Annotated in this window: 105 protein-coding genes, 2 other RNA genes and 1 pseudogene (2 of these 108 cut by a window edge); 56 read left to right on the top strand and 52 right to left on the bottom strand. The window is 68.8% G+C overall.

The window, feature by feature from the left end; all coding sequences use genetic code 11:
- The 5 genes from ACQY76_RS01565 to ACQY76_RS01585 form a co-directional block, all read left to right on the top strand.
- A protein-coding gene (locus ACQY76_RS01565; protein ID WP_428031173.1) for a sarcosine oxidase subunit delta crosses the window boundary here: on the top strand, positions 1-271 show its 3' portion. It extends 29 nt beyond the left edge of the window; 271 of the gene's 300 nt are visible here — the last part of the coding sequence; the start codon falls outside the window, past its left edge; its stop codon occupies positions 269-271.
- Position 272: 1 nt separating this feature from the next.
- Positions 273-3,323 (top strand): sarcosine oxidase subunit alpha family protein, encoded by a 3,051-nt coding sequence (locus ACQY76_RS01570; RefSeq protein ID WP_428031174.1) that lies wholly within the window; start codon positions 273-275, stop codon positions 3,321-3,323.
- Positions 3,316-3,912, top strand: coding sequence for a sarcosine oxidase subunit gamma (locus ACQY76_RS01575; protein ID WP_428031175.1), 597 nt, complete (start codon positions 3,316-3,318; stop codon positions 3,910-3,912). The genes ACQY76_RS01570 and ACQY76_RS01575 overlap by 8 nt, the downstream gene beginning before the upstream one ends.
- 147 nt (positions 3,913-4,059) lie before the next feature.
- Complete coding sequence (locus tag ACQY76_RS01580) at positions 4,060-5,424, top strand: L-serine ammonia-lyase (protein ID WP_428031176.1); 1,365 nt, start codon at positions 4,060-4,062, stop codon at positions 5,422-5,424.
- 82 nt (positions 5,425-5,506) lie between these two features.
- Positions 5,507-6,565, top strand: coding sequence for a GlxA family transcriptional regulator (locus ACQY76_RS01585; RefSeq protein ID WP_428031177.1), 1,059 nt, complete (start codon positions 5,507-5,509; stop codon positions 6,563-6,565).
- A 12-nt stretch (positions 6,566-6,577) separates the two neighbouring features.
- Here the strand turns inward: ACQY76_RS01585 and ACQY76_RS01590 are convergent, their stop codons facing one another.
- Positions 6,578-7,309, bottom strand: coding sequence for an anti-sigma factor (locus tag ACQY76_RS01590; RefSeq protein ID WP_428031178.1), 732 nt, complete (start codon positions 7,307-7,309; stop codon positions 6,578-6,580).
- On the bottom strand, positions 7,306-7,875 hold the full coding sequence (locus tag ACQY76_RS01595) for a sigma-70 family RNA polymerase sigma factor (protein WP_428031179.1): 570 nt from the start codon (positions 7,873-7,875) through the stop codon (positions 7,306-7,308). The genes ACQY76_RS01590 and ACQY76_RS01595 overlap by 4 nt, the downstream gene beginning before the upstream one ends.
- Before the next feature lie 164 nt (positions 7,876-8,039).
- On the opposite strand from ACQY76_RS01595, the gene ACQY76_RS01600 reads away from it, so the two are divergent.
- The 3 genes from ACQY76_RS01600 to ACQY76_RS01610 all read left to right on the top strand — a co-directional run bounded on the left by ACQY76_RS01600 (position 8,040) and on the right by ACQY76_RS01610 (position 11,714).
- Positions 8,040-8,834 (top strand): DUF4394 domain-containing protein, encoded by a 795-nt coding sequence (locus ACQY76_RS01600; protein ID WP_428031180.1) that lies wholly within the window; start codon positions 8,040-8,042, stop codon positions 8,832-8,834.
- A gap of 195 nt (positions 8,835-9,029) precedes the next feature.
- Entirely contained in the window at positions 9,030-10,289 is a 1,260-nt protein-coding gene (locus ACQY76_RS01605) for an aromatic ring-hydroxylating oxygenase subunit alpha (RefSeq protein WP_428031181.1), read from the top strand.
- Between the two features lie 258 nt (positions 10,290-10,547).
- Entirely contained in the window at positions 10,548-11,714 is a 1,167-nt protein-coding gene (locus ACQY76_RS01610) for a 2Fe-2S iron-sulfur cluster-binding protein (protein ID WP_428031182.1), read from the top strand.
- Positions 11,715-11,846: 132 nt separating this feature from the next.
- On the opposite strand, the gene ACQY76_RS01615 is transcribed toward ACQY76_RS01610, so the two are convergent.
- Positions 11,847-12,575 (bottom strand): hypothetical protein, encoded by a 729-nt coding sequence (locus ACQY76_RS01615; protein WP_428031183.1) that lies wholly within the window; start codon positions 12,573-12,575, stop codon positions 11,847-11,849.
- Positions 12,576-12,738: 163 nt separating this feature from the next.
- Between ACQY76_RS01615 and ACQY76_RS01620 the strand changes: the two genes are divergently transcribed.
- The 7 genes from ACQY76_RS01620 to ACQY76_RS01650 all read left to right on the top strand — a co-directional run bounded on the left by ACQY76_RS01620 (position 12,739) and on the right by ACQY76_RS01650 (position 22,335).
- Positions 12,739-13,719 (top strand): GlxA family transcriptional regulator, encoded by a 981-nt coding sequence (locus ACQY76_RS01620; protein WP_428031184.1) that lies wholly within the window; start codon positions 12,739-12,741, stop codon positions 13,717-13,719.
- A gap of 115 nt (positions 13,720-13,834) precedes the next feature.
- Positions 13,835-14,617 (top strand): YoaK family protein, encoded by a 783-nt coding sequence (locus ACQY76_RS01625; protein ID WP_428031185.1) that lies wholly within the window; start codon positions 13,835-13,837, stop codon positions 14,615-14,617.
- Positions 14,618-14,738: 121 nt separating this feature from the next.
- Positions 14,739-16,778, top strand: a complete 2,040-nt coding sequence (locus tag ACQY76_RS01630) for an FAD-dependent oxidoreductase (RefSeq protein ID WP_428031186.1) — start codon at positions 14,739-14,741, stop codon at positions 16,776-16,778.
- A gap of 419 nt (positions 16,779-17,197) precedes the next feature.
- Entirely contained in the window at positions 17,198-19,123 is a 1,926-nt protein-coding gene (locus ACQY76_RS01635) for a DUF3483 domain-containing protein (protein ID WP_428031187.1), read from the top strand.
- Positions 19,120-20,325, top strand: a complete 1,206-nt coding sequence (locus ACQY76_RS01640; RefSeq protein WP_428031188.1) for an electron transfer flavoprotein subunit alpha/FixB family protein — start codon at positions 19,120-19,122, stop codon at positions 20,323-20,325. The genes ACQY76_RS01635 and ACQY76_RS01640 overlap by 4 nt, the downstream gene beginning before the upstream one ends.
- The gene (locus tag ACQY76_RS01645; RefSeq protein WP_428031189.1) at positions 20,322-21,086 is read left to right on the top strand and encodes an electron transfer flavoprotein subunit beta; all 765 of its coding nucleotides are present in this window, start codon (positions 20,322-20,324) and stop codon (positions 21,084-21,086) included. Before ACQY76_RS01640 ends, ACQY76_RS01645 begins: the two co-directional genes overlap by 4 nt.
- Positions 21,087-21,417: 331 nt before the next feature.
- Positions 21,418-22,335, top strand: a complete 918-nt coding sequence (locus tag ACQY76_RS01650; RefSeq protein ID WP_428031190.1) for a phosphatase PAP2 family protein — start codon at positions 21,418-21,420, stop codon at positions 22,333-22,335.
- A gap of 15 nt (positions 22,336-22,350) precedes the next feature.
- Here ACQY76_RS01650 and betA read toward each other — a convergent pair whose 3' ends face one another.
- Together betA and betB are read right to left on the bottom strand one after the other, a co-directional pair.
- Complete coding sequence (gene betA / locus ACQY76_RS01655; RefSeq protein WP_428031191.1) at positions 22,351-24,021, bottom strand: choline dehydrogenase; 1,671 nt, start codon at positions 24,019-24,021, stop codon at positions 22,351-22,353.
- Positions 24,021-26,201: a betaine-aldehyde dehydrogenase gene (gene betB, locus ACQY76_RS01660; protein ID WP_428031192.1), complete on the bottom strand. Its 2,181-nt coding sequence runs from the start codon at positions 26,199-26,201 to the stop codon at positions 24,021-24,023. The genes betA and betB overlap by 1 nt, the downstream gene beginning before the upstream one ends.
- A 378-nt stretch (positions 26,202-26,579) precedes the next feature.
- Here betB and ACQY76_RS01665 point away from each other — a divergent pair, with 378 nt between their 5' ends.
- The 3 genes from ACQY76_RS01665 (at position 26,580) to choV (ending at position 29,794) form a co-directional block, all read left to right on the top strand.
- Entirely contained in the window at positions 26,580-27,542 is a 963-nt protein-coding gene (locus ACQY76_RS01665) for a choline ABC transporter substrate-binding protein (RefSeq protein WP_428031193.1), read from the top strand.
- Positions 27,543-27,745: 203 nt separating this feature from the next.
- Positions 27,746-28,597: a choline ABC transporter permease subunit gene (gene choW / locus ACQY76_RS01670; RefSeq protein ID WP_428031194.1), complete on the top strand. Its 852-nt coding sequence runs from the start codon at positions 27,746-27,748 to the stop codon at positions 28,595-28,597.
- A 3-nt stretch (positions 28,598-28,600) separates the two neighbouring features.
- A complete protein-coding gene (gene choV / locus ACQY76_RS01675; RefSeq protein ID WP_428031195.1) occupies positions 28,601-29,794 on the top strand; it encodes a choline ABC transporter ATP-binding protein in 1,194 nt (397 codons plus the stop codon).
- 266 nt (positions 29,795-30,060) lie between these two features.
- Here the strand turns inward: choV and glmM are convergent, their stop codons facing one another.
- The 12 genes from glmM to ACQY76_RS01735 all read right to left on the bottom strand — a co-directional run bounded on the left by glmM (position 30,061) and on the right by ACQY76_RS01735 (position 42,480).
- Complete coding sequence (gene glmM, locus ACQY76_RS01680) at positions 30,061-31,404, bottom strand: phosphoglucosamine mutase (protein ID WP_428031196.1); 1,344 nt, start codon at positions 31,402-31,404, stop codon at positions 30,061-30,063.
- A gap of 302 nt (positions 31,405-31,706) precedes the next feature.
- Positions 31,707-33,629, bottom strand: coding sequence for an ATP-dependent zinc metalloprotease FtsH (ftsH, locus tag ACQY76_RS01685; protein ID WP_428032908.1), 1,923 nt, complete (start codon positions 33,627-33,629; stop codon positions 31,707-31,709).
- 148 nt (positions 33,630-33,777) lie between these two features.
- Complete coding sequence (tilS, locus tag ACQY76_RS01690) at positions 33,778-34,833, bottom strand: tRNA lysidine(34) synthetase TilS (RefSeq protein ID WP_428031197.1); 1,056 nt, start codon at positions 34,831-34,833, stop codon at positions 33,778-33,780.
- Positions 34,808-35,689 (bottom strand): tol-pal system protein YbgF, encoded by an 882-nt coding sequence (gene ybgF, locus ACQY76_RS01695; RefSeq protein ID WP_428031198.1) that lies wholly within the window; start codon positions 35,687-35,689, stop codon positions 34,808-34,810. The genes tilS and ybgF overlap by 26 nt, the downstream gene beginning before the upstream one ends.
- Positions 35,690-35,873: 184 nt before the next feature.
- Positions 35,874-36,368 (bottom strand): peptidoglycan-associated lipoprotein Pal, encoded by a 495-nt coding sequence (gene pal, locus ACQY76_RS01700; protein ID WP_428031199.1) that lies wholly within the window; start codon positions 36,366-36,368, stop codon positions 35,874-35,876.
- A gap of 156 nt (positions 36,369-36,524) precedes the next feature.
- The gene (gene tolB, locus ACQY76_RS01705) at positions 36,525-37,832 is read right to left on the bottom strand and encodes a Tol-Pal system beta propeller repeat protein TolB (RefSeq protein WP_428032909.1); all 1,308 of its coding nucleotides are present in this window, start codon (positions 37,830-37,832) and stop codon (positions 36,525-36,527) included.
- An 89-nt stretch (positions 37,833-37,921) separates the two neighbouring features.
- Positions 37,922-38,902, bottom strand: coding sequence for a cell envelope biogenesis protein TolA (locus tag ACQY76_RS01710; protein WP_428031200.1), 981 nt, complete (start codon positions 38,900-38,902; stop codon positions 37,922-37,924).
- A gap of 3 nt (positions 38,903-38,905) precedes the next feature.
- Positions 38,906-39,361, bottom strand: coding sequence for a protein TolR (tolR, locus tag ACQY76_RS01715; RefSeq protein ID WP_428031201.1), 456 nt, complete (start codon positions 39,359-39,361; stop codon positions 38,906-38,908).
- 4 nt (positions 39,362-39,365) lie between these two features.
- Positions 39,366-40,067, bottom strand: coding sequence for a protein TolQ (tolQ, locus tag ACQY76_RS01720; protein WP_428032910.1), 702 nt, complete (start codon positions 40,065-40,067; stop codon positions 39,366-39,368).
- Between the two features lie 393 nt (positions 40,068-40,460).
- A complete protein-coding gene (gene ybgC, locus ACQY76_RS01725; protein ID WP_428031202.1) occupies positions 40,461-40,985 on the bottom strand; it encodes a tol-pal system-associated acyl-CoA thioesterase in 525 nt (174 codons plus the stop codon).
- Positions 40,986-40,991: 6 nt separating this feature from the next.
- Positions 40,992-41,894 (bottom strand): hypothetical protein, encoded by a 903-nt coding sequence (locus ACQY76_RS01730; protein ID WP_428031203.1) that lies wholly within the window; start codon positions 41,892-41,894, stop codon positions 40,992-40,994.
- A gap of 169 nt (positions 41,895-42,063) precedes the next feature.
- Complete coding sequence (locus ACQY76_RS01735; protein ID WP_428031204.1) at positions 42,064-42,480, bottom strand: DUF2852 domain-containing protein; 417 nt, start codon at positions 42,478-42,480, stop codon at positions 42,064-42,066.
- Between the two features lie 140 nt (positions 42,481-42,620).
- Between ACQY76_RS01735 and ACQY76_RS01740 the strand changes: the two genes are divergently transcribed.
- The gene (locus tag ACQY76_RS01740; protein ID WP_428031205.1) at positions 42,621-43,100 is read left to right on the top strand and encodes a hypothetical protein; all 480 of its coding nucleotides are present in this window, start codon (positions 42,621-42,623) and stop codon (positions 43,098-43,100) included.
- 12 nt (positions 43,101-43,112) lie between these two features.
- On the opposite strand, the gene ACQY76_RS01745 is transcribed toward ACQY76_RS01740, so the two are convergent.
- From ACQY76_RS01745 to ACQY76_RS01765, 5 genes are all read right to left on the bottom strand, one after another.
- Entirely contained in the window at positions 43,113-43,745 is a 633-nt protein-coding gene (locus ACQY76_RS01745; protein WP_428031206.1) for a TetR/AcrR family transcriptional regulator, read from the bottom strand.
- Positions 43,746-43,801: 56 nt separating this feature from the next.
- Positions 43,802-44,839, bottom strand: coding sequence for a Holliday junction branch migration DNA helicase RuvB (gene ruvB / locus ACQY76_RS01750; protein ID WP_428031207.1), 1,038 nt, complete (start codon positions 44,837-44,839; stop codon positions 43,802-43,804).
- On the bottom strand, positions 44,836-45,453 hold the full coding sequence (gene ruvA / locus ACQY76_RS01755; protein WP_428031208.1) for a Holliday junction branch migration protein RuvA: 618 nt from the start codon (positions 45,451-45,453) through the stop codon (positions 44,836-44,838). The genes ruvB and ruvA overlap by 4 nt, the downstream gene beginning before the upstream one ends.
- The gene (gene ruvC, locus ACQY76_RS01760; protein WP_428031209.1) at positions 45,450-46,013 is read right to left on the bottom strand and encodes a crossover junction endodeoxyribonuclease RuvC; all 564 of its coding nucleotides are present in this window, start codon (positions 46,011-46,013) and stop codon (positions 45,450-45,452) included. The genes ruvA and ruvC overlap by 4 nt, the downstream gene beginning before the upstream one ends.
- A gap of 97 nt (positions 46,014-46,110) precedes the next feature.
- Positions 46,111-47,043: a DMT family transporter gene (locus tag ACQY76_RS01765; RefSeq protein ID WP_428031210.1), complete on the bottom strand. Its 933-nt coding sequence runs from the start codon at positions 47,041-47,043 to the stop codon at positions 46,111-46,113.
- Positions 47,044-47,284: 241 nt separating this feature from the next.
- Between ACQY76_RS01765 and ACQY76_RS01770 the strand changes: the two genes are divergently transcribed.
- A complete protein-coding gene (locus ACQY76_RS01770; protein WP_428031211.1) occupies positions 47,285-48,031 on the top strand; it encodes a TSUP family transporter in 747 nt (248 codons plus the stop codon).
- A gap of 24 nt (positions 48,032-48,055) precedes the next feature.
- Here ACQY76_RS01770 and ACQY76_RS01775 read toward each other — a convergent pair whose 3' ends face one another.
- The 6 genes from ACQY76_RS01775 to ACQY76_RS01800 all read right to left on the bottom strand — a co-directional run bounded on the left by ACQY76_RS01775 (position 48,056) and on the right by ACQY76_RS01800 (position 52,649).
- A complete protein-coding gene (locus tag ACQY76_RS01775; RefSeq protein ID WP_428031212.1) occupies positions 48,056-48,802 on the bottom strand; it encodes a YebC/PmpR family DNA-binding transcriptional regulator in 747 nt (248 codons plus the stop codon).
- Between the two features lie 152 nt (positions 48,803-48,954).
- On the bottom strand, positions 48,955-49,737 hold the full coding sequence (locus ACQY76_RS01780; RefSeq protein ID WP_428031213.1) for an FkbM family methyltransferase: 783 nt from the start codon (positions 49,735-49,737) through the stop codon (positions 48,955-48,957).
- A gap of 57 nt (positions 49,738-49,794) precedes the next feature.
- Positions 49,795-50,610, bottom strand: coding sequence for a TIGR00282 family metallophosphoesterase (locus ACQY76_RS01785; RefSeq protein ID WP_428031214.1), 816 nt, complete (start codon positions 50,608-50,610; stop codon positions 49,795-49,797).
- 3 nt (positions 50,611-50,613) lie between these two features.
- Entirely contained in the window at positions 50,614-51,219 is a 606-nt protein-coding gene (locus tag ACQY76_RS01790; RefSeq protein WP_428031215.1) for a 5-formyltetrahydrofolate cyclo-ligase, read from the bottom strand.
- An 11-nt stretch (positions 51,220-51,230) separates the two neighbouring features.
- A non-coding RNA gene (ssrS, locus tag ACQY76_RS01795) (6S RNA) lies at positions 51,231-51,386 on the bottom strand.
- A gap of 261 nt (positions 51,387-51,647) precedes the next feature.
- A complete protein-coding gene (locus tag ACQY76_RS01800) occupies positions 51,648-52,649 on the bottom strand; it encodes an NAD(P)H-quinone oxidoreductase (protein ID WP_428031216.1) in 1,002 nt (333 codons plus the stop codon).
- Between the two features lie 141 nt (positions 52,650-52,790).
- On the opposite strand from ACQY76_RS01800, the gene ACQY76_RS01805 reads away from it, so the two are divergent.
- Complete coding sequence (locus ACQY76_RS01805) at positions 52,791-52,997, top strand: DUF1192 domain-containing protein (RefSeq protein WP_428031217.1); 207 nt, start codon at positions 52,791-52,793, stop codon at positions 52,995-52,997.
- 341 nt (positions 52,998-53,338) lie between these two features.
- The gene (locus ACQY76_RS01810) at positions 53,339-53,827 is read left to right on the top strand and encodes a DUF1465 family protein (RefSeq protein ID WP_428031218.1); all 489 of its coding nucleotides are present in this window, start codon (positions 53,339-53,341) and stop codon (positions 53,825-53,827) included.
- A 118-nt stretch (positions 53,828-53,945) separates the two neighbouring features.
- On the opposite strand, the gene rpmE is transcribed toward ACQY76_RS01810, so the two are convergent.
- Positions 53,946-54,170, bottom strand: a complete 225-nt coding sequence (rpmE, locus tag ACQY76_RS01815; protein ID WP_428031219.1) for a 50S ribosomal protein L31 — start codon at positions 54,168-54,170, stop codon at positions 53,946-53,948.
- A 102-nt stretch (positions 54,171-54,272) separates the two neighbouring features.
- On the opposite strand from rpmE, the gene ACQY76_RS01820 reads away from it, so the two are divergent.
- On the top strand, positions 54,273-56,117 hold the full coding sequence (locus tag ACQY76_RS01820; RefSeq protein ID WP_428031220.1) for an ABC transporter transmembrane domain-containing protein: 1,845 nt from the start codon (positions 54,273-54,275) through the stop codon (positions 56,115-56,117).
- 70 nt (positions 56,118-56,187) lie between these two features.
- On the opposite strand, the gene ACQY76_RS01825 is transcribed toward ACQY76_RS01820, so the two are convergent.
- From ACQY76_RS01825 to ACQY76_RS01850, 6 genes are all read right to left on the bottom strand, one after another.
- Positions 56,188-56,685 (bottom strand): GNAT family N-acetyltransferase, encoded by a 498-nt coding sequence (locus ACQY76_RS01825; RefSeq protein ID WP_428031221.1) that lies wholly within the window; start codon positions 56,683-56,685, stop codon positions 56,188-56,190.
- Positions 56,686-56,695: 10 nt separating this feature from the next.
- Positions 56,696-57,730 carry a peptidoglycan -binding protein gene (locus ACQY76_RS01830; RefSeq protein WP_428031222.1) on the bottom strand — a complete coding sequence of 345 codons (1,035 nt, stop codon included), beginning with the start codon at positions 57,728-57,730 and terminating at the stop codon, positions 56,696-56,698.
- Positions 57,730-58,803, bottom strand: coding sequence for a flagellar motor protein MotA (locus ACQY76_RS01835; protein WP_428031223.1), 1,074 nt, complete (start codon positions 58,801-58,803; stop codon positions 57,730-57,732). Before ACQY76_RS01835 ends, ACQY76_RS01830 begins: the two co-directional genes overlap by 1 nt.
- Before the next feature lie 137 nt (positions 58,804-58,940).
- Positions 58,941-59,729 (bottom strand): inositol monophosphatase family protein, encoded by a 789-nt coding sequence (locus ACQY76_RS01840; protein WP_428031224.1) that lies wholly within the window; start codon positions 59,727-59,729, stop codon positions 58,941-58,943.
- 148 nt (positions 59,730-59,877) lie between these two features.
- Positions 59,878-60,261, bottom strand: a complete 384-nt coding sequence (locus ACQY76_RS01845; RefSeq protein ID WP_428031225.1) for a cell division protein ZapA — start codon at positions 60,259-60,261, stop codon at positions 59,878-59,880.
- A 9-nt stretch (positions 60,262-60,270) separates the two neighbouring features.
- Entirely contained in the window at positions 60,271-60,570 is a 300-nt protein-coding gene (locus tag ACQY76_RS01850) for a DUF4164 domain-containing protein (RefSeq protein ID WP_428031226.1), read from the bottom strand.
- A gap of 294 nt (positions 60,571-60,864) precedes the next feature.
- Between ACQY76_RS01850 and tkt the strand changes: the two genes are divergently transcribed.
- The 4 genes from tkt (at position 60,865) to ACQY76_RS01870 (ending at position 66,456) form a co-directional block, all read left to right on the top strand.
- Positions 60,865-62,856 carry a transketolase gene (gene tkt / locus ACQY76_RS01855; protein WP_428031227.1) on the top strand — a complete coding sequence of 664 codons (1,992 nt, stop codon included), beginning with the start codon at positions 60,865-60,867 and terminating at the stop codon, positions 62,854-62,856.
- 157 nt (positions 62,857-63,013) lie between these two features.
- Positions 63,014-64,024 carry a type I glyceraldehyde-3-phosphate dehydrogenase gene (gene gap / locus ACQY76_RS01860; RefSeq protein WP_428031228.1) on the top strand — a complete coding sequence of 337 codons (1,011 nt, stop codon included), beginning with the start codon at positions 63,014-63,016 and terminating at the stop codon, positions 64,022-64,024.
- 80 nt (positions 64,025-64,104) lie between these two features.
- Positions 64,105-65,304 carry a phosphoglycerate kinase gene (locus ACQY76_RS01865; RefSeq protein ID WP_428031229.1) on the top strand — a complete coding sequence of 400 codons (1,200 nt, stop codon included), beginning with the start codon at positions 64,105-64,107 and terminating at the stop codon, positions 65,302-65,304.
- Between the two features lie 129 nt (positions 65,305-65,433).
- Entirely contained in the window at positions 65,434-66,456 is a 1,023-nt protein-coding gene (locus ACQY76_RS01870) for a class I fructose-bisphosphate aldolase (RefSeq protein WP_428031230.1), read from the top strand.
- A 150-nt stretch (positions 66,457-66,606) separates the two neighbouring features.
- Here the strand turns inward: ACQY76_RS01870 and ACQY76_RS01875 are convergent, their stop codons facing one another.
- Complete coding sequence (locus ACQY76_RS01875; protein WP_428031231.1) at positions 66,607-69,129, bottom strand: carbohydrate-binding family V/XII; 2,523 nt, start codon at positions 69,127-69,129, stop codon at positions 66,607-66,609.
- Positions 69,130-69,419: 290 nt separating this feature from the next.
- On the opposite strand from ACQY76_RS01875, the gene ACQY76_RS01880 reads away from it, so the two are divergent.
- The 3 genes from ACQY76_RS01880 (at position 69,420) to ACQY76_RS01890 (ending at position 74,549) form a co-directional block, all read left to right on the top strand.
- Complete coding sequence (locus tag ACQY76_RS01880) at positions 69,420-70,118, top strand: thiamine phosphate synthase (protein WP_428031232.1); 699 nt, start codon at positions 69,420-69,422, stop codon at positions 70,116-70,118.
- On the top strand, positions 70,118-71,149 hold the full coding sequence (locus ACQY76_RS01885) for a tetratricopeptide repeat protein (RefSeq protein WP_428031233.1): 1,032 nt from the start codon (positions 70,118-70,120) through the stop codon (positions 71,147-71,149). The genes ACQY76_RS01880 and ACQY76_RS01885 overlap by 1 nt, the downstream gene beginning before the upstream one ends.
- Positions 71,150-71,483: 334 nt before the next feature.
- Positions 71,484-74,549, top strand: coding sequence for an EAL domain-containing protein (locus ACQY76_RS01890; protein ID WP_428032911.1), 3,066 nt, complete (start codon positions 71,484-71,486; stop codon positions 74,547-74,549).
- A gap of 45 nt (positions 74,550-74,594) precedes the next feature.
- Here ACQY76_RS01890 and ACQY76_RS01895 read toward each other — a convergent pair whose 3' ends face one another.
- Positions 74,595-75,221 carry a YqgE/AlgH family protein gene (locus ACQY76_RS01895; protein ID WP_428031234.1) on the bottom strand — a complete coding sequence of 209 codons (627 nt, stop codon included), beginning with the start codon at positions 75,219-75,221 and terminating at the stop codon, positions 74,595-74,597.
- Between the two features lie 135 nt (positions 75,222-75,356).
- On the opposite strand from ACQY76_RS01895, the gene ACQY76_RS01900 reads away from it, so the two are divergent.
- Positions 75,357-76,208 (top strand): protein-disulfide reductase DsbD domain-containing protein, encoded by an 852-nt coding sequence (locus tag ACQY76_RS01900; RefSeq protein WP_428031235.1) that lies wholly within the window; start codon positions 75,357-75,359, stop codon positions 76,206-76,208.
- Between the two features lie 131 nt (positions 76,209-76,339).
- The gene (locus tag ACQY76_RS01905; RefSeq protein WP_428031236.1) at positions 76,340-76,825 is read left to right on the top strand and encodes a peroxiredoxin; all 486 of its coding nucleotides are present in this window, start codon (positions 76,340-76,342) and stop codon (positions 76,823-76,825) included.
- Positions 76,826-76,892: 67 nt separating this feature from the next.
- Here ACQY76_RS01905 and ACQY76_RS01910 read toward each other — a convergent pair whose 3' ends face one another.
- Positions 76,893-77,099, bottom strand: coding sequence for a YdcH family protein (locus tag ACQY76_RS01910; RefSeq protein WP_428031237.1), 207 nt, complete (start codon positions 77,097-77,099; stop codon positions 76,893-76,895).
- 211 nt (positions 77,100-77,310) lie between these two features.
- On the opposite strand from ACQY76_RS01910, the gene ACQY76_RS01915 reads away from it, so the two are divergent.
- Positions 77,311-77,487, top strand: a complete 177-nt coding sequence (locus tag ACQY76_RS01915) for a YdcH family protein (protein ID WP_131837026.1) — start codon at positions 77,311-77,313, stop codon at positions 77,485-77,487.
- A gap of 223 nt (positions 77,488-77,710) precedes the next feature.
- Positions 77,711-79,639 (top strand): propionyl-CoA synthetase, encoded by a 1,929-nt coding sequence (locus ACQY76_RS01920; RefSeq protein ID WP_428031238.1) that lies wholly within the window; start codon positions 77,711-77,713, stop codon positions 79,637-79,639.
- A 95-nt stretch (positions 79,640-79,734) separates the two neighbouring features.
- Here the strand turns inward: ACQY76_RS01920 and ACQY76_RS01925 are convergent, their stop codons facing one another.
- Positions 79,735-80,445, bottom strand: coding sequence for a DUF1013 domain-containing protein (locus ACQY76_RS01925; RefSeq protein ID WP_428031239.1), 711 nt, complete (start codon positions 80,443-80,445; stop codon positions 79,735-79,737).
- A 259-nt stretch (positions 80,446-80,704) separates the two neighbouring features.
- Here ACQY76_RS01925 and ACQY76_RS01930 point away from each other — a divergent pair, with 259 nt between their 5' ends.
- The 7 genes from ACQY76_RS01930 (at position 80,705) to ACQY76_RS01960 (ending at position 85,363) form a co-directional block, all read left to right on the top strand.
- Positions 80,705-81,361 (top strand): YceI family protein, encoded by a 657-nt coding sequence (locus tag ACQY76_RS01930; RefSeq protein WP_428031240.1) that lies wholly within the window; start codon positions 80,705-80,707, stop codon positions 81,359-81,361.
- A 67-nt stretch (positions 81,362-81,428) separates the two neighbouring features.
- Entirely contained in the window at positions 81,429-82,409 is a 981-nt protein-coding gene (gene ispH, locus ACQY76_RS01935) for a 4-hydroxy-3-methylbut-2-enyl diphosphate reductase (protein WP_428032912.1), read from the top strand.
- A gap of 15 nt (positions 82,410-82,424) precedes the next feature.
- Positions 82,425-83,405 carry a homoserine kinase gene (locus ACQY76_RS01940; RefSeq protein WP_428031241.1) on the top strand — a complete coding sequence of 327 codons (981 nt, stop codon included), beginning with the start codon at positions 82,425-82,427 and terminating at the stop codon, positions 83,403-83,405.
- Positions 83,402-83,905 (top strand): ribonuclease HI, encoded by a 504-nt coding sequence (rnhA, locus tag ACQY76_RS01945; RefSeq protein ID WP_428031242.1) that lies wholly within the window; start codon positions 83,402-83,404, stop codon positions 83,903-83,905. The genes ACQY76_RS01940 and rnhA overlap by 4 nt, the downstream gene beginning before the upstream one ends.
- 5 nt (positions 83,906-83,910) lie before the next feature.
- A complete protein-coding gene (locus ACQY76_RS01950; RefSeq protein WP_428031243.1) occupies positions 83,911-84,327 on the top strand; it encodes a DUF4260 domain-containing protein in 417 nt (138 codons plus the stop codon).
- Positions 84,328-84,474: 147 nt separating this feature from the next.
- A complete protein-coding gene (gene ykgO, locus ACQY76_RS01955; protein WP_013167868.1) occupies positions 84,475-84,600 on the top strand; it encodes a type B 50S ribosomal protein L36 in 126 nt (41 codons plus the stop codon).
- Positions 84,601-84,712: 112 nt separating this feature from the next.
- Positions 84,713-85,363 (top strand): hypothetical protein, encoded by a 651-nt coding sequence (locus ACQY76_RS01960; protein ID WP_428031244.1) that lies wholly within the window; start codon positions 84,713-84,715, stop codon positions 85,361-85,363.
- Between the two features lie 19 nt (positions 85,364-85,382).
- Here ACQY76_RS01960 and ACQY76_RS01965 read toward each other — a convergent pair whose 3' ends face one another.
- The 5 genes and pseudogenes from ACQY76_RS01965 to ACQY76_RS01985 form a co-directional block, all read right to left on the bottom strand.
- Positions 85,383-85,892 carry a dihydrofolate reductase gene (locus tag ACQY76_RS01965; RefSeq protein WP_428031245.1) on the bottom strand — a complete coding sequence of 170 codons (510 nt, stop codon included), beginning with the start codon at positions 85,890-85,892 and terminating at the stop codon, positions 85,383-85,385.
- A complete protein-coding gene (locus ACQY76_RS01970; RefSeq protein WP_428031246.1) occupies positions 85,889-87,178 on the bottom strand; it encodes a flavin monoamine oxidase family protein in 1,290 nt (429 codons plus the stop codon). The genes ACQY76_RS01965 and ACQY76_RS01970 overlap by 4 nt, the downstream gene beginning before the upstream one ends.
- 421 nt (positions 87,179-87,599) lie before the next feature.
- Positions 87,600-88,133, bottom strand: a pseudogene (locus tag ACQY76_RS01975) (SspB family protein); the annotation flags it as partial.
- 52 nt (positions 88,134-88,185) lie between these two features.
- Positions 88,186-88,539, bottom strand: a transfer-messenger RNA (tmRNA) gene (gene ssrA / locus ACQY76_RS01980).
- A 31-nt stretch (positions 88,540-88,570) separates the two neighbouring features.
- Positions 88,571-88,888, bottom strand: a complete 318-nt coding sequence (locus ACQY76_RS01985) for a hypothetical protein (protein WP_428031247.1) — start codon at positions 88,886-88,888, stop codon at positions 88,571-88,573.
- Between the two features lie 185 nt (positions 88,889-89,073).
- On the opposite strand from ACQY76_RS01985, the gene ACQY76_RS01990 reads away from it, so the two are divergent.
- The gene (locus ACQY76_RS01990; RefSeq protein ID WP_428031248.1) at positions 89,074-89,868 is read left to right on the top strand and encodes a thymidylate synthase; all 795 of its coding nucleotides are present in this window, start codon (positions 89,074-89,076) and stop codon (positions 89,866-89,868) included.
- A complete protein-coding gene (locus tag ACQY76_RS01995; protein WP_428031249.1) occupies positions 89,868-90,347 on the top strand; it encodes an N-acetyltransferase family protein in 480 nt (159 codons plus the stop codon). Before ACQY76_RS01990 ends, ACQY76_RS01995 begins: the two co-directional genes overlap by 1 nt.
- A 109-nt stretch (positions 90,348-90,456) precedes the next feature.
- Here the strand turns inward: ACQY76_RS01995 and ACQY76_RS02000 are convergent, their stop codons facing one another.
- A complete protein-coding gene (locus tag ACQY76_RS02000) occupies positions 90,457-91,089 on the bottom strand; it encodes a Spy/CpxP family protein refolding chaperone (RefSeq protein WP_428031250.1) in 633 nt (210 codons plus the stop codon).
- A 132-nt stretch (positions 91,090-91,221) separates the two neighbouring features.
- Positions 91,222-92,613, bottom strand: coding sequence for a class II fumarate hydratase (fumC, locus tag ACQY76_RS02005; RefSeq protein WP_428031251.1), 1,392 nt, complete (start codon positions 92,611-92,613; stop codon positions 91,222-91,224).
- Positions 92,614-93,014: 401 nt separating this feature from the next.
- Here fumC and ACQY76_RS02010 point away from each other — a divergent pair, with 401 nt between their 5' ends.
- The 6 genes from ACQY76_RS02010 (at position 93,015) to ACQY76_RS02035 (ending at position 97,695) form a co-directional block, all read left to right on the top strand.
- Entirely contained in the window at positions 93,015-93,203 is a 189-nt protein-coding gene (locus tag ACQY76_RS02010; protein ID WP_428031252.1) for a DUF4169 family protein, read from the top strand.
- Positions 93,200-93,478, top strand: coding sequence for a ribbon-helix-helix domain-containing protein (locus tag ACQY76_RS02015; RefSeq protein ID WP_428031253.1), 279 nt, complete (start codon positions 93,200-93,202; stop codon positions 93,476-93,478). The genes ACQY76_RS02010 and ACQY76_RS02015 overlap by 4 nt, the downstream gene beginning before the upstream one ends.
- Before the next feature lie 181 nt (positions 93,479-93,659).
- Positions 93,660-94,814 (top strand): FtsH protease activity modulator HflK, encoded by a 1,155-nt coding sequence (gene hflK, locus ACQY76_RS02020; protein ID WP_428031254.1) that lies wholly within the window; start codon positions 93,660-93,662, stop codon positions 94,812-94,814.
- A complete protein-coding gene (gene hflC / locus ACQY76_RS02025; protein ID WP_428031255.1) occupies positions 94,811-95,776 on the top strand; it encodes a protease modulator HflC in 966 nt (321 codons plus the stop codon). Before hflK ends, hflC begins: the two co-directional genes overlap by 4 nt.
- A gap of 12 nt (positions 95,777-95,788) precedes the next feature.
- On the top strand, positions 95,789-95,974 hold the full coding sequence (locus ACQY76_RS02030) for a DUF2065 domain-containing protein (RefSeq protein ID WP_428031256.1): 186 nt from the start codon (positions 95,789-95,791) through the stop codon (positions 95,972-95,974).
- 230 nt (positions 95,975-96,204) lie between these two features.
- Positions 96,205-97,695, top strand: a complete 1,491-nt coding sequence (locus ACQY76_RS02035; RefSeq protein WP_428032913.1) for a Do family serine endopeptidase — start codon at positions 96,205-96,207, stop codon at positions 97,693-97,695.
- A 174-nt stretch (positions 97,696-97,869) separates the two neighbouring features.
- On the opposite strand, the gene ACQY76_RS02040 is transcribed toward ACQY76_RS02035, so the two are convergent.
- The gene (locus tag ACQY76_RS02040; RefSeq protein WP_428031257.1) at positions 97,870-98,427 is read right to left on the bottom strand and encodes a DUF1036 domain-containing protein; all 558 of its coding nucleotides are present in this window, start codon (positions 98,425-98,427) and stop codon (positions 97,870-97,872) included.
- A complete protein-coding gene (locus ACQY76_RS02045) occupies positions 98,396-99,688 on the bottom strand; it encodes a glycerate kinase type-2 family protein (RefSeq protein ID WP_428031258.1) in 1,293 nt (430 codons plus the stop codon). The genes ACQY76_RS02040 and ACQY76_RS02045 overlap by 32 nt, the downstream gene beginning before the upstream one ends.
- 174 nt (positions 99,689-99,862) lie before the next feature.
- Here ACQY76_RS02045 and ACQY76_RS02050 point away from each other — a divergent pair, with 174 nt between their 5' ends.
- The 3 genes from ACQY76_RS02050 to ACQY76_RS02060 all read left to right on the top strand — a co-directional run bounded on the left by ACQY76_RS02050 (position 99,863) and on the right by ACQY76_RS02060 (position 101,508).
- Positions 99,863-100,711, top strand: a complete 849-nt coding sequence (locus tag ACQY76_RS02050; RefSeq protein ID WP_428031259.1) for an N-formylglutamate amidohydrolase — start codon at positions 99,863-99,865, stop codon at positions 100,709-100,711.
- A 27-nt stretch (positions 100,712-100,738) separates the two neighbouring features.
- Positions 100,739-101,041: a DUF1244 domain-containing protein gene (locus ACQY76_RS02055; RefSeq protein ID WP_428031260.1), complete on the top strand. Its 303-nt coding sequence runs from the start codon at positions 100,739-100,741 to the stop codon at positions 101,039-101,041.
- Positions 101,042-101,226: 185 nt separating this feature from the next.
- Positions 101,227-101,508: a DUF2312 domain-containing protein gene (locus tag ACQY76_RS02060; protein ID WP_428031261.1), complete on the top strand. Its 282-nt coding sequence runs from the start codon at positions 101,227-101,229 to the stop codon at positions 101,506-101,508.
- A gap of 80 nt (positions 101,509-101,588) precedes the next feature.
- On the opposite strand, the gene ACQY76_RS02065 is transcribed toward ACQY76_RS02060, so the two are convergent.
- Both ACQY76_RS02065 and ACQY76_RS02070 read right to left on the bottom strand, forming a co-directional pair.
- The gene (locus ACQY76_RS02065) at positions 101,589-103,301 is read right to left on the bottom strand and encodes a DUF882 domain-containing protein (RefSeq protein WP_428031262.1); all 1,713 of its coding nucleotides are present in this window, start codon (positions 103,299-103,301) and stop codon (positions 101,589-101,591) included.
- Positions 103,302-103,556: 255 nt separating this feature from the next.
- Positions 103,557-105,653 carry a L,D-transpeptidase family protein gene (locus ACQY76_RS02070; protein ID WP_428031263.1) on the bottom strand — a complete coding sequence of 699 codons (2,097 nt, stop codon included), beginning with the start codon at positions 105,651-105,653 and terminating at the stop codon, positions 103,557-103,559.
- 294 nt (positions 105,654-105,947) lie between these two features.
- On the opposite strand from ACQY76_RS02070, the gene purE reads away from it, so the two are divergent.
- The 3 genes from purE to ACQY76_RS02085 all read left to right on the top strand — a co-directional run bounded on the left by purE (position 105,948) and on the right by ACQY76_RS02085 (position 108,697).
- The gene (gene purE / locus ACQY76_RS02075; RefSeq protein ID WP_428031264.1) at positions 105,948-106,457 is read left to right on the top strand and encodes a 5-(carboxyamino)imidazole ribonucleotide mutase; all 510 of its coding nucleotides are present in this window, start codon (positions 105,948-105,950) and stop codon (positions 106,455-106,457) included.
- Positions 106,454-107,545, top strand: coding sequence for a 5-(carboxyamino)imidazole ribonucleotide synthase (locus tag ACQY76_RS02080; protein WP_428031265.1), 1,092 nt, complete (start codon positions 106,454-106,456; stop codon positions 107,543-107,545). The genes purE and ACQY76_RS02080 overlap by 4 nt, the downstream gene beginning before the upstream one ends.
- 177 nt (positions 107,546-107,722) lie before the next feature.
- Positions 107,723-108,697 carry a sulfite oxidase heme-binding subunit YedZ gene (locus ACQY76_RS02085; protein WP_428031266.1) on the top strand — a complete coding sequence of 325 codons (975 nt, stop codon included), beginning with the start codon at positions 107,723-107,725 and terminating at the stop codon, positions 108,695-108,697.
- Between the two features lie 7 nt (positions 108,698-108,704).
- On the opposite strand, the gene miaA is transcribed toward ACQY76_RS02085, so the two are convergent.
- A complete protein-coding gene (gene miaA / locus ACQY76_RS02090) occupies positions 108,705-109,655 on the bottom strand; it encodes a tRNA (adenosine(37)-N6)-dimethylallyltransferase MiaA (protein ID WP_428031267.1) in 951 nt (316 codons plus the stop codon).
- 50 nt (positions 109,656-109,705) lie between these two features.
- On the opposite strand from miaA, the gene serB reads away from it, so the two are divergent.
- Positions 109,706-110,614, top strand: coding sequence for a phosphoserine phosphatase SerB (gene serB / locus ACQY76_RS02095; protein WP_428031268.1), 909 nt, complete (start codon positions 109,706-109,708; stop codon positions 110,612-110,614).
- Between the two features lie 13 nt (positions 110,615-110,627).
- Here the strand turns inward: serB and ACQY76_RS02100 are convergent, their stop codons facing one another.
- On the bottom strand, positions 110,628-110,944 hold the 3' portion of the coding sequence (locus ACQY76_RS02100) for an AsmA family protein (RefSeq protein ID WP_428031269.1). It continues 3,289 nt past the right edge of the window; only the last 317 of its 3,606 coding nucleotides appear in the window; the start codon falls outside the window, past its right edge; it ends in the stop codon at positions 110,628-110,630.

Below are 110,944 nucleotides of genomic sequence, written 5' to 3' on the forward strand. Positions count from 1 at the left end.
CGCCCGGCCGGAAATCGAGTTCCGCTATGGCGGCGAGGCGCATATCGCCCGCCCGGCCGATCCCTCCACCCTCTCCGACCAGGAATGGGCGGATTTCCTCTATAACCGCACCAACCCCAAGGGCCTGCACGCCGAGCGCTGGCGCCACATCCATGGCTGCGGCCGCTACTTCAATGCCCTGCGCGACACGGTGAGCGATTTCTTCGTCGCCACCTACAAGGCCGGCGAAGCGCGCCCGGATATCGACGCCTCCAGCGGCGGGAACCCGTGACATGACCAACCGCTTCCGCACCGCCTCGGGCGGGCGCATCGACCGCGCCGCGCCGCTGTCCTTCCGCTTCGACGGCAAGACCTTCTCGGGCTATGCCGGCGACACGCTGGCCTCGGCGCTCATCGCCAATGGCGTCCACCTCGTCGGCCGCTCGTTCAAATATCACCGCCCGCGCGGCCTGCTCTCCGCCGGTTCGGACGAGCCGAACGCCCTGGTCAACGTCGCCCGCGATGCCGCCCGCGCGGCGCCGAACCTGCGCGCCACGCAGGTGGAGGTCTATGAGGGGCTGAAGGCGGAAAGCCAGAACCGCTGGCCCTCGCTGTCCTTCGACGCCGGCGCGGTCAACGATCTCGCCTCACCCTTCCTGCCCTCCGGCTTCTACTACAAGACCTTCATGTGGCCGGCCGGGGCGTGGAAGCGCTTCTATGAGCCGAAGATCCGCGCCATGGCGGGCCTGGGCGTGGCGCCCACCCTGCCGGACCCGGACCGCTACACCCAGAACCACCTGCATTGCGACGTGCTGGTGGTCGGCGCCGGCCCGGCCGGGCTTGCCGCCGCGCTCGCCGCCGCCGAGAGCGGCGCCCGCGTCGTGCTGTGCGACGAGCAGGCGGAACTGGGCGGCTCGCTGCTCAGCGAGACCGCCGCCACCATCGAGGGCCGTCCCGCCGCGCAATGGCTGGCGGCGACGCTGGCCACGCTGGCGGGCAAGGACAACGTCACCCTGCTGCCCCGCACCACCGCCTTCGGCTATTTCCCGCACAACCTCATCGCGCTGGCCGAGCGCGTCACCGAGCATCTCGCCGCCCCGGCCGCCGGCCTGCCGCGCGAGCGGCTGTGGCAGGTGCGCGCGAAGGAAGTCGTGCTCGCCACCGGCGCGCTGGAGCGCCCGCTGGTGTTCCCGGAAAACGACCGGCCCGGCGTGCTGCTGGCCGATTCCGCCCGCACCTACGCCAACCGCTACGGCGCCAAGGTCGGCGAGCGCGCGGTGATCTTCACCGCCTGCGATGCCGGCTACCGCGCCGCGCTGGAGCTCAAGGCCGCTGGCGTCGCCATCGTCGCCATCGCCGATCTGCGCACTGAGGTCTCGGGCGAACTCCCCGCCCGCGCGCTGGCTGCGGGCATCGACGTGCGCCCCTCCACCGTGCTCGTCGGCACCAAGGGCCGGCTGCGCGTGTCCTCGGCCCAACTGGCCAAGGTGAAGGGCGGGCAGGTCGGTCCCGCCGAGACCATCGCCTGCGACAGCGTGCTGATGTCCGGCGGTTTCACGCCGAGCGTGCATCTGTTCTCGCAGTCGCGCGGCAAGCTGGTCTGGGACGGTGCGGCCGGCGCCTATTTGCCCGGCACCTCGGTGGAGCGCGAGCGTTCCGCCGGCGCCTGTCGCGGCCTCAATGGCCTGCAGCGCGTGCTGGAAGACGGCTATGCCCAGGGCGAGGCCGCCGCCAGCGCGGCCGCGACCTTCAACTCCCCCGCGCGCGGGGCTACGCCGGCCCCGGCCACCGCTTCGCGCGCCATTCCGGCGCAGGCGGACGATCTCGGCACCGCCGGCTTCATCGGCGCCACCCCGCACGGGCGCAACCCGGCGCTGGCCAAGGCCTTCGTCGACTGGCAGAACGACGTCACGTCCAAGGACATCCTGCTCGCCACCCGCGAGGGCTTCCGCTCCATCGAGCATGTGAAGCGCTACACCACCACCGGCATGGCGACGGACCAGGGCAAGACCTCGAACATGAACACCCTCGGCATCGTGTCCGAGGCGCTCGACACCCCGGTGCCGCAGATCGGGCTCACCACCTTCCGCCCGCCCTTCACCCCCACCACCTTCGGCCTGTTCGCCGGAGCGGCGCGCGGCGACGTGTTCGATCCGCTGCGCAAGACCGCCATCCATGACTGGGCCGCCGCGCAGGGCGCCGTGTTCGAGGATGTCGGCAACTGGAAGCGCGCGCTGTACTTCCCGCGCGTCGGCGCCGGCGGGCGGCTGGAGGACATGCACGCCGCCGTCGCCCGCGAGTGCAAGGCGGTGCGCGCCTCGGTCGGCGTGTTCGACGCCTCCACCCTCGGCAAGATCGAGATCGTCGGCCCGGACGCCGCCGAGTTCATGAACCGCATGTACACCAACGCATGGGCCAAGCTGGAGCCCGGCCGGCTGCGCTACGGCGTCATGCTGCGCGAGGACGGCTTCGTGATGGATGACGGCGTCGTCGGCCGCATGTCGGCGGATCGCTTCCACGTCACCACCACGACAGGCGGCGCCCCGCGCGTGCTCGCCCATATGGAGGACTATCTCCAGACCGAGTGGCCGGACCTCGACGTGTGGCTGACCTCGACCACCGAGCAATGGTCGGTCATCGCCGTGCAGGGGCCGAAGGCCCGCGAGGTGATCGCCCCGCTAATCGAGGGCATCGACCTCTCCAAGGAGGCCTTCCCGCATATGAGCGTGCGCGAAGGCACCATCCTCGGCGTGCCCACGCGCCTGTTCAGCGTCTCCTTCACCGGCGAGCTCGGCTTCGAGATCAACGTGCCTTCCGCCTATGGTCGCGCGGTGTGGGAGGCGGTGTACGCTTCCGGCGAGCGCTTCGGCATCACGCCCTACGGCACCGAGACCATGCACGTGCTGCGCGCCGAGAAGGGCTACATCATCGTCGGCCAGGAGACGGACGGCACCGCGACGCCGGACGACGCCAATCTCGGCTGGGCGGTCGGCAAGGCCAAGAAGGACTTCGTGGGCAAGCGCTCGCTCGCCCGCGCGGCGATGAGCGCCCCGGACCGGCGGCAGCTGGTCGGGCTGAAGACCACCGACCCCTCGGTCGTGCTGGAGGAAGGCGCGCAGATCGTCGCCGACCCTTCCGCTCCGGTCCCCGTGCCGATGCTCGGCTTCGTCACCTCGTCCTATCACAGCGCCGTCCTCGGCCGCTCCATCGCGCTGGCGATGGTCAAGGGTGGGCGCGCCCGCATCGGCACCAAGCTGATGGTGCCGATGCCAACGCACGCCATCGAGGTCGAGGTGGTGGAGCCGGTGTTCTACGACCCCAAGGGAGACCGCCTCAATGGTTGAGAGCGCATCCATGCCCCCCGCCACGACCACGCCCCTGACGCCGGCCAGCCCGCTCGCCGCTCTCGCCGCTGCGTCGCGCGATGTCGCGGCGGTGAGACTTGTCGCGCTCGGCCCCGCCGCGCGTCTCGTGTTCCGGGGCCGCGCGGCGGCGATCGGCCCGGCCGGCGAAGCGTTCGGCGTGCCGCTGCCGCGCGACGCCTGCCGGTTCAACGCCGCCAACGGCCGCTTCGCCCTCTGGCTCGGCCCGGATGAGTGGATGCTGCTCGCCCCCGGCACGGAGGCGGCGCCGCTCTTCGGGGCGATCGAGGCCGCCACGACAGGCCTGCCGCACGCCCTCGTCGACGTTTCCGCGCGCAGCGTCGGCATTGAGGTGGCCGGCGAGAAGGCCGCCTTCGTGCTGAACCAGGGCAACCCGCTGGACCTCTCTCTGGCGGCGTTCCCGGTGGGCATGTGCACCCGCACGCTCTTCCACAAGGCGGAAATCGTGCTGGTCCGCCACGCTCCGGACGTGTTCCACGTCGATGTCTGGCGCTCCTTCGCGCCCTATGTGTGGGAACTGCTGGAAGACGCCCGCCGCGAGCTGGCCTGACTTTTGCCGATCAAACCCTAAAATTCGACACAGAACTCTCGACGTCATCCCGGACGGCCACAGGCCGATCCGGGATCGTTACCAGACGGAGAGCGATCCCGGCTCTCCGCTCCGCTCCGGCCGGGATGACGAAGCGGTTAAGCGTCCATGATCAGCGCGTTCGAGCTTTTCAAGATCGGCATCGGCCCGTCCTCCTCCCACACGGTGGGGCCGATGGTGGCGGCGGCGGGCTTTGCCGAGCGGCTCGCCACCGACGGCATGCTGGCGCGCACCGCCCGGGCGCAGGTGACGCTCTACGGCTCGCTGGCCTGGACCGGCAAGGGGCACGGCACCGACCGGGCGGTGATCCTCGGCCTTGCCGGCCAGCTGCCGCGCAGCATTGATCCCGACCGCGCCGATTCGCTGCTCGCCGGGGTGGCGGAAGACGGCCGCCTGCCGCTTGGCGGCACGCACGGCATCCGCTTCGATCCCGCCCGCGACATCGTGTTCGACAGCGTCGCCGCCACGCCGCGCCACCCCAACACCCTCGCCTTCCACGCCTTCGCCGCGGATGGCGAGCTTCTCGCCGAGGCGCGCTGGTGCTCCATCGGCGGCGGCTTCGTGGTGCCCGAGCACGAGGTCGGCCAGCCGGCGGCGCCGGAAGAGGTCGCCCTGCCCTACCCCTTCCGCAACGCCCGCGACATGCTGGCCTTCGCCGCGCGCGAGAAGCTCTCCATCGCCGAACTCGTCGCCGCCAATGAGCGCGCCCGCCGCCCCACAGCCGAAGTGGACGCGCATCTCGACGGCATCGTCGAAGCGATGATGTCCTGCATCGATCGCGGCCTCGCCACCTCGGGCGAGCTGCCCGGCGGCCTTCAGGTGAAGCGCCGCGCCAAGGCGATCCGCGACGCGCTCCTCGCCCGCAACGCGCCCACCCCGCACGAGATCATGGACTGGGTGAGCCTCTACGCCATCGCGGTGAACGAGGAGAACGCCGCCGGCGGGCGGGTGGTCACCGCGCCGACCAATGGCGCGGCCGGCGTCGTGCCGGCGACGCTGCGCTACTACCGCGACCATTGCCCGGGCGCCGACCGCGCCGGCCTGCATGTCTTCCTGCTCACCGCCACCGCCATCGGCGCGCTGTTCAAGATCAATGCCTCGATCTCCGGCGCCGAGGTCGGCTGCCAGGGCGAGGTCGGCGTCGCCTGCTCGATGGCGGCGGGCGGCCTCGCCGCCGCGCTGGGCGGCACGCCGCTGCAGGTGGAAAACGCCGCCGAAATCGGCATGGAGCATCATCTCGGCATGACCTGCGACCCCATTGGCGGGCTGGTTCAGGTGCCGTGCATCGAGCGCAACGCCTTCGGCGCCATCAGCGCGGTGAACGCCGCCTCGCTGGCCCTGCATGGCGACGGCACCCACATCGTCTCGCTCGACAAGGTGATCGTCACCATGCGCGAGACCGGCCGCGACATGGCTTCCAAATACAAGGAAACCTCGCTCGGCGGCCTCGCGGTCAACCTGCCGGAATGCTGAACCCGGGCCCCGCGCGCGCGAAACCTCAACCCGCTTGCACCCCGGGGCGGCATATTTGCTATGGTGCTGCCAGGAGCAGGCCATGAACCATCAGCGACCGAACTCCCTGACGATGACCAACCCGTCGCAAGCGGCGGCCGCGCCGGCGCTGAATGTCGGCTTCATCCTCGCCGACAATTTCACCCTGTCGGCCTTCTCGCTCATCGTCGACCAGCTGCGCCTCGCCGCCGATGATGGCGACCGCTCGCGCCCCATCCTCGCCCGCTGGCAGGTCATGTCGTCCCGCCCGGAGCCGATCCGCGCCAGCTGCGGCATCACCGTGGCGCCCTCCGGCCCGCTCACCGACCCCGCGAACTTCGCCTACATCATTGTCGTCGGCGGCCTGCTGCATGGCGGTCAGCAGCTCGATGAGGAGAGCATCGCCTATCTCAAGCGCGCCGCCCGCGCCGGCGTGCCGCTGGTCGGGGTGTGCACCGGCAGCTTCGTGCTGGCCCGCGCCGGGCTGATGACCGGGCGGCGCTGCTGCGTCTCCTGGTACCACTATCAGGATTTCATGGAGGAGTTTCCGCACCACACCCCGGTGGCGGACCGGCTCTATGTCATCGATGGCGACCGCATCACCTGTGCCGGCGGCGGCGGCGCGGCGGACCTCGCCACGGCGCTGGTGGAGAAGTTCCTCGGCCGCTCCATCGCCCAGAAAAGCCGCCATGTGCTGTTACTGGACCGCCAGCGCCCCGGCACCGAATCCCAGCCGCACCCGCCGATCGCCGACCTTGTGGCCGATGACCGCGTGCGCCGGGCGCTGCTGATGATGGAGCAGCACCTCGCCGACCCGCTGCCCATCGCCGATATTTCCCGCCGGCTGCAACTCTCCACCCGCCAGCTGGAGCGCCTGTTCCAAACCGTGATGGGCCAGCGGCCGGCGGAGTTCTACCGGCGCCTGCGGCTGCGCTATGCCCGCTTCCTGCTCGACACGACGGGCCGCTCGGTGACCGATATCGCGCTTGAGGCCGGCTTTTCCGACTGCGCGCATTTCTCCCGCCAGTTCAAGGCGCAGCACGGCTTCACCCCGTCCGACGCCCGTGCCCGCACGCCGGGCCCGGCGGCCCAGAGCGTCGCCGGCCACCGGCTGTTCGACTAGGGCGCGCGTCGGTCAGATGCCGGCGCCGGTTGGGCTGGCATTGCCCTTCATCAGGATCGGCCCGGTCGGGCGGCCGGTGGGCGAGCCGCCGGCCGGTTCCAGCGTCACCTCATAGAGCTGCTCGACGGCCGGGCGCGGCAGGCCCTCGACGCTCAGCTGCACATTGTCCATCGCCTCCAGCAGGCCCACCGACACCGGCCCGCGCGCGCGGTCCCACAAGGTCCACACCTGCAGCGACTTGCCGGCCGGCGCCTTGAGCGCGCTCAGCGCCAGAAGCTCGGTGCGGCCGTCGCGGAAGGCGTTCACCACCGCCGCCGGCTGGTTCTCATCGGAGAGCAGCACCGCCACCAGCACCGGCGCCTGGGCGGCCTGCCGCGCCAGATGCGCCGTGCCGAGGGCGAGCAGCACCAAGGCGGCGGAGGCCGCCAGCCCATAGCCGCGCCACAGCCCGAGGCTGTCCCACCAGTGCGCCATGCGCGAGGGGCGGGCCGCCGCCGGGCGGGGCTTGGGCGGCACGGCCGCCACCGGCCTGAGCGCCGCCTCGATGCGCGCCCACTGCGCCGGGTCGGGCGTCACCGGCGCGGCGGTGGCGTCGAGCTCGGCGAGCCGCGCCCGCCACAGATCGACCTGCACGACAAGGCCGGCATCGCGCTCCAGCCGCTCCTCGCACAGCCGCATTTCCTCGGGGTCGAGCAGGCCGAGCACATATTCGCTGGCCAGCCGGTCGCGCTCGTCGGCGCTCATGTCATGCACTCCCGCAGGATGAGCAGGCTGCGCCGGATCCATGCCTTCGCGGTGCCGAGCGGAACGCCGAGCCTTCCGGCCAACTCGCCATGGGTCAGACCGCGCATATAGGCGAGCAGGATCGCCTTGCGCCGCATCGGCTCCAGCCGGGCGAGGCAGCGCCGCAGCGCGCTCGCCTCGGACAGCGCCAGCACCATGGTCTCGGCGTCGGCCTCCTCGCTGGCGGGCTCGATCGCCTCGAAACTGTCGACCAGCTCCGTACGCTTTTCGCCGCGCAGCACGTTCAGCGCGGTGTTGCGCAGGATGGCGAACGCCCAGGAGGAAGGCTTGCCGCGCGCCGCGTCGAAGCTGTCTGCCTTCTCCCAGATGCGCAGGAAGGTGTCGTGCACCACCTCGTCGGCGAGGTCGCGACGGCGCAGCATGCGCAGGGCGACGCCGGTCATGCCAGGCGCCAGCTGCTCATAGATCCGGTGCAGCCCGGCGCGCTCGCCGCGCGCGCAGCCGCGCAGCGCCTCCGCAAGCTCATCATCGGCAGCGCCATAGGCGGTCGGCAGCAGGGTCGTCATCGGGCGGCTCCCGCAAAGTAAGGCTTGTTACTCTTACGCCGCAGCTGCGGTTTCGGATGCAATCACCCGAGATTTTTTCGCCTCCTGCTGCATCCGCCGGCCGATCTCGCGTGTAGCCGCTTCGTCAAGCCGACACGGGATCGGCACGAAACGGAGTACGCCCCATGAAAAGCTCGATGATCGCCCTCACCTTCAGCGCCGTCACCTTCACCGGCCTCGCCCTCGCCTCCACCGGAGCGCAGGCCCAGAACGTCGCCGCCCTGATGGATGGCAACATGATCGCCATCGTCGACGTCAAGGCCGCCAAGGTCGGCACGCCGATGAAGATCGCCGGCGAAGGCAAGCTCGTCGGCATCGATGTGCGCCCCGCCGACGGCATGCTCTACGGCCTGTTCGCCGACGGCACCGTCGTCACCATCGACCCGATGAGCGGCAAGGCCACCAAGAAGTCCACGCTCGACACCATGCTGCCGGCCGGCTCCATGGCCACTGTCGACTTCAACCCGGTCGCGGATCGCCTGCGCGTCATCGGCAGCGACGGCACCAATCTTCGCGCCAATGTCGACGACGGCAAGGTGACGACCGATGGCGCGCTGAAATATGCCGAGGGGGACATGCACAAGGGCAAGGCCTCGAAGGTCGTCGCCGGCGCCTACACCAATTCGATGAAGGGCGCCAAGGAGACCGCGCTCTACGACATCGACGCCACCGCCGGCACGCTCGTGAAGCAGGCCCCGCCCAATGACGGCGTGCTCAACTCCGTCGGCAAGCTCGGCGTCACCGGCGACAGCTTCGCCTTCGACATCGTCGCCAGCGCGCCCGGCACCAATGCGGCCTGGCTGATGGCCGGCGACACGCTCTATTCGGTCGATCTCGCCACCGGCAAGGCCACCGCTGCGGCCAAGATCGCCGGCGTCTCGGGCAAGGTGCACGACATCGCCATCCTGCCCGCCATGTGAGCGCCGACGCCATCTGAGCCATCACAGGGGACGGCGCGCCCGCGTGCCGTCCCTTCTCTTTCTCCCCCCGTCGCGGGGAATGTCGCTTCCAGCAAACCTCCTGTCGCATTGGAGAAAGTCGCAAGCGCGCTTCCGTCGAACAATTCCAGACGACGCGACAAGCGGGCCCGGGACCCGCGCGAGGGAGAACAGACCATGCTGGATTCCACCTCCACCCCGCTGAAGGCGCTGCTGCGCCGCCGCAAGCCGGGCTACAGCCTTGAAGCGCCGTTCTACATCAGCCCCGAGATCTTCGAGGCCGACATGGACGTGATCTTCGGCCATCACTGGATCTTCGTCGGCGTCGACCCCGATGTCCCCGAGCCGGGCGACGCCATGACCCTGAACATCGGCAAGGCCAGCATTTTCCTGGTGCGCGACGACGACATGAACGTGCGCGCCTTCCACAATGTCTGCCGTCACCGCGGCGCGCCGATCGTCCACGACTACAAGACCACGGTCGGCAACCTCGTCTGCCGCTACCATTCCTGGACCTATGGCCTCGACGGCAAGCTGCTCGCCGCCTCTCATATGGGCGACAATTTCGATCCGTCCTGCCATGGCCTGAAGCCGGTGCATGTGCGCTCGCTGGAAGGTCTCCTCTTCATCTGCCTGTCGGACGAGCCGCCGGCCGATTTCGACGTGATGGCGGCGAAGATGGCGCCCTATCTTGCCCCGCACGACCTGAAGAACGCCAAGGTCGCCTTCGAGAAGGACATCATCGAGCCGGGCAACTGGAAGCTCACCATGGAGAACAACCGCGAGTGCTATCACTGCGCGGGCAACCATCCCGAGCTCACCGTGCCGCTCTTCGCCTATGGCTTCGGCTTCGCGCCCGAGGAGCTCGACGAGCACGAGCGCAAGGAAGCCGAGGATTACGACAAGCTGCTGAAGGCGAGCCATCGCGAATGGGAGAGCTGTGGCTTTCCCTCCACCATGATGGAGCATCTCGACGACATGGCGACCGGCTTCCGCACCGAGCGCCTGCCGCTGGCGGGCGACGGCGAGAGCCACACCAACGACACCAGGGCGGCGTGCAAGAAGCTGCTCGGCACGATCAACGATCCCCGCCACGGCGCGCTGCATTTCTGGACCCAGCCGAACTCCTGGCACCACTTCATGTCCGACCATGCGGTGGTGTTCTCGGTGCTGCCGCTCGACGCCGAGCGCTCGCTGCTGCGCACCAAGTGGCTGGTGCACAAGGACGCGGTCGAGGGCGTGGATTACGACCTCGAAAACCTCGTCGGCGTGTGGGACGCCACCAACGATCAGGATTCCACGCTGGTCGGCTACTGCCAGGACGGCGCCCGCAGCCCGGCCTACGAGCCCGGCCCCTACTCCCCGCACACCGAGATGCTCGTGGACAAGTTCTGCAACTGGTACATCAACCGCATGAGCGCGCATCTGGGACGCTGAGGGCGGAGGCGGGGTCACCCCCCGTCCCGGCTCGGTTCGTCATCCCGGCCGAGCGAAGCGAGAGCCGGGATCGCTCCCCAATTTTCCGGCGATCCCGGATCGGCCGTGTCGTGGCTTCGAGCCCGGCAAGACCGTCATCCTGAGGTGCCGCCGCAGGCGGCCTCGACGGATGCCGACAGAAAACCCCCTTGGGACGAGCATCCTTCGAGGCTCGCTTCGCTCGCACCTCAGGATGAGGTCGCATCAGGACAATCGACCATGGACGCCGCCACCCCCACCGTCCTGCCCGACCCCGCCGCGCTGCGCCTCACCGGCGCGCTGGCGGAGTGGAACCCGGAAGCCGACGACGCGCTCATCGTCCTCGCCATTCGCGAGGAGACGGCGGACGTGAAAACCTTCGTGCTGGCGCCGAGGGACCCGTGCGTGTTTCGCTATCTGCCCGGCCAGTTCCTCACGCTGGAGCTGGAGATCGGCGGCGAGAGCGTCAACCGCTGCTACACCATCGCCTCCGCGCCGACGCGTCCGCACACCATCGCCATCACGGTGAAGCGCGTGCCGGGCGGCCCGGTGTCGAACCATCTGCACGACAATGTCACGGTCGGCTCGGTGCTGCGCGCGGTAGGGCCGATGGGGGAGTTCTCGTGCTTCGCGCAGGGCACGCCGGCACCGGCGCCGACATATCTGTTCCTGTCGGGCGGCAGCGGCATCACCCCGCTCATGTCGATGGCCCGCACCTTTCACGATCTCGGCGCGCCGCGCGACATCGTCTTCGTCCACGCCGCCCGCTCGCCGGCCGACATCATCTTCCGCGACGAGCTGGAGCTGATGGCGCGCAACCAGCCCGGCCTGTTCCGCTTCGCCCCGGTATGCGAGGCGGACAGCGTGCGCGCGCCGTGGCACGGCCTGCGCGGCCGGGTCAGCCTCGGCGTGCTCGAACATGTCGCGCCCGATTTTCGCCAGCGCGAAATCTTCGTCTGCGGCCCGGCGCCGTTCATGAAGGCGGTGCGGGAAATGCTGAAGGGCGCGGGCTACGACATGTCCCGCCATCATGAGGAGAGCTTCGACTTCGCCGAGCTGGCCAAAGCCGAGCCCGAAATCGCCGCCGAGGTGGTCTCCGCCGAGTTGCTGCAGGCGATTCCCGAGGCGCTGGAAGCGCCTGTCGTCACCTACACCATCGAATTCGCCAAGCAGAAGCGCTCCATCGAGTGCCGCTCGGACATGTTCGTGCTGGACGCGGCGCGCCGCGCCGGGGTGCGCCTGCCCTCCTCCTGTTCGAAGGGGCTGTGCGGCACCTGCAAGTCGAAGCTGGTCTCCGGCACCGTCGAGATGAAGCATGGCGGCGGCATCCGCCAGCGCGAAATCGACGCCGGCATGGCGCTGCTCTGCTGCTCGAAGCCGACGAGCGACCTCGTGGTGGATCGCTGAAAGGACGCACCCCACGTCATCCCGGAAGGGCCGCAGGCCCTGTCCGGGATCGCCTGGGAGTGTTAGCGAAGTTGGCGAACGATCCCGGCTCGAAGCCTCCGGCTCCGTCCGGGATGACGGCCTCCCGAAACCTCAGCGCCAGAGGTCGAGCGCGCCGTTCACCGCCTGCTTCATGCCGTCATAGGCACGCGTGGTGCCCTCGACGATCTCCGTCGCGGTCGGGATCGGCGGCAGGCCAAGGAAGCCCTCCTCCTTTTCCGTTGCCCGGGCGACAACCGGCGCCGGCGGCACGATGCCCGTGCCGGCGGACGCCAGGTCGAGCGGCTGCGCCGGCGTAGCGGAGGTTTCGGGCGGCATCTGCTGGGCGCCGACCACCACGGGATAGGAGGTGTGCGTCACCATCGGGTCGCGGCTGTCGCAGCGGGCGCCGCACTGGTCGAAGCGCTCCACCCCCGCCGGCAGCGAGGCCGCCGTGATATCGCTGGAAAGCGGGGCTTCAGCGGTGGCCGAAACGCTCGCAAGCCGCGGCGCGGCCGAGGGCGCTTTCGCCGTCTTGTGCGTCGGCTTGTAGACCGCATTGGGCTCGATCGCGCGGATCATGGTGGGAATGTCGAGCCGGTCGCTCTTCTCGGTCGGCTCCTCCGCGAGATCGGGCGGCAGCGCCACCAGCCGGGCGAGCGTCTTCACGCTCTCCTGCGCCTGCCGCGCCCCGGCCTCGTCGGCCTTGCCGCGCGCATAGCCATTGCCCTCGGCGATGACATAGGTGCCGGCGGCGATAGCGAGCGCGAAGCCCACCGGCAGCATGATACGGCCGGGCAGCCAGGACTGGAAGGTGGAGCGCGAGCCCGTGATGAAACGCATGGAAAGAATCCCCCGGTTGTCGAGGCTCATTTCCCCCTGCATTGGCGACCATTTTGCGGCATGATTGGCGCGCCCTGGTGACCAAGCAGGGGTAATCCTGCGCGCCCTTCTCCGAACATGATCCGCCGCAACATTCGGCAAACATCCCCCGGGTGCCTCTGACGTGCTCGACCCCGCCTCGCTGTCGCATATCGGCTTCCTGACCCTGCCGAACCATTCGATGATCGCCTGCGCCAACGCGCTGGAAGCGCTGCGCATGGCCAATTACGTGGCCGAGGGCGATCTCTATTCCTGGCGCATCGTCACGCCCGACGGCACGCCGGCCGTCGCCAGCAACGGCCTCACCCTCTCGCCGACCCACGCCCTGCCCGAGGCCGGGCCGTTCGATCTGCTGCTGGTCTGCGGCGGCATCGATGTGCGCCACGCCGCCACGCCCGCCGTCGCCGACACGCTGCGCCGCCTCGGCCGGCGCGGCGTCGCGCTCGGCGCGCTGTGCACCGGCAGCTTCGTGCTGGCCGAGGCTGGGCTGCTCGATTTCTACCGCTGCGCCGTCCACTGGGAGAATCTCCCCGCCATCCGCGAGGAATTCCCGCAGATCGACTTTGTCGAGGAAGCCTTCGTCATCGACCGCGACCGGCTCACCTGCACCGGTGGCGTGGCGCCGCTGGAAATGATGCTGACGCTGATCGAGGCGAAGGGCGGCCGGGCACTGGCGGACAAGGTGTCCGAGCAGTTCATTGTCGACCGCGCCCCGCGCCGGGCGGAAAAGGTCGCGGCCCGCCCGCGCCCGCTGCTGCCGGACCCGACGCTGGCCCGCGCGGTGCGGCTGATGGAGGCGGCCATCGAGCAGCCGCTCGGCGTCTCAGGCATCGCCAATCGGCTCGGCGTTTCCGCCCGCCAGCTGGAGCGGCTTTTCCAGCGCCATCTCGGCGTCGCCCCGGCCGCCTATCAGCTGCGCCTGCGGCTGGAGCGGGCGCGCGAATTGCTGCGACTGTCGCCGCTGCCGGTCACCGATGTCGGCCTCGCCTGCGGCTTCCAGTCGGCGGCGCATTTCTCCACCGCCTATGCCCGCCATTTCGGGCGCCCGCCCAGCCGCGAGCGGCGCGAGGCGCTGCCGCCGCCCCCGGCCCGACCGGGGAACTGAAGGCGCCGCAGGCGGCGCTATGGTGCGGCCCGGTTCGTGGTATAAATTGCACAGGGCAAATCGCCCCAAGCCGAGGAACGCGGAAACCTGCCGCGCACCGCCCATGAATGCGCCGATGAATGCGCCCGTGAACCCGACCGGCTATCGCAGGCTGGCCGCCCGCTACAGCGACCTGACGTCCGGCATGCTGGCGCCCGAGCGCACGCCATTGTCCGACGCCCGGCTCGGCCTGCCCATGACCTTCGTTGCCGGCGCGACCAATGCCGGCGGCCTGCTCGCGGTCGGCCAGTACACCTCGCACATGTCGGGCATCATCTCCTCGGCGGCCGACCATGCAGTGGTCGGCGCCATGGACCTCGTCCTCGCCGGCTTCGGTGCGCTGGTCGCCTTTGTGCTCGGCGCCGCCATATCGGCCGTTCTCGTCAATTGGGGCCGGCTGCATGTCGCCGGGCGGGAATATTCGCTGCCCCTGACGCTGGAGGCCTTCCTGCTGCTCGCCTTCGCCGCGATCGGCCCCTTCACCCGTCAGTCCGGCTTCATGCTGGGCCTCGCCGTGGCGGTGCTGTGCTTCATCATGGGCCTGCAGAACGCCACCGTGACCAAGATGTCGGGCGCCAAGATCCGCACCACGCACATGACCGGCATCGTCACCGATATCGGCATCGAGCTCGGCAAGCTGTTCTATTCCAACCGGAGGCGGCGCGCTGCCGGCGGGCCGCTGGTGCTGGCCGACCGCGAGAAGCTGAGGCTGCTGGCCTATTTCCTCGCCGCCTTCTTCGGCGGCGGCGTGGTCGGCGCGGTCGGCTTCAACTATGCCGGATTCGTCTTCGCGGTGCCGCTGGCGCTGCTGGTGTTCGCGCTTGCGGGCCCGTCGGCGCTGCGCATTCTGCTGCGGTGAGGGCGTCGGTCGCAACGCTACCGGCGCGATGGCGCAAATCTTCTGTCCGGCATAGGCGCATGCGACCTATCGTGTCAGCATCGGGTTTCGAATGCGTAGGCGAAGGAGCGCGCCGACCATCATGATCGCCAATGCCGAGGCACTCCTCAAACCCTTGACGATCAAGGGCCTCACCATCCGCAACCGGGTGATGTCGACCTCGCACGCGCCGGGCTACGGCAAGGACGGCAAGCCACAAGAGCGCTACCAGCTCTACCACATGGAAAAGGCCAAGGGCGGCATCGGGCTGACCATGTTCGGCGGCTCGTCCTCCGTGGCCATCGACAGCCCCGCCGCGCCGTGGAACCAGATCTCGGTCACCGACGACAGCGTCATCCCCTATTTCCAGCAATTCGCCGAGCGCGTGCACGCCCACGGCGCCAAGCTGATGATCCAGCTCACCCATATGGGCCGGCGCACCAAATGGGACACCGAGAACTGGCTGCCGACAATCTCCGCCTCGGTGCGGCGCGAGCCGGCCTCGCGCACCGTGCCGCGCGCCATGGACAAGAACGACATCCGCCGCGTGGTGAAGGCCTTCGCCGACGCCGCCCGCCGCTGCAAGGAAGGCGGGCTCGACGGCTGCGAGATTTCCGCCGCCCACGGCCATCTGGTCGACCAGTTCTGGAGCCCCTCGGTCAACCAGCGCACGGATGAGTATGGCGGCAGCCTCGAAAACCGCATGCGCTTCGGCAAGGAAGTGCTCACCGCCATGCGCGAGGCCACCGGCGACGACTATGTCATCGGCATGCGCATGTCCGGCGACGAGTTGATCGCCGACGGCCTCAGCCATGAGGATTGCGTCGCCATCGCCTCGGAATATGCGAAGCTCGGCCTTGTCGATTTCCTCAACGTCGTCGGCGGGCAGGCGCGGGACGAGATGGCCCACGCCGTCTCCCTGCCCAACATGTCCTTCCCCGTCGCGCCCTTCCTCTATCTGCCCAGTGCCATCAAGCGCGAGGTGGACGTGCCGATCTTCCACGCCCAGCGCGTAACGGATCTCGCCACCGGCGCCCGCGCCGTCGCCGAGGGCCATGTCGACATGATCGCCATGACCCGCGCCCACATCGCCGATCCGCACCTCGTCAAGAAGCTGATGGAAGGCCGCGACGACGATATCCGCCAATGCGTCGGCGCCGGCTACTGCATCGACCGCATCTATGTCGGCGGCGACGCGCTGTGCATCCAGAACGCGGCGACGGGGCGCGAGGCCACCATGCCGCACGTCATCGCCAGGGCGGAAGTGGCGCGCAAGGTGGTGGTCGTCGGCGCCGGCCCGGCCGGGCTGGAAGCCGCCCGCGTCTGCGCCGAGCGTGGCCACAGCGTGGTGCTGTTCGAGAAGGAGCCGGTGGTCGGCGGGCAGGTCAACATCGCGGCGAAAGCCACCTGGCGCGAGGCGCTGTCGGGCATTCCGCGCTGGCTGCACGCGCAGGTCGCCAAGAAGGGCGTCGAGCTGCGCCTCGGCCGCGCGGCGACGGCTGAGGACATCGCCGCCGAGGCGCCGGACGTGGTCATCATGGCCACCGGCGGCGTGCCCAATCTCGGCCACGCCAAGGGCCACGAGCACGCCGTCTCGACCTGGGACATCCTCACCGGCAAGGTCGAGCCCACCGGCTCGGTGCTGCTGTTCGACGAGATCGGCGGCCACAACGCCGCCTCCACCGCCGAGGCGCTGGCGAAAAAGGGCTGCTTGGTCGAGATGGTGACGCACGACGTGCAGATCGCCCAGGAGGTCGGCACCACCAACAAGCCGGTGCATCTGCGCGAGCTCTACAAGCTCGGCGTGGTCATGACGCCGAACACGGAGCTGATCGAGATCTACCCGGAAGGCAACCGCCTCATCGCCGCCCTGCGCAACACCATGACCGACGCCGAGGAAGAGCGGGTGGTCGACCGCGTCGTCGTCGATTACGGCACGCTCCCGGTGGACAGCCTGTTCGAGGCTTTGCGCAACGCCTCCGTCAATGAGGGCGAGACCGACCTCGACGCGCTCATCGAAGGCCGCCCGCAGCGCTGGAGCGGCCAGCCCGGCTTCGCGCTCTATCGCGTCGGCGACGCCTGGACCGGCCGCAACATCCACGCCGCGCTCTACGATTCGCTCCGGCTCTGCAAGGATCTGTGAGGGTCCATGCGCACGCCTTTCCCCGTGGAGGGACGTCATCCCGGCCGGAGCCCAAAGGGCGTAGAGCCGGGATCGCACGCAGGAAGGGCATCTGTCGGCACGCGATCCCGGCTCGGCCTGCGGCCGTCCGGAATGACGGAGCCTGCGTGCCGCGAACGGAATTCCCGCTCTAACACCGTCATCCCCGGACTTGACCCGGGGATCTACGACTTTGCCGCTGACGCGCAGGCGTGGATGACCGGGCCAAGCCCGGTCTTGACGGCGTTCGCCCGGCAGCGGCGCGCTGGCCCCTCACCCCACCCTCTCCCCGGCGGGGAGAAGCCCTTGGTGCGCCGTCTCCCCTTCCACCTCTCCCCGTCGGGGAGAGGTCGGCCCGCAGGGTCGGGTGAGGGGCCGCGCCGCCCCCGCGAGGCCCGCCCATGACTGACGTGGCCCTTCTCCTCTCCCTCACCGTCCTCGCCATGGTGCTCCTCGCCGGCGCGCTGGCGGTGCGGCGCGCGCGGCTGTGGCACATCGGCCGCGCGGCTGAGGTCGACTGGGTCGCCGGCCTCCTCGCTTTGCCGAAGCGCTACCTTGTCGATGTTCACCATGTCGTCGGGCGCGACCCGTATGCCGCGCGCATGCATGCGCTGGCCGCCGGCGGGCTGCTGGGCGGATCAGGGCTGGCGCTGCTCGGCCTCGTCCCGGCGCTGGGGGGCGCGCGGCCGTTCTGGTGGCTCACCGCGCTGGCCTTCGCCGCGGCCTTTGCCGGCGGGGCGATGGTCGGGCGACGGCGCTACCCGAAAAGACCGGCGCGGCTTTCGGGCGGGCGGTTCCAGATCCTGCCCTTCCTGCTGGCCGCCTATACCGGCGGCGGCCTCCTCGTCGCGCTGGACGCGTCCCTCGGCGGCGCCCTCCACCCGCTCGGCTGGGCTGGCCTTGCGCTGGCGGCGGGCGGCGGCCTCGGCCTCGCCCTGCAGATCGACCGTGGCCCGATGCGCCATGCCTTCGCCGGCGCCGCCCATCTTGTCGCCCATCCCCGCCCCGGCCGCTTTCAGGGCGAGCGCGCCACTGCCCTCGCCCCGCTGGACCTCGACGCCCCGCGCCTCGGCGTGGCCATGCCGGAGGATTTCGCCTTCAACCGGCTGATCGGCTTCGACGCCTGCATCCAGTGCGGGCGCTGCGAGGTCGCCTGCCCCGCCTTCGCCGCCGGCCAGCCGCTCAATCCCAAGCGCCTGATCCAGGACCTCGCCGCCGCCCTCCAGCCCCACGCCACCAACGGCGCTTACGCCGGCAGCCCCTATCCGAACGCCCGTCCCGTGGCCGGGATCGGCGGGCCGGGCCTGCCGATCGTCGGCGAGGGCGCGATGATCCACCCGGACACGCTGTGGTCCTGCACCACCTGCCGCGCCTGCGTCGAGGAATGCCCGATGATGATCGAGCATGTCGACGCCATCATCGACCTGCGCCGCTACCAGACTTTGGAGCTCGGCGCCGTGCCGCCCAAGGCCGCGCCGCCGCTGATGGAAACGCGCTATGCCGACGAGCCCGGCGGGCGCCCGCTCAAGGCCCGCACCGATTTTGCCGCCGGCCTCACTTTGCCGCTGATCGCGCAGAGGGGCGAGGCGGAGATCCTGCTCTGGCTCGGCGAGGGGGCCTACGAGCTGCGCTATGGCCGCACCCTGCGCGCGCTCGTCACCCTGCTGCAGAAGGCCGGCGTCGATTTCGCCGTGCTCGGCGAGGAGGAAAGCGATTGCGGCGACCTCGCTCGCCGGCTGGGCGACGAAGTGGGCTTCCAGCGCCTCGCCCGCGCCAACGTCGCCATCCTCGCGCGCTATCGGTTCGGCCGCATCCTCACCGCCGATCCGCACGCGCTGCACGCCTTGCGCAACGAGTACAAGGAGTTCGGCGGCGCCTATGAGGTCGTCCACCACACCGCCTTTCTCGACGAGCTGGTGGCGGCGGGACGGCTCGACCTCGGCACGCTGGACGCCGCGCGCATCACCTATCACGACCCCTGCTATCTCGGCCGCTACAATGGCGAGGTCGACGCCCCGCGCCGCCTGCTCGACCGGCTCGGCATCGAGCGGCGGGAGATGGAGCGCTCCGGCAAGCGCTCCATGTGCTGCGGCGGCGGCGGCGGCGCGCCGGTATCCGACATCGAGGGCGAGCGGCGCATTCCCGATATCAGGATGGAACAGGCGATGGCGACCGGCGCCGGCATCGTGGCGGTGGCCTGCCCGCAATGCTCGGCCATGCTGGAAGGCGTCGCCGGCGAGCGGCCGCAGGTGCATGACATCGCCGAGCTGGTGCTAATGGCGGCGGAGCGCGCTGTCCCGTCCCGCCCGGCGGAGGCGCTCGCATGAGCCGTCCGCGCAAGGACCCGCGCACCGCCCGCGCCGCCCATCGCGTGGCCGGCGGCATCCGCCCGCGCTTCGATCTCGCCTCCACCGCCCCGCTGGCCGGCCGCCTGCGCCGCGACCCGCGCGCCGAAGAGCGGCTCGCTCTTGTTCCCGGCGCGCTGCGCCGCCGGCTGGACCGCGCCCAGCGCATCGCCGTCGCCCTGGCAGCGCCTGTACCAGCGGCGCCGGTGGAGACCGCGCCGACGCTTCGCGTCATCGCCGATCCCGCCTTTCTGGTCGCCGTGGTGCCGGACGCGCCGGGCGGACGCCTTTCCGCCCATGACCGCCAGCTCTTCGGCGCGGCGCGGCTGCTGGCGGATGCCGGCGGCGGCGCCGTGATTGCGCTTGTCGAGCAGCCCGGCGACGAACTCGCCATGGCGGGGGCCGACCGCGTGCTGGCCCTTCCCGTCGCCGGCTACGATCCCGAGGCGAAGGCGCTGGCGCTCGGTGCCGCGCTCGCCGCGCTGGACCTGCGCCACGTGCTGTTCCCGGAAACCGCCGATGGCGGCGACCTCGCCCGCCGTCTCGCCGCGCTGGCGGGCGAGGCTTTCTTCGCCGCCGCCGAAAGCCTTTCGCCCAAGACGGTGTCCCGCGCCGCCGGTGGCCGGCGCGTCGAGCAGCGCCGTGCGCCGCCGCGCCTCATCAGCCTCGCGCAAGACGCCATTGCGCCGCATGCGGGGATGCTGCACGAGGCGCTGCCAGTGGCGTTCGCCTTTCCCGAACCGTCCGGCGGCGCCATTCTGTCCGCCCGCTTCATCCCCGCCGACCCCGCCAAGGTGGCGCTGGCGGAAGCTGATTTCGTGGTCTCCGCCGGCAATGGCGTCAGCGATTTTGAGGCCTTCCGCGCGCTGGTCGCGGCGCTGAACGCCACGCCCGGTGCCAGCCGCATGCTGTGCGACGCCGGGCTGATGCCGCGCAGCGCGCAGGTCGGCGCCTCCGGCACGGTGCTCGACGCGCGCGGCTATTTCGCCCTCGGCATCGCCGGCGCCCCCCAGCATCTGCAGGGCGTGGCGAAGTGCGAGCACGTCATCGCCGTCAACACCGACCTCCACGCCGCGATGATCGAGCGCGCCAGCCTCGCCGTGGTGGCGGATGCGCAGAAGGTGATGCCGGCGCTGCTGAAGCTGCTGCAAGACGAAGCACGGCACCGGGAGCTACAGCCATGAGGATCGCGATTCTGCTCTCTTCCGGCCGGCACCCGGTCTCCGCCCGCCCGGCGCCCGTGACGGTGGAGCTTCAGGCACTTCGCCTCGCCATCGATCTCGGCGGCGGGGTCACGGGCCTGCATGCCGGCCCGGATATCGGCCCGCTGCGCGACGTGCTCGGCCACGGGCTGGAGCACCTCGTCCATCTGCGCACGGACGACGCAGCGGACCCGACGCCCGGGCTCGCCGCCGCGCTGTCGGAAGGAGCCTATGATCTCGTCCTTGCCGGCCGCGCCGGACAGGGCGGCGAGGATTCCGGCCTGCTGCCCTACACGCTGGCGCGCGCGCTCGGCCTGCCCCTCATCGCCGATGCCGCCGCGCTCGAGCCGGGCGTGGAGCCCGGCACCCTCGTCGTCGAGCAGGCGCTGGCGCGCGGGGCGCGGCGCCGGCTAATCATCCGCCTGCCGGCGATCGTCACCGTCCACCCCGCCGCCCCGCCGCCGCTTCCCTTCGCCTTCGCCGCCATGCGGCGCGGGCGGACCGAAACACGTGCCGGCCTGCCCTCCACGCCCGCGCCCTGCGACATCGAGCAGCGGCCCTACCGCCCGCGCCCGAAGCTCATCGCCCGCGCCGCGCCCGGTGCCACCGCTGCCGAGCGGCTGAAGGCCGCGACCGAATCCGCCAGCGGCGGCGGGCGCCTGCTGGTCGATCCGCCGCCGGATGAGGCGGCACGCGAGATCCTCCAGCATCTGCGCACGCTCGGCCTCATCCCGGCGCGCTGACGGCTGGAAATCCGGCCCGGAAGCGAAGTGCGTCATCGCTGCGGCTTTATGCCGGCCCGGCGCAACGCGGCCTGTGCCGACCCCACCTTGAAATACCTTTTCAGACGGAGTACCAACATCTTTTAGATGGTGCATGACGTTGGGTCACTTTCGGACCCCACGGCCGTGCGCGAGAGGCGCGCGCCGCGACGCGAGCCGGTGGCCGATCCTTCACTCGGTCGTCATCAACGCGTGCTTTTGCTGTTTCTCACTCCGGAAACCGACACGAACGACAATGGCACTCTGGGACAACAGCGCTCCGCCGGCCGCGTTCAGGCGGTTTTTGTGTCCGATGATTGCTGCCGTTTGTCTGACTGTGGCCGTCTCGGGCCTGTTCTATCTGGTCTCCGGCATCGACCTCGCCGTCGCGCATCTGTTCTTCGAGCCCGGGAGCGGCTTTCCCGCCTCCCGCATCGAGGCGCTCAACAGCTTCCGCACCTTTGCGTCCAACGTGTCGCTGACGCTCCCCCTGGTTCTGGTGGTGACGCTGGCGCTGAAGCTGGCCTATCCCTCCAAGCCGAGCCTGTTGCCGCCGCGCCTGTCGCTGTTCTTCATCGCCCTCTTCCTCGCCGGCCCCGCCTTGCTGGTGAACGGCATATTGAAGCCGTTCTGGGGACGGCCGCGGCCGATCAACGTGGTCGATTTCGGCGGGCCTTGGGTCTTCGAGAAGCCCTGGGTGATCGGCATGCAGGGTCTGGGCAACCATTCCTTCTCCTCGGGCGAGGCCGCCACCACCGCCTGCCTGCTGCCGCTCATCCTCTTTGTCCCGCGTGAATGGCGCTGGCAGATCGGCGCCCCGCTGGCCATCTTCGTGGCGGCGGTGAGCCTGAACCGCATCGCCTTCGGCGCGCATTTTCTCTCCGACGTCGTCATATCCATCGGGCTGATGCTGGTGCTGGCCGCCGTGCTGCGGCACCTGTTCTTCGTCCGCTACCGCGAGGTCCTGTCGGACGCCGCGCTGGAAGAGCGCCTGACCGCCCTCGGCCTGCGGATGGCCGACGACCGCGCCGCCTTCGGCCGCCGCCTCGGTGAGAGCTTCGCCCGCGTGCGTGACGCCATCTCCCGCCGGGGCGCCGCGCCGCGCGCTGCCGGCGAGCCGTCATTGACGGACCTCGCCGACGCTGCGGACAGGCCGTCAAGCCCGTCGTCCAGCGCTTCGCCCGGCGGCGCGGCCGTCGCTCTCGGCCATGCGGCGCCGAACGGGTCGTAGGCCGTCTGATTGCCCCTAGCGCTGCGCGCTCGCCCAGTTCGGCGCGACATAGACCGGCGCATTGGACGGCGCCAGCAGCGGCCGACCCAGAATATGGTCGGCGGCCTTCTCCGCCATCATGATCGTCGGCGCGTTGAGATTGGCGTTGGTGATGGAGGGCATGGCGGAGGAATCCACCACCCGCAGCCCTTCGACGCCGATCACCCGCATCTGCGGGTCGAGCACCGCCAGCGGATCGGACGGCGCACCCATCCGGCAGGTGCAGGAAGGGTGATAGGCACTCTCCGCCTTCTCCTCGACGAAGGCGTCGATCGCTTCGTCGCTCACCACGTCCGATCCCGGCTGGATTTCCCTCCCGCGATAGGGCGCGAACGCCTCCTGCGCGAAGATCTCGCGCGTGAGCCGTACCGCCGCGCGAAACTCCACCCGGTCGTCGGGATGGGTGAGATAGTTGAACTGGATGCGCGGCGCCGCCAGCGGGTCGGCGGAGGCCAGCCGCACCCAGCCCCGGCTCTTCGCGCGCATCGGCCCGACATGCGCCTGGTAGCCATGTTCGCTCGCCAGTCCCTGCCCGTCATAGGTCACGGCCAGCGGCAGGAAATGATACTGGATGTCCGGCGAGGCAATGCCGGCGCGCGAGCGGATGAAGCCGCACACCTCGAAATGATTGGTGGCGCCCAGCCCATCCTTGCGCAGCAGCCAGCGCGCGCCGATAAGCCCGCGCGCCACCAGGCCCATCTTGGAATAGAGCGTGATCGGCTGCGTGCAGGCCTGCTGGAAATAGACCTCCAGATGATCCTGCAGGTTCTCCCCCACCCCCGGCCGATGCGCCATGACCTCGATGCCGAGCGGCCGCAATTCCTCGGCGCTGCCGATGCCGGAGAGCTTGAGAAGCTGCGGCGAGTTGATGGGGCCGCCGGACAGGATCACCTCGCGGGCGGCGCGCACCTCATGGGTAGTGCCGCCGCGCGACCAGCGCACGCCGATGGCGCGGCGCCCCTCAAACAATATGCGTTCCACCCGCGCATGAGTCTCCACCTTCAGGTTGCTGCGCTTCATTGCGGGCTTGAGATAGGCATTGGCCGCCGACCAGCGCACGCCGTCCTTGACGGTCATGTCCATGCGGCCGAAGCCTTCCTGCTGGTAGCCGTTCACATCCTCGCTCGCGGGATAGCCGGCCTCTATGGCGGCGTCGATGAAGGCGCGGTACAGCGGGTTCTCCAGCGTGCCGTAGCGGTTGGCCAGCGGGCCGGCGCTGCCGCGGTATTCATCACCGCCCGCGCGTCGGCTCTCCGCCCGCTGGAAATAGGGCAGCACGTCGGCATAGGACCAGCCCTGCGCGCCCTCCTCCTGCCAGCGGTCGAAATCAGCCGCCGCGCCGCGCATGTAGACCAGCCCGTTGATGGAGGAGGAGCCGCCGAGCACCTTGCCGCGCGGGCAGTGCATGCGCCGCCCGCCAAGGCCCGGCTCGGGCTCGCTCTCATACATCCAGTTGTAGGTCTTCATGTTCATCGGGATGGAGAGCGCGCTCGGCATCTGGATGAACACCGAGCGGTCGGAACCGCCATATTCCAGCACCAGAACGCGGTTGCTGCCATCCGCGCTCAGCCGGTCGGCCAGTACGCAGCCCGCCGATCCGGCACCGATGATCACGAAATCATAGAGGTCGTGCGCGCCGTTCAGCATCAGTAGGGCGCCTCGACGCGGCCGAGATTGACATAGACGCTCTTCAACTGGGTGTAGTGCTCGATCGCCGCCTTGCCGTTCTCGCGCCCGAGGCCGGATTGCTTGGCGCCGCCGAAAGGCAGTTCGATCGGCGTGATGTTGTAATGGTTGATCCAGCAGGTGCCGGCCTGGATCTGGGCGATCACCCGGTGCCCGCGCGCGAGATCGCGGGTGAACACGCCGGCGGCGAGGCCGAAATCGGTGTCGTTGGCGCGGGCGATCACCTCGTCCTCGTCGGTGAAGGACAGCACCGCCATGACAGGGCCGAAGATTTCCTCCCGCACGATGCTCATGGCCTCCGTGCAGCCGTCGAACACGGTGGGCGCGACGAAGCAGCCCTTGCCGAGAGCGCCCTCGGTGACGCGCGCGCCGCCGACCAGCAGCTTGGCGCCCTCCGCCTTGCCCTTGGCGATATAGCCGAGCACCTTTTCCATGTGGTCGGGCGAGATCAGCGCCCCCACCTGCGTCGCCGGATCGAGCGGATCGCCCACCACCATTTTCCCGATACGCGCCACCAGCTTGTCGAGGAAGGCGGCGCGTACGCTCTCATGCACGAACACCCGCGTGCCATTGGAGCAGACCTCGCCGGCCGAATAGAAATTAGCCAGCATCGCGCCGGATACCGCGTCGTCGAGATCGGCGTCGTCGAAGACGATGAGCGGCGACTTTCCGCCGAGTTCCAGCGTCACATATTTCAGCGAGCCGGCGGCATCCGCCATCACCTTCTTGCCGGTGCCGACCTCGCCGGTGAGCGAGACCTTGGCGATGCCGGGGTGGCGGGTGAGCAGCCGGCCGGTGTCGGCAAAACCCTGCACGACGCTGAACACGCCCTCCGGCACGCCGGCCTCGGCATAGATTTCGGCCAGCTTCAGCGCGGTCAGCGGGGTCAGCTCCGCCGGCTTGAAGATCATGGCGTTGCCGCAGGCGAGCGCGGGGGCGGACTTCCAGCAGGCGATCTGCAGCGGGTAGTTCCACGCGCCGATGCCGGCGACGATGCCGAGCGGCTCGCGGCGGGTGTAGCCGAAGGCGCTGGGCCCCAGGTCCACATGCTCGCCCGACAGGCCTGCCGCGAGGCCGGCATAATATTCGAGGCATTCCGCGCCCGAGAGCACGTCGACCACGCTGGTCTCCTGGATCGGCTTGCCGGTGTCGAGCGTCTCCAGCCGCGCCAGTTCGTCATTGCGCGCCCGCAGCAGGTCGACGGCGCGCTTCAGCACGCGACCGCGCTCGGCCCCGGTCATCCCCGCCCAGACCTTCTGCCCCTTGCGCGCGGCCGCGACCGCCGCCTCGACCTCCGCCTCGCCGGCGATCTCGATTTCCGCCAGCACCTCGCCAGTGGCGGGGTTGGAGGTGGTGAAGGTGGCGCCGCCATGCGGGCGGTAATGGCCGCCGATGTGGTTGGCGTGCGGCGTGGGGCGGGTGCTCATGGTCGAGGGTCCGTTGGTGGGAAGCGCCGGCGCGGCGGCGGCGATCTGGGCATCGACGAAAAGCGAGGCGACCTGCCGGGCGCTGACCGAATCGGTCTCGCCGGCGGCGGAAAGCGAAGAACGCAGCCACAGCCCGTCGATGACTGCGGCGATGGTGATGGCGATGCGGCGGACATCGGCCTCGGCCACCAGCCCGCGCAGATCGTGGCGCAGATTGGCCAGCATGCGCGCCTGGTAAATGCGCTGCACCCGGCGCAGCCGCTCCGAGTGCAGCACCTGCCCCCAGAAGGCCAGCCACACGCTGGAGGTGCGCTGGTCGAACTCCTCGGGCGCCAGATTGGCGTCGATCAGCGCCTGCACGCGGGTGCGGGGCGTGCGCGCTTCCGAGAGGCGCTGCGCCGTGGCGCGGTAGAGCCGCAGCGAGAGATGGCGCAGCGTCGCTTCCAGCAGCCCGTCCTTGTCGCCGAAATAATGCGCGACCAGGCCGGGCGAGACGCCGGCGCGCCGGGCGATCTGCGCCAGGGTGGAGGCGTTGAAGCCGATTTCGGCGAGGGAATCGATGGTGGCGTCGATCAGTTGGCGGCGGCGCACATCTTCGGGCGCCCGCCGGCGGGCCTCGTCGTCCACACGAGCCTGACCGGCCTGATCGGCCTGATCGTCCACCTCATCGAACCGCGGATGCGGCCTCTGCGCCTGCGCTTTCCCACGTCGCACCGGCACCTCCTGATCGACGGAACGGCGTTATTGAATGGTCGTACAATACATGCAACGCCGCCTCCCGCAATCCCTCCCTCGCCCGCAACCCCGCGCGTCGCAACGCTTCTGCCGGCGCGGCGGAATTCGGCAAACTGGCTGTAAATCAGTCGAAAATTCGTCGATTTTGGGCAAAGATTGCGCGTGACAATGGGTCCATTCGCGTTTTGAATGGTCGTTCAAAAGAAGCCTCCAGAGGCCGCATCCGGGCGGAGTGGGCGGACCCGATCGGGCGCCGCGTAACGTCACCGTCCCTGACTTGACGATTCCGGTCGTGCCGGGCTTGGCGTCAGGCCATGCCGGTTCCATGATCCTGCCAGGATGCCAACGGGAACAGTAATGATGCGCACGTTCAAATTCGTGGCCGCCGCCGCCCTCGGGCTGGTGCTTGGCGTCGCTCCCCTGCCGCGCGACGCGGCCCATGCCGCCGAGCCGGCTGCCTGCAAGACGGTCCGCTTCGCCGATGTCGGCTGGACCGACATCACCGCCACCACCGCCCTCGCCTCCTCCATCCTCGAAGCCCTCGGCTACACCCCGAAGACGCAGGTCCTGTCCGTTCCGGTGACCTACAAGTCGATGCAGACCAAGGACATCGACGTCTTCCTCGGCAACTGGATGCCGACCATGGAAGCCGATCTCAAGCCATATCGCGACGACAAGACGGTCGAGGTCATCGGCGTCAATCTCGAAGGCGCCAAGTACACGCTGGCGGTGCCGACCTATCTCTATGAGGAGGGGCTGAAGTCCTTCGCCGACATCGCCAAGTTCAAGGACAAGCTCGGCGGCAAGATCTACGGCATCGAGCCGGGCAATGACGGTAACCGCCTGATCCTCGACATGATCAAGGACGACAAATACGGCCTGAAGGGCTTCGATCTGGTCGAATCCAGCGAGCAGGGCATGCTCGCCCAGGTCGAGCGCGCCTCCCGCCGCAAGGAAGCCATCGTCTTCCTCGGCTGGGAACCGCACCCGATGAACGCCAAGTACAAGATGAGCTACCTCACCGGCGGCGATGACGTGTTCGGCCCGAACTATGGCGGCGCCACGATCTACACCAACACCCGCGCCGGCTACACCACCGAGTGCCCGAATGTCGGCACGCTCATCAAGAACCTGAAGTTCTCGCTCGAAACCGAGAATGTGGTGATGGGCTACATCCTGCTCGACAACATGGAGCCTGCCAAGGCCGCCGACAAATGGCTGAAGGCCAACCCGACCGTGTGGGAGCCCTGGCTCGCCGGCGTGACCACCATCGACGGCAAGCCGGCCGTGCCGGCGCTGAAGGCCGCGCTCAAGCTCTGATCATTGTGCGGCCCCCTTTGCCATGGGGGCCGTCCTTGCTGACCATCCTTCGAGGCTCGCTTTGTCGCACCTCAGGATGACGTCGATCCACGATGACCGTCATCCTGAGGCGCCCGGCGCAGCCGGGCTTCGAAGGATGGTGATATCGAGCGCCCCTGACCGGCAGGCGGCGTCCGCCCTCACTCACCCGCCGAGGAGCGCCCATGTATGACTGGCTGACCGAGCACAAGATTCCGCTGGGGATCTGGCTCCGCGACTTCGTCGACCTGCTCACCACGCATGGTCAGGGCTTCTTCGACTTCGTCTCGCTGGTGCTGGGCTCGCTGATCGGCGGCTTCACCGAGGCGCTGCTCTGGGTGCCGCCGCTGCTGCTCATCGCCCTGTTCGGCCTGGCGGCGTGGCTGGTGCATCGCTCCATCGGGCTGGTGGTGTTCATCGTCGGCGCGCTGCTGCTGGTCACCAATCTCGGCTACTGGACGGCGACGATGGAGACGCTCTCCCTCGTCATCTGCGCCACGCTGGTCTGCGTCGTCGTCGGCGTGCCCATCGGCATCGCCGCCGCGCACCGGCCCTGGCTCTACACCGCCATCCGGCCGATCCTCGACCTGATGCAGACCATCCCGACCTTCGTGTATCTCATCCCGACGCTGGTGCTGTTCGGCCTCGGCGCGGTGCCAGGGCTCATCTCCACCGTCATCTTCTCCATTCCCGCGCCCATCCGCCTCACGCATCTGGGCATCTCCTCGGTCCCGCCGGCGCTTTATGAGGCCGGCAAGGCCTTCGGAGCCACCAAGACGCAGCTGCTGTTCAAGGTGGAGCTGCCCTACGCCCTGCCCACCATCATGGCCGGCATCACCCAGTGCATCATGCTCAGCCTCTCCATGGTGGTCATCGCCGCGCTGGTCGGCGCCGACGGCCTCGGCAAGCCGGTGGTGCGGGCGCTCAATTCGGTGAACATCGCCATGGGCTTCGAGGCGGGCCTCGCCATCGTCGTCCTCGCCATCGTGCTCGACCGCGTGTGCAAGCGGCCCGAGCGGCGCTCGCGAAAGGGTTGAACCATGCCCGCCGTCGAATTCCGCAACATCGACATCGTCTTCGGCGCCGACCAGAAAAACGCCTTGAGGCTCATCGACGAGGGTCGCTCCCGCGATGAGATCCTCGCCGCCACCGGCGCGGTGCTCGGCGCGGCGGGGGTGAGCCTTGCCATCGAGCGCGGCGAGATCTGCGTGCTCATGGGGCTTTCCGGTTCCGGCAAGTCCACCATCCTGCGCGCCATCAACCGCCTGAACGAAGTGGCGCGCGGCGAGGTGCTGGTGGAGCATAACGGCGCCGCCGTGGATGTGGCCCGCTGCAGCGAGGACACGCTGCGCGACATCCGCATGCACACCGTCTCCATGGTGTTCCAGCAGTTCGGCCTGCTGCCCTGGCGCACGGTGCGCGACAATGTCGGCTTCGGGCTGGAGCTGCGCGGCATGGGCGCCGCCGAGCGCAACCGCATCGTCGACGAGAAGCTGGCCATGGTCGGCCTCACCAACTGGTCGGAGAAATACACCAACGAGCTCTCCGGCGGCATGCAGCAGCGCGTCGGCCTCGCCCGCGCCTTCGCCACCGATGCCGACATATTGCTGATGGACGAGCCCTTCTCGGCGCTCGACCCGCTGATCCGCGACAAGCTGCAGGATGAGCTGCTCGACCTGCAGCGGCGCATCCAGAAGACCATCGTCTTCGTCAGCCACGATCTCGACGAGGCGCTGAAGCTCGGCAACAAGATCGCCATCATGGAGGGCGGGCGCATCGTCCAGGCGGGCACCGCCGAAGACATATTGCTGCGCCCGGCCACCGCCTATGTCGCCGAATTCGTCAAGCACATGAACCCGCTCAACGTGCTGCGCGGCACGGCGGTGATGCGCCCGGCCGCCAGCCTCGCCCGCGAGGGGGATTCCGTGATGCTCGACAAGGGCGGGCGGGTGAAGGTGAAGGTCGATCCCGAAGGCCGCCCGGTCTCGCTCGACCTCGACGGCCGCGCGGGCGTGCTCGCCACCGCCGATGGCGAGGCCGGCCTGATCGACGACAAGCTGGCGCACGATGCCGACTGCATCGTCGCCCCGGTCGACCTCAAGCTGAAGGCGGCGATCGAGCTGAAGCGCCACACCGACCTGCCGATCCTCCTCGTCGACAGCCTCGGCCGCCTCGCCGGCCTGTGCGATGATGACGAGATCTATCGCGGTCTGCTCAGAAGGCTGGATGGGTAGAAGCCCTCCCCCTCTCTCCCGTCGTCGTCCCGGAATGGCCGTCGGGCCATATCCGGGATCGCATGAAAGAAGGGCACTCTTTTCGGCGCGCGATCCCGGCTCTCCGCTTCGCCGCGGCCGGGATGACGACGTGTGACGTCCGTCATGCGCGGGCCCGGCCCGGGCATCCATAACTTTCGGGAGCTGCCAAGACAGGGATGGCCGGAACAAGCCCGGCCATGACGGGGTGAACGATGGCCCCGCCGTGTCGTAGCCGGAGGAAACCCCTACGCCGCCGCCAGCCCGACCGCTTCCACCACGTCGTTGACCACCGCCTCGACGAGGTCGCGATTGTCGCCCTCGCCCATCACCCGGATCACCGGCTCGGTGCCGGAGGGGCGGATGAGCAGCCTGCCATGGCTGTTCAGCTTCAGCTCGGCGGCGGCGATGGCCTTGAGCACGCCGTCATTCTCCAGCGGCCGGCCGCTCTTGTAGCGCACATTGCGCAGGATCTGCGGCAGCGGCTCGAAGCGGTGGCACACCTCGGACACCGGCCGCTCACGGCGCTGCACCACGGCCAGCACCTGCAGCGCCGCCACCAGCCCATCCCCGGTCGTTGAGTAATCCGACAGGATGATGTGGCCGGACTGCTCGCCGCCGACATTGAAGCCATGCGCGCGCATGTGCTCCAGCACATGGCGGTCGCCCACCGGCGTGCGCTCCAGCGACAGGCCGAGCCCTGCCAGATGCCGCTCCAGGCCCAGATTGGACATCACAGTGGCTACGATGCCGTTGCGCGCCAACCGGCCATCCTCGTGGAAGCTCTCGGCCACCACGGCCATGAGCTGGTCGCCATCGACCAGATGGCCCTTCTCGTCGACGATCAGCACGCGGTCGGCGTCGCCGTCGAGCGCGATGCCGATATCGGCACGCACCTCGCGCACCTTGGCCATCAGCGCCTCGGGCGCGGTCGAGCCGACCTCGCGGTTGATGTTGAAGCCGTCGGGTTTGTCGCCGATGGTGACCACCTCGCAGCCAAGCTCCCACAGCGCCTCCGGGGCAACGCGATAGGCCGCGCCATGGGCGCAGTCGACCACGACGCGCAGCCCGTCGAAAGACTGGTTGCGCGGCAGGGTGCGCTTGGCGAACTCGATATAGCGCGCATGCACGCTCTCGATGCGCTTGGCGCGGCCCATGGCGGCCGGCGCGGCCAGCATGCCCGCCATGTCGCCGCTGATCATCTCCTCGATCCGGCCCTCCAGCTCGTCCGAGAGCTTGTAGCCGTCGGGGCCGAACAGCTTGATGCCGTTGTCGTCGAAGGGGTTGTGCGAGGCGGAGATCATCACGCCGAGATCGGCCCGCATGGAGCGCGTCAGCATGGCCACCGCCGGCGTCGGCATCGGGCCGAGCAGCAGCACATCCATGCCGACGGCGGTGAAGCCGGCGACCAGCGCGTTCTCGATCATGTAACCGGACAGGCGGGTGTCCTTGCCGATGACGACGCGGTGGCGGTGGTCGCCGCGCTGGAACACCAGCCCCGCCGCCATGCCGACCCGCAGCGCCAGCTCGGGGGTGATCACCTTGTTGGCGCGGCCGCGAATGCCGTCTGTGCCGAAATAGCTGCGTGCCATGCCCTGCCTCATGCGAATCGGCGCCCTCCCGGCGCGGAAGCAATCTTGTGCCTCTCACTCTTCTCTAGCATCGAGAATACAAGCAAGGGTTTCACAAAATGTAAGCATTCGTTGCGAGACGGCGCGTGCCGGACATATGTCGAGGAATGCCGACCACGCACTCACCAGGCCGCCTTGTTTCGTCGCAGGAAGGCGTGCGGGTGGCAAATGCTCCGGGTCGCAGTATCCCCGACGACGGCACCAAATAAAAAGGGAAGACTTGCTTGCGCAAATCTTCCCTCTTCAGGTCGGAAATAGCCGCATCAAGCCTGCGGCTGCGGCTCCATGCCGGCATCCGGGCGCGGCGGGCGGTTCTTGCCGGCGCTCGGCACCACCGAACCGCGCGTATTGGCGGGCTCGATGGTCGTGTCGCGCACCGGCGCATTGCCGTCGAGCAGGCCAATGATCTCGTCGCCGGACAGCGTCTCGTATTCGAGCAGGCCGCGCGCCAGGGTTTCCAGCCCGTCCTTGGCTTCGGTAAGGATGCGCTTGGCTTCGGCATAACCCTCGTCGACCAGCCGCCGGACCTCCTTGTCGATGGTCTGCGCGGTGGCTTCCGAGACGTTCTGCTGACGCTGCATCGACATGCCGAGGAACACCTCGTCATTATTGTCGCCATAGGCGACGCGACCGAGCTCGTCCGAAAAGCCCCAACGCGTCACCATGAGGCGCGCGAGGCGGGTGGCCTGCTCGATGTCGGAAGATGCACCTGACGTGACCTTGTCGTGGCCGAAGATCAGCTCTTCGGCGACGCGGCCACCCATCAGGACAGCGAGGCGCGAGGTCATCTGCTCATAGGACATGGAGAGCTTGTCGCGCTCCGGCAGCTGCATGACCATGCCGAGCGCACGGCCGCGCGGAATGATCGTCGCCTTGTGCACCGGATCGGTCGCCGGAACCTTGAGTGCGACGATGGCATGGCCGCCTTCGTGATAGGCGGTCAGCATCTTCTCGTCTTCGGTCATGACGAGCGAGCGGCGTTCCGCGCCCATCATCACCTTATCCTTGGCGTCCTCGAAGTCGCTCATCGTGACCATGCGCTTGTTGCGGCGCGCGGCCATTAGGGCGGCTTCGTTGCACAAATTGGCGAGGTCGGCACCCGAGAAACCGGGCGTGCCGCGGGCGATCACCTTGAGGTTCACGTCCGGCGCGACCGGAATCTTGCGGGCATGAACCTTCAGGATCTGCTCGCGGCCGACCACGTCTGGGTTTGGCACCACCACCTGGCGGTCGAAGCGGCCGGGGCGCAGCAGCGCCGGGTCGAGCACGTCGGGGCGGTTGGTCGCGGCGATGAGGATGATGCCCTCATTGGCCTCGAAGCCATCCATCTCGACCAGGAGCTGGTTCAGCGTCTGCTCGCGCTCATCATTGCCACCGCCGAGGCCGGCGCCACGATGGCGGCCGACCGCGTCGATTTCGTCGATGAAGATGATGCAGGGCGCGTTCTTCTTCGCCTGCTCGAACATGTCGCGCACGCGGCTGGCACCGACGCCGACGAACATCTCGACGAAGTCGGAACCCGAAATGGTGAAGAACGGCACGTTCGCCTCGCCGGCGATGGCGCGGGCGAGCAGCGTCTTGCCGGTGCCGGGAGGGCCGACCAGCAGTACGCCGCGCGGGATGCGACCGCCGAGCCGCTGGAACTTCTGCGGGTCGCGCAGAAAGTCGACGATCTCGGTCAGGTCGCTCTTGGCCTCATCGATGCCGGCCACGTCCTCGAAGGTCACGCGGCCATGCGCTTCGGTCAGCAGCTTTGCCCGGCTCTTGCCGAAGCCCATCGCCTTGCCGCCGGCGCCGCCCTGCATCTGGCGCGACAGGAAGATCCACACGCCGATCAGCGCGATGAAGGGCAGCCACGAGATGAGCAGGCTGACGAACCACGGCACATTGTCGGTCAGCGGCTTGGCGGTGATCGACACGCCCTTGCCGTACAGACGCGAGATCAGCGAGGGATCATTGGGCGAATAGGTCTGGAAGGCGCGCCCATCGGTGAAGGAGCCGGTGATCTCCGGTCCCTGGATCACCACGTCGCGCACGCGGCCCTGATCGACCTCGTTGAGCAGCTGCGAGAAGCTGATGTCGTTCGTCGCCTGACGCTGCGCCGGATTCTGGAACAGCGAGAACAGCGCCAGAAGCAGAAGAACGATGATCACCCAGAGGGCGAAATTCCGGATATTGGCGTTCATCATGTCCCTTTCGGCACCGGAATCGACCGGCGCGCGGGTACCGCCGGCGCTGGCGGCCCTCCCTTGTCGTTCCGTAATTTAGGTGTCGCATTGATCCTTGCCAAGATGTCCGGGGCAAGGCGTTTCGGCACAAGCGTGCAAATCGACGTCAGTGGCCCTGCCGAACCGCCCGCCGCGCCGGCGCCGGACCGATGGTGACGGCCCGCCGGTTCACCCGCACCAGCGCCCCGGCAAGCGTGCGGGCACCGTGTTCGTCCCGCACCAGCGCGGCGATCCACCCGGCGAGCGCCTCCAGCTTGGCGAGTTCCACCGGTCCCTCCCCCACCCGTGCAACGGCCCGGCCAACCAGCCGCAGGGCGACTTCCTCGGGCAGCGCCGCGAGGCCGGTGCGGGAGAATCGGTATGGCCCCTCCGGTGGGGTGTCGACCAGGCTGAGCGACGCGGCAGCGGCATCGGTCGCCGCTTCCAGTGCCGCCTCGGCCCGTGCCATGCGGTGGGCGAAGCGCCCCAGTGCAGCCGCATCGCACCCTTCTGCAGCCAGCGATGGCAGCAGCCCCCGCAGTCGCGCGCGGGCGAATCGCGGGTCGCTGTTCGAGGGGTCTTCCACGAAGCCGACGCCCGCTTCCCGGCAGATCGCGACGAGTTCCGCCTTCCGCCGCCCAAGCAGCGGACGCAGAAGGGTGAGCGCGCCCATGGGCCGCTGCGCGGCAATCCCCGCCAGACCGCCAATGCCGGACCCACGCATCAGCCGGAACAGCACGGTCTCGGCCTGGTCGTCGCTGGTATGGGCGGTGGCGATCGCGCTGGCGCCGACAGCGCCGGCATGGGCGGCGAGCGCCTCGTAGCGCGCGTGGCGAGCCGCCTCCTGCAGCCGCGTGCCGGGCAAAGGCGCGGGCAGGTCGAGAATCGCATGCGGAAGGCCAAGCCCTTGCGCCAGCACGTGAACGGCCTCTGCCTCGGCCCGCGATTGCGCCCTCAGCCCATGGTCGACGGTGGCGATAAACAGCTGGGTCGGCGCGTTGCCCTGCGCTTGCCAGCGCTGGGCGAGTAGCATCAGAGCGGTCGAATCCGGTCCGCCGGAAACGGCGAGCAGAACGCGGCAATGCGCGGCAAAGGGAGCAAAGAGCGTCGCCCGGTCAGCCTCGGTCGGGCCGGCCGAGCGGGCGGCAGGCGCGGCGTCAGCAGCCGGCGCGCTTCTGCTCACGCTCCACCCCCTGCTTGATGGTCGCCGAGGCGCGCGGATATTTATTGCCGACCGCGTTCAGTGTGGCGCAGGCCGCATCCTTTTCACCGATAGCCGCCAGCGACTGGCCGAGCCGCAGCAACGCATCCGGCGCCTTCACCGCATTGGGAAAGTCCGTCGAGACTTTCAGGAAATTCTGCGCGGCCTCCTTGTAGGACTTGCGCAGGTACTGGCTCTCGCCGAGCCAGTAATAGGCATCAGGCGCAGCGCGGTCATTGGGGTAGAGCTTGACGAATTGCTCGAACGTCTGGCCCGCCACCGCATAATCCTGGCGCTGCAGGGAGCCGAAGGCAACATCGAACAGATCTTTCGGCGTATTGCCCGCCGGCGGGGGGGCCGCCCCGCCGCCGGCAACGGCGCCCGACAGCGTGCCCAGATCCATCGGCGCATTGCCGGCCGGGCCGGAGGGCGCGGTGGCGCCGAGCGGACGCGGGGCGCCGGGTGCGCTTGCCTGCGCGGAAGGGTCGAAGACGTCGGAGCGGCGGCCGGTCTCGGCCACCGGCGGCACAGCGGCCCCCGTCCCGCCCTGAAGCATCCGCACCTGCTGCTCCAGCTGCTGGTTGCGATATTGCAGCTGCTCCATCTGCCCCGTCATCTGCCGCAACTGGCTCTCCAGCCGGTCGATCCGGGTGACCATGCTCTCGGTCTCATCGGGCTGCGCCGGCTGGGCGCCGGAGCGCACCTGTCCCGGCGGCTTGAAAAGATTGCCGAAGAAATTGTTGTCCTGCTGCGCGCGCGCCGCCTCGAAGGGAGCGGCCGATGCGACGATGGAGGCGAAAAGCACGAGAGCGGCGGGACGGAGCAAGCGGAAGGTCATGATGGCCAAGCACTGGAGCGGGAGCAGCGAAGCGGCGGCGCGTGCCGCAGCCTCCATTTGAGCATACCGGGCGGATCGCGTCCAAAGTTTGACCCAGGGTCAGACGGAGGCGACATATCGGCGGCCAAAATGAAACCCGGCCCGCAGGGCGGGCCGGGCTTAAAAATCGCCGCCGTGGCGCAGGTCAGGTGCCGGTGGCGTTCAGCACGGTGACGGCGCGCCGGTTCTGCGACCAGCACGAAATGTCGTTACAGACCGCGACCGGGCGCTCCTTGCCGTAGGAGATGGTGCGCATGCGGTTTGCCGGGATGCCACGCTGCACGAGGTAGTCGCGCACGCTCTGGGCGCGGCGGGCGCCGAGGGCGATGTTGTACTCGCGGGTGCCGCGCTCGTCCGCATGGCCTTCGATGGTGAAGCTGTAGCGCGCATACTGGTTGAGCCACTGCGCCTGCTTGTCGAGGGTGGCCTGCGCCTGCGGCGTCAGGCTGGTCTGGTCGCTCTCGAAGAACACGCGGTCGCCGACCGAAACGATGAACTCCTGGGGGCTGCCGGGAGGGGCCGAGCCGAGAGCGGCGCCGGCGCCGTCCATCGGGTTCTTGGCGCAGGCGGCCGCGAGCATCGCGAAACCGACGATGAAGGCGACGCGCGCGCCGCCCAGATGGCGCAACATACGGATCATACCGCTGACTCCTGAATTCCCGATTGATCTGCCGCTTTGGCTGCTGGCATCCATCAATGTTCCGTCGTGCTTTACGAAACCTTGCTGAATTACGCCGATTTCACGACTGTGGCGTAAACCGACGCTTATGGTTAATCGTTCCCTGACAGAACCCGCTCACGAACGCAATGGCGACCATGCCGGATCCGAGGCGTAGCTCGGCGTCGGCACGCGCTGTTCATTGTAGCCGGTGATGTCGACCGTATAGAGCTGCGGGCCACCCCCGCCGCCGGCGTCGCGGAAGAACATGATCACCCGGCCGTTCGGCGCGAAGGTCGGCCCCTCATTGTGGTAGCCCTCGGTGAGGATGCGCTCGCCCGAGCCGTCCGGCCGCATCAGCCCGATGGCGAAACGTCCCTGCGCCTGCTTGGTGAAGGCGATCACATCGCCGCGCGGCGACCACACCGGCGTCGAGTAGCGCCCTTCGCCGAACGAGATGCGGTGCTGGTTCGAGCCGTCGGGATTCATGATGTAGATCTGCGAGCCGCCGCCTCGGTCGCTCTCGAAACAGATCTGCGATGCGTCGGGAGAATAGCACGGCGCGGTATCGATCGCCGCCGTATCGGTGAGCCGGGTCGTGGCCTTGGAACGCAGGTCCATGACGAAGATGTTGGAGTCCGCGCCCTGCTGCAGGCTCAGGATCACCCGCTGGCCATCGGGGGCGAAGCGCGGCGAGAAGCTCATATTGGGGAAGTTGCCGACCACCTCGCGCTGGCCGTTCTCGATGTTGAGCAGGTAGACGCGCGGCTCGCCGCGGCCATAGCTCATATAGGTGATTTCCTGGCTGGTCGGCGAGAAGCGCGGCGTCAGCACAAGGTCGTCGCCGCGCGTGAGATAGGTCACGTTGGCGCCGTCCTGGTCCATGATGGCGAGGCGCTTGATCCGCTTCTCCTTCGGCCCGCTCTCGTCCACGAAGACGATGCGGGTGTCGAAATACCCCTTCTCGCCGGTCAAGCGCTCATAGATCGCGTCGGCGATGATGTGGGCTACCCGGCGCCAGTTTTCCGGCTGGGTGAAATATTGCTGGCCGATGAGCTGCTGCCCGGCGAACACGTCCCACAGGCGGAACTCGGCCTTCACGCGCCCGTCCGGCTGGCGGGTGATGCGGCCGGTGACGAGCGCCTGCGCGTTGATGACCCGCCAGTCCTGGAAGCGCGGCGAGGCGTCCGGGTTGGCGATCTTCTCGACGAAGGCGGCCGGGTCGATGGGCGCGAACAGGCCCGAGCGGCGCAGATCGGCGGAGATGATCTGGCTCACCCCCTTGCCGGCCTCGATGTCCTGTGGGCTGCCGCCGCCGACGAAATCACTGATGGCGATGGGGAGCGGCTGCACCGTGCCGGAGGTGATGTCGAGGCGCACGGCGGCATCGGCCGCGCCAGGCGCGAGCGCCGCCCCGCCGAGCCCAGCCCCACCGAGCGCCGCCATGCCAATCAGGACCGACCGGCGGCGGACAAGGCCGTTGGCTTCAAGGGAAAAACGCCGCGACATTCTGGATACCTCGGAAAAATCTTTCATCAATTAAGCATCGCCGGGTTGAAGCCCAGCTCCAGCTCCCGCCACGTGCTGTACCGGTCGGCACGCAGCATCGGGAACGGATTATCCTGGTTCGATATCTCGTAAAGCGCCCGCTGCGCGGTCTCCCGCACGATCGGCGCATAGGGATTTGCAACGCCCTGCACCTCGACCAGTTGCGGCGCGCCGATCATCTTGCGGTCCGGGCTCAGCACAATCTTGAACACCACCGTCACCTGGCCGGCATCCACCGCCCCCGCCGGCAGCTTCCAGAAGCGGGCGATATAGGCGCGCAACGCGTCGATCTCGGTTTGCGAAAGCGACGACGCCGTGCCGGTCGAGGCGCCGAGCGAGGCGGTGTTGTTGATGGTGTCGCCAAGCGCGGCCATGCGGCGCGGGTCCTGCTTGTTCAGCAGGGCGGCAATCTGGTTCGGGTTGAAGTCGCGCTCGGGCGCCGGCTCCTGCACCACCTTGGGCGGAATGTTCTTCGGCTTCTTCGGCGGTGCGGGTGGCGGCGGGGTCGCCTGGGCCGCTTCCTGCGGCTTGGGCTGCTCCTTCGGCGGCTCCGGCGGCTTGGCGGCAAGCGCCTCCGCTTCCTTGGGCGGCGCCGGCGCCGGCTTGGCCTCGGCCTGGGCGGCCGGCGGCTTGGGCTCGGCAGGCTTCGCCTCGGGCGGCGGGGGCGGCGGAGGCGGCGGCGTGGAAGGCTCGTTGGCGGCCTTCACCTCGGGCTTCTCCGACACCTTGGATTCGAGATTCTCCGCCTGCTTGGGCGCGTCGACCTTCTCGACGACGGGCTTCGGGTTCTCCTTCGGGGCGTCCTTCTTGCCGGCCATCATCTTCGACATTTCCGCATCGGAGATGATGTCGATCGGCATGGATTCGGCCGGCGTCACCTCATAGGGCGAGGGAGACGCGAACGAGACCGCCATGAAGCCGATGATGCCGACGTGAAGCGCCGCCGAGGAGAGAAAGCCCGCGCGCATGCGTTAGCCTCCCTGCTCGACTTCGGAGACGAGCGCCACCCGCTTGAATCCGGCACCCGACAGGCGACCCATCACCTGCATCACCGACCCATAGTCCAGGCTCTTGTCGGCGCGCACGAAGATGCGCTCCTCATAGCCGGCCTTGCCGATCGCCTGCAGTTTCGGCACCAGCTCGTTCACCGGGATCTCGGTCTCCTGCAGGAAAATCTTGCCGTCCTTGGTGATGTTGATGACCAGCGGCTCGTTCTCCTGCGGCACCGCCTTGGCTTCGGTCTGCGGCAGATCGAGCGGCACGCCCATGGTGAGCATGGGCGCGGCGACCATGAAGATGATGAGCAGAACCAGCATCACGTCGACCATCGGCGTGACGTTGATCTCCGACATGACGGCGCCGCCACCCCGACGGCGCGAACGCCGCGAGTGCGATCCGCCTCCCGCTCCTCCTGCGGACATGCCCATTCGATCAGCCCCGCTCGTCGATCTGTCGTGACAGGATGGCGGAGAACTCGTCGGCAAAGCCATCCAACCGCGACGCCTGCCGGTTCACCTGGGAAACGAACTTGTTATAGAAAATCGTCGCGGGAATGGCGGCGATAAGGCCGATTGCCGTCGCGAAAAGGGCTTCCGCGATGCCCGGCGCCACCACGGCGAGGCTGGTGTTCTTCGACGCGGCGATCGACTGGAAGCTGGTCATGATGCCCCACACCGTGCCGAACAGGCCGATGAACGGGCCGGCCGACCCCACGGTGGCGAGCACCAGCAGCCGGTTCTCCAGCCGCTCGACCTCGCGGGAGATGGTGACGTTCATCACCTTGTCGAGACGCTGCGTCAGGCCGGCGAGTGAGCGGGCGCCGCCCTCATAGGATCGCTTCCACTCGCGCATGGCCGCGACGAAGATCGCCGCCATGGCGTGGTTCTGCCGCGAGGAGAGCGAACGATACAGCTCTTCCAAGCTCTGCCCCGACCAGAAGGTGGTCTCGAACCGGTCCATCTGCCGCTTCATGCGCGCAAACAGGATCGTCTTGTCGATGATGATGGCCCAGACCCAGATCGACGCGAGCACGAGGCCCGCCATCACGATCTTCACGATCAGGTGTGCCTGGAGGAAAAGCCCGATCAACGAGAGATCGGCGCTGCCGATACCGGCGCCGGCCGGCGCAGCCATGGCGCCGGCGGGGGCGCCCACCGTCTGCCCTTCGACCTGAGTCGTCGGCGCACCGGTAACGGGTGCCGGCGCGTTCTGGGCGATGGCGAGGGACGCAGGCGCTGCGAGGCACAGCATCACCGCGAATAGAAGCTTCTTCAGCGTCATTAGGCCATTCCTGCCAGATCACTAGGGGTCGCACCGCCGCCGTGCATCAGCTGCCGGCAGCAGCGATGCCCTGCATGGCTGTCAAGGGGACGCGCCCGCCATCAACCGACCGAGTCTGTCCAAACTTGGGCGATCAAAGCCGGGCGGCCCCTGCAGCCGTCCCCTACAACACCGCATTAGGGTTAATGCCGGGTTAGCGTTGCCGCGCCGCAACAGGATTAAGGTGCGTTGCTACCGACGTTTTCTTTAGGCCTGGGGCGCTTCTCCCAGCGCTGCCTTCATGGCCGTCCGCAGCGCATCGGGAATGCGCCGGGCGCGCCCCTGCGCCACGAAGGCGACCTTCACCTTGCCCTCGACGATCAGCTCATCGCCGCGCTTGACCTTCTGAGCCAGGGTGATCGAGGCGCCGGCGACGTCGATGGGGCTGGTGTGGACCTCCAGCACGTCATCGATGCGCGCCGGGCGAACGAATTGCAGCTCCATGGAGCGAACGACGAAGGCAAAGCCCGGCGCCTCGGCCAGCGCCTCGCCGAACAGATCGCCCTGCACGACGCCGATCAGGCGCAGATGGTCGGAACGGCCCCGTTCCATGAACTTCAGGTAGTTGGCATGGTAGACGATGCCGGAAAAATCCGTGTCTTCGTAATAGACCCGGACGGGGAGCACATGCCCGCCCGGCACCAGCCTTCCTGCCAGATGCAGGAAAGGGTCGGCCTTCAGCACGTCAGGGGAAAGCGGGTGGGGCGACAAGGGTTCGGGGCGCTCGGTCATGCGCCCTCATAAACGAGGGCGCGGCTCTTGTGAACAAAGCGGATCGTCCGGCCCAAGCGCGCCGCTGCGGCTGTCGCCGGGCGATGGGTTCTGGCCTGCGAGCACTGCGGCGAGGCTGCGGGCGAAGCCGGCGACATCGCGGTTGGGCATCTCGATCGATGTGACGGGCGCTCCGCTTTCAGTCGCCCAGAGCTTGGCGGCGGCAAAGAAGTCGCACTTCATGTCCCTGAAAAGTTGCGCCTGCCGCTCGGGTGTGATCGCGGTTCCCCGCTGGATCATCACGGCCTGGACCGCTCCTTCGAAAGCAACGAACGTGGTCGGCAGATCGAAGAATACCGGCCGCTCATCCGGCGGGCCGCCGCCGATGGGCCGCACGCGGAACACCTGCCGGAACCAGGACGGGTCTGCCTGCCCATAAAGCGAGACCATCTCAAAGCCGTTGCGCTGAAGGGCCGCGGGGAGTTGCTGGCCGAGGAAATCCGACAGGTCCAGCCGCTCGTGTACGGCGTAGCTCGGCGAGGCGATCACGAAGCGCGGCGCGGGCAGGCCCTTGTCGGCAAAACTCTTGGTGACGCGGTCGAGAAAGTTGACCGCGTAGCCGTGCCACAACCCGGCACCGAAGGCGCGCCGCAACTCCATCTCGCGCTGCATGCCGACGACATCCCGCCAGAGGCTGACACCGGCGGTCGTGGAGGTGAAGAGGAAGGCGAGGCACAGGGCTGCCGGACCATGCAGCACGGTCCAGGAGTGGTTCCAGATGTAGCCGCCAAGACCTGCCCCCTCGAGGGCGGCGAGGCGGGACAGTTCCTGGAGAAAGGCGTAGCCCGTGATGAGGGTGAAAAGGGCAGACAGGCCAAGCGCGGCAATGCCCAGCCCCCACGCCACAACATCGAGTTCCCCCGGCAACATGGCTCCCTCCTTCCGCTACCGCCATCCTAGCGGCAATCGGCGGCCCGGGAAGGCCAGTTGCAGAAAAAAGTAACCGCGCCTCCTGCGTGCAGGGGCGCGGTTCCTTCAGCCTGTCACCGGGCGCTCCGCTGGGGGAACGGCACGTCCGGTTCTCAGGACATCACCGACGTCAGTTCTGGACGTCGCCCATGGGCGCGGAAGGCGGGGTCGGACGGTCGCGGCGGTCGGCCATGAACTGGTCGAACTCCGCCTTGTCCTTGGCCTGGCGCAGGCGGTCGAGGAAGGATCGGAAATCCTTCTGCTCGTCCTCAAGGCGGCGCAGCGTCTCCTGGCGGTACTCGTCAAAGGCGCGATTGCCACTGGAGGGGAAACCGCCGCCGAACCGGCTGCCGAAATTGCGCACCGCTTCTGCTCCCTCTTCCTGCCAACGGCCGAAGCCACGCTTGCCACCACAAAACATCCGTCCACTCCCTATCGTGAAGGCCAGGACCGCAAGACCCACGGGCCACCAGGCCATGAAGCCCAGTACCGTGAGCGCGATCCAGGCCGGCTTGCCATATGCGTCGAGCTTCTGCGCGAGCTCCATGGGCGTACCGCTCCTGGGTAGAACCTCAGCGGGCACCATGCCCGTTTGGGTTAATGTTAATCACATTTACATAGATAGAAATGGCTCCCCCGATTGTCAATGGGGCCGATCTGCGAGATGGAAAGGCAAAGGACACTTCGATGACCCTGCCGATTCCAGACTGGTCTGACGTCGCCTCGCTCTTCGAGCCGGACGGCAGCTTGCGCGACCTCTATGTGCTCGAGGCCGGCCCCGCCGGCTGGCAGGCCGCGCTCGACGGGCTGCGCGCGCTTGAGCCACCGCCGGTGTTCGAGATCGACGGCGAGCCGGCTCCCCTGCCGGCACGTATCGAGGATGTGTTCGCGATCTGGGAAAGCGCAAGCCCGTGCCTGCGGTGGAATGCCGGCAATGTGCTCGTCAATCTGCACTTCTTCCGCAGCGACGACATCGAGTTCGACATCGACCCGGCCGATGTCTGCGAGCCGGAAGACTGGCAGGCGCTCGCCCGTTTCATGCTCTGGCTCGCGGAAAAAGCCGAGCGCCCGGTGGTGCTGACACCGGAGAACACACCGGACGACATCCTGCTGTTCTGCCGTACAGCGCAGGACGGCATCGAACTCAACGCAACGCCCGACGTTTGAACGACGCCAGCGTTAGCCGCCCGCAGCGAGCCCCTTGAGATAGACAAGGAACGCGGCCTCAAGGAGATCGTCCGGCGCCATGGGCAGTTTGCGGCGCGCGCCATCGGCCCGCCCGAACAGCGAGGCGACGCCATGAGCCAGTGCCCAGGTGTGCAGCGCCACCATCAGCGCGGGCGGGCGCACGGCGGCCGGCATGCTCGCGACGAGGGCGTCCGCCGCTTCGCGCAGCACGCCGAAGGCCCGCTGGCCGGCTTGGTCGAGCGCGGGAAAGGCTTCGCTGCGCAGCCCGGATTCGAACATCGCGACATAGTCCGCCGGGTGCTCGCGGGCGAAGCCGAGATAGGCGCGGCCGAGCCGCTCAAAGGCTTCCGGCGGGGTCGGGCGACCTTCGTTCCAGCCGGCCTCCAGCGCCTTGGTGAACCGCTCGAAGCCATCCGCCGCGACCGCCGCGAGCAATTCGTCGCGGTCGCGGAAATGCCGGTAGGGCGCGGCGGGCGAGACGCCGGCACGGCGCGCCGCTTCCGCGAAGGTGGCGCCGGCGGTGCCCTTTTCCGCGATCAGTTCGAGCGCCGCCTTCATCAAGGCTTCCCGCAGGTTGCCGTGATGGTAGCCGCGCGATTCTCCGCCGTTCCGGGACCAGCTCATGTGAAGGGGGCTTACATCACGCGGGAGGCCGCGTCGATGGTCGCGCGCTTCTGGGGTTAATCCGCGCTCTCGTCGAAGAGCGGCATCTGGTTGGCGCTGGTGGGGACCGTGAGGCCGAGATGCTTGAAGGCGTGCGCGGTCAGCATCCGGCCGCGCGGCGTGCGTTGCAGGAAACCCTGCTGCACCAGATAGGGCTCGATGATCTCCTCGATGGCGTCGCGCGGCTCGGAGAGCGCGGCGGCGATGGTCTCCACCCCCACCGGACCGCCGCCATAATTCAGGGCGACCACGGTGAGGTAGCGCCGGTCCATCTGGTCGAGGCCGAGCCCGTCGACCTCCAGCGCCAGCAGCGCATGGTCGGCGGCAGCGCGGTCGATGATGTCCTTGCCCGCCACCAGCGTGAAATCGCGCACCCGGCGCAGCAGCCGGCCGGCGATGCGCGGCGTGCCACGTGCCCGGCGGGCGATCTCGCGCGCGCCGTCCTTGGCGATGGGAATGCCCATCACCCGGGCGCCGCGCGTGACGACCAGTTCCAGTTCGTCCACCGTGTAGAAATTCAGCCGTATCGGGATACCGAAGCGGTCGCGCAGCGGGGTGGTCAGCAATCCCGAGCGTGTCGTCGCCCCCACCAGCGTGAATTTCGACAGCGAGATCTTCACCGAGCGCGCGGCGGGCCCCTCGCCGATGATGAGATCGAGCTCGTAATCCTCCATCGCCGGGTAGAGGATTTCCTCCACCGCCGGGTTGAGGCGATGGATTTCGTCGATGAACAGCACGTCGCGTTCTTCGAGATTGGTCAGCAGCGCCGCGAGATCACCCGCCTTGGCGATGACCGGGCCGGAGGTGGAGCGAAAGCCCACCCCGAGTTCGCGGGCGACGATCTGCGCCAGCGTGGTCTTGCCGAGCCCGGGCGGGCCGACGAACAGCACATGGTCCAGCGCCTCGCCGCGCGCCTTGGCGGCCTTGATGAAGATGTCGAGATTGGCCCGCGCCTGCTCCTGGCCGACGAATTCGGCGAGGTTCTGCGGGCGCAGCGAGGCCTCGGCAAGGTCCTCCTCGCGCTTGTCGGGGGCGATGAGGCGGGTCTCGCTCACTTCGCCAGTTCCTTCAGGCCGAGGCGGATCAGCCGGGCGGTGTCGGCGTCTTCGCCCGCCTCACGCAACGCGCCGGCAATGGCGGCGCTGGCCTGGATCTGCCCATAGCCGAGATTGACGAGCGCCGAGACGGCGTCCGCCACCGGCCGAGGCGCCTGCCGGTCCTCGATCTGCGCGACGAGGCCGGCAACGCCGGGATCGACGCTGGAAAAGCCGGGCGCCTTGTCCTTCAGCTCGGCAACGATACGGGCGGCGACTTTCGGCCCGACGCCATTGGCGCGCGCCACCATCACCTTGTCGCCCAGCGCCACCGCATTGGCGAGTTCGGAGGGCGAGAGGGTGGAGAGCACGTTCAGCGCCACCTTGGAGCCCACGCCCTGCACATTCTGCAGCAGCAGGAACCAGCTTTTCTCGGCCTGCGAGACGAAGCCATAGAGGCGGATCATGTCCTCGCGCACCAGCATCTCGATGAACAGGGTCGCCGCCTCGCCCACGCGCGGCAGCGCCTGCAGCGTGCGGGCGGAGCAGTGGACGAGATAGCCCACGCCCTGCACGTCGAGGAGGACGTGGTCGTCGCCATAGCTGTCGACGAGGCCCGTCAGCTTGCCGATCATCGCCCTACCACCTTTGCCAATGCCCGCGCAGCGACCTTGGGCGCGGTTTTCGCGGCCATCTGCGCCTTCATCGCCGCCATGCCGCGATGCTGCGCATGGGTGACGGCAACCGCAAGCGCGTCAGCGGCATCGTCGGTGGTGAAGTCGGCCTGCGGCAGCAGGATCTTCATCATCATGCGGATCTGCCCCTTCTCCGCGCGGCCGGCACCGACCACCGTCTTCTTCACCAGCAGCGCCGCATATTCGGAAACCGGCACCCCCGCCAAGGCCGGGGTCAGCATCACCACGCCGCGCGCCTGGCCGAGCTTGAGCGTCGAGGCCGGGTTGACGTTGACGAAGGTCTCCTCCACCGCCGCTTCGTCCGGGGCGTAGGTACGCAGCACCTTCAGGAGGTCGGTGTGCAGGCAGGCGAGCCGTTCCGCCAGCCCGCCCTCCTCCGGCGGCATCACCGTGCCGCAGGCGATGAAACTGAGCCGTGTGCCGGCAGCCTCGATCACCCCCCAGCCAGTGCGGCGGAGGCCCGGATCAAGCCCGAGAATGCGAATCGGAGACGGCGCCATCCTTAAGGGCGTACCCGAACAAAGGACGAACGCCTAGTGCCGACCCGGCGCGCGACGCCCCCGCGCGGCGGGGACGTCGGACGTGGTTTACCAAGGGTTAACGGCGCTGCCCGCTGAAGGCGCCGCTCGCCAGCACCACGCCGACGCCCGTCGCCGCCACGCCGATGATTGCCGCCGTGTCGGGATGCTCGCCAAGCACCGGCACGGCAATCAGCGCCGCCAGCGCCGGCACCAGCCCGGTGAAGGCGGCAGCGCGCGAGGAGCCCAGCCTCTCGATGGCAGTGCCATAGGCAACCAGCGCGACGACGCCGGAGAGCAGCCCCTGCATGAACAGTTGGAACAGCACCTCGCGGCCGTAGCCGCTGGACACCGCGTCGATCACCCCCGGCAGCCCCCAGGGCAGCAGCAGCACCGCGGACCACAGCCCGGCCAGCCCGACAATCTCCGTCGGCCGCATGCCGGTGCGGCGGAAGGCGATGGTGCTGCACGCCCAGAGCGTCGCGCCGGTGAGCAGGAGGAGGTGCCCGCGCCACGCCCCGTCCTCGGGAAACAGCAGGCCTCGCCCGCCGAGCGTGAGAACGCCGACCGCGATGGTGGCAAAGCCGATCGCCCTGAGAACCCCGAGCCGCTCGTGCAGGAACAGCACCGAAATCGCCGCCACGATCAGCGGCATGGTTCCCGGCAGCAGCGGCCCCACATCGGCCGCCGGCACGAAGCGCATGGCGTTCGACACAATGAGGAAGAAGACGAGCCCGAGGCCTACAAAGCAGACGAGGAACGGCTTCAGCCCGCGCTTGGGAAGGATGCCCACCCGCCACCAGGCCGGCGCCAGCACCACCGCCGGCACGATGAAGCGCAGCCACCCCACCGTTTCCGGCGGCAGATGGCCATGCACGGCGTGCCGGGTCGAAACGATCCAGCCGCCCCAGATGGCGACGGCAAGCAGCGCGCAACCGGCGCCGACGAGGCGGTCGGAAAGCGAAGGAGCGGCCGTGCCGCCCAGCGCGGCCGCGGAAACGGACTTGTCCATGTTCGAGTTCCCGCCGCGTCGCGGCGCAAGAAAGGGGGCACCCCGCGCGTCGCCGGGAACCGAGTTGGCGCGAATGTGGCGTGCGCGACCTGTCGGCGCAAACGCGTTTTACGAATAGGCACGTTCGCGAAAGGTGATGGATCGACGCATTCGATCGCCAACCGTGTTGACGAGTTCCGGTCGCGGGGCTAGGTCTGCCGCCGCAGGCCCCGGCGGCGCGCGGCCCTTTCCGGTTCATCCCATGGCCATCGATCCCGCCCTCGTCTGGGCTTTCGTCACCGCCCTGGTCGCCGGCGTCACGCGCGGCTTTTCGGGTTTCGGCGGTGCCCTCATCTTCGTGCCGCTGGTCAGTGCCGCCTACGGCCCGCGCGTCGCGGCACCGTCCCTCCTCGTCATCGACACGCTGCTGACGCTGCCCTTCCTGGTTCCGGCGCTGCGCGCCTGCGTCTGGCGGCAGGTTGCGCCGCTGGCGCTCGGCGCCGTGGTGGCCGTGCCGGCGGGCGTGTGGGTGCTCGGCCACATGGACCCGATGGCGCTGCGCTGGGCGCTGGCGCTGCTGGGTCTCGCGCTTCTCGTGCTGCTGGTCTCCGGCTGGCGCCATAGCGGCCGGCACAATGTGCCGACGACGCTGGCCGTCGGCGCCGTCGCCGGCTTTTGCGGGGGCGCCGCGCAGATGTCTGGTCCGGCCGTGGTGGCCTACTGGCTCGGCAGCGGCCAGCCCTCTGCGCTGGTGCGGGCAAACCTGTTCGGGTTTTTCGCGCTGGTGACGCTGGCGAGCGGTGCCGCCTATGCCGCGAGCGGCCTGTTTACCGCCGAGGTCGGCCGGCTCACCCTGCTGCTCGGGCCCGCCTATGCGGTCGGGCTTTATGCCGGTGCTCGCGCCTTTCGCGGCGCCTCGGACCGGCACTACCGCATCGCCGCCTATTGGGTGATCGCGGCCGCCGCCCTTCTCAGCCTGCCGCTGTTCGACAGCCTGATCGGGCGGTGACGTTCCGCACGCAGATGCGGGCGATCAGTCGCTCATCTTCGCCATGAAGGCGTCGGACAGTTCGAAATTGGCGTAGACGTTCTGCACGTCGTCATTGTCGTTGAGATTGTCGACGAGGCGAATGAGCTTCTCGGCCACCTCGTCATCCACCGCCACCGTGTTCTGCGGGCGCCAGACGAGGCCCGACTTGCGCGGCTCGCCGAACCGGGCTTCCAGCGCACGGGCGACCTCGTGCAGGTTCTCGACCGAGCAGACGATCTCGTGGCCGTGCTCGTCCGAGGTGACATCGTCCGCACCCGCCTCGATGGCGGCTTCCAGCATGTCGTCCGCCGAGGCCTTGGCCGCATCGAACTCCACCGTGCCGATGCGGTCGAACATGAAGGAGACCGCGCCGGTCTCCGCCAGCGCCCCGCCGGACTTGGTGAAGAAGGAGCGCACTTCCGAGGCGGTGCGGTTGCGGTTGTCGGTCAGCGCCTCGACGATGACGGCAACACCGCCCGGGCCATAGCCCTCATAGCGGATCTCGTCATAATTCTCGGCATCCCCGCCCAGCGCCTTCTTGATGGCCCGGTCGATATTGTCCTTGGGCATGTTTTCGGCGCGGGCCGCCAGCACCGCCGCGCGCAGGCGCGGGTTCAGCGCGGGGTCGGGCATGCCGAGCTTCGCCGCGACGGTGACTTCACGCGCCAGTTTGGAGAACAGCTTGGAACGCACCGCGTCCTGCTTGCCCTTGCGGTGCATGATGTTCTTGAATTGCGAATGCCCCGCCATGGCTGCCTCCACGTCACACCGGGCGGGCCTGTGGCCCGGCCGCGTCCGAATGCCTGAAACAAAACGTGCCGGCTTATAGGCGAGAGCGCAGGCGCGCGTAAAGCGCAGAGCGCGCCACCGCCATGCTGCGCAGCACGCAAAAGCCGGACGGACTACCGGCGCGCCATCACATCATAATGCGTGCCGCTGCCGATCTGGTCGAAATACTGCAGCCCCATGCCGCGCAGGCCGGCCTTGAGATTTTCCGGGTCCGACCACGCGGAATCGACCTCGTAGAACACCGAATTCACCCGGCGGGCAAAACGGCTCCGCGCCAGTTCCGCGATCACGACTTCCTCGTGGCCCTCGGTGTCGATCTTCACGACCAGCGGCAGCCCCGAGGCGAGATAAGGCTCGAGGATGGCGGCCGTGGAGAGCCGGATTTCCTCGGTGCCTTCGGCGTCGTCAAACGTGTTGTGGAGGGAGGCCGCGCCGCTGTGCCCGGCCTTCAGACGAATACCCACGCGCGCATCTTCCGATGACAGGCCGCAATTCAGCGCGACGATCTTGTTGGCCAACCCGTTGGCGACAATGTTGGACGTGAGAAGACCGAACGTCCGGCTCACGGGCTCGAAACTCACCGCCTTCTCACAGGCGGGATTCTGCGCAGCGATCAGGGAATACAGTCCCTGATTGGCGCCGATGTCGATAAAGATAAACGGCTCTTCGAGACCGCGCAGATAGTCCGAGAAAAACGTCCCATAGCCTTGATAGAGGCAGAACCGAAAGGTGGCGTCGTTCCAGTTCGGAGTCAGGAGGACTCCATACTCCGATCGAACCGTTGTCCCACCGAAGAGCCTGTTCGCCTTCCGGACGGAAACCCTCTTGATCTTGCGCTGGGCCTTGTAGAGGAACCCGAGCACTCCCTCGTTCCTGAGAACCTCAATCACGCCCATCCAATCCTCCGGCAAACCACACAGGCGCACATCACTCTGAGATCCCCGAGGCAACCGCTACCAGAAGCCTGGCAGTGCCTCGCTCAGGCTACCACCGATCCGCACCGGCGCCACCGCGACGGCGCGCCCGGTGCCATCCGTCTCCACGGCGAGGCCGGAAAGCGTGCCCGGGCCCGCCGCCGGCTCGAAGCGGGTCGAGCCGATCTTGCGGGTGAAGCGACGCAGCGGCTCTTCCTTGTCCATGCCGATCACCCCTTCATAGCAGCCGCACATGCCGACATCGGTCATGTAGGCCGTGCCGCCCGGCAGGATGCGGTGGTCGGCGGTCGGCACATGGGTGTGGGTGCCGATCACCAAGCTGGCGCGGCCGTCGCACCAATGGCCGAAAGCCTGCTTCTCGCTCGTCGTCTCGGCATGGAAATCGACGATCGTGGCATCTGCCACCAGCCCCAGTGGGGCCGCGTCGAGTTCGCGGTCGATGCTCGCGAAGGGGTCGTCGAGCGGGTCCATGAAGACCCGGCCCATCATGTTGACCACCAGCACCTGCGCGCCGTTCTGCGCCTCGACCAGCGCCGCGCCGCGTCCCGGCGTGCCCGGAGGGAAATTGGCCGGGCGCACGAGGCGCGGCGCCCGTTCGATGAACACCAGCGCCTCGCGCTGGTCGAAGGCGTGGTTGCCCAGCGTCACCGCATCGGCGCCGGCCTCAAGGAATTCCTCATAGATCGCCTCGGTGATGCCGAAGCCGCCAGCGGCGTTCTCCCCGTTCACCACCACGAAGTCGAGCGCCCAGGCGCGGCGCAGGCGCGGCAGGTGCTCCAGCACGATCTGGCGGCCGGCGCGCCCGACCACGTCGCCGAGGAAAAGCAGGCGCATGCGTCAATCCTCGGCCGGGCAAATGAGGCCGGCATCCGTGGCGATGGCATCGAGCCGTTCATCGTGCGGCTCGGCCGGTACGGCGTCCAGTTCCTGCACCGCAAAGGCATAGCCCAGCGCCTCGACACGTTTGGCGCGGCGCAGCAGGCACAATGTGCGGTCATAGAAGCCGGCACCGTAGCCCAGCCTGTTGCCGCGCGCGTCGAAGGCGGCGAGCGGCACCACCAGCACGTCGGGCGAAACGGCGGGTGCGGTTTCAGGCGGTGCGGGAATGGAGAAGCGGCCGGGGCCGATGGACGGCACCAGTTCCTCGCCCGGCTCCCACAGCCGGAAGAGCAGCGGCTTGCCGGCCTCCAGCACCACGGGCAAGGCGACGTCCGCGCCGGCGGCCCGCAGTCGCTGGATCAGCGGATCGGTCGCGATCTCCCCGCCGATCGGCGCAAAGACCGAGACGACCTCACCCTTGACCTCGCCCAGCCAGGCCATGGCATGGGCGGCCGCGCGCTCCGCCGCCCCTTCCCGCGCAGGCAGATCGAGCGCCGCACGCCGTGCGAGGGCGACGGTTCGAAGGCTGGCCTTGTCGAGTTGGGCGTCGGTCAATGGGCGCATGATGCCATGAGTGCGGAGCCGCGATGGCCGTTGGAGGCTCGATCCCGGGAACCTACAACGTAGGTGGGCACCGTGTGTCCAAGCCCAGGGGCAAGGTCAGGGACAGTTCCCTTTGAGATCGATAAGGCCCCGGAAATATATGCTCCTGACGAACCTCGCAGCCCCGCGTGACAAATCTAGGATGCCCGGGCTCAAATTGCCAGAGGGCGCGCGGGGCGGGTGAACAGGTTTCGGTGAACGAGGGCGGGCGCGTGGCGTTTCCGCCAAAGAGTCTCTGCTGGGTCCCGGCTCAGCGCCCCGGCTGCGCCGTCGCTTGGCCGGGAAACGAAGCACGCCTATCCCGGACCAACGGCGCAAGGCGCCGCGCCGATCCGGGACCCAGCGAAGAGTCCTCGGCATGCCCCTCGCGCGCGAGGGGCATGCAAACCTCACCCCACGTCCAGCATGATCTTGCCGATATGCGCGCTGGTCTCCATGCGCGCATGGGCCTCGCTCGCCTTTTCCAGCGGGAAGGTCTGGTCGATCACCGGCTTCACCGTGCCGGCCTCGATCAGCGGCCAGACCTTCTCGCGCAGCGAGGCGGCGATCCGCGCCTTTTCCGCCTTGGGCCGCGAGCGCAGGGTCGAGCCCATATGCGACAGGCGCTTCAGCATCAGGCGCATGAAGTCGATCTGCACCTTGGAGCCTTCCATGAAGGCGATCTGCACGAGGCGGGCCTGCGGCGCGGCGGCCTCGTAATTGCGCGCGATATAGGAGCCGCCGACCATGTCGAGGATGACGTCGACACCCTTGCCGCCGGACTTTTCCTTCACCACGGCGACGAAGTCCTCGGCCTTGTAGTCAATCGCCACATCCGCGCCGAGCTGGCGGCAGACATCGCATTTCTCCGCGCTGCCCGCCGTGGTGAACACGGTGGCGCCGAACGCCTTGGCGAGCTGGATCGCCGTCGTGCCGATGCCGGAGGTGCCGCCATGCACCAGGAAACGCTCGCCCGCCTTCAGCCCGGCAAGGTCGAACACATTGGTCCACACGGTGAAGAAGGTCTCGGGCAGCGCCGCGGCTTCCACCATGGAGAGACCGGCCGGCACCGGCAGCGCCGATCCTTCGTCGGCGAGGCAATATTGCGCATAGCCACCGCCGGAAACCAGCGCGCACACCTTGTCCCCGATCGCCCAGCGGCTCACGCCTTCGCCGAGCGCGACAACCTCGCCGGCGATTTCGAGGCCGGGAATGTCCGGCGCGCCGGGCGGCGGCGGGTAGAGCCCCTTGCGCTGCATCACATCCGGCCGATTGACACCGGCGGCGGCGACTTTGACGAGGATCTCGCCGGCACCCGGTGCGGGAATCGGGCGCTGCTCGGGAACCAGGGCTTCCGGGCCGCCGGGCGTCGGCAGGCCGATGGCGGTCATGGTGGCGGGCAGCTCGGTCACGGTGTCTTCCTCGTGCTGGCGGAGTTGCGAAGTCTCTGCTGTCGAAATCGTCGTCCGTCCTAGGTCAAGCCGCCATCGCTGGCAACCGCAGGCAGGGGCGGCTAAGCTCAACGCAACGTGCAGGCGGACAGGAGCAGAGCGATGGCGATCCACGACGATCTCTTCCCCGTGACAACACCGGCCGCCAAGCTGGCCGGGCATGTTGTCGGTTCCGACATCTCCACCCTTTCCGAGGTAGAGATCGCCGAACGCATCGCCGATCTTTCCGCCGAGATCGAGCGGCTGAAGCGGGCGCTGGAGGACAAGCGGGCCTCGCGTTTCGCCGCCGAGAACGTCTTCAAGCGCTGAGGCCCGGCAGCTTAACCCGCCGTTAAGGTTTCCAACCTATTACTGGGGTCGGTCCTTTTTGACCGCGAGTGGCCTTTGTCCACTCTGTTTGACGCATCCCTGTCTACCACTTTTCGAGCCGCCCCCTGGGCGGCTCTTTTTTCATCCCCGCTATCCCACGCGCGCCGGCGACCGCGCCGAATCCGACGCCGTCGACTGGACAGCGCCCCGCCGCTGCGCGACAGACAGGGGCAGGCGCGAGGATGCGCGCTCGAGGGACGGTCGGCGCGATGGGCAGCTTCCGGGAAGGTTTGGACGGAAACGGGACCCCGGCTGAGGCCGGGCAATCGCCCTCCGCCGAGATGATCCGCTTCGCCGAGCGCCGCCTCGCCTCACCCGCCTTCTTCGCGCTGTTCTCGGAAGGGATGCAGCTGGTCGACGACACTGCCGCCTATCTGGACGGCGAGGGACGGGAGGCCGCCCGCGCACTGTCCCGCGGGGTGGGCGCGATCTATGTGCAGCAGAGCATGCGGCTTTCCACCCGCCTGATGCAGCTCGCCTCCTGGCTGCTGCTGCGCCGCGCTGTGGCCGAGCACGAGATGACGGAGGCGACCGCCCGGCGCGAGGCCGCCCGCATCGACCTTGTTGGCCCGCTGCGCGATATCGACCAGGAAGCGCTGCTGCCGCCGGCGCTGGTGGCGCTGATTCTGCGCAGCTTCGAGCTCCAGCGGCAGATCGCTCAGCTGGAGGCCGCCCTCGCCGCGCCTTCCCCGGTGGAAAATGAGGACCTGCGACCGAATGCCGTCGCCGGGCAGATCGGCCGGTTGCGCCGCGCGTTCGAGCGGCGGTGATCGCCCGCGCCGCCCGCAGCCGGGCAAACGAAAACCCTCGCGCGAGGGCGTGCCCGGCGCGAGGGTTGATGTCGTTGTGTCGCAGGACGGCCCCGCAGGGCCGCCGCTCCCCGGCCGATCAGGCCTTGAGGAAGCCCGCGAACTTCTTCTGGAACTTGGACACGCGGCCGGCGCGGTCGAGCATCTGCCCGGTGCCGCCGGTCCAGGCCGGGTGCGAGGTCGAATCGATATCGAGCTGGAGGACGTCGCCCTCCTTGCCCCAAGTCGTCCGGGTCGTGTACTCGGTGCCGTCCGTCATCACCACCTTGACGAAGTGGTAGTCGGGATGGATGTCGCTCTTCATGGGTAGCATCCTCAGCCGCCGCGCGGTCGGCCCCTCGCGGGAGCCACGCGGCGATCTACAAAACGATCCTGCCGGAAATCCGAGCGGCTCTATAACCGAGACATGCCTGTGACACAAGCCGCCTCCACGCCTTCCCCCACCGCTTCGACGCCGGGTTCCCCCACAAATTCGCCGGACAAGGCCGCCGCGCGCCGCCCGCGCCTGCGCCCGCTCATGGCGCTCTGGCCGCATCTGCGGCGCTATCGCGGCCGCGCGCTGGCCGCCGTCGCCGCGCTGGTCGTGGCGGCCATCGCCACGCTGGTGGTGCCGATCGCCGTGCGGCGGATGATCGATTTCGGCTTTGACGAAAGCCATGCCGGCTTCATCGATCGCTATTTCGCGGTCATGATCGGCGTTGTGGCCGTGCTTTCACTGGCCTCGGCGGCGCGCTACTATCTGGTGATGACGCTCGGCGAGCGCATTGTCGCCGATCTGCGCGCGCAGGTGTTCACCCATCTCCTCACCCTCGACGGCGCCTTTTACGACGGCGCCAAATCCGGCGAGCTGATCTCGCGCCTCACCGCCGACACCACGCAGATCAAGTCGGCGGTCGGTGCTTCCGCTTCCATAGCCCTGCGCAACATCGTGCTGTTCTTTGGCGCGACGGTGATGATGGTCATCACCAGCCCGTGGCTCGCCGCCACCCTGCTGGTCGCCATTCCCGTCATCGTCGCGGTGCTGATCGGCGCCGGGCGCGGCGTGCGCAAGCGCTCGCGCGGCGCGCAGGATACCCTGGCCGAGGCCTCAGCCTATGCCGCCGAGGCCATCGGCTCGGTGCGCAGCCTGCAGGCCAACACCGCCGAGGCAGCCGCCTCCCGCTTGTTTGCCGGCGAGGTGGAGCATGCCTTCGATGCGGCGCGCGACGCCGTACGGGCGCGCTCCTGGCTCACCGGCGTCGGCATCTTCCTGGTTTTCGCCAGCGTCGTGGGCATCCTGTGGGCCGGCGCCAATGCCGTGCTCGCCGGCGAGATGAGCGCCGGCACGCTGGGCCAGTTCGTGCTCTACGCGGTGCTGGCGGCGAGCGGGCTCGGCCAGCTCGGCGAGGTGTGGGGCGAGATTTCGCAGGCCGCCGGCGCCACCGAGCGTATCGCCGAACTGCTCGAGGAGAAGCCCAAGGTGGCGCCTCCCGCGGTGCCGATCGCCCTGCCCCAGCCGGCGCGCGGCGCCGTCGCCTTCGAGCAGGTGGCCTTCGCCTACCCCGCGCGGCCGGACGTGCCGGCCCTGTCGGGAGTCAGCTTCACGGTGCAGCCGGGCGAGCGCGTTGCCGTGGTCGGCCCCTCCGGCGCCGGCAAGAGCACGCTGTTCCAGCTGCTGTTGCGCTTCTACGACCCGGTCTCGGGGCGGGTGACGGTCGATGGCGTCGACATCGCGCAGGCCGATCCGGAGGAGGTGCGGGCGCGCATAGCGCTGGTGCCGCAGGATGTCGCCATCTTCGCCACCTCGATCCGCGAGAACATCCGCCTCGGTCGTCCCGAAGCGACGGACGCCGAGGTGGAGGAGGCCGGGCGGCTCGCCCGCGCCGACGAATTCGTCGCCCGGCTTCCCGAAGGCTGGGAGACGCCGGTGGGCGAGCGCGGCGTGACGCTTTCGGGCGGCCAGCGCCAGCGCCTCGCCATCGCCCGCGCCATCCTGCGAAAGGCGCCGATCCTGCTGCTCGACGAGGCCACCTCGGCACTCGACGCCGAGAGCGAGACGCTGGTGCAGCAGGCGCTGGACCTTTCCATGCAGGGCCGCACCACGCTGGTCATCGCCCACCGCCTTGCCACCGTCCTCTCCGCCGACCGCATCCTGGTGATGGAGGGCGGACGCATCGTCGAGGAGGGCACCCATGCCAGCTTGGTTGGAGGGGGCGGCCTCTATGCGCGCCTGGCGGCGCTGCAGTTCGGCGAGACCGGCGCCGGCAAATAAGGCGCGGAGAGCTTCGGCGAACGGCGCTCTGCCGGACGGAACGCGGGCAGGCCGGCCGGCAGAGCACCGGTCAGGCCTGGCCCGGATGGCTCCCCGCCCTGCGCTCCATGCGCAGCGTCGGCCGGCCGGACGTCGGGTTCACGCCGTGCCCCACCACGCTGAAGCCCGCCTTTTCGTAGAAGCGGACAGCGCGCTCGTTCTGCTCGTTGACGTCGAGCACGAGATGGTGCGGCGAGCGGGCCGCCGCCGCGGCGACCAGCCGGCTGGCCACCCCGGCGCCCCAATGGTCGGGATGCACCACGAGCTGGTCGACATAGCCTGTGCCGGGATGAACCGAAACGAAGCCCAGCAGCGCGCCCGGCACGCCGCCCGGCGCCTCTGCCAGCGCGAGGTCGATCGCCGCGCCCTCGTCGATCAGTGCGCCGATACGGTGGCAGAGCCAGCCGCGCCGGGCCTCGAAGTCGATCTCCGGCAGCGCCTCCTGCCACGCTTCCACCCACAGATCCGTCAGGTCAGGCATGCGGCCCCAGTCAAACGGTGCCAGCACAGTGGCGCGCGGACCGGTCATCGCCGCGCGCTCATCGCTCGGTCAGCTTGAGCTCGATGCGCCGATTGCGGGCGCGGGCCTCGTCATCGCTGCCGGGATCGATCGGCTGATATTCGCCGAAGCCGGCGGCGACGAGATGCTGGGGCGAGACGCCCCGTTGCGCCAGATACTGCACCACCGCGATGGCGCGCGAGGCCGACAGCTCCCAGTTGGACGGATAGAGCGGGGTCGAGATCGGCCGGTCGTCGGTGTGGCCGTCGACGCGCAGCACCCAGGGAAGATCAGGCGGAATCTGCTTTTCCAGCTCGATCAGCGCGCTGGCCAGCTTGTCGAGCGCCGGCAGCGCATCGCCCCGCAGCTGGGCGGCCGAGGCATCGAAGAAGATCTCCGACTGGAAGACGAAACGGTCGCCCACCACCCGCACATCCGGCCGGTCGCCGAGAATGGTGCGCAGCCGGCCGAAGAACTCGGAGCGGTAGCGCGTCAGCTCCTGCACCCGCTGGGCGAGCGCGACGTTCAGCCGCCGGCCGAGATCGGCGAGGCGCGACTGGCTTTCCTTGTCCTTCTGGTCGGAAATGTTCAGCGCTTGCTCCAGCGCCGCGATCTGTCGGCGCAGCGCGGCGATCTGCTGGTTGAGGATGGCGATCTGCGCGGCCGCCTGGGCGGTGGCGTCCTTTTCCTGCCCGAGTTCGCGGGTGAGCTCGGCACTGCGGCTTTGGGCGGAGGCGATCTCCTCGGGGCTGGCGACGGCACTCGCCGCCTCGCGCAGCGCATCACGCTCCTGCTCGATCCGCAGCAAGCTGGCGCGCAGCGCGCCCACCTGGCTGTCGGCTTCGGCGTCGTTCGCCCGCTCCAGCGCCAGCAGGTCGGTCAATTCGCGGATCTGCGCCTGCAGCCGCGACATGGCATCGTCCTTGGAGCCGATCTCCTGGGTGAGCACGAACTGCGCCAGCACGAAGACCGACAGAAGGAAGACGAAGACCAGCAGCAGCGTCGACAACGCGTCGACGAAGCCGGGCCAGTAGTCGATGTGGCGCTCGCCACGGCGGGAACGACCCAGGGCCATCAGGCGCTCTCGCGATCCGACTTGGTTTCGGCGATGCGCTCAAGCAGGCGCTTGATGTCGCGCTGCTGCTCGGCCTGGGCCTCGACCCAGTCGCGCACCATCTGCTGCTCGCTGCGCATGTGCTGCACCATGCCCTGCAGGCTTTCGGCCAGATGCGCCATGGCGGTGGTGACGCGTTGCGAGCCGGCCTCGGTCATCGTGCGCTCAAGCCGCCCGATCGCTGCGGACAAATCGCTGAAATCCGGTGCCGGGGCCGGCGGCTGCGGCAAGGGCAGCGGGCCGATCGGCGTCGCCCGCGACGTCACGGGAACGGGAACCGGCACCGGCACCGGGCCCCGGATGCGCGCGGCTTCGGAGCCGAGGTCCTCGACCGTGGTGGACAGCCAGTCCTCGAGGTCGATGTAGAAGCGGTTCTGCGCCTGCCCGGCCTGAAGGTCGAGGAAGCCCAGCACCAGCGATCCGGCAAGGCCGAACAGCGAGGACGAGAAGGCGATGCCCATGCCGCCGAGCGGGGCCGCGAGCCCGGTCTTCATGGTCTCGAGCACCGAGCCCGATTCCGGCCCGACATCGAGCGAGCCGATCACCCCGGCGATGGAGCTGACCGTCTCCAGAAGGCCCCAGAAGGTGCCGAGCAGGCCGAGGAAGATGAGCAGGCCGGTGAGATAGCGCAGCAGGTCGCGCGCCTCGTCGAGGCGGGTGCCAATCGATTCGAGGATGCCGCGCATCGTCGCCTGCGAGATCGACATGCGCCCGACCCGGTCACCGAGCAGCGCCGCCATCGGCGCCAGCAGCACCGGCGCCCGGCGCACTTCCAGCCCGGGATCGGCAATGCGGAAGCTGTTCACCCATTCGACTTCCGGCAGAAGCCGAACCACCTGGCGGAAGGAGAAGATGATGCCGATCAGCAGAACGCCGAAGATGACGCCGTTGAGGCCGGGATTGTTGAGAAAGGCCCGCCAGATCGGCTCGTGCAGAATGGAGGCGAGGGCCACGCAGAGCAGTATAAATACGAACATCCGCACCAGAAAGATGCGGGGCGACGACAATTTATGAAATGAATCCGTAGCGCTCATGCCCGTGGTGGTCCCCGAGAAGGGCGGCGATTGCCCGAAAACCGTCCTTCGGGCCGGACTATGCCACAGACGCACGAAAAAGGAACGGCGCAGGTCCCGCGCGGACCCGGCGCTCTCTCCCTACCGCCGCCCCCCTGCTACGCCTTGTTGATCAGCGTCAGCAGGTCGCGCCGAACCGTGTCGTTGCCGACGATGATATCACCTTTGGCCAACATCTTGTCGCCGTCGTCGAGGTCGGAGACATAGCCGCCCGCCTCGCGCACCATCACGATTCCGGCCGCCATGTCCCAGGGGCTGAGCCCCCGCTCCCAGAAGGCGTCGAAGCGGCCGGCGGCCACCCAGGCGAGATCGAGCGCGGCCGTGCCGGTGCGCCGCAGGCCCGCCACCTTCGGGGCGATGGCGGCATATTCGCGGCCGAACTGCGCGAAGTCGCCGCGCCCCATATGCGGCAGCCCGCAGCAGACGACGCTGTCGGCGAGATTGCGCCGCGCCGCCACGCGGATCCGGCGGTCGTTCATGAATGCCCCGGCGCCCTTTTCGGCGATGAACAGCTCGTCCGTGACCGGGTTGTAGATCACCCCCGCCACCGGCACGCCATCGCGCGCCAGCGCCAGCGAGACGCAGAACAGGGGAATGCCGTGCAGGAAATTGGTGGTGCCGTCGAGCGGGTCGATGATCCAGCGGTGGTTCTCGTCGGCCCCGTCGACCTCGCCGCTCTCTTCCATGATGAAGCCGTAATTCGGCCGCGCCTTGGTAAGCTCGTCCTGCAGGATACGCTCGGCCTTGCGGTCGGCGTTGGAGACGAAATTAGCCGGTCCCTTGAGCGAAACCTGCAGATTCTCGACCTCCCCGAAATCGCGGATCAGGGAGCGGCCAGCCTTGCGGACGGCCTGGACCATGACGGTCATCAGGGGGGTACGGATCATGTCAAATTCCAGATGAAGCGCGATCGGGAGCCATAGAACGATCTGCTCCTGTGCGCCGCGCGGCAAGCCGCGTCAAGTGCGCGGCACCCTTCCCGCCGCCGCGCCGAGGATGGGGCGGCGGGTCGGCATTCGCGATGGAGAAAGGCCCTCAGCCCATGCCCACGCCGCTGGAGGGGCTGGTGCCGAGTTCGCGCGTCAGCCGCTCCAGCCGCTCGGCAGCGGCGGTAACACCATGCGCCACCCGCGTCTCGGTCTCGCCCAGCCGCTGGGTAGCGGCGCTGCGGGCGGCGCGCTCGGCGCTGGCTTCCAGTTCCAGGGCGTGGAGGCGGCGCCGCGCCTCGCTGAGTTCGTCGGCGAGGGTGATGGCGGCCATGATGCTCAGCCGCTGGTCGCCGATCTCGCCAAAGGCGATGCGGAGCTGGTCGATCCGTGCGTCGACCTCCTCGCCGAGACCGCTGAGATGGTCTTCCTGGCCGTCATCGCAGGCCATGCGGTAGGCGCGCCCGCCAATGCTGATGGTCACATACGCCATTGCCGCCCCTCAGCGTTCATGCGCGGCGAGCACCGCGCGAATGGTTTCCATGGCGCTGCCCAGCCGACGCGCCACCTCGTCATTGGCGGTGTCCAGCCGCTCGGCGCGCGCCTGCGCACCGTCGAGGGCGTCGGCGAGGCGCGAGCGGTCGGCGCCGAGCACATGGAGCTGCTGCGCCAGGGCGGCCTCCTGCCGCTCGACCTCCAGCCTGCGCTCGATTGCGCCTTCGAGTGCGTCGACCGCGCTGTCGAAGCGCCGCAGCGCCGCTTCCAATACGCTTGCCGGTTCGCCCGCCTCAGGCGCGTTCATGACGTCTCCGCTCTTTTGCCCCGCGGGGCTCCAGGACATGGGAAAGGCGCTGCTTGCTCGGTTGTTCCCGCGATTCTTCGCGCGATGATTCCGGCGATATTGAGCCTGCGGGCCGGAACAGCGTCAACTGCACCGCACACCTGTCTTTGACAGCGGGCCCGGTGGTGCTATCACTCGCCGGCCTTGCCCGTATGCCGAGCTGGCCAGCCCTGGAGCTCCACCGCTCGGCCCGCGGCCTCGAAACGCCGCCGCTTTTGACACCACAACCCATCTGTCTCGGAGACATCCGTCCTCATGTCGAACCGCGAGAAGCATGATCGCATGGCCAATGCCATCCGGGCACTGGCCATGGACGCCGTCGAAGCCGCTAATTCCGGCCATCCCGGCATGCCGATGGGAATGGCGGATGTCGCCACCGTCCTGTTCGGCAAGGTGCTGAAATTCGACCCGACCGACCCGCACTGGCCGGATCGCGACCGCTTCATCCTCTCCGCCGGCCACGGCTCGATGCTGCTCTACGCCCTGCTCTACCTCACGGGCTATGAGGGCATGTCGATCGACGACATCAAGAACTTCCGCCAGCTCGGCTCGCGCACGCCCGGCCACCCGGAATATGGCCACACGGTCGGCGTCGAGACCACCACCGGCCCGCTCGGCCAGGGCCTCGCCAATTCGGTCGGCTTCGCGCTGGGCGAGCGCATGCTTGCCGCGCAGTTCGGCGGCGATCTCGTCGACCACCACACCTATGTCATCGTCGGCGATGGCTGCCTGATGGAAGGCATCTCTGAGGAGGCGATCGAGATCGCCGGCCGCCAGAAGCTGAACAAGCTCACCGTGCTGTGGGATGACAACCACATCACCATCGACGGCTCCACCGCCCTGTCCGTCGCGACCGATCAGCTCGCCCGCTTCGAGGCCTCCGGCTGGCACGCCACCCGTGTCGACGGCCATGACCCGGACGCCATCCTGGCGGCCCTCGAGGCCGCCAAGACCAGCGACCGGCCGACCCTGATCGCCTGCCACACCACCATCGGCTATGGCGCGCCCAACAAGGGCGGCACCAATGCCGTGCACGGCGCGCCGCTCGGCGCCGCCGAAATCGCCGCCGCCCGTGCCTTCCTCAACTGGGAATACGAGCCCTTCGTCATTCCCAGCGACGTGCTCGATGCGTGGCGCCTTGCCGGCCTGCGCTCGCGCCAGGCGCACAAGAACTGGAACCAGCGGCTGGCCGAGGCCGACGTCACTCTGCGCGGCGAATTTGAGCGTCGCGTGCGCGGCGACCTGCCCTCCAAGCTCGGCGAGACGATCACCGCGGTGATCGCCAAGGCCCGTGCCGATGGCGGGGCGGTGGCCACCCGCAAGTCTTCCGAAATCGTGCTGGAAGCCCTCACGGCGGCGCTGCCGGAGATGGTGGGCGGCTCGGCCGACCTCACCCACTCCAACAACACCAAGACCAAGGCCACCTCGGTCTATGTCGAGCCGCCGAACTATGACGGCCGCTATGTGAACTGGGGCATCCGCGAGCACGGCATGGCGGCGGCGATGAACGGCATCGCCCTGCATGGCGGCTTCATCCCCTATGGCGGCACGTTCCTGGTCTTCTCGGACTATTGCCGCCCTTCCATTCGCCTCGCGGCGCTGATGGGCGTGCGCGTGGTCTATGTGTTCACGCATGATTCGATCGGCGTGGGCGAGGACGGCCCGACCCACCAGCCGGTCGAGCAGATCGCCGCGCTGCGGGCCATCCCGAACCTTCTCGTCTTCCGTCCCTGCGACACGGTGGAGACGGCGGAAGCCTGGAAGCTGGCGCTGGAGCACAAGACCGGCCCCAGCGTGATGGCGCTCACCCGCCAGAACCTGCCGCTGCTGCGCACCGACGACACCGAGCGCTGCCTCACCGCGCGCGGCGCCTATGAACTGGCCCCCGCCTCGGACGAGGCGCAGGTCACGTTGTTCGCCTCCGGCTCGGAAGTCTCGCTTGTCATGAAGGCGCGCGAGCAGCTGGAAGCGCAGGGCGTGCCCACCCGCGTCGTCTCCGTGCCCTGCTTCGAGCTGTTCCTGAACCAGCCCGAGGAAAGCCGCCGCCAGGTGGTGGGCAAGGCGCCGGTCAAGATCGCCGTCGAAGCCTTGATCCGTCAGGGCTGGGACGAGATCGTGGGATCGGACGCGGCCTTTGTCGGCATGTCCGGCTTCGGCGCCTCCGGCCCGGCGCCGCAGGTGTTCGCCCATTTCGGCATCACCGTCGAAGCCGTGGTGGCGACCGCGCTCAGCCGCCTCAAGCGCTGAGCCTCCACACGAAGAGCCATGCGGCTGGCGCATAGATCATGCGCCAGCCCTGCGCCCAGCAAGCAGCGTCAAAAGAGCGACTGGTGTCCTAGCGTTCGCCGCGCTATGAGGCCAACGCGCGGATCGTGATGATAAAGCTTACCTGGGGATTAAACGCATGACGCTCAAGGTTGCCATCAACGGCTTTGGACGCATCGGTCGCAACGTGCTGCGGGCCATCATCGAGTCCGGCCGTACCGATATCGAAGTCGTCGCCATCAATGATCTCGGCCCGGTCGAGACCAATGCGCACCTGTTCCGCTTCGACAGCGTCCACGGCCGCTTCAACGGCACGGTGACGGTTGACGGCGACACCATCGATGTCGGCCGCGGCCCGATCAAGGTGACCGCGGTGCGCAACCCGGCCGAATTGCCGCATACGGCGCTCGGCGTGGACATCGCGCTCGAATGCACCGGCATCTTCACCGCCCGCGACAAGGCCGCCGCCCATCTGGCCGCCGGCGCCAAGCGCGTGCTGGTCTCCGCCCCGGCGGAAGGCGCCGACCTCACCGTCGTGTTCGGCGTCAACCACGACAAGCTGACCAAGGACCACCTCGTCGTCTCCAACGCCTCCTGCACCACCAACTGCCTCGCGCCGGTGGCCAAGGTGCTGAACGACGCCGTCGGCATCGACCACGGATTCATGACGACGATCCACTCCTACACCGGCGACCAGCCGACGCTGGACACCATGCACAAGGATCTCTACCGCGCCCGCGCCGCAGCGCTGTCGATGATCCCGACCACCACCGGCGCCGCCAAGGCCGTCGGCCTCGTGCTGCCCGAACTGGCCGGCCGGCTCGACGGCACCTCCATTCGCGTGCCGACCCCGAACGTCTCGGTGGTCGATTTCAACTTCGTCGCCAAGCGCAAGGTGACGAAGGAAGAGATCAACGAGGCGATCAAGGCCGCCGCCGCGAGCGGTCCGCTCAAGGGCATCCTCGGCATCACCGACCAGCCGAACGTTTCCACCGACTTCAACCACGACCCCCATTCCTCGATCTTCCATCTCGACCAGACCAAGGTGCTGGAAGGCAATTTCGTCCGGGTGCTCTCCTGGTACGACAATGAATGGGGCTTCTCGAACCGCATGTCCGACACGGCGGTCGCCCTCGGAAAGCTGATCTGAACATCCGGCCCGGCCGGGCCTCCCGCCAAGGAGGTCCGGCCGTTTCGCATCGAAGATCAACAATCCAGGGGAGAAGACCAATGAGCGAGGCATCCGCCTTTCGTACGCTCGACGACGCCGACATCGCCGGCAAGCGCGTCCTCGTGCGCGTCGATCTGAACGTGCCGGTCGATAATGGCCGAGTGACCGACGACACCCGCATCCAAGCCGTGCTGGCTACCATCCGCGAGATTTCCGACAAGGGCGGCAAGGTCATCCTGCTGGCCCATTTCGGCCGCCCCAAGGGCGAGGACCCGGCGCTGTCGCTGGGCTTCCTCGCCGATGAGGTGGCGAGCCGCCTCGGCAGGCCCGTCGCCTTCGCACCGGCCACCATCGGCCCCGTCGCCGAGGCCGCGGTGGCGAAGCTGCAGGCCGGCGACGTGCTGCTGCTCGAGAACACCCGCTACGACAAGCGGGAAGAGAAGAACGATCCTGATTTCGTGGCGGCGCTGGCCGGCCTCGGCGATCTCTACGTGAACGACGCCTTCGCCACCGCCCACCGCGCCCACGCCTCCACCGAAGGCCTCGCCCACAGACTGCCGGCCTTTGCCGGTCGCTGCATGCAGGAGGAGATCGAGGCGCTGGCCAAGGCGCTGGAGAAACCCGAGCGCCCGGTGCTGGCCGTGGTCGGCGGCGCCAAGGTGTCGTCCAAGCTCGACCTGCTCGGCAACCTCGTCGCCAAGGTCGACATTCTGGTGATCGGCGGTGGCATGGCCAACACCTTCCTCGCCGCCCAGGGTAAGGATGTCGGCAAATCGCTGTGCGAGCATGACCTCGCCGGCACGGCGCTGGAAATCCTCGACAAGGCCAAGGCCGCCGGCTGTGACATCGTGCTGCCGGTCGACGCGCTCGCCGCCACCGAATTCAAGGCGAATGCGCCGCATCGCGTCGCCTCGGTCGACGACATCAAGCCGGACGAAATGATGCTCGATGCCGGCCCGGCCTCGGTGGACAACGTCATCGCCCGGCTCAAGGACGCCAGGACCATCGTGTGGAACGGGCCCTTCGGCGCCTTCGAGTTGCCGCCCTTCGACACGGCGACGGTGGCGGTCGCCAAGGCAGCGGCGGAACTCACCGATGCCGGCGGACTTTTGTCGGTGGCGGGCGGTGGCGACACTGTCGCGGCGCTCAACCATGCCGGGGTGGCGGATCGCTTCACCTATGTCTCGACGGCGGGCGGCGCCTTTCTCGAATGGCTGGAGGGCAAGCCCCTCCCCGGCGTCGAGGCCCTGAGACGTTGAACGAAGCCCGGGCGGCGCGCGGTCCCGTCATTCGGGATTTCGCCGCCCGGTGCTAGTATCCGATCGGTCCGGCCCCGCGTTCCATCCGGCTGCGGTGCCGGACGGTCAGTTTCGCGCGGGAGAGAGAGAATGACGGCAAGCCTCGAAGAGGTCGCGTACAAGCTAGCGGCGGGCGGCAAGGGCCTACTGGCGGCGGATGAGAGCGCCAGCACCATCAAGAAGCGCTTCGATGCTATCGGGGTGGAATCGACGGAGGAGAACCGGCGCGATTATCGCGAGATGCTGTTCCGCTCCGAGGCGATGACACACTATATTTCCGGCGTCATCCTGTTCGACGAGACCATCCGCCAGAACGCCAAGGACGGCACGCCGCTGGTCAAGCTGATCGAGGCGGCGGGCTCGATCCCCGGCATCAAGGTGGACCTCAGCGCCAAGCCGCAGCCGGGCTGCCCCGGCGAGACGATCACCGAGGGCCTCGACGGCCTCGCCGGCCGTTTCAAGGAATATTACGATCTCGGCGCCCGCTTCGCGAAGTGGCGCGCGGTGATCGACATCGGCCAGCACATTCCCAGCTACACCTCGATCCTCGCCAATGCGCAGGCGCTCGCGCGCTATGCCGCGCTGGCCCAGCAGGCCGGCATAGTGCCGATCGTCGAGCCGGAAGTGCTGATGGACGGCGATCACGACATCGACCGCTGCTACGACGTGACCGAATGGGTGCTGAAGGAAGTGTTCCAGCAGCTCTTCTACGGCCGCGTGAAGCTGGAAGGCATGGTGCTGAAGCCGAACATGGTGATTGCCGGCCGCAAGTCGGCGAAGCAGGCCTCGGTCGCGGAAGTGGCGGAGAAGACCGCCCGCTGCCTCAAGAACTGCGTGCCGTCCGCCGTCCCCAGCGTCGCCTTCCTCTCCGGCGGCCAGTCGGACGAGGAGGCCACCGCCCATCTCGACGCGATGATCCGCAATGGCGGGCTGCCGTGGAACCTCACCTTCTCCTATGGCCGCGCCCTGCAGGCCGCGCCGCAGAAGGCGTGGTCGGGCAAGCCGGAGAACGTCGCCGCCGGGCAGGCCGCTTTCACCCATCGTGCCAAGATGAACTATCTGGCGGCGCTGGGTCAGTGGACGCCGGAAATCGAGCACAAGGACGCGGCCTGAGCCGCCTAGCCTGTGACTCCATGAAGACGCAAACGCCGCCCTCCGGGGCGGCGTTTTTGTGTGCCCGGCTGAAGTTCGCCACGGCCAAATGAGAACGCCGCCCCGAAGGGCGGCGCTCGGAATGCCGGACGGTACGCGAGAGCCTATGCCTCAGCGGCGCCCGCCGCCGAAGCCTCCGCCAAACCCGCCACGGAAACCACCGCCGAAGCCGCCACCGCCGCCAAAGCCGTCGTGGAAGCCCCCGCCATAGCCGCCGCCATAATGGTCGCCGCCGAAGCCGTCATAGCCGCCGGCGCGGGCGAAGCTGTCGGCGCGGGCGTCGCCATAGCCCTGATACTGGCGCTGCTGGTCGAGCCGGCCCATCTGGTCGGCGTCGGTGTCGCCCTTCCAGCCGTCGATGGTCTGATGCTGCCAGCCATTGTCGCCATATTGGTGGATGGAACCGTCATGGTCCGTGTAGACCTTGCCATTGTTCCAGGCCACCGCATTGCCGGTCTTGGCGTCGCCCGCCACGCCCCGGCTGTCGACGCTGACATGGCCGTTATTGTCGACCACGCCGGTCTGCGAGGCATGGCCGACGCCGGTCGTCGGGTTGTAGCCGGCGGATTCGCGTCCCGCCACGGCGTTGCCGGTATAGGCATTGCCCGCCACGCCGGCGCGGGCTTCGCCGTGCGCGCCCGTATAGGGGTTGAAGAAGGCGGCGGAGCGCCCGGCGGCATAATTGCCGGTCCACGGGTTGAAGGCGGCGCCGGAGCGGCCGGCGAAATCGGTGCCCCAGCCGGTCACGCCATGCACGGCATTGGCGCCCCAGGCGGTGCCATAGGGGCCAACGCCCCAGGCGTGGTCCCAGGTCGCCGCGCCGCCCCAGGCGCCATAGATGTTGGTGCGGGCGATGTCGACGCCGGCCCAGGGCCCGGCCCACGGGCCCGGACGCCAATAGGGGCCCCACCACGGATACATGGCGCCCCAGCCGAAGGCGGCGTCGTAGCCGAAGCCGAAGCCGCCGGTCCAGGCGAAGGCGGCGTCATAGCCATAGGTGGCCGGGCAGCCGTACCAATATGTGCCGACATAGCCGATGCAATTATAGCCGGTGCCGTAGACCACCGTGCCGCCCGGCTCGATCACCACGCCCATATAGCCCGGCGTGTAGCCCACGGTGACGACGTCGGCCGTCGAGGCGTAGACGCGCACATAGGTGACGTAGTGCAGCGGCGAGGACACCGGGATGGTGTAGATCGCGTCGGGCACCACGTCCGCCACCAGCCACGGGCCGGTCGGCGTGGCCGCGACGAACCAGGCGCCCTGGAACAGCGCGTAATAGCGGCCCGGGTCGAGCTGCAGCACCGGGGTGCGCGTGTTCACCGCCGAGGACAGGATCGTGCCCTTGATCGGCTCGAATTTCGGCGCGCCGCCATCATACTGGATGGCGAGTTGCGTATCGCGCTTGATGGTCGCGGTCTGCGGCACGGTGGCGGCGATGGTCGCCTCCTTGGCCTGCGGCGTGCCGGGCACCGCCACCAGCGCATTGGCGGCCGGGTCGGTCGGCGCGATCTTGGCGAAGCCGGCCGGCAGGCTGGTGCCCGCCACGAAGCTCCACGGGCCCTTGAAGCCGGCGGCGCGGAACCAGCGCCCGGAGATCAGCACGTAATACTGGTTGCTGTCGGGGTCGAGGATGATGGCGTGGTCGGCATTGCCGACGCGCAGCAGCGAGGTGCCGCCCACCGGCGTCATCTGCGGCGCGCCGGCGGTGATGACGAGTTCGGTCGGGGTGGTGGAGACGATGATCGCCGGCGGGCTCGCGGGCTTCTGGCCGTTGGCCGGCAGCATGGTCTGCGCCGGCTCGGCATAGGTCGCCGTGCTGCCGGCGGCCTCGAGCGAGGGGTCCGGCTGGGCGGTGACGGTCCACGGCCCTTCCACGGAAGGCGCCTGATACCAGGTGCCGGCGGCCTGCAGATGATAGACCCCGGCGCCGTCCACCAGCATCAGCGGCTGGGTGTTGACGACGCGCTGGAAGCCCTGCACCCCGTCGATCGGGCGCGGCACCGGCTTGCCGGCAACCAGCACCAGCAGCGTCGGCGCGTCGGCGAAGACGATGCGCGGCGGGGTGTTCTCCACCGGCTGCGTCATCTCCTTGTCGAGCTGCTTGGTCGCGGCATAGCTGGTCATCAGATGGTCGAGCGCGAAGGTCATGCCCTCGGGCGAGATGCGCGACTGAAGCGCGCTCAGCAGCACCGCGTCCTGCCCCGGATCGGTCGGCACGTCGACCGACAGGATGCGGATATTGCTCAGCTGCGCCAGCTTGGAGGGCTTGTCGATTGCCACCCGGGCGGTGAAGCGGGCCAGGCCATAGGTGGGGCCGGCGGCGGGCGTGGTCGAAGAGCCCGCTGCCGCAGCCCCCGAGGTGGCGGCATCCGGCTTCGGGCCGATGGCGACAGCGGCGCGGCCGGTGAGTTGGTCACCGTTCCACTGCTCGATCAGCGGCTGGTAGACCTGCAGCAGCTTGTCGCCGAGGTCGAAGCTGCGCGGCCAGGCCAGCGCCGCCGGCAGCGCCGAGGGAGCGGCGGCGACGCCCGCCTGCGTGGCCGGGGCTGCCGGCTGCTGCGCGAGGGCCGGCGTGACGCTCACGGCAAGGGTGGCCGCCAGAACGGCCAGATGATGAGGATGAAGGCGCATGTTTCCCCCAGCGGGCGGCCACGATCCGGCGAGAGGCCGGCGGGTCTGTCCAGCGAACCTTTAGCACCCCCGTTTCGCGGCGATAAGACAGCTGCGGGCGCGAAACGACGGGTGGTGACAACGCCGCTAAAATGTTACCGCATTAAGGCAAAAACCGCGCATTCCAGCTTCCCTCACGCCCATGCTGGACCCGCGAGGGGCGGTCGCGCTAGAGAAAGCACCGCGTGCCGTGCTTTCGCCGCCATCCTCGCCGATGGCTTCCCTATGGCTCGTCACAAGACTGTTCCCTGATGGCACGTTCCTCTTCCCGACCCGCTTCCGAACCGCCGCGTCTGGCGCCGCGCCTTTATGTGCTGGTGCCCGCCGCCTCGGCCGAGGGCGCCACGACCCGTCCTGCGGCGGAAATTGCGGCGCAGGCCGAGGCTTTGACGCAGGCCGCGCCGAGCGTCGACATCGCCGCTGTCCTCATGCGGACCCAGATGCCGCCGCCCGCCCGCGCCGCCGAGGCGCTGAAGCCGCTGCTCGATGCCTGCCACGCCATCGGCGCCGCGGCTCTCGTGGAAGGCAACGCGCCGCTTGCCGTCGCCATCGGCGCGGACGGCGCGCATGTCGAAGGGGCCGCCGCGCTGAAGGCCGCCGCCGCGCTGGTCCGGCCGGACGGCATTGCCGGCGCCGGCGGCCTGCGCACCAAGCACGACGCCATGACGGCGGCGGAAGGTGGCGCGGATTATGTGATGTTCGGCGAGCCCGACACGGAAGGCCGCCGCCCGCCCTTCGAGGCGACGCTGGAGCGCACGCATTGGTGGGCGCAGCTCTTCGAGCCGCCCTGCGTAGGCTATGCCCGCACGCTGGAGGAGGTCGACGCGCTGGTCGAGGCCGGTGCCGACTTCGTCGCCGTCGACAATCTGATTTTCGATGACCCCACCGAGGGCGCCCGGGCACTGGCCGCGCGCCTCGTCATTCGCCTGGTCGCCGGAGACGCCTCCTGATGCGCCCGCCCCGCGCCTCCGGTCGGGTTCACGCCCAGCGGACGGATGCGTTCGCGCTCGTCGCCATTCTCGCCGTGGCGGGGCTGGCGACCTCCGGCGCGGCTCAGGCACAAACGCCGCCTGCAAATTCGGCCGCCCCCGCCGCGTCCAAACCGGCACCGGCCAAGCCCGCCACCGCTGTCGCACCCGGGCAGGACCCCGATCCGGCCTACACCGCCTTCCAGCGCGGCAAGTTCCGGACCGCGCTGGACCTCGCCGTCTCGCGCGCCAATGCCGAGGGCGACGCGGTTTCCATGGTGCTGGCGGCGGAGCTGCTGTCGCAGGGCTACGGCGTGCGGCAGAACCCCAATGCGGCCCGCCAGTGGTATGAAGCGGCGGCGGCGAAGGGCAATCCGGATGCCCTCTTCACGCTCGGCGCCATTCTCATGAGTTCGCCCTCCGTGACCAACAAGGACCAGGCGGTCGACTTCTTCCGCCGTGCGGCCGAGGCCGGCAGTGCCCGCGCCGCCTATAATCTCGGCCTCGTCTACCTCCAGGGCCAGGTCGCCCCGAAGGAGCCGGCGATTGCCGCCGAATGGTTCAAGCGCGGGGCCGAGAGCGACCAGCCCGACGCGCTCTATGCGCTGGCCACGCTCTACCGCGACGGCAATGGCGTGGCGCGCGACCCGATCGAATCGGCGCGGCTGCTGCAGCGCGCCAGCGAGGTCGGCAACGACGTCGCCACCACCGAACTCGCTATTGCCGTGTTCAACGGCATCGGCATGCCCAAGGATGAGGAACGCGCCGCCGCCCTCTTCCACAAGGCCGCGCTGCAGGGCAACGCCATTGCGCAGAACCGCTACGCCCGCATTCTTTCCGCCGGGCGCGGCGCGCCCAAGGACGTGGTCGCCGCCGCCGGCTGGCATCTCGCCGCCAAGGCGCAGAAGCTCGACGACCCGATGCTGGACAAGCTGGTGGCCGGCCTAACGCCCGAACAGCGGGCGCAGGCCGGGTCGATGATCAAGCCATGGTCGCCGGGCACCGCCTATTAGCGCGGTGCCGGCGGTCCAAATAACGACCCATTTGCGGGGAAGGTGGTGTGCCGATCCGCCGCCCGGCGGGCGGCGGGGGCGCCCTTCCCGCCGGGTCCGGCCTTCGCAGCGGCGCAGGGGCCGCGTTCATCGTGCCTTGCTCATGCCGCCGGGCGCCGTTACTCATCGGAGCGCGTCGCTGTCGGGAGCCGGCGGCGCGGCGTAGAATACAGTCTTCTGGGGATTTCGTTTGGTCATCGCTGGTCCAGTCCCGTCGCGGGAAATGCCGCGCCTTACCTCCCGCCGGCCGGCCTTCGCCCGGGCGCTCGCGGTGCTGGCGACGCTGCTTTTCGCGATGCTCGCGCTGGGCCTGCCACCGGCGAGCGCGCTGGAAGCGGTGGCGATCCGGCTCGACGCCCCGGTCGTCGATCTCGCCCCCGCCATCGAGCGCCGCACCAGCGAGACCGACCGCATCCAGGTTTCCACCGTGCCGGGAGCCGACGGCATCGTCCGCCGCATCGAGGTGCGCTCGGTCGCCCCGGGGCCGAATGGCAGCAAATGGGCGATCTTCGCGCTCGCCAACAATACCGACGAGCAGGTCGACCGGCTGATCGTCGCGCCGCATTACCGCATGGTCGGTTCCGGCGTGTTCTGGCCGGACCTCGGCAACCGGCGCATCCTCAACGTGACGACGAGCCAGGGCTTCCGCCCCGAGCTGCAGAACGCACCGGATGCCGACGTGTTCTTCCTCACCCTCGACCCCGGCACCACGGTGACGCTGGTGGCCGAGCTGGGTGATGGCGGCCTGCCGCAGCTTTATCTGTGGGAGCCGGAGGCCTATAAGGACAAGGTCAACAGCTTCACCCTCTATAACGGCATCGTCATCGGCATTGCCGGCCTGCTCGCCCTGTTCCTCACCATCCTGTTCGTGGTCAAGGGCAGCGCGATGTTCCCGGCCGCAGCAGCGCTGGCCTGGGCGGTGCTGGGCTATATCGGCCTCGATTTCGGCTTCTGGTCGAAGGTGTTCGGCATCTCGCCGCTGGCGCAGCAATTCTGGCGGGCGGCGGGCGAGGCGATCCTGGCGGCGACGCTGGTGGTGTTCCTGTTCGCCTATCTCAACCTCAACCGCTGGCATGTGCGCTACGCCCATGTCACCGCCGGCTGGCTGGTGTTCCTGGCCGCCATTGTGGGCCTGGCTCTGCTCGACCCGTCGGCGGCGGCCGGCATCGCCCGGCCCTCGCTGCTGGTCGTCTCCTTCATGGGGTTCGGCGTGGTGGTGTGGCTGGCGCTGCACCGCTACGACCGCGCCGTGCTGATCATCCCGACGCTGTTCCTGCTGGTGGTGTGGGTCATCACCGCCGGCATGGCCGTCTCCGGGCGCATCGGCAATGATCTGGTCGCCCCCTCGCTGCTCGGCGGCCTCGTGCTCATCGTCATGCTCATCGGCTTCACGGTGATGCAGCACGCCTTCGCCGGCATCGGCTCGGTCGCCGGCAGCGCCCAGGAGCTGGAGCGGCGGGCGCTGGCGGTGGCGGGCGCCGGTGATATCGTGTGGGACTGGGACGTCGACACCGACCGCATTCATGTGAGCCCGGAGGCCGAGCACATGCTGGGCCTCAAGCAGGGCACGCTGGAGACCGAGGCCGCCGGCTGGCTCGACATCATCCATCCCGGCGACCGCGACCGCTTCCGCGCCACGCTGGACGGGCTGCTGGACCAGCGGCGCGGGCGCATCGACCAGGATTTCCGCCTGCGCGCCCATGACGGCCATTATCTCTGGTTCAATCTGCGCGCCCGGCCGGTGGTCGGCACCGATGGCGAGGTGGTGCGCTGCATCGGCACGCTGTCGGACGTGACCGACAGCCGCACCGCCGAGGAGCGGATGCTGCACGATGCCGTGCACGACAACCTCACCGGCCTGCCCAACCGCGAACTCTTCCTCGACCGTGTCGCCTCGGCCAATGGGCTCGCCCGCACCGACGAGCACATCCGCCCGACCGTGCTGCTGATCGACCTCGACCGCTTCAAGCAGGTGAATGCCAGCCTCGGCATGCCGGCGGGCGATTCCATCCTGCTCACTGTCGCGCGGCGCCTGATGCGCCTCGTCAAGCAGCAGGACACGCTGGCCCGCCTCGGCAGCGACCATTTCGCTCTCATCCTGATGTCCGAACGCGACCCCGAGCGCATCACCGCCTTTGCCGACACGCTGCGCCGCACGCTGCGCGCGCCGATCACCTTCGGCGATCGCGAGATCTTCATCACCGCCTCGATCGGCCTGTTGCTGGCCGATGGCCAGAAGCGCACCCCGCTGGAGACGTTGAAGGACGCCGAGCTGGCCATGTACTTCGCCAAGCGCGTCGGCGGCGACCGCATCGAGGTGTTCCGGCCCAATATGCGGGCGCAGAAGCTCGACCGGATCACCATCGAGCAGGACCTTCGGCAGGCGCTGGAGCGCGGCGAGATCAGCATCCTCTACCAGCCGGTGGCCGACCTCGCGACGCGCCAGATCGCCGGCTTCGAATCGATGATGCGCTGGCAGCACCCGACGCTCGGCACGCTGGGGCCGGACGATTTCCTCGGCGTCGCCGAGGAATCGGGCCTCATCGTCGATCTCGGCCTGTACCTGCTCGACACCGCCGCCCGCCAGCTCGGCGTGTGGCAGCGCACCCTGCGCGGCGAGCCGGTCTTCGTATCGGTCAACATCTCCTCGCGGCAATTGCTGCGGCACGATCTGCTGCAGGACCTCAAGGCGGTGCTGGCGCGCAACGTGGTCGCTCCCGGCACGCTGAAGCTCGAACTCTCCGAATCGCTGGCGATGGAGAACCCGGAATATGCGGCGCAGATCCTGCTGCGCATGCGCGAACTCGATGCCGGGCTGACGCTCGACGATTTCGGCTCCGGCTATTCCGCCCTCGCCTATCTCCAGCGCTTCCCCTTCGACAGCATCAAGGTCGACCGCACCTTCACCAAGGCGCTGGGACGGCGCGGCGACAAGGCCCAGCGCCCGATCATCCTGCGCACCATCATCAACATGGCGCATGATCTCGGCATGGACATCATCGCCGAAGGCATCGAGACCGAGCAGGTCGCCGCCGCGCTGGGCAAGCTCGGCTGTCGCTATGGCCAGGGTCGGTTCTTCGGCGAGGCGATGACCAACGAGGAAGCCCGCAAGCGGCTGCAGCCGGAGCAGCCGCCGGCCTCGCTGCTCGAACGCGGACGCCAGCTTTCGCGCGGCGCCAAGGCCGTCGTCTCGGCCGCCGCGCCCCCCGCGCGTCCCGGCACGGCCAGCCCGGCGGCGCAACAGGCGGCGCGTCCGGCACCCCAGCCCGGCGTGACACCTTCTGCACCGGCGCGCCCGGCACCGGCGGCGACACCTGCCACGCCTGCCGTTCCCACGCCGTCGACGCAAAGTTCAAGCTGAAGCAGCGTTCATGCTGAAGCGAAATGCCGCAGGCCGCGCGGCGGCTCAGGCGTGCCCGGCCTCGGACGACAGCATGCCCGGATGGATGCCGATCTTGCGCAAGGCAAGGTCGTATTTCTGGCTTGCCTCGGCCTCGAACACCAGCGCCGGATCGGCAGGGCAATGCAGCCAGCCATTCTGCTGGATCTCGTTCTCCAACTGCCCCGGCGCCCAGCCGGCATAGCCGAGCGCCAGCATGGCGTTCGCCGGGCCGCTGCCGGTCGCCATCGCCTTCAGAATGTCGAGGGTGGCGGTGAGGCAGATGCCGTCATCGATCGGCAGTGTCGAATCCTCGATGAAGAAATCGGCGGTGTGGAGCACGAACCCGCGTCCGGTCTCCACCGGCCCGCCGCGCAGCACCTTCACGCCGCCGGCACTGCGCGGGAGATGGCTGCGCTCATCGCCGGGGATGACATCGAGCTGCACCAGCAAATCGGGAAAATTGACGTGGTTTGCCAGCTGGTTGACCACGATGCCCATCGCGCCTTCCGAGGAATGCGCACACAGATAGATCACCGCGCGGGCGAAGCGCTCGTCGCGCATGCCCGGCATGGCGACCAGCATCTGCCCGTCGAGGAAGGTCCCGCTCATCGTGTTGCCGAGCCCCTGGGGGCGTTCGCGTCCAATCCACATGGGGGAAAGCGTAAACCCCGCCCGTGCATTTTCAAGTCCGCGCCGGCGCATGGCCGGTGCCGGAGGCAGGGGCTCACACGAACGTGCGCCTGTGGCCGCTTCCCCATCGCGACCTGAGAGGCTATCGCCAAGGCCATGCTTGCTCGTCTGCGCCCCCTCCTCCTGTGCTCGCTTGCCGCGATGCCGCTCGCCGGCCCCGCGCTCCTCGGCTCCGCCTTGGCGAGCGAGATGTCGGATTGGTCGGCGCCGGAGGGCACGGCGGCCCGGCTGGTCGCCGGCGGCACGGAAGGCGGCGCCCTGATCGGCGGCGTCGAAATTCGGCTGAGCCCCGGCCTCAAGACCTATTGGCGCTATCCCGGCGACAGCGGCGTTCCGCCGCAATTCGACTGGAGCGGCTCGCAGAATGTCGAGGATGTCGAGGTGCTGTGGCCCGCGCCCGTGCGCTTCGACGATGGCGGCTCCTTCTCCATCGGCTACAAGACGGACGTCGTGCTGCCGCTGCGCATCACGCCGAAGGACCCGTCAAAGGCCGTCGAGCTCAAGCTCAACCTCGATTTCGCCGTCTGCGGCAAGATCTGCCAGCCCGCCAGTGCCGCGCTCGGCCTCGCCGTGCCAAGCGGCGGCGGCGCGCCCTCGGCAGCGTTGACGCAGGCGCTGGCGCGCGTGCCGCATAGGGCGGCGCTCGGCGCCGGCGGCGAGCCCCGCATCGCCACCGCCCTGCTGCAGGACGGCAAGGACGGCGCGGCCATCCGCCTCGTGGCGCAGGTCGGTGATGCCAACAACGCCGACCTCTTCGTCGAGGGGCCGGGCGACGACTGGGCGCTGCCGCTGCCGGCGCGCGAAACCGGCCCGGACGGGCGCGTCACCTTCACCCTGCCGGTCGATGGCGTGCCCAAGGGCGCGGATATCGGCACGGCCCAGCTTCGCTTCACCCTGGTCGACGGCGACCGGGCCATCGAGGTGCACGCGCCGCTTTCCCACCACTGATCCGGCTTCCCGGCACGCCGGAAACCGCTATGGTACCGCCCGAGCGGACCCTGCGGTCGCGGCGAGCACTGTCGACGCCGGCCCTTCGGCGGTTCCCGTTCCTCTTTTCCTACGTATGAAAGGACATATCCATGACGATCAAGGTCGGCGACCAGCTTCCCAGCGTGACCTTCCGCGTGGCCACGGAGGACGGCCCGGTGCCGAAATCCACCGATGAGCTGTTCAAGAACAAGAAGGTCGTGCTGTTCGCGGTGCCGGGCGCCTTCACGCCCACCTGCCACAAGAACCACCTGCCGAGCTTCATCGCCCGCGCCGAGGAAATTCTTGCCAAGGGCGTCAGCACCATTGCGGTGACGGCGGTGAACGATCCCTTCGTGATGGCCGCCTGGGAAAAGGCGTCCAATGCCAGCGGCAAGATCGTGTTCCTGTCGGACGGCAATGGCGAGTTCGCCAAGGCGGTCGGCCTCGACTTCGACGCCTCGGGCGCCGGCCTCGGCGTGCGCTCCAAGCGCTATTCCATGCTGGTCGACGATGGCGAAGTGCTGATCCTCAATGTCGAGGACGTGCCGAGCAAGGCCGACAAGACCAACGCCGACGTGCTGCTCACCCAGTTCTGAGCCGCGCCTTCAGCCTCCCGGCCGGTGGCCTTGCCATCGCGCCGGGAGCGCTTGTCCCGCCCGCCGGTCAGGCGATGATGTCGGGACAGATCTGGTCCTCGATATAGCCGATGCGATCGCGCAGCTGCAGCTTGCGCTTCTTCAGCCGTGCGAGCTGAAGCTGGTCGCTTCCGGGCATGTCCTGCAGCGCCTGGATCGCGATATCGAGATCGCGATGCTCCTGCCGCAAATGCTCCAGAAGATCCTGGAACTCGCGCTCCTCATCCGCCGTCATCTCTGTCAAACGCCCGACCCGAAATCCGACTCAGCGTCCCTGCCCGCGGGACCTGCGCCGAGTATCGCCGCCCTCGCCGCCGGCCGCAACAGGGGCGCGCAACTCCCTGAACGGGTTACCACGCTGCGGTGCAGCACATCCTTTCATCGACAGCCCCGGGCTCTCGTGACAGACTGATGACGTTCATTTCGGAAGACAGGAGAAGCTGTCCATGACCATGCAGTCGCATGTTGCCGAGCTCGAACGACGCCATCAGGCGCTTGAGAAGCAATTGCGGGAAGAGACCATACGTCCCGCCACTGACGATACGCGCATCGCCGACCTGAAGCGGCGCAAATTGATCCTCAAGGACGAGATCGCCCGGCTCAAGGGAGCCACGCTCCACTAGCCCCACTGGCCGGCTCTCCGGCACGATCCCCATCTCATCAACACCCGGCCGCCGGCACCTCGCCGGCGGTTCGCGTTTGGGGCGCCGGCGGACCAGGCGCACGGGCGACGGAACGCGACGAAGGACGTAAGCACTTCATCGTCCTTGCCAGCGCGCGGCAGAAGGCGGAATCCTTCGACCGGAAGGACGGCCGCCAAGAGCCGTCCTCTGGGAGACGCCCGCCATGACCGGTTCCGCCAGCCGCTACCCTGACATCCACGCACGGTCCATCCGCGACCCCGAGGGCTTCTGGCGCGACGCCGCCGGCGCCATAGGCTGGTTCAGCGAAGGCGACCGCGTCTTCGATCCCGCGCTCGGCGTCTATGGCCGCTGGTTTCCCGGCTGGACCGGCAATGTCTGCCACAATGCGGTGGACCGGCACGTGACCGCCGGACGCGGCGCGCAGCCGGCCATTTTCTACGACAGCCCGCTCGCCGACGCCCGGCGCACCGTCACCTATGCCGAGCTGCAGAGCGAGGTGAGCCTGCTCGCCGGCATCCTGCGCGAACGCGGTGTCGGCAAGGGCGACCGCGTCGTCATCTACATGCCGATGATCCCCGAGGCGGTGTTCGCCATGCTTGCCTGCGCCCGCATCGGCGCGGTGCATTCCGTCGTATTCGGCGGTTTCGCCGCCGCCGAGCTCGCCAGCCGCATCGAGGATGCCGCGCCCAAGGTCGTGCTCTCCGCCTCCTGCGGCATCGAGCCCTCGCGCATCGTCGCCTACAAGCCGCTGCTCGACCTCGCCTTGACCATGGCGAAGCACCAGCCGGAGGCCTGCCTCATCTTCCAGCGGCCGCAGCTTGAGGCGAAGCTCCTGCCCGGCCGCGACCATGACTGGGCGGCCTTGCGCGAGGAAGCCCACGCTGCCGGCACCGTGGCGGCGTGTGTGCCGGTGGAGGCCACCGATCCGCTCTACATCCTCTACACCTCGGGCACCACGGGCAAACCCAAGGGCGTGGTGCGCGACAGCGGCGGCTATATGGTGGCGCTGCGCTGGTCGATGGAAGCGCTCTATGGCGTGCAGCCGGGCGAGGTCTACTGGTCGGCCTCCGATATTGGCTGGGTGGTCGGCCATTCCTACATCATCTACGCGCCGCTGCTCGCCGGCTGTACCACGCTGCTCTACGAGGGCAAGCCGGTGGGGACGCCGGACGCCGGCGCGTTCTGGCGGGTGGTGGAAGAGTACAAGGTGGCAGTGCTGTTCACCGCCCCCACCGCCCTGCGCGCCATCAAGAAGGAAGATCCCCAAGGCCGGCTGATGCGCGACTATGACCTCTCCAGCCTGCGCACCTTGTTCCTCGCCGGCGAGCGGGCCGATCCCGACACGGTGGAATGGGCCAAGGCCAGGCTCGGCGTGCCGGTGGTCGATCATTGGTGGCAGACCGAAACCGGCTGGGCCATCGCCGGCAACCCGGTGGGGCTGGAAGCACTGCCGGTCCGCGTCGGCTCCACCGGCGTGCCGATGCCGGGCTACCAGGTCGACATACTCGATGAGGGCGGGCATCCCCTCGGCCCCGACCGCATGGGCTCCATCGCCATCAAGCTGCCGCTGCCGCCCGGCTGCCTGCCCACGCTGTGGCGGCAGGATGAGCGCTTTCGCGCGAGCTACCTCGTCGACTATCCCGGCTACTACAAGACCGCCGATGCAGGCTTCGCCGACGCCGATGGCCAGCTCTTCATCATGGGCCGCACCGACGACATCATCAACGTGGCCGGGCACCGCCTCTCCACCGGCGGCATGGAGGAAGTGCTCGCCGGCCACGCCGATGTCGCCGAATGCGCGGTCATCGGCATCCATGACGAGTTGAAGGGCGAGGTGCCCTGCGGCTTCGTGGTGCTGAAGGTGGGCGTCACCCGCGCGCCAACCGACATCGAGGCGGAAATCGTCGCGCTGGTGCGCGAACGCATCGGGCCGGTGGCGGCGTTTCGCCTCGCCATCACGGTGAACCGGCTGCCCAAGACGCGCTCCGGCAAGATCCTGCGCGGCACGATGAAGAAGATCGCCGATGCGCAGCCCTGGAACATGCCGGCGACCATCGATGACCCCGCCTCGCTCGACGAGATCGCCGCGGCATTGGGGGCGCGCGGCCTTGCCCGGAATTCGGCGGCGTAGGTCGCCGCCACGGCAAATAGGCTCATGAAAAAGCCCGGAGCAGCGCGGCCCCGGGCTTTTCTCTTGCTGTCAGATGCCGAAAGCCGGAGCGAGGATCACTCCTCGTCTTCGGCCTCGCTCTTGCGCGAACCGCCCAGCTTGGCGAACACGGTCTCCAGGTTGATCGGCTCCTCGCGCGGCTTGCGGGTCGGGACGAAGGGCTCCGGGCCGTCGCCGGTGGACACGTCGACCGGAAGCAGCGTCGCCTCGTGCTCGCCGCTGGTCGCCGCCGAGGCGGGCCGGTCCTTGGAGGAGCGCTGCACCTCGATGTCGAGGTCGATCTGCGAGCACAGGCCCAGCGTCACCGGATCCATCGGCGTCAGGTTCTGCGCATTCCAGTGGGTGCGCTCCTTGATCGATTCGATGGTGGTCTTGGTGGTGCCGACCAGACGCATGATCTGGCTGTCTTTCAGCTCCGGGTGATTGCGCAGCAGCCAGAGGATCGCGTTCGGGCGGTCCTGGCGCTTGGAAACCGGCGTGTAGCGCGGGCCCCGGCGGCGCTTGGGCTCGGGCAGGCGCACCTTCGATTCCAGCAGCTTCAGCCGGTGGTTGGGGTTCTTCTCGGCGCGCTCGATTTCCTCGCGGGCCAGCTGGCCGGTCGTCATCGGGTCGCTGCCCTTGATGCCCTGCGCCACCTCGCCATCGGCGATACCCTTCACCTCGAGCACATGCAGCTTACAAAAGTCCGCGATCTGGTCGAATGTCAGGGCGGTATTCTCGACCAGCCACACGGCGGTGGCCTTCGGCATGAGCGGGGCGTTCGCCATGGGAGGCGTCTCCATCCAGTGATGCGCAGGCAGGCGGTGGAAACCGAGCCGGCGCGCAGATTTCGGGTCGTCGGCCGCGCAAACTTCTCCCCGCGCCCCACCACCCTGCGGGGCGGAGCCTCGGACCGTCTCGCGATGACCGGGATGCGACGAATATAAGCCTCCGTGCGCCTTCCTGCAAATCCTAAGACGAAAGGTCGATGTGGTTCCCCGTCGATGCCGCTGATAGCGTCCGCCCTCCCGAATCGAGGAGAAAGCGATGAAGCCTGTTCGACTTCTGGCGACGGCCCTGCTGATCGGATTCACCGCCTGCGCCGGCGCCGGGCAGAGCCTGGCGCAGGACATTCCGGCGCAACCGGGCGAGGCACCGGACATGCCCGGCACCGACGATGTCGCCCGCATCACCGGCGGCACCTATGTGGTCGATCCGGACCACACCCAGATCGTCTGGACCGTCAATCACATGGGCATTACCCCGCTCGCCGGCATGTTCGGCGCGGCGAGCGGCACGCTGGCGCTCGACCCGGCCAAGCCCGACGAGGCGAAGCTGGAAATCACCATCCCGATCTCCAGCCTGCGCGTCCCCTCGACCGATTTCGCCACCCACCTGGCAAGCGCCGACTTCCTCGACGCCGCCAAATTTCCCACCGCGACGTTCAAATCCACCGGGATCACGGTCGAGGGCGCCGATGCCACCATCGAAGGCGAAATCACGCTGCGTGGCGTGACGAAGACGATCACGCTGGACGCCAGCTTCTTCGGCGGGGGCATCGACCCGATGACCAAGAAGGAGACGATCGGCTTCACCGCGACGGCCGATATCATGCGCAGCGAGTTCGGGATGGGCTTCGGCGTGCCCGTCGTCTCGGACGAGGTGGCGCTCGACATCGTCGGGGCCTTCATCAAGCAGCCCTGAACGGGCCGTGCTTGACAGCGCGGGCCACGGCACCCATGACGGTGGCGAGGCCCCGCTGGACCCTGCGATGACCGCCGAAACACCTGACCGGAAGCCCGAGCTTCGCGTCCTCCTCTGCGCCCCGCGCGGCTTCTGCGCCGGCGTGGTGCGCGCCATCGACGCGGTGGAGCGGGCGCTCGAAATGTACGGGCCGCCGGTCTATGTGCGCCACGAGATCGTGCACAACAAATATGTGGTCGAAGGGCTGAAGGCGAAGGGTGCGATCTTCGTCGAGGAACTCCACGAAGTGCCCGCCGGCACCACCGCCCCCGTCATCTTCTCCGCCCATGGCGTCGCCAAGGCGGTGCCGGAGGACGCGGCCCGGCGCAGCTTCTTTGCCATCGATGCCACCTGCCCGCTCGTGACCAAGGTGCATCGCGAGGCCACCGTCCACCACAAGCGCGGCCGCGAGGTCGTGCTCATCGGCCATGCCGGGCACCCGGAAGTCATCGGCACGATGGGACAGCTCCCCGAGGGCGCCGTCTCGCTGGTGGAGACCGCCGAGCAGGCGCGGCGCTTCGAGCCGCGCAACCCTGACAACCTCGCCTTCACCACGCAGACCACGCTCTCCATCGACGACACCGCCGAGATCGTCGCGATCCTGCGCGCCCGCTTCCCCTCCATGGTGGCGCCGCACAAGGAAGACATCTGCTACGCCACCACCAATCGGCAGGAGGCGGTGAAGCGCGTCGCCCCGCACGTGGACGCGATGATCGTGGTCGGCGCGCCGAATTCCTCCAATTCCCAGCGCCTGCGCGAGGCGGCCGAGCGCGAGGGCTGCCGGCATGCCGTGCTGGTGCAGCGGGCCAGCGAGATCGACTGGAACGTCTTCGGCGCCATCGCCTCGCTCGGCGTCAGCGCCGGCGCCTCAGCCCCGGAAGTGCTTGTCGAGGAAATCCTCGACGCCTTCGCCACGCGTTACACCCTGAAGGTGGAAACGGTGCACACCGCCCATGAGGACGTGTTCTTCCCGCTGCCCCGGCAGCTCCGCTCCGACGCTGCCGAATAGGCTCGACCCCACCCCATGGCCGTTTACACCGACGTCTCCCCGGAAGAGCTCGAAGCCTTCCTCGCCACCTATGATCTCGGCCGCCTGCGCGCCTTCAAGGGCATCGCCGAGGGCGTCGAGAATTCCAATTACCTGCTGCAGACCGAGGCCGGCAGCTTCATCCTCACGCTGTACGAAAAGCGGGTGAACCCCGGCGACCTGCCCTTCTTCATCGGTCTGATGGAGCATCTGGCGACACGCGGCATCGATTGCCCGCAGCCGGTGAAGAACCGGGCCGGCGTCGCGCTCGGCATGCTGGCGGGGCGCCCGGCGCTCATCGCCACCTTCCTTGTCGGCATGTCGGTGCGCCGGCCCAGCGCCGCTCATTGCGCCGCGCTCGGCGGCGCGCTGGCGGGGCTGCACAAGGCGGGGGCCGATTTCACCGCCCTGCGCCGCGCCAACGCGCTCTCCGTCGCCGGCTGGCGCCCGCTCTACGAGCAGGCCGGCGCGCGTGCCGACACGGTGGCGCCCGGGCTCGCCGCCCTCATCGCCGATGAACTCGCCGTGCTGGAGGCGAGCTGGCCCACCGACCTGCCGGCCGGCATCATCCATGCCGACCTGTTTCCGGACAATGTGTTCTTCACCGACGGGCGGCTTTCCGGGCTGATCGACTTCTATTTCGCCTGCAACGACCTGCTCGCCTATGACGTCGCCATCTGTCTCAACGCCTGGTGCTTCGAGCCGGACGGCGCCTACAACCAGACCAAGGGCCGCGCCTTGCTGGCCGGCTACCAGGCCGAGCGGCCGCTGGGGGCGGACGAGATCGCGGCCCTGCCGCTGCTGGCACGGGGCGCTGCGCTGCGCTTCCTGCTCACCCGGCTGGTCGACTGGCTGAACGTGCCGCCCGGCGCGCTGGTGCGCCCGCACGACCCGCTGGAATATTTGCGCCGGTTGCGCTTCCACCGCTCGGTGGCGAGCCCGCGCGACTATGGCATCATCGAAAGCATAAGCGCGTGAAGACAGCCCCCGGAACCGCCCGCGTCTTCGCCGACGATGCCCCCAGTGACGCGCCCAAGGGTATCGTGGCGATCTGGACCGACGGCGCCTGCTCGGGCAATCCCGGCCCCGGCGGCTGGGGCGCCATCCTGAACTATGCCGGCTCGCAGAAGGAACTCTCGGGCGGCGAGGTACCCACCACCAATAACCGCATGGAGCTGATGGCGGCGATCTCGGCGCTGGAGGCACTCAAGCGCCCCTGCACGGTCGATCTGCACACCGACAGCGAATATATGCGCAACGGCATCACCAAATGGATCGCCGGCTGGAAGCGCAATGGCTGGCGCACCGCCGACAAGAAGCCGGTGAAGAATGTCGACCTGTGGGAGCGGCTGGAAGCCGCCATCGCCCGCCACGAAATTCGCTGGCACTGGGTCAAGGGCCACGCCGGCGACGCGATGAACGAGCGCGCGGACGAGCTCGCCCGCGCCGGCATGGCGCCCTACAAGGCCGGGCGGTAATCGCCATGCACCCGCCTTTGGAAGAGCCCGATGGCGCGGTGCCGCTCACCGGAGCGGCGAGCGGAGCGCCGGCGCTGATTCTGCGCGCCGAGGGGCTTGCCGTGTTCGCCGCCGCGCTGGTGGCTTATGCGGCGATCGGCGCCAGCTGGTGGCTGTTCGCGGCGCTGATTCTGGCGCCGGACCTTTCCATGCTCGGCTATCTCGCCGGGCCGAAGAGCGGCGCGCACCTCTACAACGCCGTCCACAGCTATGTCGGGCCGCTGGCGATGGGGATCGCGGCGCATGCGCTGGGCGCGCCGCTCGCCGGGACGCTCGCCCTCATCTGGCTCGCCCATATCGGCCTCGACCGCGCCTTGGGCTACGGCCTCAAATACACCGCCGGCTTCGCCCTCACCCATCTCGGCCGCCTCGGTCGAAAGTGAGGAAGGCGGCGCGGGAAGTGGCCGCGCGGATTGACAAAGCCCCCTCCGCTCCGCTATCAGCCGGGCCTCAATTTCTGCTGGCGGATCGAGACGCGGCCATGGGGCGCCGTCTCTTACGCAGGCGCCGTCGATCCGAAGGTTAGTGTCATGAAGATCCGTAATTCGCTCAAGTCGCTCCTTGGCCGTCACCGCGACAACCGTCTGGTGCGCCGCAAGGGCCGCGTCTACATCATCAACAAGACCCAGAAGCGCTTCAAGGCCCGCCAGGGCTGAGCCGAGCTTCAGGCCGGGCCGGGCGCTCTCGCGCGGGAAACCGCGTTCACGAGTTCGCGGCCTGCCGGCCTGCAATATTGATCAAGGGCGCCATGCCTCCTAGACTGGAGTCATGCGCGCCCTTTTTGCTGTCCTGATGCTTGCCGCCGCGCCGCTTGGCGCTCTGGCCGACCCGGCCCCGCTGACCACGCCGCCCGCTGCGGCGGGCAGGAGCGATGCCGCGCAGAGTGCCGACCCTGCACAGCCGGCAGGCCCCAAGAACGCCAAGGCCGAGCCCGACCCCGCCAAGCGGCTGGACGCGCTGTTTGCGGCGCTCCAAATGGCGCCTGATCCGGAATCGGCCAAGGCGATCGCGGCGCGCATCGATGTGGCGCTCACCCCTTCCGGCAGCGACACGGCCGACCTGCTGATGGAGCGCGCCTCGCAGGCGACGCAGGCCAAGCAGTTCGACCTCGCCGTCGAATTGCTCGACGGCCTGCTGCGCATCGAGCCGGATTATCTGGAGGCGTGGAACAAGCGCGCCACCGTCTTCTTCCTGCGGCAGGACTTTTCCAACGCGCTGGTCGACCTGCGCCAGGTCGTCGCCCGCGAGCCCCGCCATTATGGCGCCTGGGCCGGCATCGCCATCATCTGCAAGGAGATCGGCGACGACAAGCGCGCGCTGGAGGCGGCGCGCCATGCCCTCGCCATCTATCCCCACCTCGACGAGATCGACGATCTGGAGAAGGAACTGTCGATCAAGGTCGAGGGCCGGCCGATCTGAGACGGCGGTGCCGGGCCGATTAGGCCTTGTTGTAATCCACGAAGCTGAAGGCGAACTCGTCCTTCTCGCCCTGGGCAGGGTCTTCGCGCCCGACCTCGCGCCAGGCGGCGCGGTCGAAGGCGGGGAAAAAGACATCGCCCTCCGGCTGGCCATGCACCTCGGTGAGGCGCAGCCGCGCGGCGTGCGGGAAGGCTTGCGCATAGATCTGCGCGCCGCCGATCACCGCCATCTCGTCCACGCCCAGCTTTTCCGCCTCCTGCGCCCCGCGCTCCAGCGCCGCGCCGAGGGAGGACACCACCAGCACGCCCTCCGGCGGCCGGAAGCCGGTGTCGCGGGTGATGACAAGGCTGGTGCGCCCCGGCAGCGGCTTGCCGATCGATTCGAAGGTCCGCCGCCCCATCAGGATCGGCTTGCCCCAGGTGATCGCCCGGAAGCGCTTGAGATCGCCGGAAATATGCCAGGGCAGCGCGTCGCCGCGCCCGATCACGCCATTTTCCGCCACGGCGGCAACAAGGGTAAGCGTGGTCATGTGGGCCTCCCCCGCAGCAGCGCCAGCGCCGTCTCCGCCGCTGCAAGCCCGGTCTGGTGGGCGCCATGGGCGGTGGAATAGGCATGGGGCGAGGCCGCCTCGCCGGCGAACAGCACGCGCTCGCCCACGGGCTGCGTGAGCGCCTGCGTCAGCCGTCCGCGCAGATGCGCGAGGCCCGGCAGCGCGCAGCTATAGCCGCCGCCGATCAGCGGATCCGCGACCCAGCCGGTGGTGGCGACGCCCGCAATATGTTTTTCGATGTCTGCCCCGAACGCGTCCTTCAACGCCGCGAGGGCGAAATCGCGCATCGCCTGCGGCCCGGCCTGCACCAGCCGCGCCGCGTTTTCGCCGCCGAGTTGGGCGATGGCCATTGGCTGCCCGAACGGGTTCAGGGTGAAATTGACCGGCTTGCGATCCGGGTCCCGTAGGTCGAGCGTGTCGATATAGCTGGTGGGCTCCACGCCGAAGACATCGCGGTCGAACAGGAAGGCGACCTTCTCCGCCGCGCCGAGCGGCAGCGCCTCGAAGGCCTCGGCAAGCTCCGGCGGCAGCAGCGGCGCGAAGCTGAGCCCGCCGCGCGCGATCACCGACGTCGGCACCGCGACGATGGCCAGGCGCGCGGTGAGCGTGCCGCGCGGGGTGGCAAGCGACACACCCTGCCCCGACCAGTCCACCTTCGAGACCGGGCAGCCGGTGACGATGTCGAGATCGGGCGCCGCGCGGGCCGCCACGGCCTGGACCAGCGCGCCATAGCCCTTTTCGACCGGGTAGTTCTCGCCGGTGTCGGTATAGGCGGCGTAGTCGAGCGTCGACAGCCGCTCCGGCTCGGCGGCTGAAAGCAGCGTCAGCCAGTGGCGCGCCAGCCGCGTCCACGGCGTGGCCGGGCCCAGCACCTCGCTCGCCGCGACGTCGCGGCCCTCGGCGCCTGCCTGGTGGATGGCGCCATAAGTGTCCTGGATCGCCTGCCAGATCGCCTCGCGCTCGTCCTCGCCTGCCCAGTGGTCGCCCAGATGCGTCGCGCGCGCCTTGCGGTTGCCGCGCGCGAGATAGGCGATGCCGAGTTCGTCCGCCGCCGCCCGCAGCGGATTGACCGAGGCGGAGTGCAGCCAGTGACAGCCGCGGTCCCAGGCAACGCCGAAGGTCGCGGTATCGGTGAAGGCCCGCCCGCCGGTGCGCGCGGCGGCTTCCAGCACCCTGACATCGACACCGGCCTGCTTCAGCCGGGCACCGGCCGCAAGGCCCGCGGCGCCGGCGCCGACGACGATTACCTCATGCTGCAGAGCCACGGTCGATTCCGGTTTCGGGAGAGTTCAAGGCGGCGACGATGCGCGGCACATGCCGGCGAACGCCCTATTTCTTGCGGAACGAATCGAGCCGCACGACCTGCGCCCCGCCGGAGCCACCATCCTTCGGATCAGCGGCATCGACGACCTCCTTCGGCCCCGGCTTCGCATCCGAAGATTTGTCCGAAGGCTTCTCTGAAGGCTTGGCGGCGGCTGTCTTGGTGTCCGCCGTCCTGGTAGCGGCAGGCGCGGCGGTCGGCGGCGCCTTGGCGGCCGGCACCGCAACGGGACCGGTCGGCTTGGCCGCATCAAGCTTGGCCGCATCGGGTTTAGCCCCATCGGGATTGGCGGCGGCAGGTGTGACGGCAGCGGGCTTTGCCACGGCGGGCTTGGCCGAGGCCGGTTTTTCCGGCTCGGCAACCGATTCGGGCTTCGGGAACGACGCCGGCCGCCCCTTGGCCGACACGTCGGCCAGCCGCGAGGGAGCGCGGGTGGAGGGCACGGAGGTCGGACGGCCCTCGCCGATCGGCGTCGGCGGCACGCTGGTGAGGGTCGGTCCGGCCGCGTCGGCCGCCTCGTCCTCATCCTCGTCTTCCAGATCTTCCACCGGCTCGAACTGCAGGCCGAACTTCACCGAGGGGTCGAAGAAGCCCTTGAGCGCGTCGAAGGGCACATGCAGCTTTTCGGGAATGCCGTTGAAGGACAGCCCAACCTCGAAGAACTGCTCGGTGACGATCAGGTCCCAGAACTGGTGCTGGAGGACGATGGTCATCTCTTCGGGATAGCGCTCCTTCAGCCGCGGCGAAATCCGCACGCCGGGCGCGCAGGTATCGAAGGCCAGATAGAGGTGGTGCTCCCCGGGCAGCCCTTCGCGGGCGACATCGGTCAAGACGCGGCCAACGACGCCGCGCAACGCATCCTGCACCAGCAGGTCATATCGGATTAGGTCGACGCTCATGCCGGCAATGAACCCGATTTCAGCCGCGACCGCCAGTAGGACAAGAGAATGAAGTGCAGGCTTCTGTTGCCAGGTGCCTGCGAACCCCGCCTCACGGTGCTACCCGCTTGGACTTATTTTCCGTAGATCAAACCGCTCACGCGGCCTGAGCAACCGGAGCATAGTTGTCGTTGGCAACTATATGTTTGGTCCGATGACGGCGGTACCATGCCGGGCGAAAGAAGACCCTTTACGCTCTCGTCGATCCTGTTTCGCCCCCGCCGCAGCCCACCCATGGATGGGTTCTGGTGGAGGCGCCGGGTACTGCCCCCGGGTCCGAAGAGTTTATTCCGATGTCCGTTTATCGCCATATCCGGCTTGCGCCAGCAGAACGAATATAGGGCTTCCCCCGCCCGGTTGGAAGGGGGCATCGGCGCTGCCCCCAATCCTGTGCCGGCTCACGCCTCGGTCTGGTCGCCATATTGCAGATGTTCGATCGGCTTGTTGCCGCCCACCGTGCCAAACAGCTTCTGCTCGATCCCGGCAATCGCGGTCCGCAGCGCCTCCATCATCAGTTGCCGCACCATCTCGTAATCGAGCCGCACTTCGGAATGCGCGCTCCGCAGCGCCTGCCCCTCGCGCATCACCAGCGCCGGCGCCGTGTGCGAATGCTCGATGGTGAAATCGAGCGGGTGCGTCGCATCTTTCTCCAACAGGTTCAGATGCATGCGCAGGCGATGCAGCTCGGTGTTGAGCTCGTCCGTACTCCGGGTCATCGTGTTTCCTCCCTCACTTCTGGCCGCTCCGGGACAAGTCGGCCCCGGCTGGAATGTTCCCGGATACCGCCGCAGTGCTGAGCGCGGGCCACCGCCATTAGCTGTCGATGAGTGCCGGGCACCCGGTGCGCAGGCGGCCTCGCATGCTATATGTAGTGGCCAGGGACGTCTCCGGGACGACAGGCATGCGGCAATATCACGAGTTTCTGGAACGGGTGCTGCGCGAGGGCGCGCGCCGCGACGACCGCACCGGCACGGGCACGCTGTCGGTGTTCGGCCACCAGATGCGCTTCGACCTGTCGCAGGGCTTTCCGGCCGTCACCACCAAGAAGCTGCACCTGCGCTCCATCATCCACGAATTGCTGTGGTTCCTCGCCGGCGACACCAACATTGCCTATCTCAAGGCAAACGGCGTCTCGATCTGGGACGAATGGGCCGACGCGACGGGCGATCTGGGTCCGGTGTATGGCCATCAATGGCGTTCCTGGCCGGATGGGCAGGGCGGCGTCATCGACCAGATCGCGCAGGTCGTCGCCGACATACGGCGCAACCCTGATTCGCGCCGGCTGATCGTCTCGGCCTGGAACCCGGCCGACGTGCCGAAAATGGCGCTGCCGCCCTGCCATTGCCTGTTCCAGTTCTACGTGCAGGACGGGCGGCTTTCCTGCCAGCTCTACCAGCGCTCCGCCGACATCTTCCTCGGCGTGCCGTTCAACATTGCTTCCTATGCCTTGCTCACCCACATGATGGCGCAGGTGACCGGGCTTCAGGTGGGCGACTTCGTTCACACCTTCGGCGACGCGCATATCTATCTCAACCACCTCGAACAGGTGAACGAGCAGCTCTCGCGCGCGCCCCGCGCCTTGCCGCGCCTGAAGCTGAACCCCGCCGTGAACGACCTGTTCGCCTTCCGCTTCGAGGATATCGCCCTCGAGGGCTACGACCCGCACCCCGCCATCAAGGCGCCGGTGGCGGTCTGATGTCCCTCGCCCTCCGCCCCGCCCGGCCGGACGATGCCGCGCTGATCCTCGCCTTGGTGCGCGAACTCGCCGATTACGAGAAGCTGCTGCACGAGGTGGCGGCGACGCAGGCGGATCTCGATGCCGCGCTGTTCGGCCCGCAGCCGCGCGTGTTCTGCGACATCGCGGAATGGGACGGCGCGCCGGCCGGCTTCGCGCTCTGGTACTACACCTTCTCCACCTTTCGCGGCCGGCACGGCATCTTCCTCGAAGACATCTTCGTGCGTCCCGACTTTCGCGGGCGCGGCATCGCCAAGGCGCTGATGCAGGCGCTCGCCCGCCGCTGCGTCGATGAGGGGCTCGGTCGTTTCGAGTGGAACGTGCTGGACTGGAACGAGCCCGCGATCCGCTTCTACCGCTCGGTCGGCGCGGTGCCGCTGGACGCGTGGACCATGCAGCGTGTCAGCGGCGAGGCGCTGGAAAATCTCGCGGCAGGGTGAGCCGCCTGGGGCATCACCCCGCCGCCCCGGCAGAGAACCGCCCGATGCAACCCCGGCGCACGGCCCCGGGCCGGCGTCTCGCCGTCCGGGACCCTGTTGCACGCCTGGCTCAGAGCGGCGCCTCGTCCGGGCCGGCATCGGGCCCATCCGGGCCGTCATCCATCGGGCCGGGCGGCATGGGGTGGTGCATCGGGCCATCCGGCCCATGGCCACCGGGGCCGAAGCGATGCGGGCCGGGGCCGTGCTCGCGGCCGGGACCGCGCCGGCTGTCGGCCATGCGCGGGCGCTCGATCTGCTTGAACAGAATGGCGAAGCGCCCCTGCTGCGGCGCGTCGAGGCTGTCATAGAGCGGGGCGGCGGCGTCCGCGACCTTCTTCATCGTCTCGCCGCGGTCGATCATGCCGTCGGCCTGCGCGCGCAGGCGCACGATCACGTCGGGGCGCTCGCCCCGGGGCTGGTCGGCCCGCGCGGCCCGGCGCTCGGCATGCCGCTCCATCTTTTCCTTCGAGGCGTTGCGCAGCGCGGTTTCCAGCGCCGGCCAGAGCTTCTCCTGCTCGGCGGTCAGGCGCAGCCCGGCCTTGAGCGCGGCGATGCGGGCATCGCTCATCGCGCCGGCGAATTCGGACATCTGCTCGACGCTCAGGCGGGGATGCTCGCCGGCATCCGGCTTCGGCGCCGCCACGCCGAAGGTCACTCCGGCAAGCAGGGCGGCGGCGGTAGCGGCAATGATCGTCTGTTTCATCGGCCTCATCTCCTGTGAAGGTGAGGCCGATGCTGGGTCATGCCGTGAGAATATTCAAATGAAACTTCGGTAATGAACGTCCATTACCTTCAGAAATGAAGATGAATGGACGTTCAGATTCATGAATAGATATTAACCGGGAGAAATCATCTTCTCCGGTCGAACCGCTGCATCGAACTCTTCATTGGTAACATAGCCCCCGCCCACGGCCTCATCGCGCAGAGTGGTGCCGTTCTTGTGCGCGGTCTTGGCGATCTTGGCGGCGTTGTCATAGCCGATCTTCGGCGCCAGCGCGGTGACCAGCATCAGCGAGCGCTCCAGCGCCGCCTTGATATTGTCCTCGCGCGGCACGATGCCGACGACGCAATTGTCGGTGAAGCTGATGGCGGCATCCGAGAGCAGGCGCACCGACTGCAGGAAATTATAGGCCATCACCGGGTTGTAGACGTTGAGCTCGAAATGCCCCTGGCTGCCGGCGAAGCCCAGCGCGGCATTGTTGCCGAACACCTGCACGCACACCTGGGTGAGTGCCTCGCACTGGGTCGGGTTCACCTTGCCCGGCATGATCGAGGAGCCCGGCTCGTTCTCCGGCAGCGACAATTCGCCGAGGCCCGAGCGCGGGCCGGAGCCCAGCAGGCGGATGTCATTGGCGATCTTGAACAGCGACACCGCCACCGTGTTGATCGCCCCATGGGAAAACACCATGGCGTCGTGCGCGGCCAGCGCCTCGAACTTGTTCGGCGCCGTGGTGAAAGGCAGGCCGGTGATGGCGGCGATCTTCTCGGCCACCCGTTCGGCGAAGCCGACCGGCGCGTTGAGCCCGGTGCCGACCGCCGTGCCGCCCTGCGCCAGTTCCATCAGCCGCGGCAGGGTCAGTTCGATGCGCTCGATGCCCACCGCCACCTGCTGGGTGTAGCCGGAGAATTCCTGGCCCAGCGTCAGCGGCGTGGCGTCCTGGGTATGGGTGCGGCCAATCTTGATGATGTGCTGCCACTCCGCCGCCTTCGCGCCCAGCGCATCGCGCAGCTTGGCGAGGGCGGGGAGCAGGCGCTGGACGATTTCCTCGGCAGCCGCCACGTGCATCGCCGTCGGGTAGGTGTCGTTGGACGACTGGCTCATATTGACGTGGTCGTTCGGGTGCACCGGCTTCTTCGAGCCGAGCGTGCCGCCGAGAATCTCGATGGCACGGTTCGAGATCACCTCATTGGCGTTCATGTTCGACTGCGTGCCCGAGCCGGTCTGCCACACGGCCAGCGGGAAATGCGCGTCGAGCTTGCCGTCGATCACCTCCTGCGCCGCCTGGACGATGGCGCCGGCAATCGTCGCGTCGAGATGCCCGAGTTCGAGATTGGTCTCCGCCGCCGCGCGCTTGACCACCCCCAGCGCGCGCACCACCGGCAGAGGCTGCTTCTCCCAGCCGATCTTGAAATTGCCGAGAGAGCGCTGCGCCTGCGCGCCCCAATACTTGTCGTTCTCCACCTCGATGGGCCCGAACGTATCGGTTTCGATGCGGGTATTGCTCATCGTCAAAGCCTTTCGGGATCGGACGCGGAAAGAGAGCCCCGGCAGCGGGGCACCGGAGATGCGCGGCCGGTTTAGCACGCAGGGCGAAGCGACGAAATGCGACGTGGGACGAGAGGAGCGCAGTCCGTGCGGTATCCGGCCGGATCACAAATGCGTGAAATGGCCTTACGGCGTGGCCCCTTCACCGCCTCTCGCGCGTTCCATACTACCTCCCCATTTTGCCAAACCCACTCGTCAGCCCGCTACCTTCCTGTCGCTGGCTTTCCATGGGCTGCAAAGCTGCGGGGGCACAGGCCGATTTCAAATTCTTGGAAAGAGCCAATTTTTGTCGGTATTATGAGAGCACTAATGAAGCTGATGCGCAGGATTCTGCGGACCCCCACCAACGGAGCCCGATGCCGATGGCCGACATCGTGAATCTCCGCCTCCACCGCAAGCGCATCGCGCGCGCCGAGGCGGAACAAACGGCCGCCACAAGGCGTTTGGAGTTCGGCCGGTCAAAGGTTCAGCGCGAAACTGAGGCGGCTACGGAACGAAAGCAGGAACAGATGCTCGACGGGCACAGGCGCATACGAGAGGACGACACATGAAGAGCCCCGTGGTGAAGCGGTCGATCGTGATTGCAGGGCATAAGACGAGCGTCAGTCTGGAAGACCAGTTCTGGGACGCGCTCAAGGAGATCGCGGCCAACCGGCGCAGCACTCTGTCGGAAATCGTTGCCTCGATCGATTCGGGTCGCAACCAGGGCAACCTGTCATCCGCGATTCGTCTTTATGTTCTGGCCCATTACCGCAGCTCCCCCACCGCACGCGACCAGATGGAAGCAACGGATCGGAACGGCTCCCTTCGCTCTACCGTTGCGTAAACCCGCGGCAGATCCCATATCGGGAGGTGGCGGCGCGTTGTAACCTGATGCCTCGTCACCTATAACCGCCTCGTCTCGCCCGTTGACGGCGGGACGCGGGTTTTTCTTGCACGGTGGCGTCTGCCGGTTCTGCGCTTGCGAGCCCGGACAATGCCGGGCGCGCAAACGGAGTGGCCGCGGAATGTCATGGAAGAACCAGAGCGGCGGGCCATGGGGCGGTGGTCCGCGCGGCCCTTGGGGCACTGGTCCGCAATCGTCGGGGCCGAATTCTCCCGACCTTGAAGATCTCATCCGCCGCGGCCAGGAAAAGCTGCGCACGGCCATTCCCGGCGGCTTCGGCAGCGGCAAGGGCATCGTGATCGTGGTGGCTCTCGCCATCCTCGTCTGGATGCTGTCCGGCTTCTACCGCGTCGAGCCCGACGAGCAGGGCGTGGTGCTGCGCTTCGGCAAGTTTGTCGGGACCACCAATCCCGGCCTGAATTACCATTTCCCCTACCCGATCGAGACCGTGCTCACCCCGCAGGTGACCCGCGTCAACCGCATCGACATCGGCCTGCGCACCGGCGAGGACCCGCGTCGCGGCGCCGCCGTGCGCGATGTGGCCGAAGAGAGCCAGATGCTGACGGGCGACGAGAACATCGTCGACGTCGATTTCGCCGTCTTCTGGATGGTGAAGCCCGCGGCGGCCGGTTCGCTGGAAGATGTCGGCGCCGCCGACTTCCTGTTCAACGTCCAGAACCCCGAAGGCACCATCAAGGCGGTGGCGGAAAGCGCCATGCGCGAAGTGGTCGGCCGCACCAACATCCAGCCGATCCTCACCGGCGCCCGCCAGAACATCGAGACGGCCGTGCAGGAGCTGATGCAGCGGACGCTCGACAGCTACAAGTCGGGCATTCTGGTTACCCAGGTCCAGCTGCAAAAGGTCGACCCGCCCTCGCAGGTCATCGACGCCTTCCGTGATGTCCAGGCGGCGCGCGCGGATGCCGAGCGTCTGCAGAACGAGGCCCAGGCCTACGCCAACCGCGTGGTGCCGGAAGCCCGAGGCGATGCCGCGCGCATCACCCAGGGCGCCGAAGGCTACAAGGAGCGGGCGATCATCGAGGCCCGTGGTCAGGCCGCACGCTTCCTCAGCGTACTCGGCGAGTACCAGAAGGCTCCCGACGTGACGCGCCAGCGCCTCTATCTCGAAACAATGGAACGCGTGTTCGGCGGAATGGACAAGGTGATCATCGATCCTGCGGCGGGCGGCTCCTCGGGAGTCGTGCCCTATCTGCCGCTCGCCCCGCTCACCGGCAGCAGCGCCGCTCCGGCGGCCGGTCAGGGAGCCGCGAAATGAGGAACAGCCTCGGTCTCATCATCGCGATTGCCGTCGCCGCCGTCCTCATCGCGCTCTACTCCGCGCTGTTCAGCGTCTACCAGACCCAGCAGGCGCTCGTGCTGCGCCTGGGTGAACCCATCCGGGTCATCGAAGCGCCGGGCCTGCACGCCAAGATCCCGCTCGTCGACAGCGTGATCTTCATCGACAATCGCATCCTGGATCTCGAAAACCCCTCCCAGGAAGTGATCGCTTCCGACCAGAAGCGCCTCGTGGTGGATGCCTTTGCGCGTTACCGCATCGTCAACCCGCTGCGCTTCTACCAGTCGGTCGGCACCATCGAGGGCGCCAATTCGCGCCTGGCCACGGTGCTGAACTCGTCGCTGCGGCGCGTTCTGGGTGAATCCACCTTCATCGAGGTGGTGCGCGACCAGCGCGAGGCCCTGATGGCGCGCATCCGCGATCAGGTGAACCGCGAGGCCGCCGGCTTCGGCATCAACATCATCGACGTGCGCATCCGCCGCGCCGATCTGCCCGAAGCCAACAGCCAGGCGGTGTTCCAGCGCATGCAGACCGAGCGCCAGCGCGAGGCGTCCGAAATCCGCGCCCAGGGTGCGGAACAGGCGCAGACCATCCGCGCCCGTTCCGACCGCGATTCGACGATCATCGTCGCCGAGGCCAATGCCACCGCCGACAAGCTGCGCGGCGAAGGCGAGGCCCTGCGCAACGATATCTTCGCGCAGGCCTACACCCAGGACCGGGACTTCTTCGACTTCTACCGGTCCATGCAGGCCTATGAGACGTCGCTGAAGGGGTCGGACACCCGCATGCTGCTGGCGCCGGATTCGGAGTTCTTCCGGTTCTTCGGCAACCCTGCCGCCCGTCCGGCGGCGGCATCCGCCGCGCCTGCGGCAGCCGTCGCGCCTGCGGCAGCCGTCGCGCCTGCCCCGGCGGCCGTGCCGGCCGCCGCGCCCGCCAACTAAAGCGGCGCGACGATGTATGATCTCATCGTCGCGCTTGGCCTCGTTCTGGTGATCGAGGGGCTCGTGCTCGCGGCCGCACCCGGTGCGGTGCGCCGTTCCGCCGAAGCGATCGGGCAATTGCCCGATTCGCCGCTGCGGGTGGCCGGTATCGTCGGCGCCGTCATCGGCGTCGTCATCGTCTGGCTGATACGGGGATAAGCCGGCGGGGGCGACACGCCCCTGCCTCCTCGCACTCTTTTGGCTTGCATCGCTCCTAGCGCCGTTTAGCGTCGGTCGGAACGGCGCGCGGCTTCTCGCCCGCGCCGCCCGGTTCGGCGCGGCGGCGCCAAGGAGGCTTCATGAATCAATGCCTTGAGCGTCTCGGCCTTGAGCGTCGCGTCGTCGAATATCCCGGCCCTCGGGCCCGCCCGCGCCCGGCGCTGTCCGGCATGGCCCGCCTCACGCGACGTCTCGCCGCAGCAACGCTCATCGCCGCCAGCCTGGCCGCCTCGCTGACCGTGATGCCGCACGCGGCCCGCGCGGCCGCGACCAAGGGCCCCGACACGGTCGCCGACACCGCCGCCCTCATCATGGACGCGGTCGTCAACATCTCCACCTCGCAGACCGTCGCCCCCTCCCGCAGCGTGCCGACACCGGAACTTCCGCCCGGCTCGCCCTTCGAGGAGTTCTTCGAGGAGTTCTTCAAGCGCCGCCAGCAGCAGGGCGAGGACAAGACGCCGCGCCGCGTTTCGTCGCTCGGCTCGGGCTTCGTCATCGACGAGACCGGCTTCATCGTCACCAACAACCATGTCATCGCCGATGCCGACGAGGTCTACGCCAATTTCGCCGACGGCTCGAAGCTGAAGGCGGAGATCGTCGGCCGCGACACCAAGATCGACCTCGCTCTGCTCAAGGTTACGCCCGACCCCGCCAAGCCGCTCAAGGCGGTGAAGTTCGGCAATTCCGACATTCTGCGCGTCGGCGACTGGGTGATGGCGATCGGCAACCCGTTCGGGCTCGGCGGCACGCTCACCGTGGGCGTCATCTCCGCCCGCAACCGCGACATCAATTCGGGCCCCTACGACAATTTCCTGCAGACCGACGCCGCCATCAACCGCGGCAATTCCGGCGGCCCGCTCTTCAACATGGAAGGCGACGTGGTCGGCATCAACACCGCCATCATCTCGCCCTCCGGCGGCTCCATCGGCATCGGCTTCGCCGTGCCCTCCAACACCGCCGTGCCGATCATCGCCCAGCTCAAGGAGTTCGGCGAAACGCGGCGCGGCTGGATCGGCGTGCGCATCCAGCAGGTCACGCCGGAGATCGCCGAGAGCCTGTCGCTCGACCGCGCGCGGGGCGCGCTGATCGGCTCGGTGAACGAGGACGGCCCCGCCGCCAAGGGCGGCCTCAAGGCGGGCGACGTGGTGGTCAGCTTCGACGGCAAGGAGGTGAAGGACATGCGCTCCCTGCCGATCATCGTGGCCGATACGCCGGTCGACAAGGAAGTCGACGTCGTCGTCGTCCGCAAGGGCCAGCAGGAGACGCTGAAGCTCGTGGTCGGCCGCCTCGACGAGGGCACCGCCACGCCGAGCGCCGCCGAGACGCCGGAGCAGAAGCCGGACACGGCGCCCCCGGTGGCCACCAGCAAGCTGATGGGCATCGAGATGGCCGAGATGACGCCGGAGCTGCGCACCCGCTTCAAGATCAAGGACGAGCTCAAAGGCGTGGTGGTAATGGCGGTCGAGGCAGGCTCCGTCGCCGCCGAGCGCGGCATTGCGCCGGGCAACCTCATCGTCGAAATCAACCAGGAGGTCACCCTGACCCCCGGCGATGTCGAGGGCCGCGTCGCCGCGCTCAAGAAGGAGGGCCGGCGCTCGGCCCTGCTGATGGTGGCGGACCCGGAAGGCCAGATCCGCTTCACCGCCCTGCCGATCGAGTAGCGCGCGATCGCCCCGCCCGCTGAAGAGGCGGGCGAGGCCGCGCGTCTTGCCGGCCGCGTCTGCGCGCCACGTCTTGCCGGCCGCGACCGCGATCATGTACCCCCGGGCGCTTCCGCTCCGGGGTTTCAGCTCACGCCATTCTGTGGTGTTGAAGCGGGGAGACCGGGGGCGCCGTCAGGGCCTCGGCGGCGGCATGGGCGGCAGATGCGGCGTGCCGGTGTCCGCCTGCGAGGTCTTGCTCTCGGTCAGCTGCACGGTCCAGCTCTTCTGCTCGTGCGTGTCGACCTCGAAGAAGCCGGTACGGTCGAAGCCGCGCGCCAGGCAGTCCTGGATGCCGCGAATGGTGAATTCCTTCTCGCGCGTGCACATGAACGCCTTGCCGGACCATTCGCCGCCGAGATCGTAGTCGATGGCGTAGACGTAATAGAACCGCGCCACCAGGTCGCCGCGCAGCAGGGTCTCGCAGCTGTTTGCGCCGATGTTCCACCAGCCCTCGGTGGACCAGGCATTGCCGTCCTTGTAGCCCAGCGCGATGCCCACCCGGCTGCTGGAGCGGTTGCACAGGCGGAAATCCGCCGCCGCCGGCTGCGGCATCAGCGTGGCGAGCACCGGCACCGCCAGCAATGCGGCGAGCAATGCACGGATCACGGTGCCACCCCGGCGCGACGCGCCACAGCGGGCGGCATCGCGGGGAGCGGGGTCACTCGTCGACGAGAACGGCTCGGAAATCATTGACGTTCGTGCAGGTCGGCCCCGGCGTGAGGAGGTCCCCGAGGGGCTCGAAGAAGCTGGTCGAATCGTTATTGGCGAGAAAGGCGGCAGGATCGAGACCCGCCGCCTTGGCACGGGCCAGCGTGTCCGGCATCACATAGGCGCCAGCGGGGTCGGAGGCGTCGCCGCCGCCGCCATCGGTGCCGTCTGTATCGCCGGCAACCGCATAGATGCCGGCGGCGCCGTCGAGCGCCACCGCGAGCGCCAGCGCATATTCCTGGTTGGGACCGCCACGGCCCTGCCCGCGCATGGTCACCGTCAATTCGCCGCCGGAGAGCAGCACCGCCTTGCGGCCCGCCGCCTTCAGTTCACGCGCCTTGGCGGCCTGCGCCTGCGCCACCTCGCGGGCCTCGCCCTCCAGATTGTCGCCAAGCAGGATCGGCTCGATGCCGGCCTCGCGGGCGATCCTCTCCGCCGCGACGAAGGAATCCGCCGGGCGGGAGATCAGCACGTATTCCGAGCCCTCGAAGGCCGCGTCGCCGGGCTTGGGCGATTCATTGGCCGGATCGCGCAGCGCCACGGCGACGGACGGCGGCGGGTCGATGCGGTAGCGGGCGAGCACGTCGCGCGCCTCGGCCAGCGTCGTCGGGTCCGGCACGGTCGGGCCGGACCCGATCACCGCCGGATCGTCGCCCGGCACGTCGGAAACCGACAGCGTCACCACCCGCGCCGGCTGCGCCAGCGCCGCCAGACGCCCGCCCTTGATGCGCGAGAGATGCTTACGCACCGTGTTGATCTCGGTGATGTTGGCGCCGGACCGCAGCAGCGCGCGCGTCAGCGCCCGTTTGTCGTCGAGCTCGACGCCGAGCGCCGGCGCGATCCAGTTGGCCGACGCGCCGCCCGAGAGCAGCACCAGCACGAGGTCGTCGGCGGTTGCCGAGGCGGCGAGGTCGATGGCCTTCTGCGCACCGGCAAGGCCCGCCGCGTCGGGCACGGGGTGCCCGGCCTCGACCATCTCCAATTGCCGCGTCGGGCGGCCATAGCCATGGCGGGCCACGCCGATGCCGGCCAGCCGGGCGGGATCGACGCCCATCTCGTCGAGATAATGACGCTCGGCCACTTCCAGCATCGAGCCGGCGGCCTTGCCGGCAGCGAGAAGGATCAGACGGCCCTTGGCAGGCGGCGGCGGCAGCGCCGGGGGCAGGCAGGTGGAAGGATGAGCCGCCGCAACCGCAGCGGTAAACAGGCGATCGAGAAAGCTACGCGCCGAAACGTCAGTCATCAAACCCTACCCCGCCCCGAAAGGCCTCCCTGCCGGTTCGCCGGCCGGCTTCTGCCTGGTGCGCGCGCGGGCGCGAATCCCGAACCGCGCGACGCGAAACGGGCGTATTCCTATGGCACCGCAAGCGTTACGTCGATATCCTCTTCCACACTTCGCTCCAGCTCGCAGGCAAATATGCGCCGCCTTTCGACGGACGATTCACCCTCGACCGACACCCCGCCCGACCCTGCCGTGCCGTTTCGAGCGGTCGAGCGGGTTCCCGGCGCGCTGACGCACGGGCTCATCCTGCTGTGCGACCACGCCTCCAACGCCCTGCCCGCGGCCTATGGCTCGCTCGGCCTGCCGAAGGCCGAACTTGAGCGCCATATCGGCTATGATATCGGCGCGGCCGGCGTTACCCGCATGCTGGCCCACCGTCTCGGCTGCCCGGCCCTGCTCACCCGCTATTCGCGCCTGCTCATCGACCCCAATCGCGGCGAGGACGATCCCACTCTGGTGATGCGGCTGTCCGACGGCGCCGTCGTTCCCGGCAATCGCCATGCCGACGAGGCGGAGATCGAGCGGCGGCTCGCGCTGTTCCACCGCCCCTATCACGACGCCATCCATGCAGAGATCGAGGCCGCGCTGGCGCAGGGCGTGGTGCCGGCCCTGCTCTCGCTCCACAGCTTCACGCCGGTCTGGCGCGGTCTCGCGCGGCCCTGGCACGCCGCCGTGCTGTGGGACAGCGACCCCCGCTTCACCCGCGAGCTGATCGACGCGCTGGAAGCCCCCGGCGACCTCATCGTCGGCGATAACGAGCCTTATGACGGCGCGCTGCGCGGCGATTGCCTGTACCGCCACGCCACGGTGCGCGGCCTCGCCAGCACCCTGCTGGAAATCCGCCAGGATCTCATCGCCGAGGTGGATGGCCAGCGCGCTTGGGCCGACCGGCTCGCCGGCCTGCTGCCGGAGATCCTCGCCCGGCCGGAACTGCATGAAATCCGCGCCTATGGCTCGCGCACCGGCCCGGTGCCCCCCATCTGAGGGCAGGATCATTCCCGGGAGGCTCCCATGAGCGAAAGCGACGACACCACCCGCACCGAGCTGGAGGCGGCCGCGTTTCGCCGCCTCGTCGCGCATCTGCGCACACGTACGGACGTGCAGAACATCGATCTGATGAACATGGCGGGCTTCTGCCGCAACTGCCTGTCCAACTGGCTTGTGGATGCCGCCAAGGAGCGCGGCGTGCCGCTCTCCAAGGACGAGGGACGTCTGGCGGTCTACGGCATGCCCTATGAGGAGTGGAAGGCGCAGCACCAGAGCGAGGCGACGCCGGAGCAGAAGGCCGCCTTCCCGGGAGCGGGCGGGCACTGAACCCGGCGCCGGCACAGGCCGGAACCCGCCGCCGGCGTGGAATTCGCGGTGGATAGCGGGGCCAGCGGGCACTGACGCGCCGCCAAGGCGCCCCTTTGCCTTGACGGCCCGCCCGGCATGCGCTCCTCATCGCCGCCCGAATTGCCGTCTAGACGCCGGGCCCTGCCCGATGCCCCGGAGAGAACATGTCCGATATTCCGAACGAGCCCATGTCCGATGCCGCCGCCGGCTTCGCCAAGGAGCAGCTGAAATCCTTCATCGAGCGCATCGAGCGCCTTGAGGAAGAAAAGAAGACCATCGCCGACGACATCAAGGACGTCTTCGCCGAAGCCAAGGGCACCGGCTTCGACACCAAGGCGCTGCGGGAAATCCTCAAGATCCGCAAGCAGGACGCCGACCAGCGCGCCGAGCACGAGGCGATCGTCGACCTGTACATGCAGGCGTTGGGCATGCTCAGCCCGAGCTGACCGGCCAGCCGATCAATCAACCGACAGACCGACCGGGCGGCCAATGGCCGCCCGCGCCGTTTCCAGCCCAGTCGTGAGGCTCAGAGCGGCTTCTTGAGCGGGGCCGCCGTCATCATCGCCACGACCGGCACCGACACCACCGCCTCGCCGGAGAACTGCGTGGTCGACAGACCGCCCACGCCCTCGCGGCTGAACTGCACGGCGACGATGCGGCGCGGCGGCGCGACGAAGGCCGCGAAGCGGCGCAGCTCCGGCAGGTGCATGGAAACGTTGCCCGCCACGCTGGGACCGCTGAACAGGCGGCGAATTTCCGCGACCATGGCCTGCGAATAAGGCTGCGGCTTGCGCGCCTGGGCGGCAGCGGCGGGACGTGCCGCGCGGGCGACGCCCGCCTCCGGTTCCGGCGCGCGGCCGGGCTGAAGCCGTGGCGCCGAGAAGACGCTGCCGGCGGCATCGGCATAGGCGAGAGCCGGGCCTTCGCCGCCCGTGCCGCGCACGATCACTTCCGGCAGCCCGCCCACCTCGCTGGGGCGCGCCTGCGAGGCCGGCGCCAGCGCGGTGGCGATCTGGCGGTTATTGGTTGCCTCGGGCGTGCCCGGCATCGGAATGGCGGCGGCGAGCGCCGCGAGGTCGGCCCGATCGCTCGCCGGCACGCCGGGGGCAACAGGACGCGGCACGGGGGCGGCGGCCACGGCCTCGCGCGGCGACGAATCGCGCGGCAAGGGATTGCGCTGCGGCAGCGGCACCGGCCCGAGCGCGGCCACCTGGAAGGGCACCATCGCGGGAGCGGGCGCTGCCTCGGCCGCCGGCAGCGCCGGGCGGGGCATCGGGGTCGGGATGGGGCCGGCCAGCGCGACCTGTGTCGGGGCGGGCTGAGACGGGGCCGGCGCAGCGGTCGCGGACGGGCTGACGGCCGGCGGGGTGGGCGCCGCGGCGACCCGGGCCGGCGCTTCCTCGGCCGCAGCGGGCGCGGCCTCCTCGTCGTCGTCGCCATCCTTGCCGAACAGGCCGGCGAAAATGTTCTTGGCCGGCGCGCCGGAGGCACCCTTGCGGCGGGGATCATTGCCGCCGGAAAGCCCGGCGAAGGCGGCGCCGGCGCCACCCGGCTCGCTGCCGCGCGCTTCCACCTGGGCCAGCGCCGTGCTGTAGCCGGCCAGCGGCTTGCCGTCCGACGGCACGTGAACCGTCTTGCCGTCCGGGAACACCCGGGCAAGCTCCGGCCGGCTCATGCGCGGCCAGTGGCGGATACCGCCGGTGTCGAGATGCACGAAGGGCGAGCCGGAGGTCGGGTAGAAGCCGACGCCGCCGCGCTGCAGCCGCAGCCCGGCCTCGCGCACCTTCGCCAGCGGCACGCCGGGAATGTAGAAATCCATCGCCCGGCCCTGCATGTGCAGGCTGGTCTGGGCGACGCCGCGCGAACGGGAGCGCAGCATGGCGTTGGTTGCCGGCGAGCGGTAGCCGCCAATCACCTGGATCGGCTGGCTGGCATCGACCTCGCGGTAGACTTCCCAGACGATGTCGAAGAGACGGGGGTCCATCTCCGTCGATTCCTTGCGCCGCCAATCCTGCATCAGGACATTGAGCTGCTTCAGCGCCGCCGGGTCGTAGCGGCCATTGCGCTTGAAGGTGACCGTGGCGGAAGCGCCGGAATGCACGTGGTGGATGGTCAGCGTGCGCGTGTCGCCATTCGCCACCGCGTCCTGAAGCAGATCGGTGCTGCACAGCGTGGCGACCGCCGCGATGGCGGCGGCCTTGGCGATCGTTGACGAACGAAGGGCGGTTGTGATTCGCAACGGCTTGAACCCGAACTCAACGTTTCCTGAGACGATACGGGCAGGAGCGCCCGGACCGCGCATGGTGAACATAGTCTTCTCGGGTTTGGTTAAGAGGTTGTTACGACCTCACCCCCACGCCTATTGCCTCTCTGGCTAGAAAGTGACTGTGGCAAAAGAGTGCCTCACAGTCAAATTCGCGAGTAATTGCCGCAATCGAGCGATCTTTCCGCTCGACCGTGTTCACTATGCCACAAACGACGGTGCTGAGCTGCCTCAGCGCTGTACGGCCTGCGGGCCGCGATCGGCAAATTGCCGAGTGCCGCCAAGGCCGAGATTGGCTTTGGTGGCGGCATTGATGCCGTAGAGGTCCTCGCGGCTCACCATCTGCCCGTTGCCGTCGACGAATGTGGTGAAATAGACGAGGTGGACCGGGAATTTATTTTTCAGCGGCAGCGATTTCTCATCACCTCCGAGCAGGCGCGACAGCTTCTGCTGGGTCCAGCCTTCCTTCGGCCGGCCGAGGGAGAACAGCACCTCGGCGAATTCTAGCGGCTCGAGCACGCGCACGCAGCCATGGCTGAACGCCCGGCGGTCGCGCGCGAACAGCGCCCGGCTCGGCGTGTCGTGCAGATAGACCGCGTGCTTGTTGGGGAACATGAACTTCATCCGCCCCAGAGCGTTGCGCTCGCCCGGCTCCTGCCGGAACGCATAGCCCTGCGTGCCGCGGCGCCAGTCCACCATGCCGGGGTCGATGACGCGGCCATTGCGGACCACGTCGATTCCCTGCCGCTGCAGCGCATAGGGGTCGGCCTGCAGCTTGGGCAGCATCTCGTTGCGCATGATGCTGGGCGGGACATGCCAGGACGGGTTGAACACCGCATATTGCATGTTCTCGCTCAGGATCGGCGTCTGCGTCTCCGGCTTGCCCACGACGACGCGCGTCTGGTGGATGGGCTGCTCGTCCACCACCACCCGCACCATGAATTCCGGGATGTTCACCATCACATAGGCCGGCGCCACCTCGTGCGGCACCCAGCGCCAGCGCTCCATATTGGCGACGATATCGGGCACCGGGTCGGCGCCGGTGTCGTTCAGCGCCGCCAGCGTGCCGCGTCCGACGATGCCGTCGGGCGCGAGGCCGGCCTGGCGTTGGAAATCCTCCACGGCGTCCACAACAAGCGAATCATAGCGGTCGTCGCCTCCATCGGCGGCGACGCCGAGACGGGCGCGCAGCAGCGGCACGCGCGGGTCGCTCTCGCCGGGCCGCAGCGAGGGGCCGGGGGGAATAAGGGCGTGGGAAACCGCCGGCGCCTGCGCCATCAGCGTCGCCAGCTTCTCCTTCAGCGCCTTGTACTGCCCGTATTGCGGGGCGAAGCTCGCAAAGACCGCGCGCGGATCGGGAGCGCCCGCGACCTGCGCCAGCACGGTGGCCGCGTCCGGCACGGTGGGCGTGGGGTCGACATCCTTGGAAATGATCTTGGGGTCGAAACGCCCGCTCTGCACATGGCGCGCATAGACCAGCGTCATGGCGGCGAGCCGCATCTCGGCATCCGCGCGCTGCGCCGCGTCGGCGTCCGCCGGCAGCGGCGGCACGCTGTAATCGGCGGGGTCCAGCCCCTCCTCGCCGGCGGCGGCGAACACGTCCACCGCGCTCTGGCCGAGCGGCGTGAGGCCGGCCTCGGCCGTGAAGACAGGCTGATACTGGCGGTCGGCGTAGAAGGCGGCCAAGGCCTGCTGGTCGGCCTGCCGGGGGGCGAGGCGCGGCAGCTGGCCGCTGACGATCTCCGCCAGCCTCGCGCTCACCGGCGCCGGCGCAGCGGCCTGCGCTGCAGGGGGCGGCGGCGCCAGCGCCGGCGCGGCGGCCGGATTTGTGGCGGGTGTGGCGGGCGAATCGGTGGTCGTGCCCGGCGTGGCGGCGCCAGTGCCGGGCGCTCCCTCGCCGACGGAAGGGGCGGCGATGAGCGCCGGGCCGCTGGCGAAGGGCTCGGCCGCCACCGGTTCGGCAACGGGGCGCATCGCCAGCGCGGCGCTGGTGGCGGGGCTGGGGCGGCGCGGGGCGGCCATGTCGAAGGGCTGGCTGTCGTCGGCGATCAACGGCAGGGGTGACGCGGCATAGCCGCTGCGCGCCATGCCGGCGGCGCCGGGATCGAAGGCGGGCGCGCGGTCACCCGTGCCGCTGCCGGCGCGGTCGATGGCGATCGCACTGCCGGTCGTCGCGCTGCCGTTGGTTTCCTGCGCCTCGACGGTGAAGCCGGTTCCACCCGCGACGGTGAGCGCCAGGCCCGCCGCCGTCAGCAGACGAGCCGCGCCCGTGCGCCGGCGACCCGCGCCTCGCTCTTCACCCCAAATCGACACGCCGCGACCGGACATCTGCTTCTCCGCTTTTCCCGCCCCGGACAGACCGGCCTCGCCTTCCCGACAGGGATTCGGCGACGATCTGACCACAGCCCACAGCCGGTTCAACTCACGAACACGGCAGGCGGATCCCCCGGGAATCTCTCGGGCGCCACTTTGGCGCGGGCTGGTAAAGGCCGTGTTAAGCATATTCGGCGGCTCAAGCATGGCCCTGCCCGCCTCCTCCTCGCCGCCATCCCTTATCTTCCCTTGCTCCCGGGCGTGCGATTCCTATAATCCGCGCCTTTCCGGAAAGGGCGAGCAGACAGAATGAGCGACCTGACGGCCGGTACGGCCGCCACCCATCGACCCGTCGCCATCATCATGGGCAGCCAGTCGGACTGGGAGACCATGCGCCACGCCGCCGAGACGCTGGACGCGCTCGGCATCGGCCATGACTGCCGCATCGTCTCCGCCCATCGCACGCCCGAGCGCATGTTCGCCTTCGCCAAGGGCGCGAAGCAGGCCGGCTATCAGGTGATCATCGCCGGCGCCGGCGGCGCGGCGCATCTGCCCGGCATGGTCGCCTCGCTCACCGCCCTGCCGGTGTTCGGCGTGCCGGTGGAATCGAAGGCGCTGTCCGGCCTCGACAGCCTGTATTCCATCGTGCAGATGCCCGCCGGCATCCCGGTCGGCACGCTCGCCATCGGCAAGGCCGGGGCGACCAATGCCGGCCTGCTGGCCGCCGCCGTGCTGGCGCTTTCCGATGCGGCGCTGGCGGACCGGCTGGCGCAATGGCGCGCGGCGCGCACCGCCGCCGTGACGGAGAGCCCGGAATGAGCACGGCTTCGAAGATTCTCGCGCCCGGCGACACCATCGGCATTCTGGGCGGCGGCCAGCTCGCCCGCATGATCGCCCTCGCCGCCGCCCCGCTGGGGCTGAAGGCGCATATCTACGCGCCGGAGGAGGCGAGCCCCGCCTTCGACGTGGCGGGCGCCCACACCCAAGCCGCCTACGACGATTTCGCCGCGCTGGAGCACTTCGCCCGCGCGGTCGACGTCGTCACCTATGAATTCGAGAACGTGCCGGTCTACACGGCCGAGTTCCTGGCCCGCCACGTGCCGGTCCATCCCGGCGCGCGGGCGCTCGGCATCACCCAGGACCGGCTGGAGGAGAAGACCTTCGTCTCCCGCCTCGGCATCGAGACCGCGCCCTTCGCCGACGTCTGCAACGAGGCGGATCTGGAGGCCGCGCTGGCCGAGATCGGCCGCCCGGCGGTGCTGAAGACCCGCCGCTTCGGCTATGACGGCAAGGGCCAGGTGATCATCCGCGACGGCGACGACGCCGCCGCCGCCTTCAAGGCGGTGGGCCGCCACCCTTCGATCTTGGAGGGCTTCGTGCCGTTCGAGCGCGAGGTCTCGGTGGTCGCCGCCCGCACCGAGGATGGCCGCTTCAAGGCCTATGAGGTGACGCAGAACGAGCACCGCCACCACATCCTGTTCCGTTCCACGGTTCCGGCCGACGTGACCCCGGCGGTCGACGCCGTCGCCCGCGAGATCGCCCGCCGCATCGGCGAGGCGCTCGGCTATGTCGGCGTGTTCGCGGTGGAAATGTTCCTCGTGGTGGAGGACGGCGCGCAGGGCGTGATCGTCAACGAAATCGCCCCGCGCGTGCACAATTCCGGCCACTGGACGCTGAATGGCGCCCTCACCAGCCAGTTCGAGCAGCATGTGCGCGCCATTGCCGGCTGGCCGCTCGGCGCGGTGGAGCGGCTCGGCCATGTCGAGATGACCAACCTCATCGGCGACGAGGCGGATCAATGGCAGGCGCTGCTGGACGAGCCCGGCGCGCATCTGCACCTCTATGGCAAGGCGGAAGCCCGCCCCGGCCGCAAGATGGGCCACGTGACCCGCATCTTCGAGGAGTGAGGACCGCGACGCGGCGGGCAGGCGCCGGCCGCGTCGGGACGGTGGCTTCCGATCGGGCCGCGCCTTTTCGCCTTCGCACGGCAGGGCGCGCGCGGATCACGCCTTCGTGCCCGCGGCGTTGTAATATCGGCGGCTGGCGGCCGTATAGCTGGCAAAAGCCACCCAGACGGACCGCCCATGCCCTTCCTGCGCGAAAATTCCGGCAAGCCCAGCCTCGAGAAGATCGGCGCGCTGCTGATCGTGCTTTTCCCCCTCGCTTTGCTTCTGGCGCGGGCGCTCGGTGGCGAGTTCGCCTCGCCCGACGCCGGCGGCCTCGCGCCGGGATTGGGCGGCCCCGGCCTTGGGGCACCGGGTCTTGGGGCACCCGGCGTCGGCGACGCGCCGGGGCTTGGCGGCGGCGGATTGGGCGGCGAGGCCGCTTTGGGCGCCCGGCCGCTCATCCAGATCATCCATTTCGTCGGCGACTGGGCGGTGCGCCTGTTGCTGCTCTCGCTGGCGGTGACACCGGCGCGGCGGCTGTTCAACTGGCCGAAGCTGCTGCTGGCGCGGCGCACGCTCGGGCTCGGCGCCGCCTTTCTGATCGGCATGCATTTCGTGGTCTATCTCGTCGACACCGGCAGCCTCGCCACCGCCGCGACCGAGATCGTGCTGCGCATCTACCTCACCATCGGCTTCGCCGCGCTTCTCGCCTTCGCGGCGCTATCCGCCACCTCGTGGGACGGGGCGATCCGCGCGCTGGGCGGACCGCGCTGGAACCGGCTGCATCAGCTCGTCTACCCCGCCACCGCCCTCGCTTTGCTGCATTATTTCATGCAGCAGAAGCTCGACGTCACCCAGCCGGTGCTGATGACCGGCCTGTTCGTCTGGCTCATGGGCTGGCGGGTACTGCAGCACTATGGGCGTGGCACCGGCCTGCTCAACCTTGTTGCCCTCGCCGCCGCTTCCGGCCTGATGACGGCGGGCATCGAGGCCGGCTGGTATGCCGCCGCCACCGGCATCGACCCGGCACGCGTGCTCGCGGCGAACCTCTCCTTCGCCTATGCCATCAGCCCGAGCTGGTGGGTGGCCGGCGCCGGCCTTGCCGTCGCGCTGCTCAGCGAGGTTGTCCTGCGCCTGCGCCCCCTGCCCGCCCGGCGCACGGCCCGCGCCTGACGGGCGCTCAGCCGACCGCGCGCGCCAGCCAGTCGCCGGCGGCCTGCTTGTCCAGCGCGGTCCAGCCCGCCAGCTGGTGGCGGAACCAGGTATCCTGCCGCTTGGCGTAATGGCGGGTGTCGAGGATCGCCCCGTCGATCGCCGCCTCCCGCGTGATCTCGCCGGCGAGATGGCGCGCGAACCACGGCATGCCATGCGCCTTCAGCAGCGTGCGGTCCGGCGGCAGCCCGCGCGCCAGCAGCGCCCGCGCCTCCTCCAGCGCGCCCTGCCCCATCATCACATGGAAGCGCTCGGCGATGCGGGCGCGCAGCGCCGCGCGGTCGCTGGCGAGGAACAGCCGCACGCTTGTCTCCGGCGTCAGCACCGGCGCATCGGCCGGGGCTTCCTGCCAGCGCGCCAGCGGCCGGCCGGTCGCCTCGAACACTTCGAGCGCCCGCATCAGCCTTTGCGTGTCGGAGGGCCGCAGCCGCGCCGCCGTCTCCGGATCCACGGCCGCGAGCCGCGCATGCAGCGCCGGCGCGTCGAGCCCGAGGCCGCGCACCTGCGCGCGCACCTGCGCCGGAATCGCCGGGATCGGCGAGAGTCCCTGCGTCAGCGCCTTGAAATAGAGCCCGGTGCCGCCGGTGAAGATGGGCAGCCGGCCGTCCCGCTCGGCCTCGGCCAGCGCGGCCCGCGCGTCCTCCAGCCAGTGCGCGACGGAATAGTCCACCGCGCCGTCGACATGGCCGTAGAGCCGATGCGGCGCACGCGCTTCCTCCTCCGGCGTCGGCCGCGCCGAGAGCACCCGCAGGTCGCGATAGACCTGCATCGAATCGGCGTTGATCACCACGCCGCCCGTGCGCTCGGCGAGAGCGAGCGCCAGCGCCGACTTGCCGCTCGCGGTCGGTCCTGCAATAAGCACGGCGCGCGGTCGTGCAGGCCTCACGGTCTCGCCCGCCTCGAATTCCCGGGTTTCCATCCTGCCTTTTTGCCTGATGCCGGCCCGGCGGCAAGGTCCCAATCGCAGCCATGACGCATTCCCTGAACACCGATTCTGCTTCGCACGTCGCCATCCTCATCGCGCACCCGGCGAAGCCGGCGGTGAGCGAGGCGCTCATTGCCCGCGCCCGCGCGGCGCTGCCGGCACCGGGCGCCACGCGCTGGCTCAACCCCGGCATCGCCGCCGAGATCGACACGGCCGGCACGGCGGATATCGCGGCGCTGCGCGCGGCGATGGGCGACGCGCCGGTCGACGTGGCGCTGCTGCCGGCGCAGGGGCGGCGCAAGCAGCTGTTCCTCGCCGACATGGATTCCACCATGATCGGGCAGGAATGCATTGACGAGCTGGCCGATTATGCCGGCATGAAGGCGCATGTCGCCGCCATCACCGAGCGCGCCATGCGCGGCGAGATCGCCTTCGAGCCGGCGCTGCGCGAGCGCGTGGCGCTGCTCAAGGGCCTGCCGCTCGGCGTCGTCGACACGGTGATCGCCGAGCGCATCCGCCTCACCCCCGGCGGCACCACGCTGGTGCGCACCATGAAGGCGCACGGCGCCCGCACGCTGCTGGTCTCCGGCGGCTTCACCCTGTTCACGCAGCGCGTTGCGTCGATGATCGGCTTCGATGACCACCGCGCCAATGTGCTGGTGGCCGATGGAGAGAGCTTCGCCGGGCGGGTCGAGGAGCCGATCCTCGGCCGCGAGGCCAAGCTGGCCGCGCTGGTGGAATGGCGCACCCGGCTCGGCCTTGCCGAGAGCGATACGCTGGCGGTCGGCGACGGGGCGAACGATCTTGCCATGATCGGTGCCGCCGGCCTCGGCGTCGCCTATCACGCCAAGCCATCGGTCGCGGCGGCGGCGCAGGTGCGCATCGACCATGGCGACCTTACCGCCCTGCTCTATCTGCAGGGCTATGGCGTCGCGGATTTCGTCGACGCCTGAGCGGACCGCGCCCTCACGGCGCCAGCGGCGGCAGCAGGATCGGGCTGCGCAGCGGATCATTGGGAATGTCCACCGGCGGGGCCAGCGGCGGCGCGGCGCTGCCGGGCGCGGCCGTGCCGGGCGGCGCGAACTGCCCGTAATAGGATTGCGGCACGGCCGGCCGGGCCGGGGTGGGCTGCGCCTGCCGCGGCGCGGCGGGGGCCACGCGAGGCGCCGCGCGGGGCGCCTGCGGGGCCGGGGTGGCGCCGGGGGCGGAGCGGCGCACCGGCGACCCATCGGTCGCCTCGCCGCCATTGGTCAGCGGCGTGCGTCCATATTCCGCCTCCAGCC

It is taken from the genome of Ancylobacter sp. (assembly GCF_965279025.1).
GTDB lineage: Bacteria > Pseudomonadota > Alphaproteobacteria > Rhizobiales > Xanthobacteraceae > Ancylobacter.

What these genes read in the sequence shown, in the direction of transcription:
- tolB (WP_428032909.1), bottom strand. Translation starts at nt 37,832, where the DNA reads ATGGCGGCGCTCGGTGGGGCTGGGCTCGGCGGGGCGGCGCTCGCGCCT.
- ACQY76_RS01590 (WP_428031178.1), bottom strand. Translation starts at nt 7,309, where the DNA reads ATGAGCGCCGACGAGCGCGACCGGCTGGCCAGCGAATATGTGCTCGGC.
- ruvA (WP_428031208.1), bottom strand. Translation starts at nt 45,453, where the DNA reads ATGATCGGCAAGCTGACGGGCCTCGTCGACAGCTATGGCGACGACCAC.
- ACQY76_RS01825 (WP_428031221.1), bottom strand. Translation starts at nt 56,685, where the DNA reads ATGACCGGTCCGCGCGCCACTGTGCTGGCACCGTTTGACTGGGGCCGC.
- ACQY76_RS02080 (WP_428031265.1), top strand. Translation starts at nt 106,454, where the DNA reads ATGAGCACGGCTTCGAAGATTCTCGCGCCCGGCGACACCATCGGCATT.
- ACQY76_RS01950 (WP_428031243.1), top strand. Translation starts at nt 83,911, where the DNA reads ATGCACCCGCCTTTGGAAGAGCCCGATGGCGCGGTGCCGCTCACCGGA.
- ACQY76_RS01810 (WP_428031218.1), top strand. Translation starts at nt 53,339, where the DNA reads ATGATCCGCTTCGCCGAGCGCCGCCTCGCCTCACCCGCCTTCTTCGCG.
- ACQY76_RS01850 (WP_428031226.1), bottom strand. Translation starts at nt 60,570, where the DNA reads ATGAACGCGCCTGAGGCGGGCGAACCGGCAAGCGTATTGGAAGCGGCG.
- tkt (WP_428031227.1), top strand. Translation starts at nt 60,865, where the DNA reads ATGTCGAACCGCGAGAAGCATGATCGCATGGCCAATGCCATCCGGGCA.
- ACQY76_RS01875 (WP_428031231.1), bottom strand. Translation starts at nt 69,129, where the DNA reads ATGCGCCTTCATCCTCATCATCTGGCCGTTCTGGCGGCCACCCTTGCC.
- ACQY76_RS01925 (WP_428031239.1), bottom strand. Translation starts at nt 80,445, where the DNA reads ATGGCGAACGCCCCGCTCATGCCGAAGGCCACCGCCGTGTGGCTGGTC.
- tolR (WP_428031201.1), bottom strand. Translation starts at nt 39,361, where the DNA reads ATGGGCATGTCCGCAGGAGGAGCGGGAGGCGGATCGCACTCGCGGCGT.
- choW (WP_428031194.1), top strand. Translation starts at nt 27,746, where the DNA reads ATGTATGACTGGCTGACCGAGCACAAGATTCCGCTGGGGATCTGGCTC.
- ACQY76_RS01785 (WP_428031214.1), bottom strand. Translation starts at nt 50,610, where the DNA reads ATGCGCCTGCTTTTCCTCGGCGACGTGGTCGGGCGCGCCGGCCGCCAG.
- ACQY76_RS02055 (WP_428031260.1), top strand. Translation starts at nt 100,739, where the DNA reads ATGAGCGAAAGCGACGACACCACCCGCACCGAGCTGGAGGCGGCCGCG.
- ispH (WP_428032912.1), top strand. Translation starts at nt 81,429, where the DNA reads ATGACCGCCGAAACACCTGACCGGAAGCCCGAGCTTCGCGTCCTCCTC.
- ACQY76_RS01895 (WP_428031234.1), bottom strand. Translation starts at nt 75,221, where the DNA reads ATGTGGATTGGACGCGAACGCCCCCAGGGGCTCGGCAACACGATGAGC.
- ACQY76_RS02015 (WP_428031253.1), top strand. Translation starts at nt 93,200, where the DNA reads ATGAAGAGCCCCGTGGTGAAGCGGTCGATCGTGATTGCAGGGCATAAG.
- ACQY76_RS01960 (WP_428031244.1), top strand. Translation starts at nt 84,713, where the DNA reads ATGCGCGCCCTTTTTGCTGTCCTGATGCTTGCCGCCGCGCCGCTTGGC.
- ACQY76_RS01765 (WP_428031210.1), bottom strand. Translation starts at nt 47,043, where the DNA reads ATGGACAAGTCCGTTTCCGCGGCCGCGCTGGGCGGCACGGCCGCTCCT.
- ACQY76_RS01640 (WP_428031188.1), top strand. Translation starts at nt 19,120, where the DNA reads ATGAGCCGTCCGCGCAAGGACCCGCGCACCGCCCGCGCCGCCCATCGC.
- ACQY76_RS02035 (WP_428032913.1), top strand. Translation starts at nt 96,205, where the DNA reads ATGGCCCGCCTCACGCGACGTCTCGCCGCAGCAACGCTCATCGCCGCC.
- ACQY76_RS01775 (WP_428031212.1), bottom strand. Translation starts at nt 48,802, where the DNA reads ATGGCGGGGCATTCGCAATTCAAGAACATCATGCACCGCAAGGGCAAG.
- ACQY76_RS01610 (WP_428031182.1), top strand. Translation starts at nt 10,548, where the DNA reads ATGGACGCCGCCACCCCCACCGTCCTGCCCGACCCCGCCGCGCTGCGC.
- ACQY76_RS01830 (WP_428031222.1), bottom strand. Translation starts at nt 57,730, where the DNA reads ATGGCCCTGGGTCGTTCCCGCCGTGGCGAGCGCCACATCGACTACTGG.
- ybgF (WP_428031198.1), bottom strand. Translation starts at nt 35,689, where the DNA reads ATGACCTTCCGCTTGCTCCGTCCCGCCGCTCTCGTGCTTTTCGCCTCC.
- ACQY76_RS01635 (WP_428031187.1), top strand. Translation starts at nt 17,198, where the DNA reads ATGACTGACGTGGCCCTTCTCCTCTCCCTCACCGTCCTCGCCATGGTG.
- ACQY76_RS01940 (WP_428031241.1), top strand. Translation starts at nt 82,425, where the DNA reads ATGGCCGTTTACACCGACGTCTCCCCGGAAGAGCTCGAAGCCTTCCTC.
- ACQY76_RS01630 (WP_428031186.1), top strand. Translation starts at nt 14,739, where the DNA reads ATGATCGCCAATGCCGAGGCACTCCTCAAACCCTTGACGATCAAGGGC.
- ACQY76_RS01985 (WP_428031247.1), bottom strand. Translation starts at nt 88,888, where the DNA reads ATGACCCGGAGTACGGACGAGCTCAACACCGAGCTGCATCGCCTGCGC.
- ftsH (WP_428032908.1), bottom strand. Translation starts at nt 33,629, where the DNA reads ATGAACGCCAATATCCGGAATTTCGCCCTCTGGGTGATCATCGTTCTT.
- ACQY76_RS01735 (WP_428031204.1), bottom strand. Translation starts at nt 42,480, where the DNA reads ATGGAGCTCGCGCAGAAGCTCGACGCATATGGCAAGCCGGCCTGGATC.
- ACQY76_RS01645 (WP_428031189.1), top strand. Translation starts at nt 20,322, where the DNA reads ATGAGGATCGCGATTCTGCTCTCTTCCGGCCGGCACCCGGTCTCCGCC.
- ACQY76_RS02045 (WP_428031258.1), bottom strand. Translation starts at nt 99,688, where the DNA reads ATGACTGACGTTTCGGCGCGTAGCTTTCTCGATCGCCTGTTTACCGCT.
- ACQY76_RS01965 (WP_428031245.1), bottom strand. Translation starts at nt 85,892, where the DNA reads ATGACCACGCTTACCCTTGTTGCCGCCGTGGCGGAAAATGGCGTGATC.
- ruvC (WP_428031209.1), bottom strand. Translation starts at nt 46,013, where the DNA reads ATGGCGCCGTCTCCGATTCGCATTCTCGGGCTTGATCCGGGCCTCCGC.
- ACQY76_RS01900 (WP_428031235.1), top strand. Translation starts at nt 75,357, where the DNA reads ATGCTTGCTCGTCTGCGCCCCCTCCTCCTGTGCTCGCTTGCCGCGATG.
- ACQY76_RS01890 (WP_428032911.1), top strand. Translation starts at nt 71,484, where the DNA reads ATGCTCGCGCTGGGCCTGCCACCGGCGAGCGCGCTGGAAGCGGTGGCG.
- ACQY76_RS01665 (WP_428031193.1), top strand. Translation starts at nt 26,580, where the DNA reads ATGATGCGCACGTTCAAATTCGTGGCCGCCGCCGCCCTCGGGCTGGTG.
- ACQY76_RS01990 (WP_428031248.1), top strand. Translation starts at nt 89,074, where the DNA reads ATGCGGCAATATCACGAGTTTCTGGAACGGGTGCTGCGCGAGGGCGCG.
- ACQY76_RS01880 (WP_428031232.1), top strand. Translation starts at nt 69,420, where the DNA reads ATGGCACGTTCCTCTTCCCGACCCGCTTCCGAACCGCCGCGTCTGGCG.
- ACQY76_RS01710 (WP_428031200.1), bottom strand. Translation starts at nt 38,902, where the DNA reads ATGCGCGCGGGCTTTCTCTCCTCGGCGGCGCTTCACGTCGGCATCATC.
- ACQY76_RS01930 (WP_428031240.1), top strand. Translation starts at nt 80,705, where the DNA reads ATGAAGCCTGTTCGACTTCTGGCGACGGCCCTGCTGATCGGATTCACC.
- ACQY76_RS01790 (WP_428031215.1), bottom strand. Translation starts at nt 51,219, where the DNA reads ATGCGCCCATTGACCGACGCCCAACTCGACAAGGCCAGCCTTCGAACC.
- ACQY76_RS01570 (WP_428031174.1), top strand. Translation starts at nt 273, where the DNA reads ATGACCAACCGCTTCCGCACCGCCTCGGGCGGGCGCATCGACCGCGCC.
- pal (WP_428031199.1), bottom strand. Translation starts at nt 36,368, where the DNA reads ATGATCCGTATGTTGCGCCATCTGGGCGGCGCGCGCGTCGCCTTCATC.
- ACQY76_RS02050 (WP_428031259.1), top strand. Translation starts at nt 99,863, where the DNA reads ATGCGCCGCCTTTCGACGGACGATTCACCCTCGACCGACACCCCGCCC.
- ACQY76_RS01845 (WP_428031225.1), bottom strand. Translation starts at nt 60,261, where the DNA reads ATGGCGTATGTGACCATCAGCATTGGCGGGCGCGCCTACCGCATGGCC.
- purE (WP_428031264.1), top strand. Translation starts at nt 105,948, where the DNA reads ATGAGCGACCTGACGGCCGGTACGGCCGCCACCCATCGACCCGTCGCC.
- ACQY76_RS01745 (WP_428031206.1), bottom strand. Translation starts at nt 43,745, where the DNA reads ATGAGCTGGTCCCGGAACGGCGGAGAATCGCGCGGCTACCATCACGGC.
- miaA (WP_428031267.1), bottom strand. Translation starts at nt 109,655, where the DNA reads ATGGAAACCCGGGAATTCGAGGCGGGCGAGACCGTGAGGCCTGCACGA.
- ACQY76_RS01870 (WP_428031230.1), top strand. Translation starts at nt 65,434, where the DNA reads ATGACGGCAAGCCTCGAAGAGGTCGCGTACAAGCTAGCGGCGGGCGGC.
- glmM (WP_428031196.1), bottom strand. Translation starts at nt 31,404, where the DNA reads ATGGCACGCAGCTATTTCGGCACAGACGGCATTCGCGGCCGCGCCAAC.
- ACQY76_RS01780 (WP_428031213.1), bottom strand. Translation starts at nt 49,737, where the DNA reads ATGGGCGTGATTGAGGTTCTCAGGAACGAGGGAGTGCTCGGGTTCCTC.
- ACQY76_RS01580 (WP_428031176.1), top strand. Translation starts at nt 4,060, where the DNA reads ATGATCAGCGCGTTCGAGCTTTTCAAGATCGGCATCGGCCCGTCCTCC.
- ACQY76_RS01995 (WP_428031249.1), top strand. Translation starts at nt 89,868, where the DNA reads ATGTCCCTCGCCCTCCGCCCCGCCCGGCCGGACGATGCCGCGCTGATC.
- ACQY76_RS02070 (WP_428031263.1), bottom strand. Translation starts at nt 105,653, where the DNA reads ATGTCCGGTCGCGGCGTGTCGATTTGGGGTGAAGAGCGAGGCGCGGGT.
- ACQY76_RS01910 (WP_428031237.1), bottom strand. Translation starts at nt 77,099, where the DNA reads ATGACGGCGGATGAGGAGCGCGAGTTCCAGGATCTTCTGGAGCATTTG.
- ACQY76_RS02030 (WP_428031256.1), top strand. Translation starts at nt 95,789, where the DNA reads ATGTATGATCTCATCGTCGCGCTTGGCCTCGTTCTGGTGATCGAGGGG.
- ACQY76_RS01905 (WP_428031236.1), top strand. Translation starts at nt 76,340, where the DNA reads ATGACGATCAAGGTCGGCGACCAGCTTCCCAGCGTGACCTTCCGCGTG.
- ACQY76_RS01865 (WP_428031229.1), top strand. Translation starts at nt 64,105, where the DNA reads ATGAGCGAGGCATCCGCCTTTCGTACGCTCGACGACGCCGACATCGCC.
- ACQY76_RS01885 (WP_428031233.1), top strand. Translation starts at nt 70,118, where the DNA reads ATGCGCCCGCCCCGCGCCTCCGGTCGGGTTCACGCCCAGCGGACGGAT.
- ACQY76_RS01575 (WP_428031175.1), top strand. Translation starts at nt 3,316, where the DNA reads ATGGTTGAGAGCGCATCCATGCCCCCCGCCACGACCACGCCCCTGACG.
- choV (WP_428031195.1), top strand. Translation starts at nt 28,601, where the DNA reads ATGCCCGCCGTCGAATTCCGCAACATCGACATCGTCTTCGGCGCCGAC.
- ACQY76_RS01595 (WP_428031179.1), bottom strand. Translation starts at nt 7,875, where the DNA reads ATGACGACCCTGCTGCCGACCGCCTATGGCGCTGCCGATGATGAGCTT.
- ACQY76_RS01625 (WP_428031185.1), top strand. Translation starts at nt 13,835, where the DNA reads ATGAATGCGCCCGTGAACCCGACCGGCTATCGCAGGCTGGCCGCCCGC.
- serB (WP_428031268.1), top strand. Translation starts at nt 109,706, where the DNA reads ATGACGCATTCCCTGAACACCGATTCTGCTTCGCACGTCGCCATCCTC.
- fumC (WP_428031251.1), bottom strand. Translation starts at nt 92,613, where the DNA reads ATGAGCAATACCCGCATCGAAACCGATACGTTCGGGCCCATCGAGGTG.
- tolQ (WP_428032910.1), bottom strand. Translation starts at nt 40,067, where the DNA reads ATGGCTGCGCCGGCCGGCGCCGGTATCGGCAGCGCCGATCTCTCGTTG.
- ACQY76_RS01920 (WP_428031238.1), top strand. Translation starts at nt 77,711, where the DNA reads ATGACCGGTTCCGCCAGCCGCTACCCTGACATCCACGCACGGTCCATC.
- ACQY76_RS01805 (WP_428031217.1), top strand. Translation starts at nt 52,791, where the DNA reads ATGGCGATCCACGACGATCTCTTCCCCGTGACAACACCGGCCGCCAAG.
- ACQY76_RS02010 (WP_428031252.1), top strand. Translation starts at nt 93,015, where the DNA reads ATGGCCGACATCGTGAATCTCCGCCTCCACCGCAAGCGCATCGCGCGC.
- ACQY76_RS01770 (WP_428031211.1), top strand. Translation starts at nt 47,285, where the DNA reads ATGGCCATCGATCCCGCCCTCGTCTGGGCTTTCGTCACCGCCCTGGTC.
- ACQY76_RS01915 (WP_131837026.1), top strand. Translation starts at nt 77,311, where the DNA reads ATGACCATGCAGTCGCATGTTGCCGAGCTCGAACGACGCCATCAGGCG.
- hflC (WP_428031255.1), top strand. Translation starts at nt 94,811, where the DNA reads ATGAGGAACAGCCTCGGTCTCATCATCGCGATTGCCGTCGCCGCCGTC.
- ACQY76_RS01730 (WP_428031203.1), bottom strand. Translation starts at nt 41,894, where the DNA reads ATGTTGCCGGGGGAACTCGATGTTGTGGCGTGGGGGCTGGGCATTGCC.
- ACQY76_RS01840 (WP_428031224.1), bottom strand. Translation starts at nt 59,729, where the DNA reads ATGATCCGTACCCCCCTGATGACCGTCATGGTCCAGGCCGTCCGCAAG.
- ACQY76_RS01740 (WP_428031205.1), top strand. Translation starts at nt 42,621, where the DNA reads ATGACCCTGCCGATTCCAGACTGGTCTGACGTCGCCTCGCTCTTCGAG.
- ACQY76_RS02060 (WP_428031261.1), top strand. Translation starts at nt 101,227, where the DNA reads ATGTCCGATATTCCGAACGAGCCCATGTCCGATGCCGCCGCCGGCTTC.
- ACQY76_RS01650 (WP_428031190.1), top strand. Translation starts at nt 21,418, where the DNA reads ATGATTGCTGCCGTTTGTCTGACTGTGGCCGTCTCGGGCCTGTTCTAT.
- ACQY76_RS01600 (WP_428031180.1), top strand. Translation starts at nt 8,040, where the DNA reads ATGAAAAGCTCGATGATCGCCCTCACCTTCAGCGCCGTCACCTTCACC.
- ACQY76_RS01615 (WP_428031183.1), bottom strand. Translation starts at nt 12,575, where the DNA reads ATGCGTTTCATCACGGGCTCGCGCTCCACCTTCCAGTCCTGGCTGCCC.
- ACQY76_RS02040 (WP_428031257.1), bottom strand. Translation starts at nt 98,427, where the DNA reads ATGATTTCCGAGCCGTTCTCGTCGACGAGTGACCCCGCTCCCCGCGAT.
- ACQY76_RS01585 (WP_428031177.1), top strand. Translation starts at nt 5,507, where the DNA reads ATGAACCATCAGCGACCGAACTCCCTGACGATGACCAACCCGTCGCAA.
- hflK (WP_428031254.1), top strand. Translation starts at nt 93,660, where the DNA reads ATGTCATGGAAGAACCAGAGCGGCGGGCCATGGGGCGGTGGTCCGCGC.
- ACQY76_RS01820 (WP_428031220.1), top strand. Translation starts at nt 54,273, where the DNA reads ATGCCTGTGACACAAGCCGCCTCCACGCCTTCCCCCACCGCTTCGACG.
- ACQY76_RS02085 (WP_428031266.1), top strand. Translation starts at nt 107,723, where the DNA reads ATGCCCTTCCTGCGCGAAAATTCCGGCAAGCCCAGCCTCGAGAAGATC.
- ACQY76_RS02000 (WP_428031250.1), bottom strand. Translation starts at nt 91,089, where the DNA reads ATGAAACAGACGATCATTGCCGCTACCGCCGCCGCCCTGCTTGCCGGA.
- betA (WP_428031191.1), bottom strand. Translation starts at nt 24,021, where the DNA reads ATGCTGAACGGCGCGCACGACCTCTATGATTTCGTGATCATCGGTGCC.
- ACQY76_RS01835 (WP_428031223.1), bottom strand. Translation starts at nt 58,803, where the DNA reads ATGAGCGCTACGGATTCATTTCATAAATTGTCGTCGCCCCGCATCTTT.
- ykgO (WP_013167868.1), top strand. Translation starts at nt 84,475, where the DNA reads ATGAAGATCCGTAATTCGCTCAAGTCGCTCCTTGGCCGTCACCGCGAC.
- ACQY76_RS01605 (WP_428031181.1), top strand. Translation starts at nt 9,030, where the DNA reads ATGCTGGATTCCACCTCCACCCCGCTGAAGGCGCTGCTGCGCCGCCGC.
- rpmE (WP_428031219.1), bottom strand. Translation starts at nt 54,170, where the DNA reads ATGAAGAGCGACATCCATCCCGACTACCACTTCGTCAAGGTGGTGATG.
- ybgC (WP_428031202.1), bottom strand. Translation starts at nt 40,985, where the DNA reads ATGACCGAGCGCCCCGAACCCTTGTCGCCCCACCCGCTTTCCCCTGAC.
- gap (WP_428031228.1), top strand. Translation starts at nt 63,014, where the DNA reads ATGACGCTCAAGGTTGCCATCAACGGCTTTGGACGCATCGGTCGCAAC.